This window comes from Streptomyces venezuelae, from assembly GCF_008642275.1.
Classification (GTDB): domain Bacteria; phylum Actinomycetota; class Actinomycetes; order Streptomycetales; family Streptomycetaceae; genus Streptomyces; species Streptomyces venezuelae_E.
On record NZ_CP029189.1, the window covers coordinates 3,798,947 to 3,912,985 of the forward strand.

Sequence of the window (114,039 nt, forward strand, 5' to 3'; positions counted from 1 at the left end):
CAGGGGGAAGTCCTCCGCCAGGGAGCACGCCTCGGTGACGGACCGGGCCTCCTCGGCACGTACGGCGGAGGTCCGGCTCTCGTTGAGGATCCGCCGGACCGCGACCGCGTCCGGCAGCCCCCGGGCCGGCTTCCCGCGGCGCGGGGCCAGCTCCCGCAGCACCTCCTCGGCGGCGGCCGCGGCCGCGCTGTCCAGACCCCGTCCGAGATCGCTCGTGAGGTGGAGGACCTGTCCGATCCCGTGTTCGAGGACGGTGTCCGCCAGCAGGGCGCGCAGCGCGTCGGTGTCGTCGAAGTCCACCCGGAGGAGCCGCTCCGGGGGCAGCTCCGCGGGAAGTCGCGCGTCCGGTGGGCGGGGTACGGGATCGGACACCACCCAGACGTCCAGCCCTGCCACGAGCGCGGCGGTCACGAGCCCAGGTCCGGGCCTGACCAGCAGGACCCGCTCCGCGGCCTGTCTGATGATCACAGAAATCTCCTCCATCGTGTCCCACGATGGTGTCGCCGGCCCTTCCCGGTCCCTTCCCGCCGCGTTCCCTCCCGGGCCGCGACCCGGCCCGTGACCTGGCCTGCGACCCCGGCGGCGGGTCCCCCGGACGGCTCCGTCGCAGGGCCGCGGGGCCCCCGGTGCAGCACAGTGGAAGGAGGTACCGATCCCGGGGGGAGCATCACGCCGGAGGCGTACAGACATGGGACTCTTCGACTTCCTGAAGTCCGACAAGAAGAAGGCGCACGACGACGCCGAGAAGGCGCGGGAGCAGGTGCAGCAGCAGGCGGGCGAGGCCCGCAGGCCTCCCTCGGGTTCCGCGGCCGACGCGGCCTCGGCCACCCGGGCCACCGCCGAGCGCATGGCGGCGGCGGCCGCGCCGCCCAGGCCCGCCCCCGCGACCCCGACCCCCACGTCCGCCGCGCACAAGGCGGTGCCCGCCGCTCCCAAGCCGGCCGCGATGCCGAAGCCCGGGGCCTCCTCCGCCGCGCCGGGCGCCATGCACACGCCCACCCCGCACTCGGCCGCGCACAAGGCGGTGCCGGCGGCCCCGATGCGGGGTCCCGTGCCCGCCGCCAAGAAGCGCACGTACACCGTCAAGGCCGGCGACTCGCTCCCCGCGATCGCCCGTCACGAGCTCGGCAACGAGGCCCGCTGGCGTGAGCTCTACGCGATGAACAGGGGCGTCGTCGGCTCCAACCCGGACCTCGTCCGCCCCGGCACGGTCCTCACGCTCCCCGGCTGACACCCCCGCGGACGCGGAAGGGGCCCGGATCCTGCCACCAGGATCCGGGCCCCTTCGCGTGCGCCGTTCAGAGCTGCTTGTCGTCGGGGCCCGCCCCGGCCTCGCGTTCCTTCTCGGCCAGCTCCTCGTCGAAGCCGACCGGCTCCGCGTCGCGCGCCGACAGCTCGGTGGCCGCCGGCGGTTCGACGAGCCAGTCCGGATTCGACTGCTGGTCCCACCACCGCCACGCCGCGTAGGCGGCGCACGCGAGAAGGCCGACCAGGGCGGCGCCGCGCAGGATCTTCCCGTTGCGCGCGCGCCGCTCGTGGCGCCGTACGAGCTTCTGCACTTCCTTGGCGGTCACCTGGCCGCGCAGCGCCGCGAGTGCCGCGACCGACCGGGACGCGGCCTCCTCGGCCACCGGTGTGGCGGCCGCGATCGCGCTCTCGATCTTCGGCTGGGTGTAGTCGGCGGCCTGCCGCGCCGCCCGGCGGGCCTGTGTCGCAGCCCGGTCGACCGGGGGCGGCACATGGGCCCGCGCCGCCTGGAGCCGGGGATGCAGATGGCAGTCGTAGGTCGAACGGGCGTGCTGGGCGGCGCTGGTCGCCGCGTACGACACCCGGGGTGCCAGCCGCTCGTTCGCTTCCTGGGCGTAGTGCACCGCGGCTTCCCTGGCGGATTCCGCGTACGGTGCCACCACTTCCGTCGCGTGTCGCACACTCTCCCTGGCGCTCTCGGCTGCCAGGCGCATGCTCTCCTTGCCGGTCACGGGATCCTCCTCCTCGGTGGCGGACACAGTTCACCTTTCCACCCTTTGTCGGATCATGCCTGCCATATCGCGGACAGGCATGCGTGACAGGGCATACGGGTGGAGGATTTCAGTGCCGCGGAGCGCTCCGTGCGACCATCTGGACCGACAGTGATGACTATGGAAGGCAGATCCGTGGCCGAGAAGCTCTACGCCACCCTGAAGACGACCCACGGCGACATCGAGATCGAGCTGCTGGAGAACTTCGCTCCGAAGACCGTCAGGAACTTCGTCGAGCTCGCCACGGGCGCCCGGGAATGGACCCGCCCCACCGACGGCCAGAAGACCACGGACCCGCTGTACGACGGCACCGTCTTCCACCGTGTCATCAGCGGCTTCATGATCCAGGGCGGGGACCCGCTCGGCAACGGCACCGGCGGTCCGGGCTACCGGTTCGCGGACGAGTTCCACCCCGACCTGGCCTTCACCAAGCCCTTCCTGCTGGCCATGGCCAACGCCGGCCCGGGCACCAACGGCTCGCAGTTCTTCATCACCGTCGCGCCCACCGCCTGGCTGACGCGCAAGCACACCATCTTCGGCGAGGTCACCGACCCGGCCAGCCAGAAGGTCGTGCAGGCCATCGCAGGCAGCGCCACCAACCCGCGCACCGAGCGCCCGCTGGACGACGTGATCATCCAGTCCGTGGTGGTCGAGAAGCGCTGACCCCGGGAAGGCGGGAACCTTTCGGCCCCGCCCGTCCGTACTGGATGCGTACGGTACCGGCGGGGCGCACGCCCTGCCCCGCCGCCGACCGAGGGAACCGATGGACACCGACCGTCTGCCGGGCTGCTACCGCCACCCGGACCGCGACACGGGGATCAGCTGCACCCGCTGCGAGCGCCCCATCTGCCCCGAGTGCATGATCAGCGCCTCGGTCGGCTTCCAGTGTCCCGAGTGCGTCCGCACGGGCTCCGGCACCGGACACCAGCCGGCCGCGAACGCACCGCGCACCGTCGCGGGCGGCGTGGTCGCCGCCGATCCCCACCTGGTCACCAAGATCCTCATCGGGATCAACGTCCTGGTGTTCCTCGTGGTGCTCTCCGACCAGGCACTCGCGGTCCAGCTGGAGCTGATCGGCCGGTACCGGGAGTTCCAGTACCTCGCCGGCCCCGTCCGCGGAGTTTCCACAGGCGAGTACTACCGGCTGCTGACCTCGGTCTTCCTGCACGTCGAGTGGTGGCACATCGTCGGCAACATGATCGGTCTGTGGGTGATCGGCGGACCGCTGGAAGCGGCGCTGGGCCGCGTCCGCTATCTCGCGGTCTTCCTGCTCTCCGGCCTGGGCGGGAGCGCACTGGTCTATCTGCTGAGCGAGCCGAACGTGGCGACCCTCGGTGCCTCCGGCGCCGTCTTCGGCCTGCTCGGGGCCACCGTCGTCCTGGCGAAGCGGCTGCGCTACGAGATGCGGCCGGTGATCGTCATGGTCGTGCTGATGCTGATGCTGACCTTCGTACCGCTCGGCGGCGCGCTCACGGTGTCCTGGCAGGCCCATGTGGGTGGCCTGGTCACCGGAGCGCTGGTGGGTCTGGGCATGCTCATGCCGGCCGCTGGCCGGAATCGCGCACTGGTCCAGTGGGGCACCTGCGCGGTGGCCTTCCTGCTGGCCGCAGCGCTGATTCTGACCCGCACCGCGGAACTCACCTGATCACACCGGCGTCAACTCTCCACAGAGTTATCCACAGATCTTCTGTCTTTTCCTCAGGTGTGGATGACGCTGTGGATAACTCATGGGGAGAGCTTCCATCAGGGGCTGTCGGGTGCTACTTCCACTGCGTGGAAACGCCGAATCCGGCAGCGATGAAGCCGAAACCGACCACAATGTTCCAATTGCCCAGAGCCTCGATCGGCAGCTGGGTCTCGGTCACGTAGAAAACGACGATCCACGCGAGTCCGATCAGGAAGAACGCCAGCATGACCGGGGCGACCCAGCTGCGATTCGTGAGCCGGATGTTCTGCGGCTGCCGGGTCGGCGGCGGCGTGTAGTCGTCCTTCTTGCGGATACGTGACTTCGGCACGAGGGGCTCTCCTGTCGATGCGCTGGGGACCTTGCCTGCCCCGGGCGTCCGTTAGCGTAGTAGACCTGTGGCGTTGAAGGAGAAGGGTACGTTGAGCAATTCAGACGACTCCTCCGCGGGTCCCCGTCGCCGGGCCAGGCCGGTCCGGTTGCTGACGGCCGCCGTCTTCGCCCTGGCAGGGCTGCTCTTCGTCACCAGTTTCAACACCTCCAAGGGTACGAACATCCGGACGGACGCCTCACTCCTGAAGCTGTCCGACCTGATCAAGGAGCGCAGCCAGGACAACGCGGCCCTCGAACAGAGCACCGCGGCCGCGCGCGGCCGGGTGGACGCCCTCGCCGAGCGCGACGACGGCAGCACCAAGGCCGAGGACGCCAAGCTGGCCGCCCTGCGCGCCGTCTCCGGCACCGAGGAGCTGACCGGCAAGGGCCTGACCGTCACCCTGAACGACGCCCCGCCGAACGCCACCGCACGCATCCCGAACGTGCCCGAGCCGCAGCCCAACGACCTGGTGATCCACCAGCAGGACCTGCAGGCCGTGGTCAACGCGCTCTGGCACGGCGGTGCCCAGGGCATCCAGGTCATGGACCAGCGGCTGATCTCCACCAGCGCGGTGCGCTGCGTGGGCAACACCCTGATCCTCCAGGGCCGGGTCTACTCGCCGCCGTACAAGATCTCGGCCGTCGGCGATCCGGGCGCGATGAAGAAGGCCCTCGCCGCCTCTCCGGCCCTGCAGAACTACCAGCTGTACGTGAACGCGTACGGGCTCGGCTGGAAAGTGGACGAGCACAAGGCGCTGACACTTCCCGGCTACTCCGGCACAGTGGACCTCCACTATGCGAAGCCGGTGGCGCCCACCCCGTGATCGGGTCCGTCCTGACGTCGTACTGCGCCTGGCGGTACGGACGTTCAGCGAGGTGTGCCTGACGGCGGGCACCCTGATCGTGCTCTTCGTCGCCTACATCCTGCTGTGGACCGGGGTCAAGGCCGACCGGGCCATGGACGGGGAGAGGGAGCGGCTGCGCGACCGCTGGGCGGCCGCCCCGGCCGCCGCGCCGCAGCCGGCGCCGCCGGCCGTCCCGTCGCAGGCCCCGCCGCCCACCGCGGAGCCGGAGCGCCACCCCGCCGGCCGGGCCTTCGCGGAGATGTACGTCCCGCGCTTCGGCCCGGACTGGGTCAAGCCCGTCCTGGAGGGCACCGACCCCGAACTGCTGAAAAAGGGCCTCGGCCACTACGCCGCGACCGCCCCGCTCGGAGCCGTCGGGAACTTCTCGGTGGCCGGCCACCGGCGCACCTACGGGGACCCCTTCAAGGACTTCCCGCAGCTGCGGCCGGGCGACGAGGTGATCCTCAAGGACGCGAGCACCTGGTACACGTACACGCTCCGGTCCGCGCCCCTGCGCACGCTGCCCACCGACGTCGCCGTGGTCGGCCCCGTCCCGGAGAAGTCACCGTTCCGGGCGCCGGGCCGCTATCTGACGCTGACGACCTGCGATCCCGAGTGGGGTCACAGCCACCGGCTGGTCGTCTGGGCGGAGCTGACCGGGACCCGCCCCGCGGCCGAGGGGCGCCCGGAGGGTTTGTCCGGGTGACCCACCCTTTCGGGCCGCTGCCTTTAGTCTGTTCGCGTACCGCCCCCGCGGTGCGTTGAACGAATGTGGACGAAAAGGAATCAGGCGGCATGTACGGCTGGATCTGGCGGCACCTGCCGGGAAACGCGTGGGTCCGCGCGCTGATCTCGCTCGTACTGGTCCTCGCGGTGGTCTTCGTGCTGTTCCAGTACGTCTTCCCGTGGGCCGAGCCGCTTCTTCCGTTCAACGATGTGACGGTGGACGAGGGATCGGGAGCCACTCCGTGAGCGCGCGCATTCTGGTTGTGGACAACTACGACAGCTTTGTCTTCAACCTGGTCCAGTACCTCTACCAGCTCGGTGCCGAATGCGAGGTGCTGCGCAACGACGAGGTCGAGCTCGCGCACGCGCAGGACGGATTCGACGGCGTCCTGCTGTCCCCCGGCCCCGGAACGCCGGAAGAGGCCGGCGTCTGCATCGACATGGTCCGCCACTGTGCGAGCACGGCCGTCCCCGTCTTCGGCGTGTGCCTCGGCATGCAGTCGATGGCGGTCGCCTACGGAGGCGTCGTGGGCCGGGCGCCCGAGCTGCTGCACGGCAAGACCTCACCCGTCATCCACGAGGGGCTCGGGGTGTTCGAGGGGCTGCCGTCGCCGTTCACCGCGACCCGCTACCACTCCCTGGCCGCCGAGCCCCGGACCCTGCCGGACGTGCTGGAGGTCACGGCGCGGACCGAGGACGGGATCATCATGGGCCTGCGCCACCGGGAGCACGACGTCGAGGGCGTGCAGTTCCATCCCGAGTCGGTGCTGACCGAGTGGGGCCACCGGATGCTCGCCAACTGGCTGGTGCGGTGCGGTGACGCGGGTGCCGTGGGGCGTTCGGCGGGGCTGGCCCCGGTGGTGGGCAAGGCCGTCGCGTGACCACGGTCGCGCCGTCCGCGCCCACGCAGGGCCGGGCCGCGCGACGCAGGGCTGCTCAGGAGGCCGCGAAACAGGCCGCCCGGCGCAGCCGCCGCAGGGGCGGCCGACGGCGCAGGCGGCCGCCCTCGGGCGGCCCGGTGGTCATCGCGAGCCGGCTGGGCGGAGAGCTGTTCATCACGCTCGGCCTGGTGATGCTGCTGTTCGTCGCCTACCAGCTCTGGTACACGAACCTGCTGGCGGAGCGCGTGGCGAACGGCGCCGCAGGCTCGCTGCGGCAGAACTGGGAGAGGGATCCCGGCGGCTCCGGGGCCGCCGCACCGCCCGTGACGGCCTTCGAGCCCGGCCAGGGCTTCGCGATCCTCCACATCCCGAAGCTGGACGTGAAGGTCCCGGTGGCGGAGGGCGTCAGCAAGCCGAAGGTGCTGGACAAGGGCATGGTCGGGCACTACGGCGAGGGCGCGCTGAAGACGGCGATGCCCGCCGACAAGCAGGGCAACTTCGCGGTGGCCGGACACCGCAACACCCACGGCGAGCCGTTCCGCTACATCAACCAGCTGGTGCCCGGGGATCCCGTCGTGGTCGAGACCCGGGACGCCTACTACACGTACGAGACGACCTCGTCGCTCGCGCAGACACCGCCGACGAACGTGGCGGTGCTCAAGCCCGTGCCGGAGGGGTCGGGATTCACATCCGAGGGCCGGTACATCACGCTGACCACCTGCACCCCGGAGTTCACCAGCACCTACCGGATGATCGTATGGGGCAGGATGACCGATGAACGCCCCCGCAGCCAGGGCCCGCCGCCCGCGCTGACCAGCTAAGGACGAATCAGCAGTGTCTCGTGCCCGCCGCCGCGCCGCGGCCCCGCCCGCCGGCAGCCGCAGTGTGCTCGCCGGGTTCCTGAGCCTGCTGGGCGAGGTCCTGATCACCGTGGGCCTGGTGCTGGGCCTGTTCGTGGCCTACTCGCTGTGGTGGACGAACGTGCTCGCGGACCGGCAGGCGTCGGCGCGCGGCGACGAGATCCGCCAGCAGTGGCAGGCCCCCGAACCGCAGGCAGCCGGACCCGGAGCGCTGGACACCCAGGACGGCGTCGGCTTCCTGCACGTACCGGCGATGAAGAACGGCGAGGTGCTCGTCAAGCCCGGGACCGACCCGGACACCCTCGACGACGGCGTGGCCGGCTACTACACGCAGCCGGTGAAGTCGGCGCTGCCCTGGGACGAGAAGGGCAACTTCGCGCTGGCCGCGCACCGCGACGGGCACGGGGCGAAGTTCCACAACATCGACAAGGTGAAGAACGGCGACGCGATCGTCTTTGAGACCCGCGACACCTGGTACGTCTACAAGGTCTTCGCCGAGCTGCGCCAGACTTCGAAGTACAACACCGACGTGATCAACGCGGTCCCGAAGGACTCGGGCAAGACCGCCCCCGGCCGGTACGTCACGCTCACCACCTGCACGCCGGTCTACACCTCGAAGTACCGGTACATCGTGTGGGGCGAGCTGGTCCGGACGGAGAAGGTGGACGCGAAGCGGACCCCGCCGGCCGAACTGCGCTGAGCGCCCGTCGCAGCGGCAGCGGGTCCTGGCGCTGAAGGGGCCCCAGAGGCCCTGTGGGCGACGCTCACGCCTCCCTGGCCCGCCCAGTCCCCCTGGTCCCGGCCGCACCCGCAGGCGGCCGTACAGCGGCGGCAGGACGCCACGCACCGCCACGCACAGAGGTCCGGCCTCCCTCCCGTTCCCGGGAGGGAGGCCGGACCTCTGTGCGTGGCGTTCGGCGGTCGCGTCAGCGGTTGTCGCCCAGGCCGCCGAAGCCGCCGCCGTTGTTGTTGCCGCCCTGCTGGCCACCGCCGCCGCCGAAGGCGACGACGTTCACGGTCTGGCCCGTGTTGACCGGCGTGCCCGGCTGCGGGTCGGTGGTCACGACGATCGCGTTGCCGTCCGTCGCTCCGCTGACGATGCCGAGCCGGAGGTTGGCGCGCCGCAGTTCTTCCTTGTACTGGTCCACGGTGCGGCCGACGAAGTTGGGCACGGTGGTCTGCGCCGAGGCCTTGGCGATGGTGATGTTCACCGTCTTGCCCACCTCGATCTCCTGGCCGGCCGCGAACTGCTGGTCGACGATCGTGCCCGGTGCGGCACCGGGGGACTCGGACTCCGTCACGCTGCCGAGCCGGAGCTTGGCGTCCGTGAGTGCCTTGACCGCCTCGTCCTTCTTCTTGCCCCGCAGCTCCGGCACCGTGGCCTTGGTGATCTCCTTGGCGACGGTGAGCGTGACCACGCTGTTGCGCTCCGCCTCGCCGCCCTTGGGGCTCTGCTCAAGGACGGTCCCGGGGGTGCGGTCGGACTCCTGGGGCTTGCGGTCGACCTGCAGGCCCTTCTCCTTGAGCGCCTTCTCGGCGTCCTCGAACTTGAGGTTGACCACGTCGGGGACCGTCACCTTGGGGGCGCCCGTGGAGATCGTCACCGTGACGGTGGAGCCCTCCTCGACCTTCTCCTTGGCCGCGGGTTCCTGCTTGCAGACGTTGCCCTTGGGCTGGTCGTCGCAGGGCGCGTCGGCGCCCTTGACCACCTGCAGGCCGACGTTGTTGCCGCTCTTCTGGGCCTGTTCGAAGGTCTGGCCGATGAGCTTGGGCACGGCGGGCCGGTTGTCGGCGCCCCCGCCGAAGAGGGAGAGGGAACGGCCGATGAGGATCGCGCCGACCAGGACGAGAACGCCCGCCGCGACGAGCAGGACCGTCGAGGCCTTGCTCGTCTTCTGGCGGCGGTTCGAGCCCTGGTCGTAGCCGCCGTGGCCCTGGTCGCCGTACCCGTATCCGCCGTCGCCCGGGGGCATGGGCGGCATCATCGAGGTCTGGCCGCCGGGGTCGGTGGTGCGCAGCGCCGCGGTGGGCTGGTCGTAGCCCTGGTGCCCGTAGCCGTGTCCCTGGTCGGGGTAGCCGTAGCCGCCGGCCGCGCCCATGGCGGCGGTGGCGGCGACGGGCTGGCCGTCGAGGCAGGCCTCGATGTCGGCGCGCATCTCGTCGGCCGACTGGTAGCGGTAGTCCGGGTCCTTGACCAGTGCCTTGAGGACGATGGCGTCCATCTCGGGCGTGATCTCGGGATCGAAGTTCGACGGCGGCTGCGGCTCTTCCCGTACGTGCTGGTAGGCGACGGCCACGGGGGAGTCGCCGACGAACGGGGGCCGCACGCTGAGGAGCTCGTAGAGCAGGCAGCCCGCGGAGTAGAGGTCGGAGCGCGCGTCGACCTGCTCGCCCTTGGCCTGCTCCGGCGAGAGGTACTGGGCGGTGCCGATGACGGCGGCCGTCTGCGTCATGGTCATGCCGGAGTCGCCCATGGCCCGGGCGATGCCGAAGTCCATGACCTTGACCTGGCCGGTGCGCGTCAGCATCACGTTGGCCGGCTTGATGTCGCGGTGCACGATGCCGGCGCGGTGCGAGTACTCCAGGGCCTGGAGGATGCCGATGCACATCTCCAGCGTCCGCTCGGGCAGCAGCTTGCGGCCCGAGTGCAGCAGCTCGCGCAGCGTGGAACCGTCGACGTACTCCATCACGATGTACGGGATGGAGATGTTGTCGACGTAGTCCTCGCCGGTGTCGTAGACCGCGACGATCGCCGGGTGGTTCAGCGACGCGGCCGACTGGGCCTCGCGCCGGAACCGGGCCTGGAAGGACGGGTCACGGGCGAGATCGGCGCGCAGGGTCTTGACGGCGACGGTACGGCCGAGCCGGGTGTCGTGGGCGAGGTAGACCTCGGCCATGCCACCGCGGCCGAGCACGTGGCTCAGCTCGTACCGGCCGCCGAGGCGACGCGGCTCTTCCATAACGTTGCAGCCCTCTCCGTCAGTCCCGACCGCACCTGTGTGTGGTCCGGCGGTGTGCTGTTCGCGCAAAGGCTACCGGCCGATCGTCCGTGATCGGTTCGTGGCCACAGGCTGATACTGGACCGGTACCGTACGCGCGGACCGGGCCGGAATTCTGTGACGTGGGTCACTGCTTTCCGGCCCGATGTCCCTCGGTCACTTCTGGCTGTTCAGCACCGCCTGCATGACGGCCTTGGCGACGGGAGCGGCCAGACCGCCGCCGCTGATGTCCTCACGGTCCGCCTCGCTGTCCTCGATCACGACGGCGACGGCGACGGGCGAGGACTTGTCCGGGGTCTCGGCGTAGGAGATGAACCAGGCGTAGGGACGCTTCTTGTTGCCCTCGCCGTGCTGGGCCGTACCGGTCTTGCCGCCGACCGTCACGCCGTTCATCTTGGCCTTGGTGCCGGTGCCGTTCTGGACGACGTTGACCATCATCTGCTGCACCTTCTCCGCGTTGGCGGCGGAGAGCGGCCGGCTCATCTCCTGCGGCTCGTGCTTCTCGATGATGTCCAGGTTGGGCGACTGCAGCATGTCCACCATGTACGGCTTCATCAGCTTGCCGTCGTTGGCGATCGCGGCGGTGACCATGGCCATCTGGAGCGGGGTGGCGGCGGTGTTGAACTGGCCGATGGAGCTCTGGGCGTTGCCGTCCTTGCCCATCTTCTTGTCGTAGATGCTGGCGAACGCGCGGACCGGAATGTCGATCTTGTCGTTGTTGAAGCCGAACTTCTCCGAGGTCTCCACCATCTTGTCGCGCGTGACCTTGTCGCCCATGTTCGCGAAGACCGAGTTGCAGGAGATCCGCAGCGCCTCGTTGAGGCTGGCCTTCTCGCAGCCCTTCGCGTGGTTGATCATCTCGGTCCGGGTCCCGGGCAGGAAGTACGGGTCCGGGGTGTCCGTCGGGGCGTTGATGTCCTGGACGACGCCGTGTTCGAGCGCGGCGGCCGCGGTGACCACCTTGAAGGTGGAGCCCGGCGGGTACGTCTCGCGCAGGGCGCGGTTGACCAGGTTCTTGTCCTCGCTGTCCTTCAGCTCGGACCAGGCCTTCCCGTCGTCCTTGGAGTTGCCGGCGAAGCGCGAGGGGTCGTACGAGGGCGTGGAGACCAGGGCCAGGACGGCGCCGGTGCGCGGGTCGATGGCCGCGACGGCGCCCTTCTTCGTACCCAGCGCCTCGAAGGCGGCCTTCTGGGCGTCGGGGTTGAGGGTGGTGACGACGTTGCCGCCCTGCCTCTTCTCCCCGGTGAACATGCCGATGGTGCGGTCGAAGAACAGCCGGTCGTCGTTGCCGGTGAGGATGCCGTCTTCGAGGGATTCCAGCTGCGTGGAGCCGAAGGCCTGGGAGGCGTACCCGGTGACGGGAGCCCAGAGCGCTCCGTCCGTGTAGGTCCGCTTGTACTTGTAGTCGCTGCCGTCGGTCACCACGGAACCGGTGATCGGCTCGCCCTTGACGATGATGTTGCCGCGCTCGGTCGCGTACTGGGCGATCTGGACCCGGCGGTTCTCCTTGCGCGTGCTGAGTTCCTCGGCCTGCACGTACTGCAGCCAGTTGGTGCGGATCAGCAGGGCGAGGACGAGCAGCCCGCAGAACAGCGAGATGCGGCGCAGGGGCTTGTTCATGACGGACGGACCACCTGGGTCATCTCGGAGTCGGGGGACGGGGCGGGGGCCGGGGCAGGTCGGCGTGCGGTGTCGCTGATCCGGATGAGGACGGCGATGAGGATCCAGTTCGCGAGGACGGAGGAACCGCCGGACGCGAGGAAGGGCATCGTCATGCCGGTGAGGGGGATGAGGCCCATGACGCCGCCGGCGACCACGAAGATCTGGAGCGCGAAGGCGCCGGAGAGGCCGATCGCGAAGAGCTTGCCGAAGGGGTCGCGGGCGGCGAGGGCGGTGCGGACACCCCGCTCGATGATGAGCCCGTAGATCAGGAGGCAGGCCATCACCCCGGCGAGGCCGAGCTCTTCGCCGACGGTGGAGAAGATGAAGTCGGAGTTGGCGGCGAAGCCGATGAGGTCGGACTTGCCCTGGCCCCATCCGGAGCCGAGGACACCGCCGGAGCCGAAGCTCATGATCGACTGAGCGATCTGCTCGCAGGCGCCGGCGTCGACGCCGTTGCGCTGCCAGCAGCCGAACGGGTCCATCCAGGCGCTGACGCGGGCCCCGACGTGGCTGGAGAAGGAGGCGACCACGACGGCGCCGCCGACCGACATCAGCAGGCCGATGACGATCCAGCTGGTCCGCTCGGTGGCGACGTACAGCATGATCACGAACATGCCGAAGTACAGCAGCGAGGAGCCGAGGTCGTTCTCGAAGATCAGGATGAGCAGGCTCATCGCCCAGATCGCCAGGATCGGGCCGAGGTCGCGGCCGCGCGGCAGGTAGAGGCCCATGAACCGGCGGGAGGCCAGGGCCAGGGCGTCGCGCTTGACCATCAGGTAGCCGGCGAAGAACACGGCGAGGACGATCTTCGCGAACTCACCGGGCTGGATCGAGAATCCGGCGACGCGGATCCAGATCTTGGCGCCGAAGACGTCGGCGCCGAGGCCCGGGACGAGCGGCAGGAGGAGCAGCACCAGGGCCGCGACCATCGAGATGTAGGTGAACCGCTGCAGGACGCGGTGGTCCTTGAGGACCAGCAGGACGCCCGCGAACAGGGCGATGGCCAGCGCCGTGTAGATCATCTGGTTGGGCGCGGAGGGGGAGAACGCGCCGAAGGACCGCTTGGCCAGGTTCTGCAGGCGCTCGGACTGGTCCAGGCGCCAGATCAGGACGAGGCCCAGCCCGTTGAGGAGCGTGGCCAGCGGCAGGAGCAGAGGGTCGGCGTACTTGGCGTACCGGCGCACGACGAGGTGCGCGATCCCGGCGAGGGCGCCGAGGCCGAGGCCGTAGAGCACCATGCCGGGGGGCAGGGTGCCGTTGATCGCGAGGCCCACGTTGGCGTAGGCGAACATCGGGATGAGCACGGCGAAGCCGAGCAGCAGGAGCTCGGTGTTCCGCCTGCTCGGCAGCTCGATGGCGCCGATGGTGGTCGTATTGGTGACTACGCTCATGGTGTGGCAGGCCCCCTGCGCCCGCGTATGCCTACTACTTGCCGCACAGCCCGACCAGTTGCTGCTCCTCGGGAGTCAGACTGGGGGCGGGCGTCTGGCTGTTCTGCGCCTCGGCGCTTCGGCGTTCCTCGTCCTTCTTGCAGGCGGACGTCTGGACGCCGAGGTCGTCGAGCTTCTTGCGCGCCGCGTCGAAGCTGCTCTCGCTGATGGTGGCCTCGACCAGCTTCCGCTTGAAGGGCGGCAGGTACTTCAGTTCGATGTCGGGGCGGTCGGTCTCCACCTTCGAGAGCTCCAGCGGCCCCAGCTTCGGGCTGATGCCGCGGAAGAGCGCGACGTGCTCGCCCTTCACGCCGACGTAGAACTGGGTCTGGGTCCAGCGCCAGCCCGCGTAGAGGCCGCCGCCGATGACACCGGCGACGATGAGCAGGGTCAGCGTACGGGTGGTCCACTTGCGCCCTTTGCTGCGGCGCCTGCGGGGATGGTCGTACGTGTCCTCGTAGCCCGGGTCGGCGGTGTAGGCGTCGGCTTCGCCGAAGGTGCCGTAGCCGTTGCCGCCCTGGCCCTGGCCCTGGCCCTGGTCGCCGTACCCGTAGCCGGGGGCGTCGCCGCTGCCGGGAGGGCCGAAGGCGCCGGCGGGGGGCTGGCCCTGGCGGCCGAGGCCCGAGGCCCGGCCGGCCGGGGTCTGCATGGCGTTGCCGCTGTCGAAGAGCTGGTGCTGGTTCTCGGCGACCGCGCCGACGACCACCGGGGTGTCGCTGACCTGGGCGGCGAGGGTGTCGCCGCTGTCGGTGTCGAGGACGTCGGCGACGATGCAGGTGATGTTGTCGGGTCCGCCGCCGCGCAGCGCGAGCTGGATCAGCGACTGCACGGTCTCGCGGGGACCGTGGTAGTCGGCGAGGGTCTCTTCCAGGGTCTGGTGGGAGACGACGCCGGAGAGCCCGTCGGAGCAGATCAGGTAGCGGTCACCGGCCCGGACCTCGCGGATGGAGAGGTCCGGCTCGACGATGTCGCCGCTGCCGAGCGCGCGCATCAGCAGGGAGCGCTGCGGGTGGGTGGTGGCCTCTTCCTCGGTGATGCGCCCCTCGTCGACGAGGCGCTGCACCCAGGTGTGGTCCTGGGTGATCTGGGTGAGGACGCCGTCGCGGAGCAGATAGGCGCGGGAGTCGCCGACGTGCACGAGGCCGAGGCGCTGGCCGGTCCACAGGAGGGCCGTCAGCGTGGTGCCCATGCCTTCGAGCTGCGGATCCTCCTCGACCATCACGCGCAGCTGGTCGTTCGCCCGCTGCACGGCCGTGGCCAGGGAGGTGAGGATGTCGGAGCCCGGGACGTCGTCGTCGAGCTGCACGAGGGTGGAGATCACCTCGGAGCTCGCGACCTCGCCGGCGGCCTGGCCTCCCATGCCGTCGGCGATCGCGAGGAGCCGGGGACCGGCGTAGCCGGAGTCCTCGTTCCCCTCACGGATCATGCCCTTGTGTGATCCGGCGGCGAACCGCAAGGACAGACTCATGCGCACCTGCCCTGTCGACGAAGCTGCCTCCGGGTACAACCGGTCTCGAGCCACACTGCCCACCCTCCGGTCGGGAGCGCGCTCGGGTCCGTGTCCTCGGTGGGACGGATCGCCGCCGCGCGCTCGCTCCGCTCGCTCATTCTCGTACTACTTCCGCAGCTCGATGACGGTCTTGCCGATGCGGATCGGTGCGCCCGGCGGAATGGGCGTCGGGGTGGTCAGCCGGGTCCGGTCGAGATACGTGCCGTTGGTGGACCCGAGATCCTCGACGATCCACTGGCCGTCACGGTCGGGATAGATCCTGGCATGGCGGCTGGACGCGTAGTCGTCGTCCAGCACGATCGTTGAGTCGTGCGCGCGGCCCAGTGTGATCGTCTGGCCGGCGAGGGCCACCGTGGTTCCCGTGAGGATGCCCTCGGAGACGACGAGTTTGGTGGGTGCGCCGCGCCGCTGGCGCTGCTGCGGGGGCGTGGCCTGGCGGCCCGCCTGCTGCGGGGCGCCGCCGGCGCCTCCGCCGCCGCGACGGGACCCGCGCTGGGTCACGCGCGTCCCGAAGAGATCGCTGCGGATGACCTGGACGGCCACGATGACGAACAGCCACAGAACGGCCAGGAAACCCAACCGCATGACCGTCAGGGTCAGCTCTGACATTGCCCCCGCTTCACCCTTCGGCTTGCCGGTAAATGATGGTGGTGCTGCCCACGACGATCCGCGAGCCGTCGCGGAGCGTAGCGCGGGTGGTGTGCTGCCCGTCCACCACGATGCCGTTGGTGGACCCGAGATCCTGGATCGTCGAGGGCGTTCCGGTCCGGATCTCACAGTGCCGGCGGGATACGCCGGGGTCGTCGATCCGCACGTCGGCTTCCGTGCTTCGGCCGAGTACGAGCGTGGGACGCGAGATCTGGTGGCGGGTGCCGTTGATCTCGATCCAGTGGCGCCGGGCGCCGCCCGGGCCGGCCGCGGGGGCCGCTCCGGCGGGTCCGCCCGGAGCGGGCCGCCGGGAGCCGGGGCCGCCCGGGGGCGGGGCGCTGGGCATGGGAGGTGCCCCCGCCGGGGGATATCCGTAGCCGCCCTGCGGCTGGTTCTCCGGCGGGTAGCCGTAGCCGCCCTGCGGTGAGGGCGGTCCTGCCTGCGGCTGGGAGGTGCTGGAGGCCAGGGTGCGGCTGCGGACCCGGTAGAGCCCGGTGTCGAGGTCGTCGGCCTTCTCCAGGTGGACCTTGATGGGGCCCATGAAGCTGTAGCGCTGCTGCTTGGCGTAGTCGCGGACGAGGCCCGCGAGCTCGTCGCCGAGCTGCCCGGAGTAGGGGCTCAGGCGGTCGTAGTCACCGGTGCTGAGCTCGACGATGAAGTCGTTGGGGACGACGGTCCGCTCGCGGTTCCAGATGGTGGCGTTGTTGTCGCACTCCCGCTGGAGGGCTCCGGCGATCTCCACCGGCTGGACCTCGGACTTGAACACCTTGGCGAAGGTGCCGTTCACCAGACCTTCGAGTCGCTGCTCGAACCGCTTCAGAACTCCCATGGGGCACCTCCTCCGTAGCTGTCGCCCTGTACTGCTTACTGATCGTATCCACGCGTGGCGGATTCGGGTGGTTCCCCATCGTTCCTGTGAGGACGAGTGTTGGTCCTCACAAGGGATCGTAGGGGCGCTCCCAGGACAGTGTCCCGCACCGGGAGCGGAGTGCGGGAGGGGCCGTCCGCGGCGGGGGGCGGGGGTGCCGGGAAAGCGATGTGAATCCACCCCGTTCTCCGTGCTAATGTTTCGACGTCGCCAGGGGAAAGGCCCGAAAGGGAAGATCCACTGGGGCGCTGCTCGGGCGAGTGGCGGAACGGCAGACGCGCTGGCTTCAGGTGCCAGTGTCCTTCGGGACGTGGGGGTTCAAATCCCCCCTCGCCCACATCGACGAGACGGTCGTCACTGCGAAAGCGGTGGCGGCCGTTTCGTGTTTCCCCGCCCTGTCGCCTCCCGCCCTGTCACGTACCGTCTCGTCCCGTCCTGCCGAGGTCGTGGGTGTGACGTACGTCCCTGTTCGGCGCCCCTGACCTGTGGTCCTGTCGGACGACAGGGTTAGGGTGAGCCAACTGTCCGAATTGTGAGACCAGTTGTGGCCGCCCGGTGTGCACGATCGTGCTCGCCGGCCGGTGCGAGGAGCCGTGCGTGGGTTTCGACGAGGAGTGGGGGCGGCTGCGCGCCGCCGCGACGGAGCGGGTGGACTCGGGGGCGCCGGCGGAGCCGGTCGCGCGGGTGTCTGAGCCCGGACCCGCCGCCGAGGTGGACGCGGCGGCGGCCCGTGAGGCGGTCCTGGAGAGATTGGCGGATTTCCGCAGTCGCGTGGTGCTGGTGCCCCTGGACGAACGCGGTGGTCTGTGGACGGCGGAGCTGGGCGGGCTGGACTGGATCTGTGCGTTCTCGGGCCCGGAGACCCTGGCGCGGTTCGCCGACGCGCGCGGTGAGGCGGAGCGGGAGTGGCCCTACCGGCGGATCGTGGGTGCGCGGCTGCTGGACGAGGTGATTCCGGCGCTGGACTTCCCGTGCGGGGTGGCCCTGGATGCGGCGGGGCCGGGCGGGATCGTGTTTCCGCCGGTGCGGGGGCTGGTGCCGGATGGTGCCGCGCTCGACGGGGACGGACGGGAGGGGCGGGTGTGAGCGGGGACGGGGCGGATCTTGATGTTTCGAAGCAGGCGCTGGGGCAGATAGCGAAGGGGATCACGGACACGCTGGGCGAGCTGAAGGAGCTCGGGATGGTGGGTTCGGCCAGCATGGGGCGGGGGTTCTCGGATCTGGCGCTGTCGGGGATGGAGAGCGGGAACGAGGGCCTGACGGCGTCGATGAAGACGTTCTGCGAGCGCTGGGAGTGGGGCGTGCGGGCGCTGGTGCAGCAGGGGAACCAGTTCGCGTTCGACGTGGGTCTGTCGGCGGGTGTGATGCACGAGCAGGACCAGTACATCCAGGGCAGTTTCAAGGTGCTGACGAACTCGGCGATGGGCAATCCGTACGCGTCGGAGCAGGAGATCACCGGTAAGGACTGGGGCGGGGTCCTGTCGGACAACGTGTACACGCAGGTCCGGGACGCGGACTACAGTCCCGAGTCCTTCGAGCGGGCGCGGGAGAACAGCGAGGAGGCCTGGAAGGGCGCGGTGCGGGACGTCAACAGCTCGGATGTCCTCCTCAGCAATCAGATCGTCGACGCGGTGGGGATGCGGGACGAGGTGGATGCGGCGGTCGAGGGCTGGGTGGGACCGGCACCGCAGCCGCAGCAGCAGCCGCCGGTGTCGGGTGGTGGGCGCTGATGACGGACTGGGGCGGTCTGCTGGACAAGGGTCTGCAGAAGCTGGACGACGGCTGGGAGGAGACGAAGAAGGTCGTCGGGCAGGGCGTCGACAAGGCCACCGACGGGATCGGTGCGGGGCTGGAGTACGTCGGGGCGGACGACTGGGCGGACAAGGTCGAGGACTGGGGCGACGATGTCGCTTCGGGTCTGGGTGCTTCGGTCGGTGAGCAGCAGCTGGGCCAGAGTGAGCAGGCGGATGAGCTGGTGCACGGCAAGCCGGTGAAGATCCGGGAGTCGGCGAAGCACCTGAGTGATTTCCAGGGGGCGTTCGACCGGGTCGGTCAGGGGATGCGGGCGTTGGATTCGGGGCACTGGAAGGGGCAGGCCGCCGATGCGTTCCGTAAGAAGTTCGCGATGCATCCGGTGGACTGGCTGCATGCTTCGGATGCGTGTGAGGCGGCGGCGGGTGCGCTGACGCGGTACGCGGAGACGGTGGAGTGGGCGCAGAAGCAGGCGCAGCAGGCCATCGATTTGTACAAGGCGGCGGTCAGGGCGGCGAAGGAGGCCCATGAGGGGTATGCCGCGAAGGTCGAGACGTACAACGCGGCGGCGAAGGCGGGCCGGGATCCGGGGCCGGAGCCGCAGAAGCCGGTCGATGTGGGCAAGGCCGACGGGACGCGGGCCCACGAGATCCTGAACGAGGCCCGCAGGCAGCGTGACGAGGCCGCGGCGAACGTGGCCAAGGCGCTGGACGCGGCGCTGGAGCATGCCCCGAAAGAGCCGTCGGCCACCGACCGGGCCCTGGCCGGGATCGCCGACTACTACGGTGGTCAGGCCGTCGAGCTCAACCACTTCGTCGGCGGTGTGGTCAAGGGCACGGCCGGGCTGGTCAACTTCGCCCGCGGCCTGAACCCGATGGACCCGTACAACCTCACCCATCCCGCCGAGTACCAGCAGAACCTCAACATGACGCTGGCCGGCCTGGTCTCCACCGCCGCCCACCCCGAACGGATCCCGGGCGCGCTCATCGACAGCTTCAAGAACGACCCCTCCGAAGGCCTGGGCCGCCTCGTACCCGAACTCCTCGGCACCAAGGGCTTCGGCGGAGCCCGGGCGGGCGTGCGGGTCGCGGAGGCGGCGGCGACGAAGCCCTCGGCCTGGTCGCACCTGGCGAAGCCGACCAAGGGCGTGACGGAGCGGCCCTCGATCCACGCCGACTCGGTCGGGAAGAAGGACGCCCAGAAGTTCATCGACGACCAGTACCCGTGGCTCAAGGACATGAACAACACGAACATGCCGGGCTACCAGTACAACTGCACCAACAACGTGGTGACGCTGGACCGCCGGCTGGACGGTGTGGAGGTCTCGGCCGCGCCGAAGACCGGACCGGGCGACATCCCGTACAAGGAACTGGGTGTGGAGCCGAGCGCGAAGAAGGTCGTCGGCAGCTACGACGACATCGTCAAGGACCTTGAGGCGCGGGGGCCGGACTCGCGCAGTGTGGTCGCGATCTCCCGCCACGGCATGGCCGGCCACGTCTTCAACGCGGTGAACACACCCCACGGGGTCGTCTTCCTGGACGGCCAGACGGGGAAGCTGGCCACACTCGAGACACACAACATCAGTGAGATAGCCCATGTCCCCTACCGCTAGCGTCGTCAGGAATCAGAAATGCTCACGTTGAACGAGGCCCTCGAAGCGGCCCGGGCCCGCCTGGAGCAGGCGTTCGCCTCGGAGCCGTGGACGATCGTGCTGAAGCCGGAGCTCACCCAGGAGCACGAGCTGGCCTGGGTCGTCCGGTACGACACCCAGGAGAGCATCGACGCCGGGGACCCCATGGTGGGTCCGTTCAACAAACTGGTGATCGTGCCCAAGGACGGGTCCCGGGTGGACTTCCCCCCGACGCACCTGCCCCTCGACGAATACCTCGCCTACGTCCGCCACGGCGGCTGGCAGCGGGCGGGCCTGGCGAAGACCTCGAAGGCCGAGCCGTGGCAGACCGCGCTGGAGTGGCTGCTGTCCACCTACAGCGGGCTCGTCGAGCTGGTGGGCACCGACCCCGTGGCGGAGGACGCCGGGACCTGGCTGTTCGCGTGCCGGACCATCGAGCAGCCGGGCTATCCGCGGACGCCGATGCTGGCCGCGTCCCTCGTGGTGCCCAAGGACTACGGGGAGCCCTTCCACCCCGCTTCGAACGATCCGTGGGGCGACGCCGCGGCGTACACGCGGGATCCGGTGGAGCGCGACCCGCAGACCCAGGCCCGGCGGCTGAACGCGCGCGGCTGCGTGGTCACGACGGCAGCGGCGATCGCGGGCAGCCCCTCCTCGCCGCTGCCCTGGCAGCCCGTGCACGAGGCGCCCGGCTGGTGGGAGCTGCTGCTGCGCCGCTACTTCCCCGCCGCCCGCGAGCTGCGGTGCGTGAGCTGGGACGAGGTGATCACCCGGGCCCAGGAGACCGGACCGGACACCCAGGGCGTGGTGTGGGTGCGGCGGGTCATCGGCGGCACCGAGGTCAGCGGGCACCTGCTGTACGTGCACAACAACAACGGCCAGGTGGCGTTCCTGGACGGGATGACCGGCGGGCTGGCCCGGCTGGACCAGGTCGGGGTGCTGCAGCTGGTCTTCGCCCGGGTCGAGCCCGGCGCCGAGGACGCGGCGGCCGCGCCCGACCTCGCCACCGCCCGGCACAAGGCCGAGCGGTGGCTGAAGCGGACCTACGCGGAACCCGTCGAGCTGGTGGAGCCGGCCGCCGAGGACGAGACGGCCCGGGGGTGGCTGTTCGCCTGCCAGACGACGGCCGCGCTGCGCACCGGTGACTGGCGGCGAGGGATGCTCGACGCCGCGGTGGTCGTGCCGAAGGGGCCGCAGGAGCCGTTCCCGCTGCCCAACTCCGATCCCTGGGGGTTCCTGGCCGCCTGGGACCTCGACCAGCCGGCGGGGCCGACGCCCGTGCCGGACAAGGCCGACTGGTTCACCTCCACGATGGCGGAGCTGGGACCGGTGCTGTCCGTCTCGGAGTATCCGACCGTGATCGCCGCGGTCGAGGGGCTCGCGGCCCTGCCGGCCGGTGGCCGGGCCCTGGTGTGGGTACGGCGGCTGGACGCGCGGGGGCGGGAGAGCACCGGGCTGCTGCTCGCCGGGCTCCACAGCGAGTCCGGGATGGTGGGGCTGATCGACTCCGCCGCGCAGGAGCTGCGGGACCTGGACGGCTTCCGTGAGTCCGGGGTGCGCGTGGTCCGGTATCGGTGAGGGAGCGCGGACGGCGCCCCGGCCCGCCGCCGGAGGACCGGGGGTGGGGGCGGCGTTCGACTTTCGTCGCGGCGGGCGCGACGAAAGAGGGCGGCAGGGCGGGGGCGCGGGTGTCTAGGGTCGGGCGCGTGGATGCGAAGGCGAAGACGCGGGCCGGCTGGGACTGGCTGAGGGGCCCGGAGCCGTGGACCCGGCGGATGCTGGCCGGGGACCTGGCGATCGGTGGCGTCGTGGCGATCCTCGGCCTGGGCGTCGAGGAGGTCAGCAACGGATCCGGGCCGCGCATGCTGGCGGGCGCCGTGGTGGTGCTGGCGCTGACACTGCTGCGCCGCAGGCTGCCGGGAACCACGCTGGTGCTCGGGGCCGCGGTGATCACCCCCCTGCCCGGGGCGTTCTTCGTCCTGCCGCTGCTGGGCTGGTCGGCCGGGCGGCGGATCGTCGGGGTGGGGCGGGCACTGGCCGCCTTCACGCTGGCCTTCGCCGCGGCGATCGTGCTGAGCGTGATCGACGAGTCGGCGCAGATGCGACCGCTGCTGGTGATCGTGTTCTCCACGCTGATGTTCCTCGCGATGACGGTGATGCCGGGTCTGGCCAGCCGGTACTGGTCGCAGCGCCGGACCCTGCTGCGCGCGCTCCAGGAGCGCAACGGGCAGTTGCTGCGCGAGCGGGCCATGGTCGCGGGACAGGCGAGGCTGCGCGAGCGCCAGCGCATCGCCCAGGACATGCACGACAGCCTGGGCCACCAGCTGGCGCTGATCGCCGTGCACACCGGCGCGCTGGAGGTGGATCCAAAACTCACCGACCGTCAGCGCGAGGCGGTCGGCGTGCTGCGGCAGGCGTCGGTGGCGGCGATGCACGAGCTGCGCGAGGTCGTCGGCATCCTGCGCGACGGGGTGGAGGCGCCCGCGCCGGTGGAGGAGGCCCAGCCCGCGGCGCGCGGGGTGGCCGGTATCGCGGGGGTCGTGGAGGCGGCGCGGGGCTCGGGGACCGACGTCCGGATGACCACTTCGGGGCAGCCGAGGCCACTGGTCGCGGCATGCGACCACGCCGCGTACCGGATCGTGCAGGAGGCCCTGACGAACGCGTACAAGCACGCGCCGGGCGCACCGATCGCGGTGGAGCTGCGGTTCGAGGACGACTCGCTGGTCGTGGAGATCGCCAACGGGCCGTCGGCGGGTCCGGCGGCCGACGAGGTGGTGTCGGGCGGGCAGGGCCTGACGGGTCTGCGCGAGCGGGCCAGGCTCGTCGGCGGGATGGTGCACGCGGGCCCCGCCGAGGGCGGTGGGTTCCGGGTGGCCGGGGTCCTCCCGTACGGGGCGGAGCCGGCCGGAGTGGAGGACGTGGCCGACGACTTCGGGCAGCGGGCGCAGCCGCAGGCCCGCCCCCGCGGCCGGGTACGGGGGCGGGGCGGCGAGCAGCCGATGGACTGGGAGGCGGTGGACCGGGAGCTGGCCGTGCGCATGCCCAGCCGCTCCGGTGGCCTCGCGGTGGGCTGCGGGGTCGCCTTCGCGGCGATGGTGCTGCTGGTGGTGGTGCTCGGCGCCGGAGTGGTGCTGATGATCGACTCGGCGAGTGACGCGATGATCGACCAGGACGAGTTCGACGCGGTGCACGTGGGCCAGACGGAACAGGCCGTCCGTGACCGGCTGCCGAGCGGGGAGAACTTCCTGACCGCGGGGGCCGCGCGCAAGGGGCCGCCCAAGCCGGAGGGCTCGGAGTGTCTGGCGCTGCTGGCCGAGGACCAGCCGGGCGGCCTGGGAACGGACCGGATCTTCCGGTTCTGCTTCAAGGACGGCAAGCTCGTGGAAAAGCAGGCGTACGAGGTCAAGCAGTAGGAGCACGGTGTGACAGCCGAAGTGATCAGAGTGGTGATCGCCGACGACGAGCCACTGATCCGGGCCGGGATCAGGATGATCCTGACCTCGGCGCCGGACATCGAGGTCGTCGCCGAGGCGGCCGACGGCAGGCAGGCGGTGGACCTGGCCCGCTCGCACGCGCCCGACGTGATGCTGCTGGACATCCAGATGCCGGTGATGGACGGGCTGACGGCGCTGGGGGAGCTGCGGCGGGCCGTGCCGGAGGTACGGGCGCTGATCCTGACCACCTTCGGCGAGAAGGAGAACGTGCTGCGGGCGCTGGGCGAGGGCGGCGCGGGCTTCCTGCTGAAGGACTCGGCGCCGGGCGAGCTGATCGGGGCGGTCCGGGCGGCAGCGGCCGGGGACGCCTACCTGTCGCCCGGGGCGACCCGGCACGTGGTGGACCAGCTGGCGTCCGGGAAGGCCGCCGTGCGCGGTGAGGTGGCCCGGCGTCGGGTGGCGGAGCTCAGCGAGCGGGAGCGCGGGGTGCTGGCGCTGCTCGGCGAGGGGCTGTCCAACGCGGAGGCGGGCCGGCGGCTGCACATGAGCGAGGCGACCGTGAAGACGTACGTGAGCCGGATCCTCGCGAAGCTGGACTGTGAGAACCGTGTGCAGGCGGCGCTGCTGGCCAGGGACGCCGGGCTGTAGATACGGTCAGCCCGTTCGAGAAGCGATCACAGAACTGAACGGGTGGGGGCGGCGTCGATGGCGACGATTGCGGGTCAGCGGATTCCGGACGTGGCGGGCTTCGCGCCGAGGGTGGCGGCCGGCTCGCCGAAGGAGGAGGGCAAGGCGCTGCGCGCCCGCCTGCCGCGGTCGGCTCATGCCGCCTTCGTGGCGCCGGCCGGGCGGCCGGACGCCGTGCGCGCGGTGGAGGAGTCCAACGCGGGGCGGGTCGCCGAGCTGACTCCGATACGGGTCGGCCGGATGGCCGCGAACCCGTTCGCGTTCCTGCGCGGGGCGGCCGGGCTGATGGCCCACGACCTGTCCGGCGGTCCGGTGACCGGGGTCGGCGCGCAGATCTGCGGCGATGCGCACGCGGCGAACTTCGGTCTGTACGGGGACGCGCGCGGCCGGCTCGTCATCGACCTCAACGACTTCGACGAAACCGTGTTCGGCCCGTGGGAATGGGACGTGAAGCGGCTGGCGGCCTCGCTGGTGCTGGCGGGCCGGGTGGCCGGCGCGGACGAGGACACCTGCCGGGCCGCCGCACTCGACGCGGTGGGCGCTTACCGGCGCACCATGCGGCTCCTGTCGAAGCTGCCCGCGCTCGACGCGTGGAACGCGATCGCCGACGAGGAACTGGTCTCGCACGCCGATGCCCGTGATCTGCTGGGCACCTTGGAGCGGGTCTCGGAGAAGGCCCGCAACAACACCTCCGCGCGGTTCGCGACCAAGTCCACGGAGATAGGGCCGGACGGCGGCCGCCGCTTCGTCGACGCGCTGCCCGTGCTGCGCCGGGTCGGGGACGGGGAGGCGGCGGCGGTGGCGGCCTCGCTCGGCCCCTACCTGCAGACGCTCCAGGGCGACCGGCTGCCGCTGCTGGCCCGGTACGCGATCCAGGACGTGGCCTTCCGCGTGGTGGGCACCGGGAGCGTCGGCACCCGCTCGTACGTGGTCCTGCTGCTGGACCACCGGGGCGAACCGCTGGTGCTCCAGGTCAAGGAGGCCAGGCCCTCGGTGCTGCTGCCGCACCTGACCGGCCTGGGTTTCGCGCCCGCCCCGGAGCAGCACGAGGGCCTGAGGGTGGTGGCCGGGCAGAAGCGCATGCAGGTGGTGTCCGACATCATGCTCGGCTGGACCACGGTGGAGGGCCGCCCCTTCCAGGTACGGCAGTTCCGCAACCGCAAGGGCAGCGTGGATCCGGCGGCGCTGGCCGTGGAGCAGATCGACGACTACGGGCGGATGACCGGTGCCCTGCTGGCCCGCGCGCACGCGCACAGCGTCGACCCGCGGCTGCTGGCCGGGTACTGCGGGAAGAACGACGAGCTGGACGAGGCGATGGCGTCCTTCGCCGTGGCCTATGCCGACCGCACCGAGGCCGATCACGCCGACCTGGTGGCGGCGGTCCGGTCCGGCCGGATCGCGGCGGAGATGGGCGTCTGACGGCTGTCTGACGTGGGCGGTGTTTCACGTGAAACACCGCCCACGCGGGCGGGCCGTAGGCTGGCCGGGTGAGCGAGCAGACCGAGCAGCCTGAGCAGACAGTCCCCGGTGATTCCGGCGACTCCTCCGTCACCGGTGAGGAGCGCCCGGAGGCGCGCCTGGAGCGGGCCGTGCGGGCCGCCGAGCAGGCGCTGATCGAGTTCGAGATCGCGGTGGAGACCTTCCGGGTGGAGGTGGAGAACTTCTCCCGCCTGCACCACCAGAAGCTCGGCCCGATGTACACGAGGCTCGACGAACTGGACGCCCTGATCGCCGAGGCGAAGGCGTCCCGCAGCGGCGATCCGGAGGACCTGCGCCGGGCGCAGGACGCGCGTTCGCTGGTCATGCCGATGCCCGGGGTGGAGGAGCTCTTCCACGACTGGCTGGGCTCGGACGGGATCTCCGACGACGCCTCCGCGATGCTGACCGACCGCCCCGTGCGGCCGCCGCAGCGGGTGCGGCCCTCCGAGGAGGTGCGCCGCCTCTACCGGGAGCTGGTCCGTCAGGCCCACCCCGACCTCGCCCAGGACGAAGGCGAGCGGGAGCGGCGCGACGCGTTCATCGCGCGGGTCAACGCGGCCTACGGGCGCGGCGACGAGGGTCAGCTGCGCGAGCTGGCCGAGGAGTGGGCGGCCGGTCCGGCTCCCGAGCGGGCGGCACCGGGCGAGAGCGAGGAGCTGTACGCCCGGCTGGAGTGGCTGGCCCGCCGCAAGGAGCTGCTGTCGCTCGTCGCCAAGGAGCTGGAGGACAGCGCGATCGGGTCGATGCTGAGGATGGCGCCCGAGGACCCCGACCGGCTGCTGGAGGAGATCGCGGAGCAGCTGCTCGCGCAGGTCTCCGAGCGTGAGGCCGAACTGGCGGCGGAGCTCGCCGCGCAGTGAGCCCGGTCCGCCCGTACCGGGTGGTCGGATAGGTTGGCAGCAGATTCGTGAAGAGAGAAGGCGACAGCTATGAACTTCGGACCGCTCCCCTCGGTGGACGCCACCGCGGTGCCCTCCGAAGGCTTTGTCCTCGACGTCCGTGAGGACGACGAATGGGCGGCCGGCCATGTCGAGGGTGCGCTGCACATCCCGATGAGCGACTTCGTGGCCCGCTTCGGTGAGCTGACCGAGGCGGTCGAGGACGGCCGCCGGGTGTACGTGATGTGCCGGGTCGGCGGGCGCTCCGCGCAGGTCACCCAGTACCTGGTGCGCCAGGAGATCGACGCGGTGAACGTCGACGGCGGGATGCAGGCCTGGGACGGTGCCGGGCGCCCGATGGTGACGGACAACGGGAACCCGGCCTTCGTGCTCTAGGCCCCGTCTCCACCGGGCCCGCTGTTCCGGCTCAGGCGAGGGGGTGGGCGGCCAGCAGGTCGCCCAGGGCCTCCTCGTGCGCGGCGGCCGGCCCGAGCTGGAGTTCCAGCTGCTTGGCCCAGGCGTGGTAGCGGTGCAGCGGGTAGTCGGTGTCGGCTCCGAAGCCGCCGTGCAGGTGCTGGGCGGTCTGCACGACCCGGCGTACGCCTTCCGAGGCCCAGATCTTGGCGACCGCGACATCACCGGAGCTCGGCAGCGGCCCCCCGGCGCCGCCGGTCGCGGCGTCGAGCCGCCAGGCGGCCTGCCACAGCGTGACCTCCATGGCGCGCAGGTCGATGTACCGGTCGGCGGCCTGGACGGCGACGGCCTGGAAGGTGGCCACCGGGAAGCCGAACTGCTCGCGCTTGCCGGTGTACGCGCTCGTCATGGTGAGCACGTTCTCGCCGAGTCCGAGCGCCAGCGCGCAGGTTCCGGTGGCCAGGAGCTGGCGCAGCCGTTCCCAGGCTCCCTGGGCTTCGATGAGGTGTGCCCCGTCCACCCGGACGCCGTCGAGGGCGAGTTCGGCGAGCCGCTCCCCGCTCGTGGAGACCTGCTCGGCGAGGGCCAGCCCTTCGGCGGCCCGCGGGACGAGCGCGAGGACGGCCTCGCCCTCGCCGGTGTGCGCGGGTACGGCGATCCAGTCCGCGCCGTGTGCCCAGGGGACCGCGGTCTGCGTGCCCTCCAGGATCCACTCCTCGCCCTCGCGGCGGGCGATGACGGCGAGTTCGGCCGGGTCGTGGCCGGAGCGCCCGTGGGCGGCGGCGGTGAGCACGAGCGTGCCGCGCCCCGCGCCGGGCAGCAGGGCGGCGGCCAGTTCGGGGCTGCCGTGGGCCTGCACGGTCATGGCGGTGGCGCAGTGCTCCAGCAGCGGGACCCGCGCCAGCACCCGGGCGGCCTCGCGCAGCACCAGGCACAGGGCGACGGTGTCCAGGCCCGCTCCCCCGTGTTCCTCGGCGAGGACCAGGCTCAGCAGGTCCGATGCGGCGAGCTTGGCCCACAGCGGACGGTCGAAGTCGTCGGCGACGGCCCCCGGGGTCAGCGCGGGACTGGGCACGCCGTCCGGCGCGACATCCGCGAAGACGGCCCGGGCCGCTTCGACGGCGGCCTGCTGCTCCTCGGTGAAGGTGAAGTCCACTGCCTGTCCTTCCGCGCGTTCAGGTCCGACGATGTCGTGTCTGACGGTGCGTCAAGATAGAACAGGTTCTGGAAAATGGACAGGCCCTGGAGGCGGTGGGGCCCCTGTGCTGGGACGGGGACCCGACCGACGGGGACGTCGCCGCGCTCAGCGGTCGAAGTCGATCTCCACTTCCTCGGTGACCGGGTGCGACTGGCAGGCCAGGACGAATCCGGCCTCCGTCTCCTCGGCCTCCAGCGCGAAGTTGCGCTCCATCCGGACCTCGCCCGAGACCACGAACGCCCGGCAGGTGCCGCAGACACCGCCCTTGCAGGCGTACGGGGCGTCCGCGCGGTTGCGGAGCACCGCGTCCAGCAGGGACTCGCCGTCCTGGACCGGCCAGGTGCCCGAACGGCCGTCGAGCCGTGCGGTGACCCGCCCGTGGGCCGCGGCGGGGGAACCCGCGGGGCGGGGGGCCGCCGGCGCGGTCTCCTCGACGTGGAAGATCTCCTCGTGCACCCGGGTCCGTGCCACGCCGAGCGCGCCCAGGGCCCGCTCCGCGCCCTGGACCAGGCCGTACGGGCCGCACAGGAACCAGCCCGTCACGTCCGTCACCGGCAGCAGTGCGGGCAGCAGGGCCGCCAGCCGCTCCTCGTCCAGCCGCCCGGAGGGCAGACCGGACTCCTGCTCCTCCCGGGAGAGGACCGTGACCAGCTGGAACCGCGCCGGATACCGGTCCTTGAGGTCGGCGACCTCCTCCAGGAACATCGTCGAGGCCGCCGTCCGGTCGCTGCGCACGAGGCAGAAACGGGCGTCGGGCCGGGCGGCCAGCAGGCTCGCCGCGATCGACAGCACGGGCGTGATGCCGCTGCCGCCGACGATCGCCGCGTAGTGTCCCGAGGCCGGGGCGGCAGCGGGCTCCAGCACGAAGCGCCCGGCCGGGACCATGACCTCCAGCACGTCGCCGGCGGCGATCTCCTTGTGGGCGAAGGTGGAGAACTCGCCGCCTTCCACCAGCCGCACCCCGACCCGCAGCCGCTCCGGGCCCGGGCCGTCCGAGGACGGCGCCGGGGAGCAGATCGAGTAGGTGCGGCGGATCTCGGCGCCGCCCTCGGGGGCGGTGCGGCGCAGCGTGAGGTGCTGGCCCGGTGCGTGCCGGTAGTCCTCGCGCAGCTCCTCGGGAACCCGCAGGGTCAGGGCCACCGAGTCGTCGGTGAGCCGGTCGACAGCCGCCACCGTCAGCGGGTGGAACGCGCCGTGGCGGGGGGCGGCCATCTAGAGCTCCTTGAAGTGGTCGAACGGTTCGCGGCAGGCGGTGCAGCGGCGCAGCGCCTTGCACGCGGTGGAGGAGAAGCGGCTGAGCAGCTCGGTGTCGGTCGATCCGCAGTTCGGGCACCGGACCGACAGCGTCAGCGGGACCGGTCCGCCGGCCGCGTGCGGCCGGGGCGGGGCGATGCCGAACTCGGCGAGCTTGCGACGGCCTTCGGCGCTGATGTCGTCGGTCGACCAGGCGGGGGCCAGCACGGTGGTCACCCGCACCTCGGGGATGCCGTGGCCGGTCAGGGCCCGTTCGATGTCGGCGGACATGGCCTCGATGGCCGGGCAGCCGGTGTAGGTCGGGGTCAGGGTGACCTCGGCGTGGCCGTCCTCGTGCATCCGTACCCCGCGCACCACACCGAGCTCACCGAGGGTGAGCACGGGCAGTTCCGGGTCCGGGACGGAGCCGGCCAGCTCGGCCAGTTCCGCCTCCAGGCGGGTCGTTCCGGCGTCGGTGGTCACCATGAGGCCCCCGGGTGGCTGCGGTGCAGGTGCTGCATCTCGGCGAGCATCCGGCCGAAGGACTCGGTGTGCAGGCCCTGGCGTCCCGCCCCGGCCGCCCAGGCGCCGGTGCGCGGCCCCTGGGGCAGGTCGAGACCGGCCCGCTCCAGTACGCCGGACAGGGCGGCCAGCCAGCGCTCCTCCAGGACGGCCAGGTCCAGGCCGTCGAGGCCCTCCACCGGCTGGAACATCTCGCCGGTGTACTTCCACAGTGCGTCGAGGGCGGTCCGCATGCGGCTGCGGCTCTCCTCGGTGCCGTCCCCGAGCCGCAGGGTCCACTGCTCGGCGTGGTCGCGGTGGTAGGCGGTCTCCTTGACGGCCTTGGCCGCGAGCGGCGCGAACGGGCCGTCCCCGCGGGCGAGCTCCGTGTAGACCTCGTGCTGGTAGAGGGAGAAGTAGAGCTGGCGGGCGATGGTGTGCGCGAAGTCGCCGTTCGGCTGCTCGACCAGCTGGAGGTTGCGGAAGGACCGCTCCTCGCGCAGGTAGGCCAGCTCGTCCTCGTCGCCGACCATGGACAGCAGGATCCGGGCCTGGCCGAGCAGGTCGAGGGCGATGTTGGCGAGGGCGACCTCCTCCTCCAGGACGGGGGCGTGTCCGGCCCATTCGCCGAGGCGGTGGGAGAGGATCAGCGCGTCGTCGCCGAGCGCGAGTGCCGCCGTGGCGGTGGTGCCGGTGAGGTGCGCGGTGTCGGTGCCGGTCACAGGTGGCTCACCCCCTCCGGGATGTCGTAGAAGGTGGGGTGCCGGTACGGCTTGTCGGCGGACGGCGCGAAGAAGGGGTCCCGCTCGTCCGGCGAGGAGGCGGTGATCTCGGTGGAGGGCACCACCCAGATCGAGATGCCCTCGTTGCGCCGGGTGTAGAGATCGCGGGCGTTGCGCAGGGCCATCTCCGCGTCGGGGGCGTGCAGGCTGCCCGCGTGCGTGTGCGAGAGGCCGCGGCGCGAACGCACGAAGACCTCCCACAGGGGCCAGTTCTGCGTCATACCCGTGCCTCCTCGTTCTGTCCGGCGTGCTTCGCCGCTTGCTGTGCCACCTGCTGTGCCGTCTGCTTGCGCGCGTACGCGGCGGCCGCGTCGCGCACCCAGGCACCTTCCTCGTGGGCCTTGCGCCGCTGCCCGATCCGCTGCTCGTTGCAGGGCCCGTTGCCCTTGAGGACGTTCCAGAACTCGGTCCAGTCGATGGCGCCGAAGTCGTGGTGCCCGCGCTCCTCGTTCCACTTCAGGTCCGGGTCGGGCAGGGTCAGCCCGAGGGACTCGGCCTGCGGGACGGCGATGTCGACGAACCGCTGGCGCAGCTCGTCGTTCGAGTGCCGCTTGATGCGCCAGGCCATCGACTGGGCCGAGTGCGCCGACTCGTCGTCCGGCGGGCCGAACATCATCAGCGACGGCCACCACCACCGGTCCACCGCGTCCTGGGCCATCGCGTGCTGGGCCTCGGTGCCGCGGGAGAGGGCGAGGAGCAGCTCGTACCCCTGACGCTGGTGGAAGGACTCCTCCTTGCAGATGCGGACCATGGCGCGGGCGTAGGGCCCGTAGGAGCAGCGGCAGATCGGCACCTGGTTGGTGATCGCCGCGCCGTCCACGAGCCAGCCGATGGCGCCGACGTCCGCCCAGGTCAGGGTGGGGTAGTTGAAGATCGAGGAGTACTTCTGCTTGCCCGAGTGGAGCTTGTCGAGCAGCTCGTCGCGGCTGGTGCCGAGGGTCTCGGCCGCGCTGTAGAGGTACAGCCCGTGGCCGGCCTCGTCCTGGACCTTGGCCATCAGGATCGCCTTGCGGCGCAACGAGGGGGCGCGGGTGATCCAGTTGGCCTCGGGCTGCATGCCGATGATCTCGGAATGGGCGTGCTGGGCCATCTGGCGCACCAAAGAAGCGCGGTATTCGTCCGGCATCCAGTCGCGCGGCTCCACGCGCTCGTCGGCCGCCACGGCCGCGTCGAATGCCGCCGCGAGCTGTGCGCCCAGGTCAGCAGTCATGCCTGTCCCGTCCGTCCTGTCCGTCCCGAGAGCCGTGTCCGGCCCCGTCTCCGGGGTCACTGCCACCATTCCGGCCCCCTGCCAGAGTCCGCCGTCCGACCGACCGACCGATCGTTCGGTTCATTCGCTTCAATGGTGGGTCGACGGCCCGTAGGGTGTCAACCTCTGAGGTCAACCCTGTGGATGCCGGACGATCGGGTGGGGATGGATTCGAACCAGCACGAGCCCGCCGAAGGGGCCGCTTCACCACCCCCGAGGACGCCCGGGATCGCCGGTCTGTCCGCCCCGTTCCGGGTCGTGACCGCCCTGGCCCTGGGGGTCGTCGCGGTGGCCGCCTGCACTCACCTCGCGCTCGTCTTCCTGCACGTGGCCCCGAGCAACACTCTCAGCAAGCAGCACGCGAAGACGATCGACGCGTGGGTCTACCCCGAGTTCGAACAGAACTGGAAGCTCTTCGCCCCCAACCCGCTGCAGCAGAACATCGCCGTGGAAGTGCGCGCGGACGTCAGGAGCGAGTACGGCGAGCTGGTCACCACCCCCTGGCGCGACCTGAGCGCCGAGGACGGCGAGGCCATCCGGCACAGCCTGCTGCCCAGCCACACCCGGCAGAACGAGCTCCGCCGCGCCTGGGACTTCTTCACCAGCTCCCACGACGAGGACAACAGGCCGAACGGCGAGCGCGGGCAGCTGTCCGAGGAGTACCTCCGGCGCATCGCGCTGAACCGGCTCGCCCCCGCGCTGCGGGAAGGAACCATCCTGCGGATCCAGCTGCGCTCGGCGACGACAGCGGTGCCCGCGCCGAAGTGGAGCACCGAGACCACCGACACCCAGACCTACTACCGGGAGCTGCCGTGGTGGACGCTGTGAAGCGCGCCCGCGAGGCGGCGGCCCGGGCGGCCGCGCGGGTCACCGGGCAGGCGCTGGGCCCGTACCAGAGCGCGGTGGTCCGCATCGGCTTCTCCGCGACCTGGCTCTTCTTCCTGCTGCGCGAGTTCCCGAACCGGGCCGAGCTCTACGGTCCGGACGGGCCGTGGAGCTGGCAGCTCGCGGAACGGCTCATCGACTCCAACCACGCCTTCACGGTGCTGATGTGGTCGGACTCGACGCTGTGGTTCGAGCTCGTCTACGCGTTGTCCGTGCTGGCGAGCGTGGGGCTGCTGCTGGGCTGGCGGACACGGGCGACGTCCGTGGTCTTCATGGTCGGCGTGCTGTCGCTGCAGAACCGCAGCGTGTTCATGGGCGACGGCGGGGACAACGTCATCCACCTGATGGCGATCTACCTGGTCCTGACCCGGTGCGCGCAGGTCTGGTCGCTGGACGCGCGCAGGGCCCGCAGGCGCGGCTCGGCGACGGCCGGGGCGGCCGGGCCGGTGCTGTGGGGCGTGCTGGGGGCGGTGTTCGTCTTCGGCGGGGGCACCGGCCGGCTCGGCTTCGGCTGGCTGGCGGCGTTCGCGGCGGTGTGGGTGGTCTGCGGGCTGTGGTGGCTGGTCGACCGCCACGAGCCGGAGGGCGAGGCGCGGGCGGTCCTGGACGTCCTGGCCAACCTGCTGCACAACGCGGGCATGCTGGTGATCATGGCGGAGGTCTGCCTGATCTACGCGACGGCGGGCTGGTACAAGATCCAGGGGTCCCGGTGGCAGGACGGAACGGCCCTGTACTACCCGCTGGGGCTGGACTACTTCACCCCGTGGCCGGCGCTGTCGGCGCTGGTGGCGGGCAGCGGGACGCTGGTGATGCTGCTGTCGTACGGGACGGTGGCGGTGCAGGTGGCGTTTCCGTTCACGCTCTTCAACCGGCGGATCAAGAACGTGCTGCTGGCGCTGACGATGCTGGAGCACGCGGGGATCGCGGTGCTGCTGGGGCTGCCGTTCTTCTCTTTGGCGATGATCGCCGCGGACGCGGTGTTCCTGCCGACGGGCTTTCTGGTGTGGGTGGGGGCGGTGGTCGCTGCGCGGGGCTCGCGGGTGCGGGTGGGGGAGCCTGTGCCGGATGCCGCCGGGGGCGAGCCGGTGTCCGTGCCGGGGCCGCGCTGACGGGGCCCTGCGGCGCCGTTCCACGGGGCTCCGCCCCGGACCCCGCGCCTCAAACGCCGGCGGGGCTGGATGGTCCCGGCGGGGCTGGATGGTGTCCCGGCTGGGCTGGATTCGGCTGGGTGAGGGCCGTGTGGTGGGTGGTGGGGTGGGGGACCGTAGGGTCGGGGTATGGACGACACGGTGCGGGAATGGCGGGAGGCCGGGCAGGCGGGGGATCTCGTGCTGCTCGACGGGTTCCACGCGCTGAAGCACGCCCTGCGGTTCGGAGCCGACGTACGGATGGCCGTCGCCGAGGATCCCGGCGCCGTACGGGCCCTGGCCCGCGAGCTGGCTCCGGACGTCGAGGCCGACGTCGCGCGGCTGGTGCGGCGGGCCGGGCTCAAGGAGCTGCTGCCGCGCGTGCACCCCACCGGGGTCGCGGCCCTCGCGGCACGGACCGACCGGGCCGCCGGCCTCGCGGGGCTGCGGCGGATGCCCCGGCCGGCGCCGGTCGTCGTCCTGGACAACCCGCGCAACCTGGGCAACGTCGGAGCCGTGGTCCGGCTCGCCGCCGGCTTCGGCGCCACCGGAGTCGTGACCCGCGGCGACCTCGACCCCTGGCACCCGAACGTGGTCCGGGCCGGGGCCGGGCTGCACTACGCCACCACCGTCGAGCGCCTGGCCCTGGACGAGCTGCCGCCCGGGCCGCTCTACGCGCTCGACCCCGAGGGCACGGACATCCGCGCCCTCACCCTCCCCGACGACGCCCTGCTCGCCTTCGGCTCGGAGCGCCACGGGATCTCACCGGAGCTGCGCGCCCGGGCGGACCACCTCGTCTCCCTGCCCATGCGCCCCCAGGTCTCCAGCTACAACCTCGCCACCAGCGTGGCCATGACCCTCTTCCACTGGGGCGGTCCCCCGGTCCGCGAACAGGGCGGCGAGGACTCCTAGGACGCCTCCGGCCAGGATCGCCGCGGCCGCGCCGAGCGTCGCCCCGTCCGGCTGGAGCAGCGCCTGGCCGCGCAGCGCCTGCCAGGTCACCAGCGCGAACACCGCCGCGTAGACCCCGGCCGCGAGCAGGGTCAGCCGCAGCCGCACCCGCTCCCGGCGCAGCAGGGCGAAGCGTCCGGCGAGCGCGCCCAGGACGAGCACGAGCAGCGGCAGCAGCTGCAGGGCGTGCATGCCGAAGAAGTGCGGGATGCGCAGGTCCCCGCCGGTGGTCGACCAGCCGGTCAGCGGCATGGCGGGTCCGCCGTCCGGCACGCGCACGCTGTGGGCACCCGCCACCGGTACGCCGTCGACCGCGAGCTGGGCCTCGGTGGGGCTGGTCATCAGGAAGCCGATTCCGGCGCCCGCGAGGGCGAGGACGGCGGCGATCCGGATCGCCCACAGGGTGGCCCGGTCGGCGGCGCGGGACCGGAAGAGCAGGACGGCGATGACGAGCGTGGCCGTCCACAGCACGACGACGGTGACGGCCATGGCGCCGTAGATCTGCGCGTCGAGGGGGGTCTGCTGGTTGAAGTGGCTCTGCCGGCCGCGGATCACCTGGCCCGTCATGAGCAGCATCTCCACCATGCTCGCCGCGGCGACGACGGTACCGGCCCACCAGGCGGGCCTGCGCAGACGCGGGCGCGCCGCGACGGCCAGGGAGAGCATCCAGGCCAGGCTGAGCGCGTAGCCGACGAACGAGACGGCGAACTTGAAGGGCTTGGCCCAGATCGGGGCGCCGACCAGCACGCGGCCGTCGACCGCGAGACCCACGGCGGAGCCGACGGCCCACACCGCCATCACGCCGGCGAACAGGGTCAGTGGACGGTGCCAGGTGCGTAACGCAGACATGGGTAACGCAGACATGGGTCCCCCAAGGAATGGATAGTGACGCTTGCCGCTATCTGATAGCCCCACTATCTATGATGGGCGGGGACGGGGCAAGGAGAGACGAGTGAACACGCCATGCGCATCGGAGAGTTGAGCCGCCGAACCGGGGTTCCGGTACCGACGATCAAGTACTACGTCCGGGAGGGCCTGCTCCCGCCGGGCGAGCTGAGCAGTCCCAACCAGGCCAGCTACGACGACGGGCACGAGCGGCGGCTGCGGCTGATCCGTGCCCTGCTGGAGGTCGGCGGCCTGTCGGTGGCGGCCATCGGGGACGTCCTCGTGGCCATCGACGACAAGGAGCGGCCTGTGCACAAGGTGCTCGGCGCCGCGGCCCAGCGGCTCGTGCCGGAGTACGGCGACGGCGGGGGTCCCGACGACGCCGAGGCGGTGCTGGCCCGGGAGCGGGTGACACGGCTGATCGAGGCGCGCGGCTGGCACGTCCGGCCCGGCAACAAGGCGGCCGACGCGCTCGTGTCCGCGCTCGCCTCACTCGACCGGGTGGGCCACGGTTCCTTCGCCGAACTGCTCGACGACTACGCCGACGCGGCCGAGCGGGTGGCCCGGGCGGACCTGGAGTACACGGCCCGCCGGGCGGACCGCGAGGGCCTCGTCGAGGCGGTGGTCGTGGGCACGGTCGTGGGCGACGCGGTGTTCGCGGCCCTGCGCAGGATGGCCCAGGTGGACGCCTCCTCCCGCCTCTTCGCCGACGAGCGGCAGGAGCGGGAGGAGGTGGGCGCGGTCCACCCGGGCCGGGGGTCTGCGTGACGCGGTCACGCCTGGCGGCGGACCTCCACCACACGGAAGCGGTTCGCGACGAAGGCGCCGTCGCACAGGGCCGCGTTGGCCGCCGGGTTGCCACCGGAACCGTGGAAGTCCGAGAAGGCGGCCGTCTGGTTGACGAACACCCCGCCGGTCAGGTTCAGGGAGAGCTGCGCGGACTCCTCCAGGCAGACCTCCTCGACGGCCCGCTCGGTGTCGGGGGACGTGGTGTACGCGCCCACCGTCATGGCGCCCTTCTCCCGCACCGTGCGGCGCAGCAGGTCGAGGGCGTCGGCGGTGGTGTCCACGGCCACCGCGAAGGAGACCGGGCCGAAGCACTCCGAGAGGTACGGCGCCTCCGGGTCGGCCTTGGCCGCGTCCAGCTTGACCATGACGGGGGTGCGGACCACCGCGTCGGGGAACTCGGGGTTCACGACCTCACGGGAGGCCAGCGCGACCTCGCCCAGGGCGGCCGCGGCCTCCAGCCGGGTCCTGACGTCCGGGTTGACCAGCGCACCGAGCAGCGCGTTCGCCCGGGCGTCGTCGCCCAGCAGGCCGCCGACCGAGGCGGCGAGGTCGGCGACGACCTCGTCGTAGGTCTTGTGGCCGGCGTCCGTCGCGATGCCGTCGCGCGGGATCAGCAGGTTCTGCGGGGTGGTGCACATCTGGCCGCTGTACAGGGACAGCGAGAACGCCAGGTTGGACAGCATCCCCTTGTAGTTGTCGGTGGAGTCCAGGACGACGGTGTTGACGCCGGCCTTCTCCGTGTAGACCTGCGCCTGGCGGGCGTTGGCCTCCAGCCAGTCCCCGAACTCCGTGGACCCGGTGTAGTCGATCAGCTTGATCTCGGGGCGGACCGCTAGGGTCTTGGCGATGCCCTCGCCCGGGCGCTCGACCGCGAGGGCCACCAGGTTCGGGTCGAAGCCCGCCTCGGCGAGGACCTCGCGCGCGACCTTGACGGTCAGCGCGAGCGGCAGCACGGCCCGCGGGTGCGGCTTGACCAGCACCGCGTTGCCGGTGGCCAGGGAGGCGAACAGGCCCGGGTAGCCGTTCCAGGTCGGGAAGGTGTTGCAGCCGATCATGAGGGCGATGCCGCGCGGGACGGCGGTGAAGGTCTTGCCGAGCTCCAGCGGGTCCTTCTTGCCCTGCGGCTTCGACCAGTCGGCCTGGCCCGGAACCCGGGTCTGCTCCTCGTACGCGTACGCCACGGCCTCCAGGCCGCGGTCCTGCGCGTGCGGGCCGCCGGCCTGGAACGCCATCATGAAGGCCTGGCCGCTGGTGTGCATGACCGCGTGCGCGAACTCGTGGGTCCGGGCGGAGATGCGGGCCAGGATCTCGATACAGACCAGGGCGCGCGCCTCGGGTCCGGCGTCGCGCCAGGCGCCCATGCCGGCCTTCATCGCGGGCAGCAGCACGTCCGGGTCCACATGCGGGTACTCGACGCCCAGCTCCGGGCCGTACGGGGACACCTCGGCGCCCGTCCAGCCGTCGGTGCCGGGCTGGCCGAGGTCCAGCCGCGTACCGCGGAGGGCTTCGAAGGCGGCGAGTCCGTCGGCGGGCGCGGTCTCGCCGTACGCCTTGGGATGTTCGGGGTGCGGGGACCAGTAGGCACGGCTGCGGATGGCCGACAGGGCCTGGTCCAGGGTGGGCCGGTGCTTGGCGGACAACTGGGGGACGGTGAGCTCGGCGGCCATCAGGGACCAACTCCTCGTTGAGCCGGGCGAAGAAGAGCAGACTGGAGTTAGAGTAACCGAACGATCGGTCGGGACAAGAGGGCCCGGCGGACCTGTGGACAAGTGTGTGCGGGAGGATCAGGGCATGACAGCAATCGAGCGGTCCCGCACTGTGGCGGTCGTCGGCGCCGGCACCATGGGACAGGGCATCGCCCAGGTCGCCCTTCTCGCAGGTCACCGCGTGCTGATCTACGACATCGATGCGGACCTCGCCGCCGACGGTGTCGGCATGGTCCAGGACCGGGTCGACCGGATGGCCGCCAAGGGCCGGCTGGACCGTGCCGGGGCCGAGGAGGCGATCGGCCGGATCGCTTCGGCAGGCGACCTCGCGGACCTCGCCGGGGCCGCCCTCGTCATCGAGGCGGTGGTCGAGAACGTCACCGTGAAGCAGACGCTCTTCGCCGCCCTCGAAGAGGTGGTCGCGCCGGACGCGCTGCTGGCCACCAACACCTCCTCCCTCTCCGTGACCGAGCTCGCCGCCGGGCTCGCGCACCCCGGCCGCTTCCTCGGCCTGCACTTCTTCAACCCGGCCCCGCTGCTGCCGCTCGTCGAGGTGGTCAGCGGCTTCGCCACCGACCAGGCCGCCGCCGAGCTCGCGTACCGCACCGTGCTGGCCTGGGGGAAGACACCGGTCCGCTGCGCCGACACCCCCGGGTTCATCGTCAACCGGATCGCCCGCCCGTTCTACGCCGAGGCCTTCGCGGTGTACGAGGAGCAGGGCGCCGACCCGGCCACCATCGACGCCGTGCTCCGCGAGAGCGGCGGCTTCAAGATGGGCCCCTTCCAGCTGACCGACCTGATCGGCCAGGACGTCAACGAGGCCGTGACCCGCTCGGTGTGGGAGTCCTTCTACCGCAGCCCGAAGTTCACCCCCTCCCTCGCCCAGCGCCGCCTCGTCCAGTCGGGCCGCCTCGGCCGCAAGACCGGGCACGGCTGGTACCCGTACGGTCCGGACGCCGAGCTTCCGCTCCCGCACACCGCCGCGCCCGAGCAGGCCCCGGCGAAGGTCACCGTCGTCGGCGACCTCGGTCCCGCCGCCGCGCTGGTGGACCTGCTGCAAGAGGCCGGGATCGCGGTCGCGGCCACCGAGCAGGGCGGCCCGTACATCCAGCTGCCCGGCGAGGGCCAGCTGGTCCTCGCGGACGGCAAGACCTCGGTGGAGTTCGCGGACGTCGTCTACTTCGACCTCGCGCTGGACTACCGCGGCGCCACCCGGATCGCGCTCTCCGCCAGCGAGGACACCAGCGAGCGCACCCTCGCCGAGGCGATCGGCCTCTTCCAGAAGCTGGGCAAGCAGGTCTCCGTGATCGGGGACGTCCCCGGCATGATCGTCGCGCGGACCGTCGCGATGCTGATCGACCTGACGGCCGACGCGGTCGCCCGGGGCGCCGCCTCCGCCGAGGACATCGACACGGCGATGCGGCTGGGCGTCAACTATCCGCTGGGACCGTCCGAATGGCACGGCCGGCTCGGCCAGGACTGGGCCTACGACCTGCTGCACCACCTCGACGAACGCGTCCCGGGCGGCCGCTACGCGCCCTCGCTCGCCCTGTTCAAACTGGGCTACGAGGCCGACGGCGACGAGGGCGACGAAGGCGACCGGGACGACACGGGGGAGAACGAATGACGACGGCCAAGCGGGACACCTACACCCCCGAGACCCTGCTTTCGGTCGCCGTCCAGGTCTTCAACGAGCGCGGCTACGACGGCACCTCGATGGAGCACCTCTCCAAGGCCGCCGGCATCTCGAAGTCCTCGATCTACCACCACGTCGCGGGCAAGGAGGAACTGCTGCAGCGGGCCGTCAGCCGCGCCCTCGACGGGCTCTTCGGGATCCTGGAGGAGCCCGGCGCCGTACGCGGCCGCGCGGTCGAGCGCGTCGAGTACGTCACGCGCCGCACCGTCGAGGTGCTGGTCGGCGAGCTGCCGTACGTGACGCTGCTGCTGCGCGTACGCGGCAACACCCGCACCGAGCGCTGGGCGCTGGAGCGCCGCCGCGAGTTCGACCACCAGGTCGCGGACCTGCTGGGGGCCGCCGCCGCCGAGGGCGACCTGCGGGCCGACGTGGACATACGCCTGGCCACCCGGCTGCTCTTCGGCATGGTCAACTCCCTCGTCGAGTGGTACCGCCCGCACTCGGGCACGGGCACCGACCAGCTCGCGGACGCGGTCGTCCACATGGCCTTCGACGGCCTGCGCACCACCCCCCACCCGCCGAATTCCTGAGGCGCGCCGCACCCCGGGCGGCCGGGGTGCGAGCATGCCGCATGAGCACCTTCCTCCCCACCCTCACCGAGCGCCGCTCCCCCTGGGTCACCTTCACCCGCGCCGACGACCCCTGGGTGGCGCGGGCGGAGGCCGACCTGCTCGCGCGGGACGGGCTGGTGCTGCGGATCGCCGGCGGCGAACTGGACACGGAGGCCTGCGTCTACCGGACCTTCGCCCGTGAGCTGGGCTTCATCGGCTACTTCGGCCACAACTGGGACGCGATGGTCGACTGCCTCGGCGACTGGCACGGCCCCGGGCACGGCAAGCAGGACGTCGCCGTGATCATCGACGCCGCCGACGGTCTGCTCGGCGCGGACTTCCTCGGAGTCTTCGTCTCCACCCTGGCCCGGGGCGCCTGGCGGGCCAACTTCATGGTCGACGCGGACGGGGACCCGGACGAATGGACCGACCCCTTCGCCCTGCACTTCGTCCTCCTGCTGGACCGCACCGAGCCCGCCGCCTTCGCCGAAGAGGTCGTGTCCTGGGACGCGGACCTGCGCGAGGCGGTCGTCGACGGGCGGCTGCTCATCACCCTGACGGACGTCGACTGGCCGGGCGGGGACCCCGTGTGGCCGCCGGCCGCCGGGCCCCTCGCGCCCGCGGCCCGCAGGCCAGCGTAGCGCTTTCGGCCCCGCGCGGTCCTACTCCTCCGAGATCGTCGGACCTGTGCCCGGCGCCGGGCCGGTGTCCAGGAGATCCGTTTCCTCGAAGACCAGCAGGGTGCGCGTCGACAGGACCTCCGGGATCGCCTGGAGCCGGGTCAGGACCAGCTCGCGCAGGGTCCGGTTGTCCGGGGTGTGCACCAGCAGCAGGACGTCGAAATCGCCGCTGACCAGGGCGATGTGCGCCGCGCCGGGGAGTTCGCGCAGCTGCTCGCGGACCGTGCGCCAGGAGTTCTGGACGATCTTCAGGGTGATGTAGGCGGACGCGCCCTGGCCGGCGCGTTCGTGGTTGACGCGGGCCGTGAACCCGCGGATCACCCCGTCGTCGATGAGCCGGTTGATCCGGGCGTAGGCGTTCGCCCGCGAGACGTGCACCTGCTCCGCCACCGACCGTATCGACGCGCGGCCGTCCGCCTGGAGCAGCCGCATGATCGACCGGTCGATCGGATCCAGGGGGCGGGGTGTGACGGGCGGGCCCGCAGTGGCTCCCGGGACGCCTCCCGGCGCGGCCGGTCCGGGACCCGTTCCGGCCATTTGTTCATCCGGCATTGCCCGATGCCTCCCTCTCCTGGACGTCCTGCATCCATCCCAGGGCCCCGGCGCCCGTTTGTCCACAGCCTGGAGCCGCCTGTAGCCAAATTGCGCGGACAACCGAACAATCGGTAGGTGAGGGGCCTCACACCCGGGGCACCCCCTGCCCGCTTCCCACGAGGAGGTGTACGCCGCCATGACGGTCCAAGAGCTGCCCGGTGCCGGTGCGTCCCACCGTTCCCCCCAGCCGCCCGCCTGGAGCCCCCGCACGGATGCCGCTCCGCTGCTTCCGGACCCCGAGCCCTACCGGGTGCTGGGCACCGAGGCGGCGGACCGCCTCGACCCGGAGCTGATGCGCCGCTGCTACGCCGAGCTGGTGCGCGGCCGGCGCTACAACGCCCAGGCCACGGCGCTCACCAAGCAGGGGCGGCTCGCCGTCTACCCCTCCACCGTCGGCCAGGAGGCCTGCGAGATCGCGGCCGCACTGGTCCTGGAGGACCAGGACTGGCTGTTCCCGAGCTACCGGGACACCCTGGCGGCCGTCGCGCGCGGACTGGACCCCGTACAGGCCCTGACCCTGCTGCGCGGCGACTGGCACACCGGGTACGACCCCCGCGAGCACCGCATAGCCCCCCTCTCGACCCCGCTCGCCACCCAGCTGCCGCACGCGGTGGGCCTGGCGCACGCGGCCCGGCTGCGCGGCGACGACGTCGTCGCGCTCGCCATGGTCGGCGACGGCGGCACCAGCGAGGGCGACTTCCACGAGGCGCTGAACTTCGCGGCCGTCTGGCAGGCCCCGGTGGTCTTCCTCGTGCAGAACAACGGCTTCGCGATCTCCGTCCCCCTCGCCAAGCAGACCGCCGCCCCGACCCTCGCCCACAAGGCCGTCGGGTACGGGATGCCCGGCCGGCTGGTCGACGGCAACGACATCGCCGCCATGCACGAGGTGCTCTCCGAGGCGGTCCGGCGGGCCCGGGCCGGTGGTGGCCCGACCCTGATCGAGGCCGTCACGTACCGGATGGAAGCCCACACGAACGCCGACGACGCGACCCGTTACCGCGGCGACGCCGAGGTCGAGGCCTGGAAGGCGCACGACCCGGTCGAGCTGCTGGAGCGTGAGCTCACCGCCCGCGGGATCATCGACGAAGCGGCGATCCAGGCGGTGCGCGACGACGCCGAGGCGATGGCCGCGGCGCTCCGCGAGGGGATGAACGCGGACCCGGTGGTGGACCCGATGGACCTGTTCGCGCACGTGTACGCGGAGCAGACGGACCGGCTGCGGGAGCAGGCGGCCATGCTGCGCGAAGAGCTGGAAGCCGAGGACCAGGCGTGACGACGGTGGCGGCGAAGTCCGCGAAGTCGGGGGCCAAGCCCGCGACGATGGCGCAGGCCCTGACCCGGGCGATGCGCGACGCGATGGCCGAGGACCCGACGGTCCACGTGATGGGCGAGGACGTCGGGACGCTGGGCGGGGTCTTCCGGATCACGGACGGGCTCGCGAAGGAGTTCGGCGAGGAGCGCTGCACGGACACCCCCCTCGCGGAGGCGGGCATCCTGGGCGCGGCGGTCGGCATGGCCATGTACGGGCTGCGGCCGGTGGTGGAGATGCAGTTCGACGCCTTCGCCTACCCGGCGTTCGAGCAGCTCATCTCGCACGTGGCCAAGATGCGCAACCGCACCCGCGGCGCGATGCCGCTGCCGATCACCATTCGCGTGCCCTACGGCGGCGGGATCGGCGGTGTGGAGCACCACTGCGACTCCTCCGAGGCGTACTACGTGGCCACGCCCGGCCTGCACGTCGTGACCCCGGCGACGGTCGAGGACGCGTACGGGCTGCTCCGCGCGTCCATCGCGAGCGACGACCCGGTGGTCTTCCTGGAGCCGAAGCGCCTCTACTGGTCGAAGGCCGACTGGCGGCCCGAGGCGCCGGCGGCCGTGCCGGGCATCGGCAAGGCGCTGGTCCGGCGGACGGGCACGAGCGCGACCCTGATCACCTACGGGCCCTCCCTGCCGGTGTGCCTGGAGGCGGCCGAGGCGGCGCGCGAGGAGGGCTGGGACCTGGAGGTCGTGGACCTGCGGTCGCTGGTCCCCTTCGACGAGGACACGGTCGTGGAGTCCGTACGCCGCACCGGTCGCGCGGTGGTGGTCCACGAGGCCGGCGGCTTCGGCGGACCGGGCGCGGAGATCGCCGCCCGCGTCACCGAGCGGTGCTTCCACCACCTGGAGGCGCCGGTGCTGCGGGTGACGGGCTTCGACATCCCCTACCCGCCGCCGATGCTGGAGAAGCACCACCTGCCGGGTGTGGACCGGATCCTGGACACCGTGGCCCGCCTGCAGTGGGAGAACTGATGCCGCAGGTAATGGAATTCAAGCTTCCCGATCTCGGGGAGGGCCTGACCGAGGCCGAGATCGTCCGCTGGCTGGTCGCGGTGGGCGATGTCGTCGCCATCGACCAGCCGGTGGTCGAGGTCGAGACGGCCAAGGCGATGGTCGAGGTTCCGTGCCCCTACGGCGGTGTGGTCACCGCCCGTTTCGGGGAGGAGGGCACGGAACTGCCCGTCGGAGCACCGCTGATCACCGTGGCGGTGGGGGCGGCGTCGCTCCCGGAGGCCCCGGCCGCGCAGGCGGCCGAGGCCGAGGGCTCCGGCAACGTGCCCCGGCCCCTGATCGGCTACGGCGAGGACCACTCGCGCCCGGCGCGTCGGCGACGGGTGCGACCCGTCACCGCCGCGGTCTCGGCGCCCGCCGCGGCTCCGGCCCCGGCGGCTCCCGCGGTCCCGGTGGCTCCCGCCGGACCGGTTCCCGTGATCTCGCCGCTGGTGCGCAAGCTGGCCAAGGACGGCGGGGTCGACCTGCGCGCACTGCAGGGGTCGGGGCCCGAGGGGCTGATCCTGCGGGCCGACGTCGAGGCGGCGCTGGCCGTGCTGCGGGCGCCCGAGCCGGCCCCGGCCGCCGCGCCGGCGCCGGCGTCGTCGACGGCGCCGGCACAGGGCGAGCGGATCCCGCTCAGGGGAGTGCGCGGGGCGGTCGCCGAGAAACTGTCGCGCAGCCGCCGGGAGATCCCGGACGCCACCTGCTGGGTCGACGCGGACGCCACCGAGCTGATGGCCGCCCGCGCCGCGATGAACGCGGTCGGCGGACCCAAGATCTCGGTGCTCGCGCTGCTGGCCCGGATCTGCACGGCCGCCCTCGCCCGGTACCCGGAGCTCAACTCCACCGTGGACCTCGCGGCCAAGGAGATCGTCCGGCTCCCGTCGGTGCACCTGGGCTTCGCCGCGCAGACCGAGCGGGGCCTGGTCGTCCCGGTGGTCCGGGACGCGCAGCACCGCAACCCGGAGTCCCTGTCGGCGGAGTTCGCCCGGCTGACCGAGCTGGCCCGGGCCGGGAAACTGGCCCCGGCCGATCTCACCGGCGGCACCTTCACCCTGAACAACTACGGGGTGTTCGGCGTCGACGGCTCGACACCGATCATCAACCACCCCGAAGCGGCGATGCTGGGCGTCGGCCGGATCATCGACAAGCCCTGGGTCCACGAGGGCCAGCTGGCGGTCCGCAAGGTCGTCCAGCTGTCGCTGACCTTCGACCACCGGGTCTGCGACGGGGGCACGGCGGGCGGCTTCCTCCGCTACGTCGCGGACTGCGTCGAGTCCCCGGCGGTCCTGCTGCGCAGCCTGTAGCAGTGCGGCGCGGGGCGGGTGCGGTGCCGTTGCCCGGGCTCCGCCCCGGACCCCGCGCCTCAAACGCCGGCGGGCTGGATTTCAGCCCGTCCGGCGTTGGAGGACCGGGGGTTCGGGGGCGCGGAGCCCCCGCAGCGGCGCCGCCCCCGGCCCTCAGACCGTGAGCAGGATCTTGCCCACGTGGGCGCTGGACTCCAGCACGCGGTGGGCCTCGGCCGCATCCCGCATGGGGAAGGCCGCGTGGACCACCGGGCGGATCCGTCCCGCGGCCACCAGCGGCCACACGTGCTCGCGTACGGCGGCGACGATGGCCGCCTTCTCCTCCAGCGGGCGGGCGCGCAGCGAGGTGGCGGTGACCGCCGCCCGCTTGGCCAGCAGCGTACCGAGGTTCAGTTCGGCCTTGACCCCGCCCTGGAGCCCGATCACCGCGAGCCGCCCGTTCACGGCCAGGGCGTCCACGTTCCGGGCGAGGTACTTCGCGCCCATGATGTCCAGGATCACGTCCGCCCCGGCCCCGCCCGTGGCCTCGCGCAGCTCGGCCACGAAGTCCTGCTCGCGGTAGTCGATCAGGATGTCCGCACCCAGCTCCTTGCAGCGCGCCAGCTTCTCCGGGCCGCCCGCCGTCACGGCGACCGTCGCGCCCACCGCCTTCGCCAGCTGGATGGCCATGGTCCCGATCCCGCTGGAACCGCCGTGCACCAGCAGGGTCTCGCCGGGCCGCAGCCCCGCCACCATGAACACGTTCGACCACACGGTGGTGACGACCTCGGGCAGTGCGGCCGCCGTCACCAGGTCCACACCCGCCGGGACCGGCAGCAACTGGCCCGCCGGCACGGCCACCCGCTCGGCGTAACCGCCACCCGCCAGCAGGGCGCACACCTCGTCGTCCACGGACCAGCCGGACACCCCCGGCCCGATGGCGGCGATCCGCCCGGAGCACTCCAGCCCGGGATGGCGCGAAGCGCCGGGCGGCGGATCGTAGAACCCCTGCCGCTGGAGTACGTCGGCGCGGTTCACGGCGCTCGCCGCGACCTCGACGAGGACCTCGCCCTCGCCCGGCACCGGATCGGGTACGTCGGCCCAGACCAGGGCCTCGGGGCCGCCGGGCTGCTCGATGGTGATCGCATGCATGGCCCGGAGGCTACGCCACGGCCCGGCCGGGCCGCCTCTTGCGGATCGGGCCGGCCGGAAAGGATCGAAGGAGACGGTCTAGTCGGCGGGCCCGAACCTCACCTGCGGCGAGGCCGGCGGCGTCGCGCGCACGATGGTGATGAGACGGTCCGTCAGCTGGATCGGGCTCGCGTGCGGATCGTCGTACGGGAGCAGTCGGTGGCCGCGCAGCACGCTCACGACCAGGTCCTCGGTGTCCCGTACCGACTTGCCGACCTCGGCCTTGCGGGCGGGGCGTTCGAGGAGGTCGAGGCCGCTGCCCTGCTGGATGAGGTCCTCCATCACGGTGCCCGCGCTCGGGCTGAGCACCGAGAGGCCCAGCAGCCGGCCGGCCGCGCTCGCGCTCGTGATGACCGCGTCCGCGCCGGACTGGCGCAGCAGCGGGGCGTTCTCCTCCTCGCGCACCGCCGCGACGATCTTCGCCCCGCGGTTGAGCTGCCGGGCGGTCAGGGTGACCAGGACCGCCGTGTCGTCCCGCTGGGTGGCGATGACGATCTGCCGGGCCTTCTGGAGCTCGGCGCGGAGCAGGACGTCGGAGCGGGTGGCGTCGCCGACCACACCCGTGAAGCCCTCCGCGTTGGCCGTGTCGATCACCTTGGCGCTGGGGTCGACGATGACGACCTGTTCCTTGGAGAGGCCGGTGGCCAGCAGCGTCTGGAGGGCCGAGCGGCCCTTCGTGCCGAAGCCGATGACGACCGTGTGCTCACGCAAGTTCTTCCTCCAGCTCTTGAGCCGCCACTCTTCCCTCGTCCGTTCCGTCAGGACTTCCAGGGTGGTACCGACCAGGATGATCAGGAACAGCACCCGCAGCGGGGTGATCAGCAGGATGTTGATCAGCCGTGCGCTGTCGCTGTACGGCACGATGTCGCCGTAGCCCGTCGTGGACAGCGTCACCGTGGCGTAGTAGAAGCAGTCGAGGAGATCGACCGTCTCGTTGGCGTTGTCGTGGTAGCCACCACGGTCCAGCCACACGATGAAGACCGTCAGGAAGAGCACGAACAAGGCCATCAGCAGGCGCTTCGTGACCTGCCTCAGCGGGTTCTCCACGACGCGCTTGGGCAGCTTGATGCGCCGGGAGACGAGCTTCTCGTCGGCGCCGCGGGCCATGGAGTCCTGGCCGTGCAGTTTCACGTGAAACATCCTCCGGAAGCCCAGGGCAGATCGAGAATCTCCAGTTCCTGACCGGACCGCGCGCCCTTGGGCGGTACGACGGCCAGCGCGTCGGCGGCGGCCACACCGCGCAGCATGGCAGGTCCGTGGTACCGCAGCGGCACCGCGTGCTCTTCGCTGAGCAGGACCGGGACCAGCCGGGTGTCGTACGGGTGGCCGGGCACGTCGCCCTGCACCGGGGCCGTGTAGCGGGGGCGCCCACGGCGGCCGGCGAGGGCGCGCAGCAGCGGCTCGGCGAGGGTCAGCAGCCCGGAGACGGCGGCCAGCGGGTTGCCGGGCAGCCCGACCACATGGCGCACCGTGTCCTCGTCGGCCCCGGACCCGGTGCGGGCCAGCAGCATGGGGTGCCCGGGGCGCACCGCCACGCCGTCGACCAGCAGTTCGGCGCCGGCCTCGCGCAGGACCGGGTGGACGTGGTCGACGGGTCCGGAGGCGGTGCCGCCCGTGGTCACGAGCACATCGGCGGTGCTCGTGGTGACGGCTTCCAGCAGGGCCGCGGCCCCCGCCGGGTCGTCGCCGAGCCGCCGGGTTCCGACGACCTCGGCGCCGAGGCGTTCCATCCAGGGCCCGAGCATCGGGCTGAGGGCGTCGCGGACCAGCCCCTCGTGCGGGCGTCCCGCGGAGAGCAGCTCGTCGCCGAGCACCAGGATCTCCACGCGGGGGCGCGGCCGGGTGGTCAGCTCGTCGTACCCGGCTGCCGCGGCGAGGCCCAGCACGGCCGGGGTGACCAGGGAGCCGGCGGGCAGCAGCAGGTCGCCGGAGCGGCATTCCTGGCCGCGCGGGCGGATGTCCTGGCCGGTGAGGACGGGCCGGTCGGCGAAGATCTGGGTGCCGGCCTCGCGGCAGTGCTCGGTGCGGATGACGGCGGTGGCGTCACCGGGGATCCGGGCACCGGTGGCGATCCGCACGGCCTCGCCGTCCGTGAGGGGCTCCGGCCGCTCGGAGCCGGCCAGGACGCCGCCGCCCGCGCGCACGCTCCAGGGGCCGGGGCCCGCGACCGCCCAGCCGTCCATGGCGGAGGTGTCGAAGGACGGCAGGTCGGTCAGCGCGTCCAGGGGGGTGGCCAGGACCTCGCCGAGGGCGTCGGAGAGGGGCACGCTGCGGGTGCGGGGCCGCACCCTGCTCCCGGCGTGGGCGGCCGTGTCCCGGGCCCGCTGCCAGCCGGACGCGCGGTGGCCGCCCGCGCCGCGGCTCGCGCCGCCGGTCCCGGCGCCCTCGGGGGCGCGGCTGACCAGGGCCAGGGCCTCGTCGAGGGCCTGCTCGGCGGAGTTCGTGGGGGTCATCCGGAGCCGTTCTGTTCGGCGGAGTCGGCCGCTGCCTCGTCGGCCCACCGCAGCGCCAGGTCGGCCGCCTTGCGGGAGGCCTCGGCGACGGCCTGGGCGGGGTCGGCGCCGGTGGCGGCGGCGTGGGCGGCCGCGTAGCCGACGAGGAAGGTGGTCAGCGGGGCGGCGGGCCGGGCGACGCCGTGGGCGGCGTCCCGGGCGAGGTCGAGCAGGGTCTTGGTGTCGACGGGGAGGTCGATGCCCAGTTCGCTCTTGACGGCGGTGATCCATTGGTCCAGCACGGTTCCATGCTCCCTGATCCGGGCGCGGGCGGCGGCGAGATCGTCCCAGGTGTCGCAGTCGAAGGAGGCGAGTGGCCGGGACGTGACGCGGGCGAGGTCCAGTTCGGCGGTGAGCGCGCGGAGCGGGAGCCCGGTGAGGGTGCCGTGCTCGGCGGCGAGCAGGGCGATCTCACGGCGCAGCGGTTCGGCCCGGTACGCGGCGACCAGCGGCTGGTCCCGGCCGTCGCCGTCGAGCAGCATCGCCCCGTCCGCACCCGCGGTCCCCGGCGCGGGTGCGGACGGGGCCTCCAGCAGGGCCCGTACGGTCTCCCGGTCGAGGAAGGGCAGGTCGGCGGAGAGTACGAGGACCAGCTCGGCGGTGGTCCGGCGCAGTCCGGCGTCCAGGGCGGCCACGGGGCCGCCGCCGGCCGGGTCCTCGCGGGTCCACTGGACCGGGCGCGAGGTGGCGCGGCGGCCACCGACCACGACGGTGGTCCGGGCGTCCGGGCAGGCGTCGAGGACGCGGTCGAGGAGTGCGCGGCCGCCGACGCTCAGCGCGGGCTTGTCCGCCCCGCCGAGTCGCCGCGCGGCGCCGCCGGCCAGCACGATCGCGTCGTAGCTCATGCCCATGAGTATGCGGGGGCCATGTTCCCGGCCGGGAGCCGGACTTGTCCGGGGCGCCGGATGCCGTGTGCCGGGTGCGGCGCCGTTGCCGGGGCTCTGCCCCGGGCCCCGCGCCTCAAACGCCGGCGGGGCTGGAAGAGCGGGGCTCCGCCCCGGACCCCGCGCCTCAAACGCCGGCGGGGCTGAGGGGAGCGGCGGGGCTGAGGGGAGCGGCGGGGCTGAGGGGGGCGGCGGGGCTGAGGGGGGCGGCGGGGCTGAAGATCGGGGGCAGCGGGGCCCGGGTGGGCCCCGCTTTGGATGTGTGTCCGGCGGGGGTTAGAGGTAGGGGCCCGAGCGGATCGCGCCGTGGCCGCCGTCCTCGTCGTCGTCGTGCGGCCCGCCCGGCGGGAGGGCGCGGCGCATCTGCTCCAACTGGGCCCGCGCCGCCATCTGCTGCGCGAACAGGGCCGTCTGGATGCCGTGGAAGAGGCCCTCCAGCCAGCCCACCAACTGTGCCTGGGCGATCCGGAGTTCGGCCTCGGAGGGAATGGCCTCCTCCGTGAACGGGAGTGACAGGCGCTCCAGTTCCTCGACGAGCTCCGGTGCCAGGCCGTCCTCCAGCTCCTTGACCGAGGCGGCATGGATGTCCTTGAGCCGGACCCGGCTCGCCTCGTCGAGAGGCGCGGCACGTACCTCTTCCAGGAGTTGCTTGATCATGCTGCCGATCCGCATGACCTTGGCGGGCTGTTCGACCATTTCCGTCACCGGGACCTCGCGCGACTCGTCATCGGCGTCGCCGACGGCCGTCCCGTCCTGTCCCACGATCAGAACGTGCGGGGGGCTGTCCTGCGACCGTTCACTCCTCGGCATCTCCATGCCGTCATTCTCTCGCACACCTCCGTACTCACACGGTGTGCCCCCGTACAGTCGTGATCCACCCTGTACGGGGGCACCAGCCTGGCCCCGGTCCCCCGGGGCCCCTACCCCGCGGCCCTGCGGGCCAGCGCGCCGCTGGAGCGGGTGACGAGGGCCGCCAGCAGGGCCGCGCCCAGCGGAACCACGACGAGCAGTCCGCCGAGGGTCTCCCACGGCACGGAGATCGGCACGAACGGCACCGCTTCCGTCATCGCCGAGAAGCCCTGCTCGATCGACTCCCGGTAGAGCGCCTCGGCTTGCCGCTGCTCGGTCAGCCGCAGGCCGACCGCGGGCAGGATCCCGGCCGCCGAGCCCAGGACGACGCCCATCAGGGCGACCACCCCGCACTGGAAGCCGCTCAGCGTCCGCCGCACCCGCGGCGCCGCGCCCACGGCGGCCAGCGTCTTCAGGTCGGCCTCGGCGTCGGCCTGGGCCAGCCCGGTGGCGATGCCGGCCGCGCCGATCGTGATGATCCCCGCGAAGACGGCCAGGGCGAGCATGACGATGCTGTTGTCGCCCTCGTAGCCCGCCTCGATGCGGAGGGTGGCGTCCACGCCCATCCGGTCGATCTCGCCGTCCATCTTCTGGCGCTGCTCGCTGCTCGCCGTTCCGTCGAGGCTGAAGTACGAGCCCACGGGCGCGGTGGCCAGTCCGGCGGCCTTGGCCGCCGAGGGCGGCAGGATCAGCTCGACGCCCCAGCCTTCGGCCGAGCCGGGTGCCAGGTGGACGGGGAGGACCTTGTCCTCACCGCGGGTGTCGTCGTAGCGCCCGAACATCACGTCGTCCTGGCTCTGGTCGGTGATGATCCGCAGGGTGACCTTGCCGTCCTTGACCTGGCGCTTGTCGAAGGCGACGGCCTGGCCGGCCTTGAGAGCGGCCACGGTGCCCGGATCGGTGACCGCGAGCACGCTCAGCACCTTCTCGTCGCCGACGAGGACGGAGTGCTGCGTGCCGTGCCGGGGGTCCTGGCAGCGCCAGTCCTGGCGCAGTTCCTTGAGCTGCGCCTCGGAGAAGGCCGAGATGCCCTTGGGGTCCTCGTAGAGCGGGCAGCGCTGTTCCTTGGGCGTGATGAGCTCGGCGCGGCCGCAGCCGGGGTCCGAGGAGAACGACTCGCAGCCGGGCTTGCCGACGACCACCCGGTCGATGTCCGCCCGCTGCGCCAGCGGCATCTCCCTGGAGAGGGTCTCGCGCAGGGCGGGCACCTCCTTGTACGCGCTGTTCTCGATGGTCTGCAGCAGGCCGGTGCCGTGCGGCAGTTCGGCCTGGTACTGCCGGCGCATCTGGACGTCGTAGCTCTGCTGGTACGTCGCCACGGCGACGGTTCCGGCGACGGCGGCCAGTACGGCGGCCACGGCGGGGGCCGTACGCCCGCGGTTGCGCACGGCGTCGCGCAGCGCGAGCCGCGGCGACAGCGGCAGCCACCGTCCGAGCCGGCCGAACAGGCCGACCAGGGTCGGGGTGAGGGCGACGATGCCGAGTTCGGCGAGGGCGCTGCCGCCCGCCACGACGGTGCTGCCCATGTTCGAGGTGGTGCCGTAGAGGGCGATCGCGGCGCCGGCGGCGACGGCGACGAGGCCGAGGACGGGCAGCACGCGGTTGGCGCGGCGGACACCGCGGCGGCCGGTCAGCGAGGCCAGCACGGTCTGCCGGGAGGCGGTGACGGCCGGGACGATCGCGGCCAGCAGACCGGTGATCACGGCGAGCAGGGCGATGCCGGCCAGTTCCAGCGGGCGGAAGTCGAAGGTGCCGAAGCGCTTGCCGAGCGCCTCCTCCAGCACCGGCTGCAGCAGGACGGTGAGCAGGATGCCGACGACGGTGCCGATGGCGGCGGCGACGGCGCCGAGGACCAGGCCGCCGGAGAGCACGATGGAGCGGATGTGGCGCCGGTCACCGCCGTTGGCGCCGACCAGGCCCAGCTGGCGGCGCGAGCGTCGGGCGCCGACGGCGAAGGCCGGTCCGGCGAGCAGGCAGATCTCCAGCATGGCCAGGCCCACGACGGTGGCCAGGATGGCCGTCTCGACGGCCTTGTTGCCGCTCTCCTCGAACTGCGCCTTCGGATCGTCCCGGTAGAGCGGGACCTCGGAGTCGGCGGGCGGGTCGAGGACGACGGCCCGGGAGACGACGACCAGGCTCTTGGCGTTGGCCGCCTTGACCGCGTCCCAGCTGACACCGGCGCCGCCCACCTTGACCAGGTAGGTGTCGCTGGGCGTCACCGTGCGACCGCCGGACTCCACCAGCGCCTTGTTCAGCGGGGCGATCAGGGCTCCGGGCGGGCCGATGATCTCGGGGCGCCCGAGTTCGTCCGGCAGCTCGTAGGCGCCGACGATCTTGTAGGGGGCGGGGGCGCCGCGCGGGGTGACCGAGGAGCCGACGAAGAGGCCGGAGTCCTTCAGGAAGGTCCGGGTGGCGATGACCTCGCCCGGGCCTTCGGGCAGCCGGCCGCGGTCGAGCGTGATCATGCCCTTCGTCAGGGGGCTGTGCGTGTCGAGCTCGCGCAGCTGGGTGTCGAGCAGCCCGTGTGTGGTGCGGACCTTGGCGTAGCCGGTGCTGTCCTTGAGGATCTGGGCCCCGGCCGGGAGCAGGGACTCCACCGGTTCCGGCTTCTCCCGGGCCTTCGAGGGGTCGTAGTCCTTGTAGCCGCCGACGGGCAGGTGTCTCGTGCCGTCGGGGGTCTGGTTGATCGGCCCGGTCGTGTACGAGTGGCTCACGCGGGCGTCGGCGGTGCCGATCATCCGGGAGAGGGCCTGCTCGGGGGAGAGTTCGGCACTGCGCAGCGTGAGGTCGGCGGCGCTCACCCCGATGATCGGCAGGGCGAGCATCGCGAGGACGAGGGAGCTGCGGCCCTTGGCGCGCCAGGCGTCGCGGCGCGCTATGCGCAGGGCGGCGATCCAGGAGTGGTACCAGCCTTGGAGCGGAGAGGTCACTGGCCGGCCGCCTGCCCGGAGAGGAGGGAGTCGGCGTGGCTGCGCAGGGTCTCGTCGACCACGCTGCCGTCGCGCAGGAAGACCACGCGGTCGGCCCAGGCGGCGAACCGCGGCTCGTGCGTGACGAGGATCCCGGCGGCGCCGGCGTCGCAGCGAGTGCGCAGCAGGGCGAGGACGGACTCGCCGGTCTCGGAGTCCAGGGCGCCGGTCGGCTCGTCGGCGAGGACCAGACGGCGGTCGCCCACCAGGGCGCGGGCGATGGCCACGCGCTGCTGCTGGCCGCCGGACATCTCGTCGGGGAAGCGGTTGGCGAGCTGGCCGAGGCCTATCTCCTCCAGTGCGGCGAGCGCGGAGGCGCGGGCCTTGCGGGCGGAGATCCCGTCGAGTTCCCGGGGCAGTGCCACGTTCTCGGCGGCGGTGAGGGCCGGTATCAGGTTGTAGTCCTGGAAGACGTACCCGATGCTGCGGCGGCGCAGGGCGGCCAGCTGCTTGCGGCTCGCCGTGGTGATGTCGGTGCCCTCGACGACGACCCGGCCGCTGCTCGGGGTGTCGAGGCCGCCCGCGAGGGTGAGCAGTGTGGACTTTCCGGAGCCGGAGGGGCCCATGACGGCGACGAGTTCGCCGGGGTAGACGGACAGGTCGATCCCGCGCAGGGCGTGCACCTCGGTGGCGCCGCTGCCGTGCGTGCGGACGAGTCGGTCCAACTGCAGTACGGGCTGCTGGGGCTGGGGCTGGTCAGGCATGGAGTGTCCCCCCTGGAACGGTGGTTCAGCCACGGCGCGTACGAGCGGTACGGGGCGGGGTGGTGGTCGGGGCCGGGGTCTGGGCTGCGGCGGCCTGGGGTCGTCCGGGTTCGGCGGCTCTCCGGTCGGCCGGCAGGGAGAGCCGGACGAGCCGGGCTTCGCAGTGGTCGAGCCAGCGGGCCTCGGCCTCGGTCTGGAAGATCAGCTGTTCCAGGACGAGCAGCCAGGCCACGTCGTCGCGTTCGCGGGACTGGCCGCTCTCGACCGCGGCGAGCGCCGTGGCCTTGAGCCGGGTGTAGTCCTGCATCGCCTTGATCGTGGCGTGCCGCTGGGACTGGATGACGGACCGGATGTCCACGCCGGGGGCGCCCACGGCCATGGCGAGCTTGATGGACAGCTCGTCGCGGGGCGGGTTGGCCCGGTCGACGGGGCGTTCGTACCACTGGCGCAGTTCGGTGCGTCCGGCGTCGGTGATGGCGTAGAGGGTGTGGCCGGCGGCGTCCTCGCCGTCGGGCGCGACGAGGCCGTCCCGTTCGAGACGGGCGAGGGTCGTGTACACCTGCCCGACGTTGAGCGGCCAGGTGGAGCCGGTGCGGGATTCGAACTCGGTGCGCAGCTGGGAGCCGTACCGAGGACCCCGTTCCAGCAGGGCGAGTAGCCCGTGACGGATCGACATACTGAGTATGTATACCGAGTATGTTCACCCCCGGCAACCGTCCTGAGGCGTAGGTCGTGCGGGGGACGCCTTGTGGAGGGAGGAGGCCGGGACCGCTCAGATCCCCCGGCGCAGCCGTATCCCGAGGTAGCCGAGACCGAGGCCCATCAGGGCGAATCCGGTGCCGAGCGGCAGTATGTGCGCGGCCAGGTCGGCGGCCCGGTCGTTGGGAGCGGTGCGGAGGTCGGTGACCACGGCCGGCGGCGGGCTCGGGGCGGCGACGGCGGCGGTGGGCGGACGGGCGGTCGGCGGACGGGCGGTGGCGGCGCCGGTGGGGGCGGTGGGCAGGGCGGGGGTGGCGGCGGTGCCGGGCTCGGTGCGCGGCCGGGCCGGCAGCGGGCGCGACGCGACCGTCAGCTCGGGGTTCGCGGGCTCGCCGACCGGCCGCCCGGGGCGCTCGCGCCCGACCCCGGCGAGGCTTCCGGCCAGCTCCCCGTGGGGGGCGTCCGGCGCGGCGGGCGCGGCGATCGGCCGGACGGGGGCGAGGAAGGGGCCGGCGTACGCGGAAGCGGTGGGTGCGAGCGCGGAGGCGGCCAGCGCCGCGCAGGCCAGCCAGTGCGGCGGGCGGAAGCCTTGGATCACGGGGAGCCCCTCCCGTCCCGAGCCACGAGCTGCTCGCTGCGCGTCAGAGATATGCGCCCAGATTTACATAGTGGGGCAAAAGCGGCATCCCGGACGCCCCATCGGGGTGTCCGGGATGCCGGTGTGTCGGATCGCGCCGCGTGCCGGGCCGCCGGGCGGCGCCGTGCGGCGGGGTCCGGTGCGCTATTCGGGGTTGCCGGTCGACACGGTCAGCGTGAACTCCGTGCCTTCCTTGTTGATCTTGTCGCCGGAAGCCGGGGTCTGGAACAGGACCGTGTCCTTGCCGTACACGGCCTCGTCCTTGAACTCGATCTTGTACTTGCCGCCCGAGGCCTGGATGCACTCCTTCACCGAGAGCAGGTTCTTGTACTTGAAGTCCGGGGCCATGTACTTGCCGGCCTCGCTGTAGTGCCTCACCGGCTCCGTGCACTTCTTCGGGTCGATCGTGCGCGTGGTGTCCGGCCCCTTGAACCCGGCCTTCGCCGAGGCGGACGTGGAGGCCCCCGGATCCGCCGTCGTGTCGCCCTTGTCCTTGTCCCCGTTCATCGAGATCGCCGCGATCAGACCGCCCACGGCCAGCAGCGCCACCGCGGCCGCGCCCACGACCACCGGCATGTTCCGCTTGCCGTCACCGGACGCCGCCGCCTGGCCCGTCGTCCCCGGCCCGCCGGTCGGGGAGATCGTGTACGGCGGCGGGGTCTGCGGCGCGTACTGCTGCTGCGGCGGAGGGGTGTGCGGGTAGGCGTAGCCGCCCTGCGCGTGCTGCTGCGGGGCCGGTGTCGGCGCGTACGGGGCCGGCGTCGGCGCCTGCGGCGCCTGGTAGGGCTGCTGCACCGACTGCGGGGGCGCCTGGTACCCGGACTCCACCGGCGGGAACACGGCCGAGGCCACGCCCGCACCGCTGCTCAGGGGCCCGTGGCCCTGGACGATGACCGGCGCACCGGTCTGCCCGGAGCCCAGCACCCGCGCGACCTCGTCCCCCATGGCCGCGGCCGTGGGGAAACGCTCGTTCGGGTTCTTCTTCAGGGCGCGGGCCACCAGCGCGTCCATCGCCGGGGTCAGCGACCGGTTGACGGAGGACGGGGCGACCGGCTCCTCCTGCACGTGGGCGTACGCGATGGCCAGCGGCGAGTCCGCGTCGAACGGGATCCGCCCGGTCAGCAGCTGGAACAGCATGATGCCGACCGAGTAGAGGTCCGAACGGGCGTCGACCCCGCGCCCCAGCGCCTGCTCGGGCGAGAGGTACTGGGGGGTGCCGACGACCATGCCGGTCTGCGTCATCGAGGTGACCCCCGACTGCATGGCGCGCGCGATGCCGAAGTCCATCACCTTGACCACGCCGCGCTTGTTCACCATGACGTTGCCGGGCTTGATGTCGCGGTGGACGAGCCCCATCTCGTGGCTGGTCTCCAGGGCGGCCAGGACGTCGGCCGTCACCTTCAGCGCCTTGTCGGCCGGCATGGCGCCGTACTGGCGGATGTCCTCCTCCAGCACCGAGCCCAGCGGCCGGCCCTCCACGTACTCCATGACGATGTACGGCATCACCGCGCCGTCGCCCGCGGCGGCGCCGCCGAACGTCACTTCGCCCTCACCGGTGTCGAACACCGAGACGATGTTCGTGTGCGACAGTTTCGCTACAGCCTGGGCCTCGCGGCGGAACCGTTCGCGGAAGGACTGCTCGCGGCCGAGGTCGCTGTGCAGCGTCTTGATGGCGACCTGCCGGTCGAGGGCCGAGTCGTAGGCGAGGTACACGGACGCCATGCCGCCCGCACCCAGCAAGTCCCTTAGCTGGTAACGGCCACCGGCCAGAGAGCCGCCCGCGTACTGGCCCTGAGTGCCGTCCTGGCTCATGACTGTTGCTTCCCCTCGGGATGTGTCCCCACGCCGCTGGCCGGGCGCATATGGCGCCCAGTCTGCCCCAGGGCAAGCACACGTCAAGCCAGGTGCCCGTTCCGTGACCACACGGGCACAGGTGGTCTTGTCCGAACGGTGACCGGTTCCGAGGCTGTAGCGTTCACCGGAGCACCGACGAAGAGGACGACCGCTGAGCGGCGGCCGAGAGATACGACGGCGAGGACTGATGGCACCCGAACCCGATGGAAACGGCGCCGGGATGACCGATGGTCCTGAGCACTGGGGCGCCGGCGGCCTGGTGGGCGACGGCCGTTACCGGATGACGCACCGGCTGGGCCGCGGCGGCATGGCCGAGGTGTTCGCGGCCGAGGACGTCCGGCTGGGCCGCACCGTCGCCGTGAAGCTGCTGCGCGCGGACCTCGCCGAGGACCCGGTGTCCAAGGCCCGCTTCACGCGCGAGGCGCAGTCCGTCGCCGGACTCAACCACCACGCCGTCGTGGCCGTGTACGACTCGGGCGAGGACCGGGTCGGCCCGAACACCGTCCCGTACATCGTCATGGAGCTCGTCGAGGGCCGCACCATCCGCGACCTCCTGCTCAGCGCGGAGGCCCCGGGCCCCGAGCAGGCGCTCATCATCACCTCGGGCGTGCTCGAAGCCCTCGCGTACTCGCACCAGCACGGCATCGTGCACCGTGACATCAAGCCCGCGAACGTCATCATCACCGAGACCGGCGCGGTCAAGGTGATGGACTTCGGCATCGCCCGCGCCCTGCACGGCGCCCAGTCGACGATGACCCAGACCGGCATGGTCATGGGCACCCCGCAGTACCTGTCGCCCGAGCAGGCCCTCGGCAAGGCCGTCGACCACCGCTCCGACCTCTACGCGACCGGCTGTCTGCTCTACGAACTGCTCGCGCTGCGTCCCCCGTTCACCGGCGAGACCCCGCTGTCGGTGGTCTACCAGCACGTCCAGGACGCGCCGGTGCCGCCCTCGCAGCTGCCGGAGGGCAGTCACCTCCCGCAGGAGCTCGACGGCCTGGTCATGCGTTCCCTCGCCAAGGACCCGGACGACCGCTTCCAGAGCGCCGAGGAGATGCGCGGGCTGGTCCAGTACGCGCTCCAGATGCTGCAGGAGCAGGGGCCGAACACCGGCACCTGGAGCACCGGCCCGGTCACCATGTCCCTGCCGCACGGGCGGGGCGGTACCTCTCCCACCACGGCCATGCCCCTGCCCGGGAGCGGCGGCCAGCAGCAGTACGGGGCGCACGCCTCGACCTCGCAGTTCCAGCAGCCGATGGTGCCGTCGCTGAACCCGGACGACGGCTCGGCCTTCCCCGGCGGCCACGGCCCGGCCGGCAACGGCGGTTACGACGGCTACGACGGCTACGACGACCGCAGGAGCGGCGGCAGCCGCTGGACGGTGTGGCTGTTCGCGGTCCTCGCGGTCGTCGCGGTCATGGGTGGTGTGGCCTACGCGGTCAACAGCATGGGCAAGGCAGGCAAGGAGAAGCCGGAGACCACCCAGAGCACCCCGGGTGAGCAGCCGAGCAAGTCCGCGGCCCCGAACGTCACCCAGCCGCCGCAGACGCAGGACAACACCCCGGCTACCAACGACAACTCGCCCGCGCCGACCCGTAGTCGCCAGCAGAGCTTCAGCCCGACGCCGACGCCCACCGCGACGCACTCGCCGACGGGTACGGCCTCGCCGACCAACACGGCGACGACGAAGCCCACGGGGAGCACGTCGCCGACGCCGTCGAACAAGCCGTCGACGAAGCCCACGGGGGAGACCGCGGCCGGTGGCGCCGCCGGCGGCCCCGGCGGTGGCGGGACCAACTCGGAAGAGTGACGCGTACCGGAGGACGGGCCCGGCGGAATCAATTCCGCCGGGCCCGTCCGCGTATCCGGGTGAGCCCCGGTCAGAGCGCGTACTGGTACTGCCGGTCCGTATTCCCGGCCAGCGAGTGCACGGTGGCGAACTGGGGCTCGATCCGCATGTAGACGGGGTCGAAGACCTCGCCGTCGATGAAATGCGGAACCGGTCCGAAGAGCTCCAGTTCGGCGTTGGTCGGTTCGGTGACCTGCGCCGTTCCGGTGCACTGGACCGACCAGAGCTCGGGGTCCGGCGCATGGGAATTGTCGGCCCCATAGGCCACCACGCTGCCGTTGCAGGCCTGGTGGTAGCCGAAACCGGAATGCATTCTCAAGATCACCCCGCCGTCCACCACGATGTGGCGGGCGAGCGCGAGGAAGGGCAGCGCACGCATGCTGGTGGCCACGCGGCCGTACGGCACCCGGCGCAGCAGGTCGACGGCGTGGAGCTCCTCGGGGGACATGCCGTCCACTCTCGGGTACGGGTACCCCGCCGGGGAAGAGCAGCCCGCCCCGGGGAGCGGTGACCTTGGTCCCGAATGGAACGCCGGACCCCGGGGAACCCGTAGCGCCATCCGCCGGACACGATGCGTGACCGGCGTGGTGGCGGCAGGGATCAGCGGCGCTCCGCCTGCAGGCGGGCCACATAGGCGGCGGCCTGGGAGCGGCGCTCCATGCCCAGCTTGGAGAGCAGGCTGGAGACGTAGTTCTTGATGGTCTTCTCGGCCAGGTGCAGCCGCTCGCCGATGACCCGGTTGGTCAGGCCCTCGCCGATCAGGTCGAGGATCTTCCGTTCCTGCTCGGTGAGGTGGGCGAGGCGGTCGTCGCCCCTGCCGCCCCGGCCGCCGTCCCGCAGCCGCTCCAGCACGCGGGCGGTGGCGACGGGGTCCAGCAGCGACTTGCCGGCGGCGACGTCGCGTACGGCGCTCAGCAGCTCGTTGCCGCGGATCGCCTTGAGCACGTAACCGGAGGCGCCGGCCATGATCGCGTCGAACAGCGCCTCGTCGTCGGCGAAGGAGGTCAGCATCAGGCATTTGACGTCCTCGTCCTGCGAGCGCACCTCGCGGCAGACCTCCACGCCGCTGCCGTCGGGGAGCCGGACGTCGAGGACGGCCACGTCGGGACGGGTTGCGGGGATACGGACCAGGGCATCCGCGGCGGTACCGGCCTCGCCGACGATCTCGATGTCCTCTTCGACCGACAAGAGCTCGTGGACGCCCCGGCGCACCACTTCGTGGTCGTCCAGGAGGAATACCTTGATTTTTCCGTCTTCGCGCACGAAGTCAGTTTCACACACTCACCCCTTCCCTGCCGGAGTTACCCGGGATAACGTGCCGTTGTTCCCGGCCCCTGCAAGGCTGTGACCAGTGGTTGTTCCCGTTGCTGCGTTTTTACTAGGAAATCCAAGCAAAAACGCAGGTCAAACGGGGTTTCGCAGTTATGCGGCGCACTGGGTAACGTGCATTGCGCAGGGCACTCGCCGGGACACCTGTCACGCCTGAATCCCCGTACGCGAAGCGCACCCACCCCGTGCGCTCGTTACGGATACAGGTGAGCCGCACTGGACCCCGGAGAACCCGGGTGCCGGACCGACGGAGGAGCACACGTGACCGTGGAGAGCACTGCCGCGCGCAAGCCGCGACGCAGCAGCGGCACCAAGCGGGCGGCAGGCGCGGCGAACGCCGCCGCCAAGCCCGCCGCTGCCACCGCGCAGACGCAGGACGCCGTACCTCAGCTCGTACAGCTGCTGACGCCCGAAGGGGACCGGGTCGACAACGCGGAGAACGCGGAGTTCGCCCCCTTCGTCGCCGACATCACCACCGAGGACCTGCGCGGGCTGTACCGCGACATGGTCATGACCCGCCGCTTCGACGGTGAGGCGACCGCCCTGCAGCGCCAGGGAGAGCTGGGCCTGTGGGCCTCGCTCCTCGGGCAGGAGGCCGCCCAGATCGGCTCCGGCCGGGCGCTGAACGACGAGGACTACGTCTTCCCGACCTACCGCGAGCACGGCGTGGCCTGGTGCCGCGGGGTCGACCCGACCAACCTGCTCGGCATGTTCCGCGGCGTGAACCACGGCGGCTGGGACCCGAACACCAACAACTTCCACCTCTACACGATCGTCATCGGCTCGCAGACGCTCCACGCGACCGGTTACGCGATGGGCGTGGCCAAGGACGGCGCGGACTCCGCGGTCATCGCCTACTTCGGCGACGGCGCGTCCAGCCAGGGCGACGTCGCCGAGGCGTTCACCTTCTCCGCCGTCTACAACTCCCCCGTGGTGTTCTTCTGCCAGAACAACCAGTGGGCGATCTCCGAGCCGACCGAGCGCCAGATGCGCGTGCCGCTCTACCAGCGCGCGCAGGGCTTCGGCTTCCCGGGCGTCCGCGTCGACGGCAACGACGTACTGGCCTGCCTGGCCGTGACCCGCTGGGCGCTGGACCGGGCCCGCCGCGGCGAGGGCCCGACCCTGGTCGAGGCGTTCACGTACCGCATGGGCGCGCACACCACCTCCGACGACCCGACGAAGTACCGGCGGGACGAGGAGACGGCGGCCTGGGAGGCCAAGGACCCGATCCTGCGCCTGAAGGCCCACCTGCTGGCCACCGGGGGCGCCGACGAGGCGTTCTTCACGGAGCTGGAGGCGGAGAGCGAGGCGATGGGCAAGCGCGTGCGCGAGGCCGTGCGCGCCATGCCCGACCCGGACACCATGGCGATCTTCGAGAACGTCTACGCGGACGGGCACGCGCTCGTCGACGAGGAGCGCGCCCAGTTCGCCGCTTACCTCGCGTCCTTCGAGGAGGGTCACTGATGGCTGTCGAGAAGATGTCTATCGCCAAGGCGCTCAACGAGTCGCTGCGCAAGGCCCTGGAGCAGGACCCCAAGGTCCTGATCATGGGTGAGGACGTCGGCAAGCTGGGCGGTGTCTTCCGGATCACCGACGGCCTGCAGAAGGACTTCGGCGAGGAGCGGGTCATCGACACCCCGCTCGCCGAGTCCGGCATCGTCGGCACCGCCATCGGCCTGGCCCTGCGCGGGTACCGGCCGGTCGTGGAGATCCAGTTCGACGGCTTCGTCTTCCCCGCGTACGACCAGATCGTCACGCAGCTCGCGAAGATGCACGCGCGCGCCCTGGGCAAGGTCAAGATGCCCGTCGTCGTGCGCATCCCGTACGCGGGCGGCATCGGCGCGGTCGAGCACCACAGCGAGTCCCCCGAGGCGCTCTTCGCGCACGTGCCGGGCCTCAAGGTGGTCTCCCCCTCGAACGCGAGCGACGCCTACTGGATGCTCCAGCAGGCGATCCTCAGCGACGACCCGGTGATCTTCTTCGAGCCGAAGCGCCGCTACTGGGACAAGGGCGAGGTCGACTTCGACGCCATCCCCGGCGAGCTGCACAAGGCGCGCGTGACCCGCGAGGGCTCGGACGTCACCCTGGCCGCCTACGGCCCGATGGTGAAGGTCTGCCTGGAGGCCGCGGCCGCGGCCGCCGAGGAGGGCAAGTCGGTGGAGGTCCTCGACCTGCGCTCGATGTCCCCGGTCGACTTCGACGGGATCCAGGCCTCGGTCGAGAAGACCCGCCGGCTCGTGGTCGTCCACGAGGCGCCGGTGTTCCTCGGCGTGGGCGCGGAGGTCGCCGCCCGCATCACGGAGCGGTGCTTCTACCACCTGGAGGCGCCGGTCCTGCGCGTGGGCGGTTTCCACGCCCCCTACCCGCCGGCCCGCCTGGAGGACGAGTACCTGCCCGGCCTGGACCGGGTGCTCGACGCCGTCGACCGCTCGCTGGCGTACTAGGAGACCCGCGTCATGACCATCCGCGAATTCAAGATGCCCGACGTGGGCGAGGGCCTCACCGAGGCCGAGATCCTCAAGTGGTACGTCCAGCCCGGTGACACGGTCACCGACGGCCAGGTCGTCTGCGAGGTCGAGACGGCCAAGGCCGCCGTGGAACTGCCGATCCCGTTCGACGGCACCGTGCACGCCCTCCTCTTCGAGGAGGGCACCACGGTCGACGTCGGCCAGGTGATCATCTCGGTGCAGACCGGCTCCGGCGAGGCCGCCGCGGCCCCGGCCCAGGAGATCCCCGCCCCCGCCGAGGCCGAGGAGGCCGCCCCGGCCGCCCGCCAGCCCGTGCTGGTCGGCTACGGGGTCTCCGAGTCCTCCACCAAGCGCCGCCCGCGCAAGGCCGCCCCGGCGCCCGCCGTGGCCGCCCAGAACGGTACGGCGGCCCCGGTGGCCGCCCCCGCTCCGGCGGCTCCGGCCGTCCCGGCGCCGCTCCCCGCCGTACCGGCGCAGCCGGCCGGCGAGCGGCCGCTGGCCAAGCCGCCGGTGCGCAAGCTCGCCAAGGACCTCGGCATCGACCTGGCCTCGGTGGTCCCCACCGGTGACGGCGGGGTCGTGACCCGGGAGGACGTGCACGCCGCGGCCGCCGCGGCGATCACCCCGCAGGCCGCCGTGCCCGCGGCGGCTCCGGCCGCCGCCCCGGCCGCCGTGGCCGCGCCCGTCGCGGTGACCCCGGCCCCCGTGGCCGACGCCTCGGCGCGGGAGACCCGCATCCCGGTCAAGGGCGTCCGCAAGGTCACCGCGCAGGCCATGGTCGGCTCGGCCTTCACCGCGCCGCACGTCACCGAGTTCATCACCTTCGACGTGTCGCGCACGATGAAGCTGGTGCAGGAGCTCAAGGCCGACCCGGACCTGGCGGGCCTGCGGATCAACCCGCTGCTGCTCATCGCCAAGGCCGTGCTGGTGGCCATCCGCCGCAACCCGGACGTCAACGCGTCCTGGGACGAGGCGGCCCAGGAGATCGTGCTCAAGCACTACGTCAACCTGGGCATCGCGGCGGCCACCCCGCGCGGGCTGATCGTCCCGAACATCAAGGACGCGCACGCCAAGAGCCTCGGCGAGCTGTCGGAGTCCCTGTCCTCGCTGGTCGCCACGGCCCGCGACGGCAAGACCTCCCCGGCGGACATGCAGAACGGCACGATCACCATCACCAACGTCGGCGTCTTCGGCGTCGACACCGGTACGCCGATCCTGAACCCGGGCGAGTCCGCGATCCTCGCGGTCGGCGCGATCAAGCTCCAGCCGTGGGTCCACAAGGGCAAGGTCAAGCCGCGCCACGTCACCACCCTGGCGCTGTCGTTCGACCACCGTCTCATCGACGGCGAGCTCGGCTCCAAGTTCCTCGCCGACATCGCGGCGGTCCTGGAACACCCCCGCCGCCTGGTCACCTGGTCGTAGCGGACACGAGCACGAAGCCGGCGGCCGGTCTCCCCGTGGAGGCCGGCCGTCGGCCTTTCGGGCGGGGCGGGAAAGCCGTGGTCCGCTCCCTGCACCCCGTGTGATCATCTGCGGATGCTCTTTCGCGCTGCCACCGCAGACCCCGCACACCTGGACCGCGCCGTCGCCCACCCGGCCGACGGTCCCGTCCCCGCCCTGACCGCCGAGAAGGTCCGCGAGGAGCTCGCCGAGAACCGGATCAGGCCCGAGTGGATCTGGACCGCCGAGGACGGCGACGGGCGGATCCTGGCCCGCGCCCTGTGGTGGGGCCGGGCCGACAGCGAGCACCCGATCGCGCTCGACTGCCTCCAGGTGGCAGCCGGGGTGGCCGACCCGGCCGGGGTCGCCGCCGCACTGCTGGACGCCGGGCACGCCGCCTTCGGCGGGCTCCCGGGCTACAACCTCTCCCTGCCCCGCGGCTGGCGCGCCGACCCGGAGCTGGCCGCCGCGGTCGCCTGGCGGCGCGAGGCCGCGCACCGCACCGGGCTGACGCGCGAGATCGAGCGGCTGCGCTACGAGTGGACCCCGGAGGCCGGCACGGCCGCGCCCACCGGCCGGCTCGTCTTCCGCGAGGGCACGGACGAGGAGATGCTGGACGCCTTCGTCCGCCTCTCCCGGGGCAGCCTCGACCTGGCCACGCGGCACGAACTGCAGCTGATGGACGCCGAGCAGCTGGCGCGCGAGGACTTCGACTTCTACCTCGACTGCCCCGGCGAGCGCTCCTGGTGGCGCTTGGCCCACCTCCCGGACGGCCGCCTGGCGGGCCTGGCCATCCCGTCGGCGACCCCGTACCACCGCAACGTCGGCTACCTGGGCGTCGTACCGGAGCACCGCGGCCAGGGCCTGATCGACGAGATCCTGGGCGAGATCACCCGCTTCCACGCCGCGGCGGGCGCCGGGCGCATCACCGCGACCACCGACACCGTCAACGTGCCGATGGCCGCCGCCTTCGACCGGGCCGGGTACGAGGTCACCGAGATCCGCCTCGTGCTGGAAGCCCCGGAGCACTGAACCGGGCTCCCTTCCCCGGGAGGTAACCTGCCGCCCGGGGAAGGGGGCGCGGGTGTCCATCGCCGAACTGCAGGTGTACTCCGTCGAGGAGGCCGACGTCACGGGCGGGGTGTGCGTGGTCCGGTGCGTCGGCGGGGTGGCCCGGGCCGGACAGGTCTACGCCGTCGGGGAGTACCGGATCGGCCTGCGCGGCATCGAGCGCCACGGGCGGGCCGTCGGCTCCGTCGGCGCCGGGCACATCGCGAAGGTCCGCCTGGCGGGCCCCGTGGTCGCGCTGCTCACCCGCGGACAGGTGCTGACGTCGGTGCCGCCCGACGGGCACGCGCTGGAGGAGCTGGAGGTCTGGCTGGCCACGGATCCGCCGCTCGGGGACGAACCGCACCCCCGGACCCTGCGCGTCCTGGCCGGGGTCCGGATGCGGGACGAGCGGCTCCCGGACGGGATCCGGCTGCGCTGGGGCCGGGTGGCGCTGGCCGCCACCCACCGCTGCGCCCGGGCCGAGGGCGGGCCGGATCTGCTCCGGGCGCCCGAACGGGCCGGCCTGCAGGTCTACTTGATCCAGCAGTTCGGGCCGGGCCGGGGCGGTGATCCGGCCGCCCTGTGCCGGGAGCTGCTGGGGCTGATGGACCTGACCCCGGAGCAGGCCGCGGCGCAGGGCCGGGTCTGGCGGGACCTCCCGTACCACCGGATCCGGCACCTGCGCCGGATCAAGGGCCTGATCCCGTGGCTGGTGCTGCTGCGGCCCCACCTCGCGGACGCCGATCCGGCGGCGCGGGCGGCCGACGCCTGGGCGGCGGTCCGGTCCGCCCTCCCCTGAGGGCGGACCGGACGGCCCCGGCACGATCCGCAGGAGACGGTCTAGCGGGCCGCGTTGCCGAGGACCTTGGTCGGGGTGATGCGGACGACCACCCGGACGTCCTCGGCCGGGGCGTCCGCGTACTCCTTGCCGGCGCCCGGACCCATGTACTCCTCGGCGATGCGGACGGCCACCGCGCGGCCGACGTCCTCGGTGACGGTGGCGGTGCCGCGGATCTCGGCGTAGAGGAAGGGGTTGGCCAGGTCGAAGACGGTGAGGCCGACCCGTCCGTCGCGGACGATGTTCCGCTCCTTGCGGCGGCCCTGCTCGGTGGAGACCAGCAGGTCGCCGCCGTCGCGGGTCACCCAGATCACCGAACTCTGCGGGCTTCCGTCGGGGTTGATGGTCGACAGGACGGCGGGGTGCGGTGCGTCGAGCAGCCCCCGTACGGTTTCGTTCAGCTGGGCAGTCATGGCGGCGAGGCTAGTCGGGGGATGCGGTGGCCCGCCGCGGGTTTCCGGCCGCGGCGCCGACTTCCCGAAGTCGGAAACCGGCGGGTCGGCCCTCAGTTCCAGGGGATGTTGAGCCAGGGGCTGGCCGGGTCCGTCGTCAGCGCGAGGTGGGCGGCGAGGGCGGTCGTGTACCAGGTGCCGAACTCCTCCTCGTCGAAGTGCAGGCACCGGCCGAGGACGTACCCGGCGGAGAACTCCGCCCACGAGCGGTACGTGTCGCGTGCGGCCTCCCCGGCGCGCAGTACGGCCTCCTCGGCCTCGGCGACGGTGCCGTAGCGGCAGCCGACGCCCCAGCGGGCCATCTGGGAGGCCCGGCCGATGTCCCAGGCCTCCACGGAGCGGACCCAGCCGTCCTCGGGGAGCAGTCCGTCGGCCCGGAAGCGCTGCTCGTAGCGGGTGATCCGGCCGATGAGGCGTTTGACGCCGGCTATCTCCCCCTCGACCTCGGCGGCCGGCCGCGGCCGGGCGACGGTGACCCCGTCGGGGGTGAGCTGCGGCTCGGCGGCGCGTTCGGCGCTGCGGCGCAGGCTCGACTCGGAGGCGTGCCGCCAGTGCTCGATGTCCACCGGTCCGGCGAAGTCGGAGGCGAGGGCGCGGCGGACGCGGAGCACGTACTCCCAGACGGGGCTGACCATCCCGCGGTCCAGGAGCGTCTCCAGGGTGGAGAGCCAGTCGGCCCGGTCGGTGATGCTCCAGCTCTTCGCGACGCGGCGGCGCTCGTACTGGTAGCCGCTGCCGTGGTAGGCGAGGGCGTTCCAGAACTCGCCGTTCGTGACGGCGAGATGGCCGCCGACGGCGAGGCCGTGGGCGACGGGCCCGTGCAGCGGGCCGCCGGTGAACAGGGCGTGGACCTTGCCCTCGGGCAGGCCGTAGTGCGGGGCGGCCTCCGCGTGGGAGCGCCAGCGGGCCAGGTCGGCGGGGGTGGTGGTGAGGTAGGCCTCGGAGGGGGAGCCCGGGTTCACGGCGAGGAAGGCGGGGTCGTCGGCGGCCCAGACCTTGGCGAACCAGCGCAGGCTCCGCGACTCGTAGACCGTCTCGGGGGTGGGGGCGGGCAGCATGCCGGCGGTGTGGACGGCGAGCGTCCGGTCCGGGGCGGCGTGGAAGAACACCGCGTCGGGATGGGCGTCGGAGCGCCCGCGGGACTGCGCGACGTACAGCGGCGTACGGGCCAGGACGCCGAAGTAGGCGGCCCAGTCGCCGGCGGTCTTGGCCTCGTACAGCTCTCTCTCGATGGCGCTCGGCGCGATCCAGGTCCCCATGCGGCCCGAGCCTATACGGGCTCCTGCCGGGGCCCGAGGGAGCGTCCTCCGCCTTCCACGAGGGGGGTCAGGCCGTCCAGGAGGGCTCCCAGGCCGAGGTCGAAGAGAGCGTCGAGCCGCAGGTCGTAGCCGTCCTCGAAGGATCCGACCACGCGGGCGAAGGTCGGGAAGCGGCCGGAGTCCGTCAGTTCCCGCAGGACGGGGGCGCGGCCGTCCATCCACTGGTCGTCCGACTGCCCCGTGGCGGCTTCGGCGTCGGCCTCCAGTTCCAGGTGGACCGCCAGGCCGTGCACATGGCTGTAGAGCAGGACGTGGATGTCGAAGAGGGTGGTCGGGTCGAGTCCGTGGCCGTCGAGGGCGGCCAGCATCCACTCGCCGTGGACCAGCAGGTTGGGCACCAGCAGCGGGCGGGTGAGCGAGCCGACCCGGGCCAGCCACGGGTGCTTGCGGTACAGCCGCCACAGGGTCCGGGCGCCCACCTCGACGCGCGCCCGCCAGTGGGCGGGGGCGCCGGCACCGGCGGGGTAGGACTCCTCGCCGAAGGCGGCGTCGGCCATGAGCAGGACCAGGTCCTCCTTGCCCGGCACGTACCGGTAGGTCGACATCGGCGAGACGCCGAGCCGGGCCGCGACCCCGCGCATGGAGAGCGCGGCGAGTCCTTCGGCGTCGGCGATCTCGACGGCGGCGCGCACGATCCGGTCGACGGTCAGCTCCGGCTCGGCGTCCGGGGCGGGCGAGGGGCGCCGGCGGGCCGCCGGCGCTGCGGGGACGCTCCCGGCGACGACCGTGCCGATCCGGGGACGGGCCTCGACCAGGCCCTCAAGGCGCAGCGTGGTCAGGGCCTTGGTGGCGGTGGCGAGCGCGACGCCCCACTGCGCGGCGATCTGCCGGGTGGAGGGGACGCGGTCCCCGGGGGCGAGTTCGCCGTCCGCGATGCGCCGCCGGATCGCGGCGACGATCCGCAGGTAGGGCGGGTCACCGGCCGGGCCTGCCGCCCCTGTGGTCTGCATCACGTTCTTCCGCCTTTCTGTCCTGTACTAGTGCAGAGGGTACCAGCGGAGATCTTCTCCGGAGCTGTTCTGAGCTAGTACAGGAGCGCTGAAGTGTCAGTTGAGAGGCCTGTGTGTACGTCGTACATTCAGTGTGCGTACAGCGTACAAACCACTGAAGGAGCTTCTCATGCGGACCGTACTCATCTCCGGCGGCGGCATCGCGGGTCCCGTCCTCGCCCACCTCCTGCGCCGCCACGGCTTCGAGCCCACCGTCGTCGAACGCGCCCCCGGCGTCCGTGGCGGCGGGCAGGCCGTCGACATCCGCGGCGTCGCGCTCGACGTGGTGGCACGCATGGGCCTGCTGGAGCGGGCGAGCCGGGTACGCACCCGGATGCGCGGCATGTCGGTCCTCGGCCCCGACGGAACCGAGGTCGGCCGCTCCACCGAGGCGACCTTCAGCAGCGGCCGGCTCGACGGCGAGGACATCGAGGTGCTGCGCGAGGACCTGGTGCGGATGGTCCACGAACACACCCGCGCGGACGTCGCGTACCTCTTCGGCGACACCCTCACCGGGCTGGAGGAACACGAGGACGGGGTGCGGGCGGAGTTCGCGCACGCGGCGCCGCGCACCTTCGACCTCGTCGTCGGCGCCGACGGACTGCACTCCACCGTGCGCCGGCTGGCCTTCGGCCCCGAGGAGGACCACGCCCACCACCTGGGCAGCTACCTCTCGGTGTTCGGCACGGACAACTTCCTCGGCCTGGAGGACTGGCAGATGTGGCTGCGGGACGCGGACATGGGGTTCGGCATCATGCCCGTACGCGACAACACCGAACTGCGCGTCGCCTTCGGCTTCGAGTCGGCCCCCCTCGCCCCGGAGCTGCGCACCGGCGAGGCCCTGCGGCGGACCGTCGTCGAGAGGCTGGAGTCCCTGCGGTGGGAAGGGGCCCGCCTGGCCGAAGCCGCCCGCAAGGCACCCGACTTCTACTGCGACGCCATGGCCCAGATCCGGATGGACCGGTGGTCTCGGGGCCGCGTCGTCCTGCTCGGGGACGCCGGCTACTGCCCCTCCCCCCTCTCGGGTCAGGGCACCAGCCTGGCCCTGGTGGGCGCCCACGTGCTGGCCGAGTCCCTCGCCGGGGCGTCCGGCGACCACCTCGCCGCGTACGCCCGCTACGAGGAGCGGATGCGGCCCTTCGTCGACCTCAACCAGGCCCTTGCGACGGAGAACCCGGGCGGACCCGCGTCCGAGGAATCGGTGACCCGTGCCAAGAACGCGATCTCGCTGGACGGCTGACCCGGTGGCCACCGGCCGGTGCCGGTGCGGCACGCCCCCTCGTGCCACCGCGCGACCGTGCTGACCCCCTTGACGCCCCCGGGCGCCGGGGGGACGCTCCCGGGTCTTGGATCCGAACGGTTGCAGCTGGGGGGCCGCCATGCCGGAGGAATCTGTCCAGTCGGTGGGGGAGCTGCGCGCGCAGCTCGTCGCGCAGGGGGCGCGCTGGTCGGTCCTGGAGCACCTCGCCGACGAGGAGCCCGTGCCGCGGCCTTCGCTCGGCCTGGAGCCCGGGGCCAACCTGACCACCGCCGAGGACGCGGGGGTGATCGACCTGGCGGGGATCATCGGCCACGCCAGCGGCAACCCCCATCTGACCCGGCGCCGCGCGGCCCACGGGCTGCTGCCCGGAGTCCGGGGGCCCGCGGCCCCGGCCCGTCCCGCGGCCGTGGACTGGCGCAACCGCTGGGGCTGGCCGTGGATCACCAAGGTGAAGGACCAGAACCCGTGCGGTTCCTGCTGGGCCTTCGGCGCCGCCGGCCTCGTGGAGTCCATGGCCCGGATCGAGCACGACGTATGGGCGGAGCGTTCCGAGGGGGACGTCCACGACGGACTGCGCTTCACCTGCGGCCAGGGCAGCAACCCGGAGACCGCCCTCGACTGGATCAAGGCGAACGGCGGGCTCGCCGACCCGGACTGCTGGCCGTACAGCACTCCGCCCGCGGGGCTCCCGGCCGCCCGCCGCGACGCCTGGCGCGCCGAGTACACGCCCAGCTGGGACCGCTCCGGCCGGACCGTCCGGATCACCGACTACGTCCGGCTCGGCGACGTGGAGCAGCAGAAGGTCTGGCTGGACACGGTCGGCCCGCTGACCGCCTGCTTCGACGTCTACGACGACTTCTTCGGCCTCGGCTCGGGCGTGTACCACCGGACGAGCGACCGTCTCGCGGGCGGCCACTGCGTGCTGATCGTCGGCTACGACGACGCGGCCGGCTGCTGGCTGTTCAAGAACTCCTGGGGCACGGGCTACCACGTCGGCGGCTACGGCCGGATCGCCTACGGCGAGGTCGACATCGACCACTGGGCCAAGTGCGGCCTGCGCGGCACCAATCCCGACCCGTGGACCAAGCGCCGCCTGCACAGCGGCAACGTCTACGAGAGCGGCAACGGCCGCGCCCACCGCAACTTCGAGCTGCTCGCCACCGCCCCCGGCGGCCGCCTCCAGCACTGGTGGCGCGAGGGCGACTCCCCGTTCGCCTGGGCCCGCGCCGGCACCTTCGCCACCGACGCCTCCGGCCAGCCCGCCTTCACCGGTACCACCTACAACCGCAACATGGAGTCCCTGCACGTGACCACCGGCGGCCGGCTGCGGCACTGGTACTACGAGCAGTCCGGCGGTGCCTGGCGCGACGGCGGCCTCTTCGGGCCGGGCGACGCGGCCACCGGTTCGACGCCGGCGTTCATCCAGAGCGACTACGGCAAGCCGGGCAACTTCGAGGTGGTCGTCCGGACCGCCGACGGCCGCCTCAACCACTGGTGGCGGATCAACGGCGCCCCCTGGACCTGGAACGACGGAGGCCGCTTCGCCTCCGGCATCGCCCACTACGGGCCCGCCCTCGTCCAGACCCGCGGCCGCCACCTGGACCTCGTCGCCGCCCTCACCGACGGCCGGATGCAGCTGTGGTGGCGCGACGATCCGAACGGCTTCACCTGGCGGGCCGGGGAGATCTTCGGCAGCGGTACGGCGGCCGTCTCCGCGCCCTGCCTGATCGAGGGGCAGTTCGGGGCCGCGGACGAGGACACCGCGGGGAACTACGAGCTGTGCGTGGCCGTCGCCGGCGGCCGGGTCGAGCACTGGTGGCGCGGCAACGCGGGCGGCTCGCCCTGGCGGCGCAGCGCGGTCTTCGGACACGACGTCGCCTGCGTCACCGGGATGCTCCAGGGCAGTTTCGGGTTCAATCTGGAAGTCGTCGTCCTGCGCACCGACCGCCGCCTCCAGCACTACTGGCGCGACGGCGCGGGCTGGCACGAGGGGTCGGTGATCGGCCCCGTCTGAGAGGACCGGGCGGGCGTGGAGGTACGGAGCATCGTGCTGGTCCCGGACGAGCCGTACGAGCTGCGGCTCACCGGGCGGGGCGCGCGCGGGTACGTGTGGACCTGGCAGGTCACCGGGGACGCGGACACGGTGGCGGTGGCGGAGGCCGCCGCGGACCCGGCCGCCGCCGAGGCGCCGCCGGGGGCCCCGGTGGAGCGGATCTACGTGGTCCGGGCCCGGCCCCCGGGCGGGGGCCGGGCCCGGATCCGCTTCGCACAGGTCCGGCCGCCCTACCCGGACGAGGCCCCGTACGACGAGTTCGTCCTGGACGTGGAGGTGCCGGCGGTCACCGGCCGGAGCTGAGGACCTTGCGCTGCACGGCCTCCAGGGGGCCGTGGCCGAAGCGGCGCAGCCACAGCCACGATCCGGCGGCCAGGGTCAGGCTCACGCCGGCCCACAGGCCCATCACCCACCAGGGGCCGCTGCCGCCGAGCCGCTCGGCGAGGCCCAGCCCGATGCCGTAGCAGAGCAGCATGCAGAGCAGGTTCTGGGCGACGTAGCAGGACAGGGCGGTGCGGCCGACGGAGCCGAGGGCGAGGCTCACCGGGGCCGGGATCCACCGCCGGTCGAGGGAGAGGCCGATCAGGCCGATGTAGCCGAGGGCGAGCACCGGGGCGGCGCCGTAGCGGCCCAGGAGGTAGAAGTCGGAGCCGCCGAGGGTGGTCGCGGCGTTCAGCGGCAGCCCGAGGCCCAGGCCCCAGCCGGCCATCCGGGTCCGGATGCGGTGGCCCTCCGCGGTGGGGGTGAAGGCGCCCGCGCGGTGCAGCCGCACCCCGAGGAGGAAGAGGAACACGAGGAGTCCGAAGGAGACGACCGGCTCGATGCGCAGGGCGGGGAAGTGCTCCAGACGGAAGGCGACCTGGGCGGGGTAGCCGCCTGTGGCGTACAGCTCGACGGTGGCCGGATCCGGGTTCCTGGGGGCCCCGGCGGGCCGGCTCAGCGCGTCGAGGGTCGCCAGGGACATCAGCGCCAGGTGCAGGCCGGCGGCCGTCCACATGGCTCCCTTGCGCACCTTCTCGGAGCGGGCCAGCAGCCAGGCGACGAGCAGGGCCGTGACGGCGTACCCCATGAGCACGTCCCAGGCGAAGACGAGCGCGAAGTGGACGGTTCCCTCGACGAAGAGGAAGGCGGCGCGGCGCGGGTAGCGGCCGGGCCAGGGATCGCCGCGGCGGGCGGCCGAGTCGAACTGGATGGCCAGGCCCACCCCGAACAGGACCGTCAGCAGGGCCAGGAACTTGCCGTCGGCGAGGAAGCGGAAGACGCTCTCGGCGAGGTGCGCGGCGGAGGGGTCCGCGATCGGGTCGGGCACCTTCATCGAGCCCTGGAACACCCCCCACTCCGAGCCGGGCGCGGTGAAGATCCAGACGTTGGTCATGAGGGTGCCGAGGATCGCGGCGCCGCGCAGGACGTCGAGGAGCGGGAGCCGGGCGGTCTTGGGCGCCGCCGGGGCGAGCAGGGTTTCGGCCATGACTTCAGCGTCGCGGCGCGCGGGGCCCCGTACGTCCTGCGGGCGGACGAAGGCGCGGTACATCCTTCGGTGCAGCGGGCGGTCCGCGGACCACACCCGGGCTCTTTCCGGAGCGGTCCGCACCCACCGGCTCCCGCCCGGGGACGGGGTCCACATCCTGGACCCCGGCAGGGCTTGCACCCCTGTTGTATCTATCCTGTGCGCATGTCCGCCCCCACTGCTTCCGTGACCGCTGCCGACCGCGTCTACCAGCACGTCAAGCAGGGGGTGCTCGACCGTCGCTACGAAGGCGGCACCCTCCTGACCGAGGGCGAACTGGCCGCGGCCGTAGGGGTGTCCCGTACGCCCGTCCGCGAGGCGCTGCTGCGGCTGGAGACCGAGGGGCTGCTGAAGCTGTACCCGAAGAAGGGCGCGCTGGTCCTCCAGGTATCCGTGCAGGAGATCACCGACGTCCTCGAAACCCGGCTGCTGGTCGAGGAGTTCACCGTACGCAGAGCCGTACCGGCGTCACCGGGTCTGCTGGACCGGCTCGCCGCCCTGCTCGACGAACAGCGCCGGCACGCCGACGCGGGCGACCTCGCCGCGATGATGGCCGCCGACCGGGGCTTCCACGCCGAGATCGTGCGCAGTGCCGGGAACGAGATCCTGTGCCGCCTCTACGACCAGCTCCGCGACCGGCAGCTGCGGATGGGCGTGGCCCTGCTGCACGCCCACCCGGAGCGGCTGGACCGGACGCTCGCCGAGCACGCGGAGATCCTGGAAGCGCTGCGCGCCGGGGACGCGGACACGGCGGCCGCGGCGGTCCGCGGTCACATCGGCCGGGTCGAGGCCCTCGTGCGGGGGCCGGGCCGGTGAACGGCTCGGTGGACGCCTCGGTCAGCGGTTCGGTCAGCGGTTCGGCGAAGGGCTCGGTCAACGGCTCGGTCAACGGCTCGGCGAAGGGCTCCCTGGGCCTGCCCGCCGACCCGCCGGGCGGTGGCAGGGCCGTCGCCGTCTGGGGCATCGGCGTCGCCGTCTACTTCGTGGCGGTGATCTTCCGTACCAGCCTGGGCGTGGCCGGCCTGGACGCCGCAGACCGCTTCCACGTCAACGCCTCGGCGCTGGCCGCCTTCTCCCTCCTCCAGCTGCTGGTCTACGCGGGCATGCAGATCCCGGTGGGCCTGATGGTGGACCGGCTCGGCACCAAGAAGGTGCTGACCCTGGGCGCGGTGCTGTTCACCGCCGGCCAGCTCGGCTTCGCGCTGTCGCCCTCGTACGGGATGGCACTCGCCGCGCGGGCACTGCTGGGCTGCGGCGACGCGATGACCTTCATATCGGTGCTGCGGCTCGGCACCCGGTGGTTCCCGGCCCGGCGCGGCCCGCTGATGGCGCAGCTGGCCGGGCTGGTCGGCATGGCGGGCAACCTCGTCTCCACCCTCGTCCTCGCCCCGGTCCTGCACGGGGTCGGGTGGACCGCCGCGTTCGCGGGCAGTGCGGTGGCGGGGCTGGTGGTCCTGGTGCCGCTGACGCTGTTCCTGCGGGACCACCCCGAGGGGTTCGGGCCGGCGCCGTCGCAGCACGCGTCCGGTGGCTTCGTACGCCGCCAGATCCGCGAGTCCTGGGCCGAACCCGGCACCCGGCTCGGCCTGTGGGTGCACTTCACCACGCAGTTCCCCGCGATGGTGTTCCTGCTGCTGTGGGGCATGCCCTTCCTGGTCGAGGCGCAGGGGCTCTCGCGGACCACCGCGGGCGGGCTGCTGACGCTGGTCGTCGCCTCGAACATGGCGCTCGGGCTGGTCTACGGCCAGGCCGTCGGCCGCCGCCAGTCCGCGCGGATCCCGCTCGCCCTGGGCACGGTCGGTCTCACCGCCCTGCTGTGGGCGGCGGTCCTCGCGTATCCCGGCGACCGGGCGCCGATGTGGCTGCTGGTCGCCCTGTGCCTGGTGCTGGGCGGCTGCGGACCGGCGTCGATGATCGGCTTCGACTTCGCCCGCCCGGCCAACCCGCCGGAGCGCCAGGGCACCGCCTCCGGCATCACGAACATGGGCGGCTTCATCGCCTCCATGACCACCCTGCTGACGGTCGGCGTCCTGCTCGACGCCACGGGCGACAACTACCGCATCGCCTTCTCCACGGTCTTCGTCCTCGAAGCGCTGGGCGTGCTCAGCATCCTGCGCCTGCGCCCCCTCGCCCTGGCCCGCGAGGCGGCCAAGGGCCGCGCCGCCCTCCCCGCCCAGCCGGAGCCGGTGTCCCGGGCGGGTGTGTTCCCCGAGGCGGCGGCGCGCGAGGCCCCGTAGGGCGTCGGCGGGCGCCGGTCAGCGGCCCGGGGGCGTCCCCGGCCTCCCGGGCCCGCGGCGACCGGGCGGGGGCGGACCGGGGCCCGGGACCTCTACGGGGTCACGGAGAACTGCGTGAGGATGGCGTCCGCCAGCTGTGCGTCGCCCTCCACCTTCACCCGGTCAGCGACGGTGTGCGCCCGGACCCGGCCCGCCGCCAGGCGGACGTAGGTCTCCCAGTCCAGCGTCAGGGTCACCGCCGGGCCCAGCGACGGAGACTTGTCCACCGTGCCGCGGCCGTCCGCGTCCACCCGTACCGTCCGCATGAACTCCAGCTGACCGTGCACGTCGATCACCACGGCCGAGTTGGCCGGCGCGCCCGCCCGCTTGGCCACCACCTTCGGGAGCCCGGCCAGCAGGAGGTCGCGCGCCACGTACGCACCGGGTGAGTCCCAGTTCCCCGGTGCCCCGAGCGCCGCCCGCAGGTCCTGCTCGTGGATCCACACGTCGAACGCCCGCAGCCGCAGCGCCTGCTCCAGCGTCACCTGGTCACCGAGCGGCCCGCGGACCATCGTGGCCGGATCCCGCTTCTCGTTCCGCAGCTGCCGGGAGCGCCGGATCACCGTGTACTCCAGCTCCGAGGTCATCTCCGGCGCCGTGTGGTGACGGCGTACGTCGACCTGGACCTCCATGTACCGGCTGAACTCGTCCACCACGTGCCGGAGGTCCCGCGCCACGGTGTGGATCGGCCGCGGGTCGCCGAGCTGCTCGCACTCGATGCCGATGATGTGTGACACGACATCACGGACCGACCAGCCGGGACACGGCGTCGCCCGGTTCCACTCGCCCTCCGTCAGCGGGAGGACCAACTCGGATATCGCCTCGATGGAGTGTGTCCAGGCGTCGGCATAGGGCTGGAGGTCGGGATGCGGCTGGACGGTCAACGGGACCCCTCGCGGTGCTGTTCAATGGCGCGTTTTAAGAAGCTGTGGACTCAGTTTCCAAAACTACGCTGCCGGTGAGCACCCCGGCAGTGCTTTCGTGTGACGATCGTAGGCCCGAGTTGACGGCTTGAACGCCAGGACGGTGGTAGTGTGCGCGCCTCGCTGATCCAAATCGCAGTGAACGAGGGCGAGTCGGTGTCTTCCCGACGTGCCCGCGTGGCCGAACTCGTACGGGAGCAGGCAGGCTCCGATCTTGTCGTCCTGCCGGAGCTGTGGCCGGTCGGCGCGTTCGCGTACGAGCAGTTCGAGACCGAGGCCGAACCGCTCGACGGCCCGACCTACGAGGCCATGTCCGAGGCGGCGCGCGACGCCGGCGTCTGGCTCCACGCGGGTTCGGTCGTCGAGCGCGCGGGCGACGGCTCCCTCTACAACACCGCCCTCGTCCTCTCCCCGGCGGGCGAGCTCGCCGCCACCTACCGGAAGATCCACCGCTTCGGCTTCGACCAGGGCGAAGCGGTGCTGATGTCGGCCGGGGACTCCCTCACCACGGTGACCCTGCCGGAGCAGACCCTCGGCATCGCCACCTGCTACGACCTGCGCTTCCCCGAGCTGTTCCGCGGCCTGGTCGACGCCGGGGCCACCACGATGGTCGTCGCGGCGGGCTGGCCGGCCCGCCGCCGCGCGCACTGGACCCTGCTGAGCCGGGCGCGCGCCGTGGAGGACCAGTCCTACGTCCTGGCCTGCGGGACGGCCGGCACCCACGCGGGCGTGGAGCAGGCCGGGCACAGCCTGGTGGTCGACCCGTGGGGCGAGGTCCTGGCGGAGGCGGGCCCCGGCGAGGAGGTCCTCACCGTGGACCTGGACCCGGCCAAGGTCCCCGACACCCGGTCCCAGTTCCCGGCCCTGAAGGACCGCCGCCTGGGCCGCTGACCGGCCCCTGGGGGTGCCGGGGGTCCCGCCGGCGGGACCTGGCACTCCCGCGGTTGGCGTCCGCCCGCGCGGGCAGACGAGGAGGGACGGGCGGCGCGGGCCGCCACAGCCACGAGGAGGAGGCGGGTACGCCGTGACCGATGACGCGGAGGCCGTGCTGGAAGCCGCCCTGGAGCCCCACGAGCCCGCCCACGCGGAGATCGAGGCACGCCGGCGCGTCCGGGAGCGGGCCACCGGCATGAAACACCACGAGGCCCAGGCCGCCCTGGAGGCGGTGCTGGCGGCCTCCGGCGACCTGGAGCGGGCCGACGCGGCCGTCCGCGCCGAGGCCGCCGAGTGGCAGCGCATCAGCGACCTGCTGTTCGACCACGGAGGCCCGTACGCCCCGGACACCGACGCATACGTCCAGGGCCAGCTCACGGCCCGGGAACACCATCGGGACTGACCCCGCCCTCCCGTTCCTTCTCCGCCAACCGGATCACGCACACCGCGACCGCGATCAGCAGCGCCGCGTCCGCGTCCTCCCGGACCACGTCCACCGCGTACGTCTCGCGCAGGCGGTACCACTGCCGCGAGACCAGCGCGAGCAGCTCCCCGTCGTACTCGACCTTGAACTCGCGGTCCAGGATCCGCCCGCTGACGTCGAGCCCGGTGCCTTCGGCGAGAGTCACGCGAAAGTGGCCCCGCACCAGCGACAGCCGCTTGCGGCGGATCACCGCGAGCCGCCGCTCGTCCCGCTCCAGCGTCATCGCGTCCCGCAGGGTGAACAGCTTCTCCCGCAGGGTGATCAGGATCAGCCCGTCGGGATCCTTCAGCTCCAGCGTGTCCCGGAAGCGCAGCGCCTTGCCGTCGACGAGGAAGGCGTGCCGGCCGTCCTCGTCCTCGATCCAGTAGTCGTCCCCGATGGCCAGCATTTTGTCCCGTACGAGGTATTTCATGCGCGGATCAGTGCCCGCGATAGGTTGCCTTCATGCCCCTGCTCTACGTGACCGACCTGGCGTACCCCGCACGCGGCCGCCGCTACTGCGACGAGGACATATTCCTCACGTCCCGGCTGCGCGCCGCGTTCGGCCTGGCCCTGTGCCATCCCGCCGACGCCGAGGCCATGCTGCCCCTCGGCTTCGACGCCGTGATCGTCCGCAACAGCGGCCCGGTCCTGCACTACCAGCAGGCCTACGACTCCTTCCGCGCGGCCGCACTCGCCGCCGGGGCCCGCGTCTACAACCCGCTCACCGGCCGCGGCGACATGGCGGGCAAGCAGTACCTCCTCGACCTGACGGCCGCCGGCTACCCGGTCATCCCGACGGTCGACGACCCGGCGAGGCTCTCCGAGCTGCCGCAGGTCCCCACCTACGCGGTCAAGCCGAAGCAGGGGGCCGACTCCATCGGCCTCACCTTCACCGCGACACCGGACGGCCCGGCCGGGGCCGTGCTGATCCAGCCGCGCATCGACTTCACGTACGAGGTGTCCTTCTACTTCGTCGACGACGCCTTCCAGTACGCGCTGTACGCCCCCGATCCGGCCCGCCGCTGGGAGCTGGAACCCTACGACCCGACCGGGGCGGATCTGGCCTTCGCCCGCTCCTTCGTCGACTGGAACACCCTCGACCACGGCATCCAGCGCGTCGACGCCTGCCGGGCGCCGTCCGGCGAGCTGCTCCTCGTCGAGCTGGAGGACCTGAACCCGTACCTCTCCCTGGACCTCGTCCCGGCACCGGTGCAGGACGCCTTCGTGGGCGCCCTCACAAGATCCCTCCACACCTTCCTCGGCACCACCGCCTGATGTCAGACCCGGCTGCCAGGCTTTCCCCATGGACAAGCAGAGGTTCTGGAAGCTGATCGAGACGGCCCGCGCGGAAGCGGAACCGCAGGAGGTGTCCGCCCGCGCGGCCGAACTCCTCGCGAGCCGGCCGGAGTCGGAGATAGCCGCCTCCCAGCAGGTGCTGTGGGACCTGCTGGCGGAGTCCTACCGGGCGCCGCTCTGGGCCGCGGCCTACCTGATCAACGGGGGCTGCTCGGACGACGGCTTCGACTACTTCCGCGGCTGGCTCCTCACCCAGGGCCAGGAGGTCTTCGAGGCGGCCCTGACCGACCCCGACTCCCTGGCCGGGCATCCGGCGGTCGCCGCGGCAGCGGCCGAGGGCCTGGACCTGGAGGACGAGAGCGCCCTGTCGATCGCCTGGACCGCCTACGAGGCCGGCACCGGCCGCGAACTGCCCGCGGACTCCTTCACGATCAGCTACCCGGCCCTGGACCCGTCCTGGGACTTCGACTTCGACGACGCGGCCGAACTGGAGGCCCGGCTGCCGCGGCTCAGCGCCCTGTTCGGCCCCGCCTGAGCCGTCCCGTGGGGGCGGATCGCCCCGGGGGGCGGCCGCTCCGGCACGGGCGGCCGCCCCCCGGCACGGGCGGGTCAGACGACGGCGAACAGGTCCCCGAGCGGGGCGGGCACGCGGTCGGGCGGGAGCGCCTCGATCAGCACCCGGCCGTAGTGGATCTTGCGACCCCCCTTGGTGCCGAGGAACCGCCGCAACTGCTGCTGGGGGTGGCGGCCCTGTTGCGCGGGCTGGGACAGGAACGTCTGCAGGGGACGCAGTTCGCCCTCCTGCTCGATGAGCTCCGTCACCCGCTCCACACCCAGGGTGCGGATGAGCTCGTCCTCCAGGTCCGCGTCGCACACGAAGAAGTCCGGTGCCAGGCCGGCCCGCGCCCAGCTGCGGGCGTAGTAGCCGCGTTCCCTCTCGTCGCACAGACCTGTCAGATGCAGGTCCAGACCCCTCGGACCGAGTCGGTCGACGTAGCGGGACACGTTCATCGCCCCGCCCATCGCCAGGACGCAGACCCCCTCCGACGCGAGGTCCCGGCCGTAGCTCTCCGCCAGCGCGTTCACCGCGGCGACGTCGCTCGGCCCTTCGAGAAGGACGGCCCCCCGGACGGACAGCAGCGTGGCCAGCTCGTGCGCCGGCTCGCCGGATCCACCCGCCACCCACGCGGCGACCGCGTCCTGGAAGGAACTCATGTCACCCAAGGTACGTGTCCACCGGTACCGGCGACGACTGGGTTCCGGCCTCGCCGAGTGCCGCCAGCGCCGGGGCGTGACGTTCGATCAGGTTCGCCATTCCCGCCACCGTGGCGTCCTCGTAGAACTCGGCCGCCGGCAGGTCCACGTGCAGCACGGTCCGGATGCGGGCGAGGAGGTCCATCGCCAGCAGCGAGTTGCCGCCCATCTCGAAGAACTCGTCGTCGATGCCGACCTCCTGGAGGGCCAGCTCGTCGGCCAGCAGGTCCGCCAGCAGTTCCTCGACGGGGGTGCGCGGGGCCGCGTAGGGGGTGTCCACGGTCCGCGGGAGGTGTGCCGGGGCCGGCAGGGCCCGCCGGTCCGTCTTGGAGCCCAGCGTCAGCGGGAACTCGTCCATCACGACGATGACGGACGGGTGCATGTAACGGGGCAGCTTGTGGTGCAGGGCCAGGCGCAGCCTGGGCACCAGCCCCTCCGTGGCGCCGGTCGGCACGACGTACGCCACCAGGACCTTCCGGCCGGGCGTGACGTCGTCACGGGCCAGCACGACGGCCTCCTTCAGATCCGGCAGGCCGGACAGGGCCGCCGCGATCTCACCGGGCTCGATCCGGTAGCCGTCGACCTTGACCTGGTCGTCGGCGCGGCCGCGGAACTCCAGGGCGCCGTCGGTGTTGAGCCGGACCACGTCGCCGATGCTGTACATCCGCTCGCCGGGGACGAACGGGTCGGGGACGAAGCGTTCGGCGGTGAGCGCCGGACGCCCCACGTAGCCGCGGGCCACACCGCTGCCGCTGGTGTAGAGGAGCCCCCACTCGCCCTCGGGGACGGGCTGCAGCTTGTCGTCGAGGACGTAGAGGCGGGTGTCGGTGACCGCGCGCCCGATCGGGACGCTGTCGCCGACCGGCTCCTTCAGCACGTGGCAGGAGGTGAAGCAGGTGTCCTCGGTGGGCCCGTAGCCGTTGACCACCAGCAGCTCCGGGTAGGCCCGGCGCAGCGTGTTCATGTGCAGGGGCGACAGGGGCTCGCCGCCTCCGAGCATCTGCCGCAGCCCGGCCATGCTGTCGAGGTGGTCGTCGACCAGGCGGTGGAAGAGGCCGGTGGTCAACCACAGCGTGGTGATCCGCTCCTCCTCCAGGAAGGCGGCCAGCTCGTGCATCGCCACCGTGCCCGGCGGATAGACCACCAGCTTGGCGCCGTTGAGCAGCGACCCCCAGATCTCGAAGGCGGAGGGGTCGAAGCGCAGCGAGCAGAACTGCAGGAAGGTCTCGTCCGCGGTCAGTGAGGCGTAGTCGCCGTCCTGGACCAGGCGGACCACACCGCTGTGCCGCACGCCCACGCCCTTGGGCATGCCGGTCGAGCCGGAGGTGTAGCAGATGTAGGCCAGGTTGTCCGGGCCGGTGCCGGGCTCGACCGGCCCCGCGACGGGAGCCGTCTCCCACGCGCGGTCGAGGTTGACGACGGTGCCGTCGATCTCGGGCACGCGGTCGCTCAGCCGGTCGTGGGTCAGCAGGATGCGGGCCCCGGCCTGCTCCAGCATGTAGCGGAAGCGCTCGGGCGGCTCGTTCTGGTGCACGGGCAGGTAGGCGCCGCCGGCCTTCAGGATGCCGACGAGTGCGACGATCATCTCGAAGGAGCGCTCGACGAACAGGCCGACCACGCTCTCCGTGCCTACCCCCAGCGCCCGCAGGTGCCGGGCCAGCAGGTCGGCCCGGCGGTCGAGCTCCGCATAGCTCATGTCGACGCCGTCGAAGCGCAGGGCGGTCGCCTCGGGGCGCAGGCGCACCTGTTCGTCGAACAGATCGGTGATGGTCGCGTTGCGCCAGTCGTCAATTGTCATTAGATGCCCGCCTTGTCGCATGCTGCTTCGAACTCTCCCTGTGGAGAGCCGGCGGAGTCGGACCCGCCGATTCAAGGGCCGGACGTACCCGGCTGGTGATGGTCACGCGATCCCCTGCTTGCGCAGGCCGTCCAGAATCGTCGCGGCGCGCAGCGACAGCAGGCTGAACGATCCCGCGTCGCCGATGCCGTGGCTGGATTCGCACAGCCCGTTCAGGAACAGCGGCGGCGTGCCGTCGGACCGGGGACGCAGCTGGTAGTCGGGTTCGACGACCAGGTAGCCGTCGTCGTCGAACTGGAAGCGGTCGATCACGCCGGCCAGCACCGCCGGATACGCCTCCTGGCGCGGACCGGGCCCGAGGTCGCGGAATCCGGTCGCGAGGATCACCAGATCCACGTGCTCCGACGACACGTCCTTGGTGTGGACCTCCTCCACCTCCAGGCGCACGCCCGTGTCGTCGGCCTCGGCGGTCCGGACCTCGCTGTTGCCGCGGACGAAGATCCGCTGATCGCCGTCCAGACGCTGCTCGTATATGAGCGCGTACAGGTGGTGCAGGACGTCGGCGTCGGTCGACGAGTAGTTGGTGGGGCGCATGTACGCGTCGAGCTCGTTCTTGCTCGCCCGGTCCGCCCGGTAGTAGTAGTCCGTGAAGGCGGGGAAGAAGCCCTCCTCGCTGAAGGGACTGGTGTCCTTGAGCCGCAGCCCGAACTTCCGCACGTAGTTGACGATCTTCGCCTGCGGGAAGCGGTGCGCGAGGTCGAGGACGATCTCCACGGCGCTCTGGCTGCCGCCGACGACCGCGATCGACCGCGGGGCCTCCTCCAGCGCCCGCACCGTGTGCAGGTACTGGGTGAGGTGGCACACCCGGGGGGTGTCCAGTGAGTCGAAGGGGGCGGGCACGAAAGGCGTGCGCCCCGTGCCGACCACCAGCGAGCGGGCCCGGTGCTGCGAGCCGTCCGCGCAGGTCACCACGTACTCCGGCGTGCCGTCGACCTCGGCCACGGCGATGTCCGTCGCACGCGCCCCGCCGGCGACCTGGGACCGGAACTGGCGGGTGGCCCAGTCGATGTACTGCGCGTACTCCTTGCGCAGCGGGAACTCCAGGGGCAGGTTCAGGTGCTGGATGAGCCTGCCCTGCTCGAAGAGGTAGTTGACGAAGCTGTAGTGGCTGCGCGGGTTGCGCAGGGTGACGAGGTCACGGTTGGGGTGGTTCTGCATGTTGGAGCCGTCCAGCAGCAGACCCCCCTGCCACACCGGGTTCCGTGCCGCCTCCAGGAAGAAGGCGTCCGCCTGCGGCAGGTCCTCCTGCAGCGCGATGGCGAGCGACAGGTTCGCCGGCCCGAACCCGATGCCGAGCACGTCGACGGGTTCCTGGGCCGGTCCGGTCGCCTTCACGGCGCCTCGGCGTTCGTCATCGCGCGTCAGCATGGTTCTCCCGTTCCGCGCGCCGGCCGGCGATCAGCGCCGGGTCCGCCCGCATCTCCTCGTACCAGTGGCGCCACTGCGCCACGTCGTCGGCGAGGCCCGCGGCGGCGATCGTCGCCTCCTCGCGCTCCCAGCTGACCTCGCCGCGGGGCTGGATCCCGCTGCTGCCCAGGACCTTGCGGTAGAACGGGTCGTCCTCCTTGCGGGCGTCGCTCATCAGCGCACCCACCTCGGGCGAGACCAGTTTCAGGTCCGGACGGGGCGCCCAGCTCTCCAGGCCCCCGACCGTGGGCAGTCCGACCGCGGCCATCAGGGCGGCGGTCACACCGGCCGGATCGGCCCGCAGGTCGTCCGAGTCGAGCAGCACGTACGGGATGTCCCGGGCACGGCACAGCTCCAGCTGCATGCGCAGCGACTGCCACCCGCTCTCGAAGGGCGGGAAGGTCTGCGCGCCGTTGAGCTGCCGGACGATGCGCAGCCGTGAGGTGGTCGACAGCCGCGGGTCGCAGATCACGAAGACGGGCGGAGCCGTGGCCAGGCCGACGAGCTGCTCGAACTGGGACTCGTCGAGCTGGAAGCTCATCTCCTTCATCAGCAGGCCGCTGCCCGTGGGGACGTCGGCCAGCGTCACGCGCTCGCCCGACGCGACCTCCATGGGGTGGGAGAGGATGCTCCTCACCGATTCCGCCCCCTGATCGCCCCAGTAGCAGGCTTCGAAGGGCTCGTGGCAGTGGTGCGTCATCGACGGGTGCTGCCACAACAGGCGCGCCACAGCGGTCGATCCGGTTCGGGGTGGCGAAATCAGTGCCACCCGCGTCCGGTACGCCTGGCCCAACGCCGTTTTCAATTCCACTGTTTCCTCCTGCTGACTCAGCTCGGAACGGGCCGGGGCCACGGAATTCATCGGAGGTTCCACGGGATGCTCACCGCGCCTGCAGCGCCTGGTCGAGATCCTCGATGACGTCGTCCAGATGCTCGATTCCGACGCTCAGCCTGATCATGTCCGGCGGCACCGTGACCCGGTCGGGATCGGCGTCCGCCACCTGCTTGTGTGTGGTGGCCCCGGGAATGGTCGCCGTGCTCCTGACCTGCCCGAGGTTGTTCGCCCGCCAGATGAGCCCGAGACGGTCCATCACCGCGTGCGCGGCCCGGACGCCGCCGGCCGGGCGGAAGCAGACGAGGAAACCGAACCGGTTCTCCGCCTCGCCCCCGTCCAGCTCGCTGTCCACCAGCCACATGTCCCGTCGGGCGATGTGGTGGGACCGGTGGCTCTCCAGTCCGGGATAGAAGACCTCGACGACACCGGCGTGCCCGGCGAGGTGACGGGCCACCGCGTGCGCGGTGCGCGACATGGCGTCCACCCGGCCGCGCAGTTCCCGGATGTCCGAGAGGATGGTCCACGCGTTGAACGGGCTGAGAACCGCGCCCATGTCGCGCAGCGGGCCGCGGCGCAGATATCCGGCGTAGTCGGCGGACAGCTCCTCCGGCTGCCCGCGCAGCCCCAGGTCGTGCCGCGCGATCACCGCCCCGCCCATGCTCCGTCCGCTGGCGCCCGCCGCTTTGGTCAGCGAGTGCACCACCACGTGCGCGCCGAGGGCGAGCGGGCGCAGCAGGGCGGGCGTCGCGAGGGTCGCGTCGACGACGAGCGGGATGCCCGCCCGGTCGGCCAGGGCCGACAGCGCCGGGATGTCCACGAGCTGCACGGTCGGGTTCGAGGGGACCTCCGCGTAGAGGAACCGGGTGCCGTCGTCGATGCGGCGGGCCCAGTCCTCGACGGACAGCGGGTCGGCGACCCAGCGCACGTCGACGCCCCGTTCCTGCCCGTACCGCTTGTCGAAGACCATCGTCGTGGAGCCGTAACACTGCGGTGAGGCGACGATGTTGGGCTTCGGACCGGCGGCCGCGGACAGGAGCGGCATCGTGGCCAGGGTGATCGCGCCCATCCCGGTCGCGGTGACCGTGGCGCTCACCTCGGCGTCGACCCCGTACCCCTCAAGAGCCGCGACGGTCTGCTCCAGGATGCGGACCGTCGGATTGCCCCGGCGCGAGTACACCCAGCCGTCGCCGTCCTCGGCGGTGGCCGCGAGCATGGCGTCCATCGACGGGAAGCTCTGCGCGGTCGCCAGGTGGGCGGGCTCGCTCAGCGCACCGAGGTGATGGGCCGACTCCGCATGGTCGTAGGACCCGCTGATCGCCAGGGTCGTGAATCGGGCTGCAGTCACAGCAGCGACCTGCCTTCCGCCTCCGTCGGCCCGTCGTTCACGCGTGTTTCCTTTCCGTCCCGGTGGGGTTGTGGGCTGGTGCTCCGCGCGGCGGACGGCGGAGGGCTCGGTCGCCTTCCCCGTGGACCGCCGCATGCGGGGATGTCTTCGGCCGCGGCACGCGCCGCGCCACCGGACCCGACGGTCAGAGCCGGGCCAGTTCGTCCTGGAGGTCGTCGAGCCCGAGCGGGCCGAGGGACAGGGCGGCCGTGTGCCAGGACTTCAGGTCCAGCCGCTCGCCGCGGGCCGCGTGCGCCGCCCGGGCCGCGGCCCGGCCGTCCAGCCAGGCCCGCTCTCCCAGCTTGTAGGAGATCGCCTGCCCGGGCAGTCCCAGGTAGCGCCCGATCTCGCTGTCCACGAACTCGGGGGTCTGCCCGCTGTGCGCGGAGAGGAACTCCTTCGCGAGCCCGGGAGTCCACGCCAGGCCCGCGCCGACCGGCGAGTCCTCCGGGATGTCGAGGGCCAGGTGGACGCCGATGTCGATCAGGACCCGTACCGCGCGCAGCATCTGCCAGTCCAGGAAACCGAGGCGGTCGCCGGGGGTGCGCAGGTGGCCGAGTTCGTCCATGAGCCGTTCGGCGTACATCGCCCAGCCCTCGGTGCAGGCGTCGATCGCGCCGAGGCCGGCCTGGTACGCCGACAGCCGGTCGCTCAGGTGCCTCCACTGGGCGAGTTGCAGATGGTGGCCCGGTACTCCCTCGTGGTACCAGACGCTGCGCAGGCTCCACAGGGGGAACCGCGTGCGTCCCTGGGCCGGCAGCCACGTCCGTCCGGGGCGTGAGAAATCCACGCTCGGCGGGGTGTAGTACGCCGCCGAGCCGGTGCCCGCCGGTGCGATGGCGGATTCCACCACGCGCACCCGCGGCGCCAGTTCGAAGAGGGTCCCGTCGAGCTCGTCGAGGGCCTCGTCCATCCAGCCCTGCAGCCGCTGCCGGACTGCTTCCACACCGTCCACCGACTCGCCGTGCAGGTCGAGGTGGCGCATCGCCTCGCGGGGCGTGGCCCCGGGCAGGACGGAGTCCGCCTCGGTCCGCATCTCGGCCCGGATCCGGCGGTACTCCCCCCAGGCCCATGCGTAGGTCTCCCGCAGGTCGAGGTCGGCGCCGTTCCAGAACCGCGCCCAGGTGCGGTACCGGTCGGCGCCCACGCCGTCGGGCTGCGCCTCGGCGCGGGGGAGGTACTCGGCGCGCAGCCAGTCCCGCATGCCGGTGATCGCGGCGGCGGCCAGGCCCGAGGCCCCGTCGAGTTCGCTGCGCAGTGCCGCCGGCACGTCGGCGTCCGCGGCGAAGCCGGCGTGCCAGCCCCGACCGTCGCTGTCACGGCTCCAGGCGTCGAGCTGGTCGGCGATGACACGGACCTGGCGCGGCGCGGCGACGAAGGTGTCCTTCTCCAGCCCGCGGGTCAGGGACTCGCGGAAGCCGTCGAGCGTCCGGGGGACGAGGGCCGTGCGGCGCGCGACCGCGGTCCAGTCGTCCGCGGTCTTCGCGGGCATCAACTGGAAGATGTCCTGGACCCGTTGCTGCAGGCCGTAGACGTTGACGATCTCCCGCAGGTACTCGTCGTCGGTGCTGAGGGCCAGGTCGGCCCGGAGGCGCTCGCGCAGCAGCCGCCCGCACCGTCGCTCCGCGTCGGACAGGGGGCCCTGCGCGGCCTGCTCGGCCCGGTCCAGGTCGAGGAGGGTGGAGCGGGACAGGTCGTCCATCCGCTCGCGGCCCTCGGGCGAGAGGTCGGGCATCTCGTCCCGGCCCTGGGGGACCCCCAGATAGGTGGCGATGCCCGGGTCCACCCGGGCCAGTCCCGTGACGTAGGCGTCCGCCACATCGCGCACCGCGCGGGAGTCGGCAGGTATGTCTGCGCCCACGTGTCTCCACCTCACCCTGAGTCGATCGGTCTTCGGTTGCGTCCGGGGGCACGGCGAAGGGCCATGGACCACGCGGCGGACGTCAGAACCTGGAACGGGGTGCACCCGCACCGCCGGGGAACAGACTGTCCCGGCGGCATTGAGGGGTCAATGAAGCGCCTGTTGAACGCCGTTCCGGGGGAACGCCGCGGTGCTCCGGCCCCCGGGAACGCGCGCCGCCGCCGGCCCGCCGGCCGTGGTGACGGAGCCGGAGGGGCGGGCGGCAGCGCGCGGAGCGCCCTCGGAGGCGGACGGCGGGGCGGGTCAGCGGGACAGCTGCAGACCGGCGTCCTCCTCGCGGGCGAGGGCGTACACGTGGGACGCGAGAGCCACGTCGTGGACGCCCATGCCGAACGGGTTGATCACCGTCCGGTCGGTGGCGGTGATGGGGCGGGTGTAGGCGCCGGACAGGAGCGTGGCGAGGTCCGCGTCCACCTGGCGGGCCCCCGGTGCCTCCGTACCGGGCGCGGTGGCGCGGCCCGCCCGGGCGAGGCGGCCCAGCAGCCGGGTGTCGTCCTCGCTGACCAGGTGCCAGTCGTCGACGAACAGGTGCTCCGCGCCCAGGAGCACGTCCTCGTGGGCGTCGTCCAGGGACACGTTGAGGAAGACCGAGCCCTCCGGCAGCCAGGCCAGTGGTACGTAGGAGGTCGTGGTGGTCGTGGTGGCCAGGGTCACCGGCGCCGAGCGGACCGCCGCTTCGGGGTCGGCCGTGATCTCCACGTCGATCCCGGGCAGGGACGCGCGCAGCTCCTCGGCGAAGGCGTCGCACCGGGCAGGCGACAGGTCGTGGACGATCACGGACTTCACCGCGCCGTGCGCCGCCAGCAGACCCAGATGCGTGCGCGCCTGGACGCCGCACCCCAGCAGGGCGACCCGTTCCACCGTGGGCAGGGGGCGGACCGCGCGCAGTGCCGCCACGGAGACGGCCGCGGTGCGCAGGGCGCTGATCTGCGCGCCCTCCATGATGCAGACCGGTTCGGCCGTCTCCGCGTCGTACAGCAGGATCAGGCCGGCGGCGCGGGGCAGGCCGCGGTCCACGTTGCCCAGACTGGCATTGATGATCTTGCAGCCGTACGCGCCGTCGTGCCAGGCCGGCAGAACGAGGCTGCGGGCGGCCGCGCCGTCCGGCGCGGTCCAGCGCAGCGCCGCTTCGGTCGCCACCCCGGACCTGTTCGCGCGGACGGCGAGGAACGCCTCGGTGACCGCCCGCAGGGGATCGATCCGTGCGCACAGCGACGCGACGGTCGCTCCGTCGAGGTACTGCAACGGCCGGGACAAAGCCTGCATTTCTACTGCCTTTCTCGTTGTGGACCAAGGCTTTTGCAGCCTTGAAGTGCGCAGACGGCCTCCTTTACGGTCGCCCGCATGAATTCACCGCAGCCTCGCCCCAAGAAGCCTCCGCGCTGGCTCCTGCGCCGCCCGGATCCGGACGCGCCGGCCCGCATCTTCCTGTTCCCCTACTCGGGTTGCGGCGCCTCGATGTACCAGGCGTGGCCACGCCGCATCGGTGCCGTCGACGTCTGCCTGATCCAGCCGCCGGCCCGGCAGAACCGGATCGCCGAGCCGCACTACGGCACGTACGAGAACATGGCGCGGGACCTCGTCGAGTACCTGCGGCCGCACCTGGACCGGCCGTTCGCCTTCTTCGGGCACTGCGGCGGAGCGCTCCCGGGGGTCGAGGTGGCCCGGCAGCTCGCCGCGGCCGGACTCCCGCTGCCCGAGCGGATCTTCGTGTCGGGTCAGGTGGCACCGCACGACGGCCCGTACAGCCGGCTGTTCGCGCTGGACCGCGACGGGCTGCGCCAGGAACTCGGCCACATCGTCACCGCGCTCGGTGGTGATCCGAGCGGGCCCGTCGTCGAGATGGGCCTGGAGGTCCTCGCCAACGACCTGGAGGCGAACCGGCGGTACACCCCGGGCCGCATCACGCTTCCCTCGGCCGTCACCGCGATCGGCTGGTCCGAGGACACCGAGATCCCCACGAAGCTCATGGGCGGCTGGGCGGACACGACGGAGGACTGCCGGACCGTCGAACTGGACGGCGACCACTTCGCGTTCCTCTCCGCGCCCGAGGCGCTGCTCGCGGAGATCCGCCGGGACTTCGGCGCGGAGCACGCAGCCGGAACGGACTAGGCCGGAGCGGTCGGACGGTACGGGCGGCGCGTCTGCCGCGCCGCCCTCGTCCTTTTCCCCGGCGTACGCCTCAACGGCCGGCCGCAGGCCGGAGCACGTGGCCGCAGCCGGCCCGGCGTGCGCGTGGCCGCAGCGGGGCGCGGCTCGCCCAGCGGGCATGGCGGTCCGCGTAGTGCCTGCTCAGAGGGTGCCCGGACTGGCCGGCGGGCAGCTCCGCGGTGACGAGTTCGTCCACCGTGACCACGATCCGGCCGGCGGCACCGAACCCGGGGACGGCGGTGCGCACGGTGTGCAGCATCCCGGCCTGGGCACGCGGACGGATGCCGAGCACCGGGTCCGCCCACGGCACGAGCGCGGCGAGCGGGTGCCGCAGGCCCACCTTGTTCAGGCGGCCCCATTCCTGCGGCCGGTCGCGCAGGGCCGACCTCACGCAGTCGGCGACGAAACCGTCCACGTCGGCGGTACCCGCGGGCAGCAGCGCGATGTCGCGCGCGCCGAGGATCGCGAGCAGCGGCCGGTCGTAGTCCCGGAAAGGGAACCGGAAGGCCGGTTCGTGCTCGCGGCAGACCGCGACGTACGGGGCGAGGATCCGCCGGGCGAGGACGTCGCGCAGACGTACGAGCACGGCGAAGGCCCGGGACCCGGAGTCCGCGGTGCCGTCCCATTCCTGCAGGAGGGAACGGACCGGGTCACCGGGCGGGAGCGCGGCGACCGCGAGGTCTCGGTAGGGCAGGTACACGTCGGCCGCGATGTCGTGCTGCAGCGCGTGCATCCCCGCCGCGTCGTGGCGTCGGGCCGAGCCGAGGACGTCGCGGATGCGGCGGGCCCGGTGGCCGGGGTCCAGGTCGAGACCGATCCGGAACTCGTCCTCGGGGAGGGCCCCGTCGTTCGCCGACACCAGGATGCCGTCGGCGGGATCCACGATCCGAGGGCGTTCCGGCCCGGTGAGGTGCCCGTCGGCGGGTTCGGTGCGAGGGGTGCCGGCGGGACGGCGGGGCAGCAGTCCCGTCGCCAGGTGGGCCATCCGCTCCCGGTCCGTGACCAGGACGTTGAGCGCGACACCGTGGGCCTCGTCGAGGATCGCGACGGCCGCGTCGACGTCGGCGGCGTGGGCCAGCCGCTGGAAGCGCAGGTCGGCGGCGCGGGGGTCGTGTCCCGTCCAGCGGACGGCGACCTTCTCCCCGCACAGCGGCGCCGGCGAGACCGGCATCGTGCCGACGGTGGTGACGTCCACGGTGGCCGGTCGGCGGCCGCGGACCCGGATCTCCTCCGTCCTCGTGCTCAGCTCCTCCCCTTCGGCCGGGACGAGGTCGAGCACATCGGCGGTCAGGTTCGTGACGCCCCAGGCGATCCGCCCGTTGGTGCCCGAGAGCACGACCGGCAGACCCGGGCTGGCGAGACCGCGCAGCCGGGTGCCGGGCCAGGCGAGGTCCACCTCGTAGAGGACGTTGGGCACGCCGAGGGCCAGGTGCAGATCGTTCGCGAGCAGCGGTCCGTCACCCGGTGCGGTCCAGCAGTTGGAGCCCGGGACGGCGCTGTCGGGGGCGACGAGGTCGGGGGCCGCGACCTCGCCGCGGTGGCGCGCCAGGTCGGCGGGCGGGGACACGGTCCCGGTACCGGGCAGGAGGAAGTCGGCGACGGATGCGGGCAGCGCCCGGCGCATGACCGCCTCCGCCCGCTTGGACTCCTCGTTGTAGGAGAGCGAGTGGGACAGCACGAGCGAGGTGAGCACGCTGTCCTCCACCCGCCACGGCTGGGGCCGGTACGACAGGAACCGGCACTCGAACGGGGTCTCCTGCGCGTAGGCCGCGTTGACGCCCTCCGCGAACGCGCTCAGCAGCTCCCGTTCCGGCCCGGCGAGCTCCTCGGCCGCCTTGTGGGCGGCGGCGGCCAGCCCGAGGCGGCGGTAGACGGTGTCCACCGGCAGGGCGGTGCGGCCCCACACCTCCGAGAGCCGTCCGCCTCCGGTGCGGCGCACGAGGTCCAGCTGGAACCCGCGGTCGCGCCCCATGGTGTAGCCGAGCGCGCGGACCGCGTCGTGGTACGTCTGCGCGGTGATCCGGGTGACGCCGTCGGCGCGGCACTCGGCACGCACCGGTGCGGTCAGCGTGGCCACCTCGATCTCACCGGGACAGCGGGGCGCCGAGTCCTTCAGGGCGCGCAGCATCCGCCGCTCAACTGCGACCCGGCCGCAGTTGCGGTGCACGTAACCGGCGATCCCGGCCGCGCCCGCGGCGAGCACGGACGCCGACACCCACGGCCACGCGAGCAGCGCGGCCGCGAGCAGGACGGTGGCCGCGCCCGCCGCGCCCACGACCCGGGCCGTCGGGAACAGCCACAGGCGGCCGAGGCGCGGACGGTGGGTCGGGCACGTGCTCACGGCGTCTCCAGAAGGGCTGCGGCGGCGGTCCTGACGGCGGTCGTGATCGCGGTGACCAGCTCGGCCGCCAGCTCCTTCGACGTCGTCGCGGGCTTGTAGCGCAGTTCGAACACCAACTCGTCCCCGGAGGGCACGAGTCCGAGCACGAAACCGGACGACGTGGCCACGACCTGCGCGCCCAGGACGTCGCCGTCGGCGGCGGTGTACGGCGAGAACACGAGGCCGTCGTCGGGCGCGACGGTGGCGACCTCCTCCTGCCCGACGAGCACCGCCTCGAACACCGGGCCCAGGTCCGGGTGCCGCCTCTGGAGCTCGGCGAGCACCTCCTCGAAGGGCAGTTCCTGGTTGTCGAAGGCATCGACGCAGACCTCTCGGGCCTGGCGGCCGACCGCGACCGGGTCCGTGTCGTCCAGCCGCATGCGCAGCACGACGGTGTTGGTGACGAGTCCGACGACCTCGTCCATGCCCGGCTCCACGCGGTTGGCGAGCATGGTGGCGATGCGGATGTCTTCCTGGCCGCTCCACGCCCGCAGCGTCGCGGCGTAGGCCCCGAGCACGAGCATGAAGTCGGTCATGCCGTGCCGGCGGGCCGCGCTGCGGACCGCCCGCACCTCGTCGGCCGGGAGCGTCGCGACGGTCACCGCGGACCGCAGCTGCTGCACGAACGACGCCTTCGTGTTCAGTTCCGCGAAGCGGCTGCCGGGGCCGTCGGCGAGCGCGGGGAACGGAGGGTCGAGCCGGTCCAGCCAGAACTCCAGCTGCCGCGCCCCTTCGTCGGTGGCGAGCCAGGCGGCCCGCTCCTCGGCGAGCGAGGCGCTGCCCCGGGGGACCGGCCGGGGCGCGGGCGCGCCGTCGGCGGCGATCTCCCGGTAGATCCGGGCCGCCTCGGACAGCAGCACCGTGAGGGAACGGCCGTCGCACACGATGTGGTGCAGGTTCACGAAGACGACGTGCCGGTCCGTACCGAGCCGGTGCACGGCGACACGGACGAGCGGCGCCCGGTCGAGCGGCAGCGCCTCCCGGGCGGCAGCGGCCATGCGCTGCTCGCAGCGACGGGCCGGGTCCTCGTCGGCCGAGTGGTCCTCGATGTCGATCCTGACCGTGACGTGCGGTTCGACCACCTGGACGGGGCCCTCGCCGGTGTCCTCGAACCGGGTGCGCAGCGCCTCGTGGCGGGTCGCCAGTTCGGCGAAGGTCCGCTCCAGGACGGCGATGTCCAGCGGGCCGTCGGCGCGCAGCGCGCCCGCCACGGCGAACAGGCCGACCCCGGGCAGCTGCTGGGCCACGTCCCACATCTGGCGCTGTGCGCGCGAGAGCGGGTGGCGGGTCGCCGACGGGGCGACGGCATGCCCCGTGGACCGCGGCGCCGGGGCGACGCCGTCCGCCAGCGTGTCCACCAGGCCCGCGATCGTGGGCCTGGCCATGAAGGCCCGCATCGACAGGGCACCGTGGCGGGCCCGGAGCCGGCTGACCACCTGCATGGCGGTGAGCGAGTCCCCGCCCGCGTCGAAGAACGGCGTCTGCGCGTCCACGTCCGTGATGCCGAGGACCTCGGTCCAGATCTCGCGGACGCCGGCCTCCAGGGCCGCACGGACCGGCTCCGCCGTAGCGGCGGGGACAGCCGCCGGGACAGCCGCCGGGACAGCCGCCGGGACCGGGGCCGGGACCGCTGCCGGGACCGGACGTACGGGGGTACCGGCGCCACCGGCGGGCGACGGGGCGGCGTCGGCGGCCGGGCCGGACGCCAGGAGGCGTGCCAGGTCGGCGATGCCGGGCAGCGGGGTCTCGCGGAAGGACCGTCCGGCGTCCTCGACGATCGAGGCGAGCGCCCTGCGGTGCACCTCCGCCGCCAGTGCCAGCGTGCTCTCCGGCAGCGCCGCGGCGTCGTACTCCATCAACAGCCGCAGCTCGTGGGTGCGGACGTCGACGGTGTAGGCCGAGCTGTACACGTAGTGCGTGGACTCCAGCTCCTGCGCGTCCAGCAGCTCCAGGCCACCGGCGCCGACCATGCGGCGGGTGTCGTGGTAGTCCGTGAAGTTGAAGCCGGAGTCGAACAGCGGCCCTGCGCCGTACGAGGCCTGGACGGCGGCGCTGGGGTACCAGCGGTGCCGCATCATCTCCTGCTCCTCCTCGTGGAAGCGCACCGCCAGCTCCGCCCACGACCGCTCGCCCAGCGCGATCCGCACGGGCAGCTGGTTGAGGAAGAGGCCGAGAACGCGGTCGGCGTCGGAGTCCTCGGGCCGGCAGGCGAACACCATGCTGGTGGTCACCTCGTCGGAGCCGGTCAGCCAGGACACCACCCGCAGGTGTGCGGCGGAGAGCAGCGCCTTGACCGGCACGCCCAGCCGGGCCGCGACGGCCCGCAGGTCGTCGAGCCGCCCGGAGAGGTCCACGTGGAACTGCCGCATCACGGGCGTGCCCGATCGCTCCGGCGCGATCAGCCGGGCCGGTCCGGCGGTGCGCCCGGCCCAGAACGCGCGGTGCCCGTCATCGGTGAGCGCCGCCCGCTCCAGGGCCACGTAGTCGCCGAAGGCGGTGCGCGGGATCGGCTGCGGCGTCGCCGTGCCCGTGTCGAGCAGCTCCGTGTACCGGGCGTGCAGGTCCTCGAAGAAGACGTTCACCGACCAGCCGTCGAGGATGGCGTGGTGGTGGGTGAAGATCAACTGATAGTCGGTGGCGGACGTGGTGAGCGCCACGAGCCGGAACGGGCCGGGCCGGGCCAGGTCGAAGTCCTCGGCGGTCTCGCGCGCCACGACCTGACGGATCCGTTCGTCCTGGACGTCGGTGTCGAGGCCGGTGAGGTCCTCGAACGTGACCGGCACCTCGACACCGGTGTGCACCCGCTGCAGCGGGCCCAGCGCGTTGGCGAGATCGAAGCTGGTGCGCAGCACCGGATGGGCGTCGGTGACGGCCTGCGCGGCCGCGCGGAACGCGGCCGGGTCCAGCACGCCACGCACCCGGTAGCTCAGCATGATGTGGTAGACGCGGGCGTCGGGCGCCATCTCCTGGTGGTACATCATCCCCGACTGCAGAGCCGTCATCGGGTAGGCGTCGACGACGTCCGGCGGGAGGACGACACCGTCCGGCAGCCCCGAGAACGGCTCGCGCCCCGTCCGCTCCACCACGTCGGTCGTCCGCGGCGCGAGGGCGGCGACCGTCGGCGCGGCGTACACGTCGCGCACGGTCAGGCCCACACCCCGGTCCTTGGCGAGACTCACCACGCGGATCGCGCGCATCGAGTCGCCGCCGGCGTCGAAGAAGTCGGTGCCGGTGCCGAGGGACGGGTCCAGGAGCACCTCGCGGAACACGTCCAGCAGCAGGGCCTCGCGCGGGCCGGACGGGGCCGCTTCGCCCTGTCCCGCCGGGGCGGGCCCGGCCGCCGTGCCGTCGGCCGCGGCGGCGACGACGGCCCGCCGGTCGAGCTTGCCGTTGTTGGTGAGGGGGAGGTCGTCGACCACCACGACGGTGCGCGGAACCATGTAGCGGGGCAGCGTCGAGCGGACCGCCGTCAGGAGCTCCGCGGGGTCGGGCGTGGCGCCGGGCTCGGGGACGACGACGGCCACCAGGTGCGCGCCGCTGTCGTCCGCGGTGACCGCGGCACCGGCCGCGGCGACGCCGGGACGTGCGGAGAACGCCGCCTCGATCTCGGCGAGTTCGACGCGGAAGCCGTTGACCTGGACCTGCTGGTCGCGGCGGCCGAGGTAGGCGAGGGTCGTGCCGTTGCGCCGGGCGAGGTCGCCGGAGCGGTACATGCGGGCGCCGGGGACGTCGCCGAAGGGGTCCGGCAGGAACCGCAGGGCGGTCTCCCGCGGTCGGCCGAGGTAGCCGTCGCTGACCTGCGGGCCGCCGACGTAGATCTCGCCGACGCAGCGGTCGGCGACCGGGACGCCGTTGTCGTCGAGCACGTGCAGAGCGGTGCCGGGCAGCGGCGTGCCGATGTCGGACTCCGCGGTACGGGTGTCCTCGGGCCGCAGCCGGCGCCACGACGCGTGCACCGTCGTCTCGGTGATCCCGTACATGTTGACGAGCTCGGTGCGGTGTCCGACCTCCTCGTACCAGCGCTCGACCAGGCGCCGGTCCAGGGCCTCGCCGGCGAACAGCACGTAGCGCATGTGCGCGGTCGACTCGGGGAGCGCGGCGAGCGCGGGCAGCATGACGGTCAGCGCCGAGGGGGTCTGGCTGAGCACGGTCACCCGCTCGCGGGCGCACAGCTCGGCGAACTCCTCCGGCTCCCACGTCGTCAGCCGCGGCACCACGACGAGCCGGCCGCCGTGCACGAGGCAGCCGAACATCTCGTACATCGAGACGTCGAACGAGCAGGCGTGGAAGAGGGTCCAGACGTCGTCGGGGCCGAGGCCGTAGCCGTCGGCCGTCGCATCGAGCAGGCTCAGCACGTTGTGGTGGGTGACCCGCACGCCCTTGGGCCGGCCGGTGGAGCCGGAGGTGTAGATCACGTACGCGGGGGCGTGCGCGGGCACGTGGGCGAGCGGCACCTTCACCGGGGCGTCCACGAGTTCGGCGAGGGCGGCCCGTTCCCCGGGCACCGTGGCGTCGTCGGTGATGGTGAGGCGGGCGCCCGAGTCGGTGAGGATGTCGGTCACGCGCGCGGTCGGCCAGGACTCGTGCAGGACCAGGCTCGCCCCGCCCGAGGCCATGACCCCGATGATGGCGACGACGAGGTCCAGGCCGCGCGGCAGCGAGACGGCCACGACGTCCCCGGCGCCGGTCCCGCGAGCACGCAGGGCCCCCGCGGTCGCCTCGATCCGCGCCCACAGCTCCGCGTAGGTCAGGGCGCCCTCGGGCCCGGTGACGGCGATCGCGTCCGGGCGCGTCCGGGCCATCGCGGCCAGGCGGCCCGTCAGCGACTCGTCGGCGCGGGGCAGCCGCTGGGGTGCGGCGACCGCGCCCGGCGCGGCGACACCGAAGGTTCCGGCGGCGAGCTCGGCGACCGGGGCGTCCGGCTCGGCGCCGGCGGCCGTCAGGACGGCGAGGACGGTGTCGGCCACGGCCCGGACGTCCGTGTCGGCCACGACCCGGCGGTCCGCCTCGACGTACAGGGCGAGCGTGTCGCCCTCGTCACGGACCAGGAAGTTCAGGCCGTACTTGGCGCCGACCTGGGCCACCTCGACGTGATCGATCTCCAGACCGGGGAAGTCGGGAGCGGGCAGGGTGGTGCCGAGGTCGGTGACGATGACGTTGAACGCCGAACGGGCCGCGGGGACGTCCTCGGGCACGGGCGCATGGCGGACCGCGCCGAGCACCGCCGACCGGGTACGGCGCACCAGCTCGGCGAACGGCGCGGGGCCGGCGTCCAGCCGGACCGGCACCATGTCGAGCAACAGGCCGACGACCCGTTCCAGGCCGGTGCGGTCCCGGCGGGAGACCGGCATGCCGACCACCAGGTCGGTGCGGCCGGTGTAACGGGACAGCGCCACCGCGACCGCGGTGGACACCACGGTGAAGACGCCGGCGCGCGCCTGTTCGGCGATCCGGCGCACGGCGGCGGTGGTGTCGGCGGGGACGACCACGCGGTGGGCGTGGCCGCGCTCGGTACCGGCGGCGCCGTCGAGCGGCGGGGGCAGGGGGAGGGCGCTCAGCGACGCGTCGTCGAACGCTTCCCGCCAGTACCGGCGGGAGGCGGCGACGTCGGCGAGCGCGACCCGGTCGGCCTCCCAGCGGGCGTAGTCGACCACGGCCACGTCGTCACCGGCGGCGGGCGGCCGCCGTCCCGCGACCCGGCTGCCGTAGCAGCGCGCGAGGTCGTCCAGGAGCGGGCCGAAGGACGTGCCGTCGGCGATCACGTGGTGCAGGACGAAGAAGAAGACGTGGTCCTGCGGCGCGAGACGGAACAGGCGCATCAGCACGGGCGGGGCCGTGTCCAGGGCCAGCGGCAGGTCGGTGAGGCGCGCGCACTCGGCGAGGCAGGCGTCCAGGCCGTCCGCGTCGGACACGGCCAGCGGGGGCTCCACCGACGGCAGGACCAGCTGTCGCGGCTCGCCGTCCGTCACCGGGAAGACGGTGCGCAGCGACGGGTGCCGCTCGTGCAGGTCACGCAGCGCGGTGACGAACGCGTCCCGGTCGAGGGGGCCGCGCAGGCGCAGCGCCCCGCTCAGGTTGTAAGTGCCGTCCTCGGCGAAGTACGAGGTGGCCCACAGCGACCGCTGCGCGGCGGTCAGCGGACCGGTGTCCCCGCCGGGCCGCGGGGGCCAGGTCAGCCCCTGGCGCCGGCCGATCAGGCCGACGAGGTCCGCACGGTGCAGCTTCATCTCCGCCAGCAGCTCCGACGGCAGTTCCTCGCCCGGCGCGCGGTAGCGGAGCCGGTCGTCGGCGAGGGTCAGGGTCACGCCGAGGTCGTCGAGTCGGCGCATCACGTCCTGTGCGCTCACAGCTCCCCCTCGAAGACGAGCTCGGCCGCGGGGCGGTCGGCGCGCTGGCGGTCCAGCTCGGCGGCGACCTCCTCGATCGTGCCCAGCTCGAAGAAGTCCTCCAGCGCCAGCTCGACACCGGTCACCTCGGTGAGCCGGTAGAGCACCTGAACGGCCAGCATCGAATGGCCGCCCAGCTCGAAGAAGTCCTGGTCGACGGCGACCGCGTCCAGTTCCAGCAACTCGCGCCACACCTCGGCGACCTGATCCTGCGTAGACACCTTCATCACCTTTCGCCGAAAGTCAGTACCGCGTCGGGGTCGGCCGCTCCGGCGCGCAGCACGTCGGCCAGCGCCTGCGTCCAGTCCGCGACCGTCGCGGAGTCGAGCGTCTCGGGCCAGAACAGGACCTCCAGCCGCAGCCGGTCGGTCTCGCCGGAGACGTCGATCATCAAGTCAAGGTCCATCACGGGGTCCGCCAGCTCACGCGGCTCGACGCGGAGGTCCCCGATGCGCGTCCCCGTCCGCCACGCGCCCTGGTGCGTGACCTTCACCTGGAACAGCGGGAACCGCCCCGCCTGCCGGGGCGGGTTCACCGCCGCGACCAGCTTGTGGAAGGGGAGCCGGTCGTGCTCCTGGGCGCCGAGCACCTGTCGCCGGGTCAGGTCGAGCAGGTCACCGAAGGACGGTGCTCCGCCGGGCGCGAGCCGGACCGGCAGCTGGTTGACGAACGTGCCGATCAGTTCCTCGCTGCCGGGCCACGACCGGTTCACCGAGTCGATGCCGAGTACCAGGTCGGGGGTCGCGGTCGCCCCGCGCAGGACGGCGTACGAGGCGGCGAGCACCGCCATGAAGGGGGTCGCGCCGCGGGCCCGGGCCGTCTCCGCGACGGCCTTGGTCTCCTCCTCCGTGAGGAGGGTGACCACGTGGTCGGTGACGAAGCTGGGCTTGGCCGGCCGTGCCCGGTCGAGCGGCAGGTCGATCGCGCCCGGGGTGCCGGCCAGCTGATCGGTCCAGTACCGCGTGCACTGCTCGGCGTCCGGGCCCTCCAGCCATGCCCGCTCGGCGGCCACGTACCGGGAGAACGAGGTGCGGGGCGGCGTCACCGAGGAGTCGCCCGCCAGCTTCCGCTCGTAGTGGTCGGCGATGTCGCGCTTGAGCACCTCCAGGGACCAGCCGTCGGCGACCAGGTGGTGAAGGGCGACGGAGAGCACGTGGTGGTCGTCCGCTACGCGTGCCAGCCGGGCCCGGGCCAGCGGCGGTTCGGTGGTACGGGCGGAGATCTCGACCCCGTCCGCGGTGCCCGTCTCCAGGGGGAACGCGGCCTCGGGCCGTACGACGGCCTTCGGGACGCCGCGCTCCTGGGTGAAGACGGTGCGCAGCGGCTCGTGCCGGGCGGCGACCGCGGTCAGCGCGTGCCGCAGCGCGTCCTCGTCGAGCGGGCCGTGCAGGTCGAGGGAGAGGATCAGCAGGTTGGGAGCCTTCCGGCGGTGCAGCTGCTCGAAGAACCACAACCGCTCCTGCCCGGAGGACAGGGCGTCCGCCGTGCGCGGTTCGCCGGTGGCGGCGGCGACCGGCTCCGCGACCTCGACGGCGGCCAGCAGACCCCGTGCGGTCGGCCGGGACAGGAACGTCCGCAAGGACGTGCCCTCCGCCCCGAACCGGGTGCGGGCACCGGCGACCAGCGTCATCGCGAGGAGCGAGTCGCCGCCGGCGGCGAAGAAGTCGTCGTCAGGGCCGATCGCGGCCACGCCGAGCGCCTCGGCGACCAGTTCGCGCGCGGCGTCCAGGTCGGCGTCCCGGGTGGCGGGCGTGGTGGCGGCCGCGGGCCCGTCCTGCGCGCACAGGTCCTCCAGGGCCCGGTGGTCGGCCTTCCCCGAGCTGTTGACCGGCATCCGGTCGAGCACGGTCACCTCGTGCGGCACCAGGTAGCGGGGGGCGCCGGCGCGCACGGCGGAGGCCACGTCGGTCGGCGCGTCGAGCGTCACGAAGGCGCACAGCCGGCCGCCGGTGAACACGCAGGCGGCGGAGCGCACCCCGGGAACCCGCAGCAGCTCGGCCTCCACGTCGCCCAGCTCGACCCGGTGTCCACGGACCTTGACCTGCCGGTCGCGGCGGCCGTGGAAGTCGATGGTGCCGTCCGCGGTGCGGCTCACCCGGTCGGCGGTGCGGTACAGCCTGGCGCCGGGCGTCCCGGACAGGCCGTCCGGGACGAAGGAGAGCGCGGTGCGCACCGGATCGCCGATGTAGCCGCGGCCGACGCCGGCGCCGCCGACGAGCAGTTCGCCCTCGGTCCCGGCCGGTACCTCGGAGCCGTCCGCGTCCACCACGTACAGGCGGGTGTTGAGCACCTCCCGGCCGATCGACGGCCAGGGACGGGCCGCGCTCTCGGCGGCGGTCACCACGTGGTGGGTGACGTCGTCGGAGCATTCGGTCGGGCCGTAGGCGTTGACGATCGGGATGTCCGGGCAGTGCTCGTACCAGCGCTGGGCGACCGCCCCGGGGAGGGCCTCCCCGGTGGCGACGAGGTACCGCAGTGAGGACAGCCCGGCCCGCAGTTCGTCGTCGAGCTGTGCGGTGAGCACGGCGAGGAACGACGGGACGATCTCCAGCACGGTCACCCCGTGCCGGCGGACCCACGCCACGAGCTCGGCGGGCTCGGAGATGTTGCGGGGCGAGGCCACCGCGGTCCGGCCGCCGACGGTCAGCGCGATGAGGGTCTGCCACACCGAGATGTCGAAGGACAGCGGCGCGGTGAGGCCGATGACGTCGGCGGGCCCGAGGCCCAGGTCCGCCGTCTTGGCCGCCAGGTGGTTGTCCATGCCGCCGTCGGCGACCATCGCGCCCTTGGGCGTGCCGGTGGAGCCGGACGTGAAGATCACGTACGCGAGGCCGTCACGCGGCCGGTCCGCCGCCGTGCCGGGGGCCGGCTCCGGCTCCGGCTCCGACTCCGGCTCCGGCGACTCCGTCCGCGCGGTGGCGACGAGCACGGTCGGTTCCGGGGCCACCCCGGCGGCGACCTGCGCGGCGAACTCCTCGTGCCCCGGTTCGACGAGCAGGACACGCACGTCGGCGTCGGCACACATCCGGCGGGCGCGCCGCACCGGTACGCCGGGCTCCACCGGGACGAAGGCCGCGCCGGCGAGCAGTACGCCGAGCATCATGGCGACGTAGCCGGGCCCGCGGTCGGCGACCAGCGCCACCAGGGTCTCCCGCCCGGCACCGGCGGACCGCAGCGCCGCCGCGTGCCGGCGGGCCGCCGCGTCCAGTTCCGCGTACCCGAGGGTCAGGCCGTCCGCGACCACGGCGGGTGCCTCGGGGTGCTCGCGCCGCCACGAGGAGAACCGCGTCAGCACGGGGCTCACGATGGGCTCGGTCATGATCAGGTCCTCTCCACGAGATCGCTCACGGGGAGCAGTTCGGCCAGGGACGCCGCGTCGGCGCCGGCCAGGGCGCGCACCGTGGCGTGCAGTCGGTGGGCCAGTTCCTCGATGCCCGCCGCGTCGAACCGGTCGGTCCGGTACCGGTAGGTCACCCCGTAGCCGCCGTTCTGCTCGGCGATGTCGATCAGCAGCGGGTAGGGGGCCGCGGCGATGTCCAGATCGGTCGTCTCCACCTGCAGACCGGACAGCTCGACGGGCCGGGAGGGCGGCTGCATGACGAGCATCACGTCGAACGGTGACCCGTCGCCGCCCGCGGCGGGGGTGAGCAGCGGTGCCAGCTCCTGGAAGGGCACGTTCGCGGACCGGTAGGCCCGCAGGGCGCCCGTCCGGACGGCGGCCAGCGCCTCGGCCGGCGAGTCGGCCGGGGACAGGTCGACGGCCAGCACCGACACGTTCAGCAGCGGGCCGACGATCCGCCGGTACTCGGGCCGGTCGCGCTGGGCGATCAGCGTGCCGAGCATGATCTGCTCGCGCTCGGCCGTCCCGCTGTGGGTGAGCGCCGCCAGCGCCGTCGCGAACACGATGTAGGGCGTCGTGCCGGTGCGGACGGCGAGGTCCCGCACCGCCGCACCGAGGCCGGCGTCGACCGTGTCCGCGTGCTTCGCGGACGTCTCCTCGCCCGGTGCGGCGGGCACGGCCCGGTCCGGGAGGGCGGACCGCCGGGCCGGACGGCCCACCACGTCCCGCCACAGGGCGGACGTCTCACCGCGGTCACGCCGGTCCCACCAGGCCCGCTCGTCGAAGCAGTAGTCCGCGAACCCGTACTCGGCCGCGGCCGGCGTCCGCCGGTTGTAGCGGTCGGCCAGCTCGCGCAGGAAGACCCCCACGGACCAGCCGTCGCACACGATGTGGTCGATGTTGATGAACAGGCCGTGGTCACGCTCCCCGAGCCGTACGAGCAGCGCGCGCAGCGGCAGCTCCCGGCGCAGGTCGCCGACGACCGCGGCCTCGTCCTCGACCAGCCGGTCGAAGACGGCGTCGCCCAGCTCGGCCACCGGGCCGCGCAGGTCCAGACGGGGGAGCTCGAACTCCTCGACCGGGCGGGCGGTCCAGGTGAGCGCACCGCCGTCGGTGGCGAACCGGGCCAGCAGCACGGGGTGCGCGGCCAGGGTCTCGCGCAGCGCGGCCTCCAGCGCCTCCTCGTCCAGGTCGCCCCGCAGCCGCAGCACACCGGGCATGTTGTACGTCGGCGAATCGGGGTCGATCTCGCGCAGGAACCAGAAGCGCTGCTGCGCCGCGCTGGCCGGGACGGGCAGGGACGGGTCCGCGGGGACGCGGTCCCGCACCCGTTCGGCGGTGGCCCGGTCGGCCGTGCGCACGGCGCCGACGAAGTCGCGCAGCCGCGGGTTGGCGAACACGACGTCGACCACCAGCCGCACGTCGAGCAGCGCGTTGACCCGGTCGATCATGGCGAGCGCGAGCAGGGAGTGACCGCCGAGCTGGAAGAAACTGTCGTCCCAGCCGACCGCGTCGAGCTCCAGCAGGTCCGCCCACAGGGTCCGTACGGTCGCCGCGAGCGCGTCGTCCGGCTCGGCCGCGGCCCGGGTGGCCGCCGGTGCCGAGAACGACAGCGACCGGTAGTCCACCTTCCCGTTCTTGGAACGGGGCAGGCGGCCGAGCTCGGCGATGATCGTCGGGATCATGTGCCGGGGCAGCAGGTCGGCGAGGACGGCGCGGAACCGCTCGTCCTCGTCGACGTCGAGCACGACGGCGGTGCCGTCCGGGCCGCCGGCGCGGGACACGTACCCGACGAGCGAGGCACCCGCCGGCCCGTTGTGGACCTTCACCGCGGCCTCGACGACGCCGGGGCACCGGCGCAGCGCGGCCTCCACCTCGCCGACCTCGATCCGCTGGCCGCGGATCTTGATCTGGGTGTCGGCGCGCCCCAGGAACTCCAGGTCGCCGTCGGCGTTGACGCGGCCCAGGTCGCCGGTGCGGTAGAGCCGGCCGCCGGGGGCGGTCGCGTAGGGGTCCGGCACGAACATCTCGGCCGTCCGCCTCGGGTTGCCGCGGTAGCCGCGGCCCACCGCGCCGCCGCCGACGTGCAGCAGTCCGACGACACCGGGCGGGACGGGCTGCAGGTGTTCGTCGAGGACGTGGACGGTGGTGTTGGCCAGGGGCCGCCCCACCGCCGTGGTCATGGGTGCGCCGGGTCCGCTCGCGCACAGCCCCGCCGTGACGTCGTCGGTGCATTCGGCCGGACCGTAGGCGTTGTGCACGGGGATGCCGGGCAGCTCCCGCACCCAGCGCCGCAGCACGTCGTGCGTGAGGGTCTCGCCCGTGGACAGCATCACCCGCAGCGCGCCCGGCGTCGCGGCGAGACCGGCGTCGAGCAGCGCCATGATGTTGGACGGCACCAGTTCCAGCATGGTCACGCCGCCGTCGACGACGGCCCGCAGCAGACGCGCGGGCGACTGCGAGTCCGGCTCGGGCACGATCCGCACCCGGCCACCGGTCATCAGCGGGGTCAGCAGCTGCCAGACGGAGATGTCGAAGGAGACCGGGGCGGTCTGGGCGACGCAGTCGTGCTCGGTGAGCCCGAAGTGCTCGGCCAGCTGCCACATGTGGTTCGTGACGCCGTAGTTGGTGGAGACGGCCGCCTTGGGGACGCCGGTGGAGCCGGAGGTGTGGATGATCGTCGACGTGGCGTGGTCGGGGCAGAGCCGCGGCGGCCGGACGGCGGTGGCTCCCGAGACCAGATCGGCGAGGTCGAAGACCTCACGGTCACCGAACAGGTGGCGGCCCGAGGCGTCGGCGATGATCGCGGCCGGTTCGACCGCGTCGACCATGGCCCCGGCGCGCAGCGGCGCCTCGCGGGGACTGACGGGTACGTAGGCGCCGTCGGCCTTGTGCAGGCCCACCAGCGCCACCAGGTAGTCGGCGGAACGGCCCGCGCTCATCACGACGTTGCGGTCGGTGGCGACGCCGGCGGCGCGCAGCCGCTCGGCGACGTGGTTGGCGCGTGCGTCCAGCTCGGCGTAGGTGAGCCGGACCCGGCCGTCGTCGACGGCGACGGCGTCGGGGGCGAGGTCGACCCAGCGTTCGAAGGAGTCGAGGTAGTTGTCCGGGCGCGGCACGTCGGGACCCAGTCCCCGGGCGACCAGGGCGCGGGCCTCGTCCTCGGGCAGCAGGGGGAGCGGGCCGGTCGTCCCGGTACCGATGCCGGTGAGCAGCACCGGCAGGGTACGGGCCACCAGTTCGGCCTGCTCACGGGAGACCGTGGAGGAGTCGTACTGGAGCTGGAAGTCCAGCACGTCCGCGCGCACCGCGACGTTCAGGCCGAGGTCGGACTGGGTGGTGTGGTCGGGGACGGAGTGACCGTGCAGGGTGACGGCGCCCGCCGGCAGTTCGGCGTGCTCGTCCCCGGTCACGATGCCGGCCGCGCCGGGCAGCGAAGCCGTGTAGCAGGTGAACATGGCCTGGAAGATCGTGGCCGTCGCGGTGTCGCGGTCGGGGTTGACCAGCCGCACGATGTCGGAGAGCGGCGTGTCCGCGTGGTCCAGCACGTCGAGGACGTGCCGGTGGGTGGCCGCGGCGAACTCGGCGAACGGCACCTCGGGGCGGTAGGCGGAGCGTACGGGCACCACGTTGACGAGGTAGCCGACCCATTCGGCCAGGGACCGGTCGGTACGGCCCGCGGTGGGCACGCCGACGATCAGGTCGGCCTGGCCCGAGAGGCGGTGCAGCAGCACCTGGTAGGCGGAGAGCAGCAGGTTGTGCAGGGTCAGCCCGTGCTCGCGGGCGTACCCGGCGAGCGGGGCGGCCGGCACCTGGAAGGCGAGGGATTCGCGGGGCGTGCCGTCCCCGGGCGTGTCGGTGCCCGGCCGACCGAGGTCGGGCAGGGTGAGGGTGGGCAGTTCGCCGTCGAGTTCGGTCCGCCAGAAGTCGCCGTGGTCGCGGCGTGCGGCCGGGGCGGCCACCGCGCGGGGCTCCGCGTGCTCACCGCGCAGCTCGGCGGCCAGGTCGGCCATGACGATGGCGAAGGACGACACGTCGCACACGATGTGGTGCAGGGACAGCGCGAACAGCCAGTCCGTCTCGCGGCGCAGCAGTGCGGCGCGCAGCGGGGTGCCGGAGCCGAGGTCGAAGGCCCGCGTGGCGATGTCGCGGTACCAGGCGGCCACGCGTTCGGCGCTCCAGCCGCGTCCGTCGGTCACCTCGATGCCGGGGACGTTCGCCCCGAGCACCTCGGCGTGCGGGGCGCCGTCGCGCGTGGTGATCGCCAGACGCAGGCTCGGGTGGCGGGCGGTCACGGCCCGCAGCGCGACCCGGAAGGCGTCGGGCTCGACGGTGCCGGTGACCCGGAACGCACGCGTCACGTTGTAGTCGCCGCTGTCGGGCACGGCCCGGTGCAGGAACCACAGGGCGCGCTGGGCGGGGTTGAGCACGTGGTCGTCGCCCGCCGCCGCGGCCGGAAGGGCCGGCGCGGACGCCGCGGCCGTCGCCGCCGCCGTGGCGAGTCCGGCGATCGATTCCGCCCGCAGGGCGGCGGTCGGCGCCAGCTCGATCCCCAGGGCCTCCTCCAGGTCGTGGCGCAGACGTACCGCGGTCAGCGAGTCGGCGCCGAGGTCGGCGAGGGAGGCGTCGGCCGGCGGCGGCTCGGGCAGGGCGAGGAGGGCCCCGATGTGCAGGCGCAGGGCGTCGGGCAGAGCGTGGCCCGTCAGCAGCTCCGTCAGCGAGGAGGCGCGCCCGTCGAGGGTGTCGTCGAGCAGGACGGGCAGGACGCCGTCGAGGTACCGGTCCCGGGCCGCATAGCGCTGGACCTTGCCGCTGGAGGTCTTGGTGATCGTGCCGGGGGGCACGACCAGGACGGTGCGGGCGGTGACGCCGTGGATCCGCGCCAGGGTGGCCCGCACCCGTACGGCGATCTCGGAGTACCGCTCGGCCGGGGTGTGCGCGCCCGCCTCCTGGCACACCACGACCGCCTCGTCGCCGTCGTGCTCGACGCCGAACACGGCGCAGCGGCCGGGCCGGACGTCCGGGTGGCACGTACCGGCGTCCGCCTCCAGGTCCTCGGGGTAGATGTTGCGGCCGCGCTGGACGATGAGGTCCTTGGCGCGGCCCACGACGAACAGCTCGTCGTGGTCGCGGAAGCCGAGGTCGCCGGTGCGCAGGAAGGTCCCGAAGTCCTGTCCGCCCCAGTAGCCGGCGCCGTTGCTGCCGCTCGCGACGGCGATCTCACCGACCTGTCCGGCGTCGAGTTCGGTGTCGCTGCCGCCGTCACGGTCGACCACGCGCACCTCGGCGTGCTCGGGCAGCCGGTAGGCGGTCAGCTCGCGGCCGTCGTCGAAGGTACGGGAGACGGTGGGGGCGACGGTCGTGACGAGCAGGGTCGCCTCGGCCAGGCCGTAGCAGGGCAGGTGTGCCCCGGACCGGAAGCCGGAGCCGGCGAAGGACTCGCTGAAGGCCCGCAGGGTGCGCGGGTACACCTGGGCGGCACCGTTGAACGCGACGCGCCAGCTGGACAGGTCGAGCCCGGCCTTCTCCTCCTCGGTCACCTTGCGCACGCACAGGTCGTAGGCGAAGTTGGGGCCGCCGCTGATGTCGGCGCGTTCCGCGCTGATGGTCTCCAGCCAGCTCGCCGGGCGCCGGATGAACGACAGCGGGTCGAGGATGACGCCCTTGGCACCGGTGTACAGGGGCTGCAGCATCGCGCCGATGAGACCCATGTCGTGGTGGAGCGGCAGCCAGCTGACGATCGTGGAGTCCCGCTCGACGCCGAACGCCCGCTGGATGGCGGCCTCGTTGTGCATCAGGGCACCGTGGGTCACGACGACGCCGCGCGGGGTGCTGGTGGAGCCGGAGGTGTACTGGAGGAACGCGACGTCGTCGGCGGCCGCGAGCGGCAGGTCCGTGCCGTCGTCGGCGGCCGCGGGCTCGATCAGGTCGGCGAGCAGCCACTCGTGGGCCGCGGCGAACGCGCTCAGTTCCGGGTCGTCGCCGCCGACGGCCAGGTCCCGGACGAACGACAGGGACACGACGAGCGATATGTCGCAGTCCCGGGCCACGTTGAGCACCCGTCGCCGGGAGACCTCGTCGATCGGCAGCGGCACGGGTACGGCGATCACGCCCGCGGCGAGGCAGCCGAGGAAGGCGGGGGCGAACTCCGGGGCCGTCGGGAACAGCAGCAGCACGCGCGCGCCGGGCCGTACCTTCTCGGAGAGGGCCCGGGCCACGGCCAGCGACCGGCCCCACAGCTGTCCGTAGGTCAGATCGACCCGGGGGCCGCCGCCGAGCGTCGCGACCGACAGTGCCGGCCTCTCGGACGAGTCCTGCGCGTGTGCGGCGAGCCGTGCGACCAGCCCGCCCGGGACGAACCCGGTCATTGCTTTTCCTTCCATGTGAACCCGACGGTCGCTTCGCTCGCACCGAACATGAGCCGGGGGTCGAGCAGCCGCGTGCGGGCCGGGTCGATCGTGAAGTCCAGGGTCGAATCGAGCAGTTCACGCAAGGCGATGCGGATCTCCAGGCGCGCCAGCGGCGCGCCCAGGCAGTAGTGGATGCCGTGCCCGAAGGCGATGTGCGGGTTGTGCGGACGCTCGATGTCGAACACGTGCGGGTCCTCGAAGACCCGCGGGTCGCGGTTGGCGGCGGCGATCCACACCGACACCGACTCCCCCGCGGGGATCAGCTGTCCGCCGATCACGACGTCCCGGACGGTCTTGCGTTCCACCCGGGTGGTCTCCGAGCGGTACCGCATGACCTCGTCGATGGCCGCGTCGAGCAGCTCCGGCCGGGCCCGCAGCTCTGCCACGGCGTCCGGATGCCGTCCGAGGACGATCATCGCGTTCACCAGCGTGATGGTGGCGGCCTGCCCGGTGGACATCAGCAGGGCGATCAGGCCGGCCGTCTCGTCGTCGCCGAGGCGGTCGCCGTCGATCTCGGCCGCGATGAGCTTGCTGGTCAGGTCGTCGGTGGGGGCGGCGCGCCGCTGAGCGATGAACCGGTGCAGGTACGCCTCGGCGAGCTGGGTCAGGGTGAGCACCTTCTGCAGGCCGTTGCCCTCGGCGCTCGGGTCGGCGAGCGTCATGAGGCTCCTCGACCACTCCTGGAACAGCTGCTGCCCCTTGGTGGGAATGCCGAGCATCCGGGCGATGACGGTGGCCACGACCGGCGAGGCGAACTCGCGTACGAAGTCCACCTCGTCGCGCCCGTGCAGGCCGTCGATGAAGCTCCCGACGGTCTCGCGGACCATCGGTTCCAGCCCGGAGACCCAGCGGGGCGTGAACGCCTGGCTCACCAGGCCCCGCAGGTTGCGGTGGCGTGGCGGGTCCATCCAGGTGAGGTTGCCCGTGCGGTACAGGCGCATCGGCGAGTCATCGGGCACCGGCCGCACCACGGCGTTGGAGAACGCGCCGTGGTTGGCGAGTACTTCCTTGACTTCCGTGTAACCGAAGACGTGCCAGCCGCCGGTGCCCGGCGCCCGGGTGACCGGCTCGCGTGCGCGCAGCCAGTCGGTCAGCTCTGCCTCGTCTGCGGGCGGCGGCGTCCACACGCTCGTCGTCACGCTCATGCTCCCTTGGTTGCGACCGGTGTGAGGTGTTCGGCGACCCACTCGTCCGAGTAGACGGTGTCGGCGTACGGTTCGCCGCTGTCGGCGCACAGGAACGCCACGACCGGCTCCGGGCCCGTGTGCCCTTCGAAATGACGGGTGATGGCCGCGTAGACGCAGCCGGTGGAACCGCCCGCGTAGATCCCGTGGCTGCTGAGCAGCGCCCGGCAGCCGGCCACCTCGTCCAGCTCGGACTGCACGACGACCTTGGTGATCCAGGCGTCGTCGATCAGGGGCGGACGGATGCTGGACCCGATGCCCGGGATGCGCCGGCGGGCCGGCGGGGCACCGAAGATCGCCGAACCCTCGACGTCGACGGCGACCACAGCGGCCTCCGGGTGCACCTCGCCGAGGCGGCGCGAGAGGCCGTTGATCGTCGCGCCGGTGCCGACGCCCACGAAGAGGTAGTCGATCCGGCCGATGTCGTCGAGCAGCTCCGGCGCGGTCAGCTCGTAGTGGCCGCGCGCGCCGTCCGGATTGGCGTACTGGTTCGGCCAGTACACGTCCGCCAGCTCCGCGCGCAGGTCGGCGACCCGGGCGAGCCTGCTCAGCAGGTAGCCGCCGGTGCCGTCCGGTTCGGTGACCTTCTCCACGCGGGCGCACAGCCGCCGCAGCGTCCGCTCGGTGGCCGCGTTGACGTTGGGGTCCAGCACCGGCACGAACGGCACGCCCAGCTCGTTCAGGAAGTGTGCGAGGGCGAGGGCGAAGTTCCCGGAGGACGACTCGACCACCGTGGTGGAGCGGGTGATCTCGCCGCGCCGGACCGCCTCACGGAGGATCCAGATCGCCGCCCGGTCCTTCGAACTCCCCGCCCGGTTCTCCGACTCCATCTTGGCGTAGAGCCGGATCCCCGGATGAGGCAGCCGCACGACCCGGGTCCTGGGCAGGTTGCCCAGGAGCGCCTCCACGCGGTCGAGCAGCTGCCGGTCTGTCCGTCGTAGGTCAGCGGGCGCAGACACGGAAGCCCATGTCGTAGCAGCTGTAGTCGGGCAGGTTGTAGATCCGTACCCACGCCAGGCAGCCACGCGGGTCACAGTTGTTGTAGAAGGAGCCGCCGCGGATGACGCCGAGCTCGACCGAGCCTTCCTTCGTCTTGATGACGCGTCCCGGCTTGCCCTCGTCGTACGGGTAGTGGTGGAAGGCGCTGGAGGTGATCTCCCAGACGTTGCCGGTGAGGTCCACGACGCCGTACGGACCGGCCGACTGCGGGTAGGCGTCGACCGGGGTGGTGTCGGCGACGTTCATGGTGTGGTTGCAGTGCTCGGCGGTGGGCTCCTCGTTGCCCCACGCGTAACGCCGGCCGTCGGTGCCGCGGGCGGCCTTCTCCCACTCGGCCTCGGTGGGCAGACGGGTGCCGGACCACTCGCAGTAGGCGGCCACGTCGAGGGAGCTGACGTGGGTGACCGGGTGGTTGTCCTTGCCCTCCAGGGTGGAGTCGGGGCCGTGCGGCGTGCGCCAGGACGCGCCGTCGATGTTCTTCCACAGGTAGTCCTGGTCCGGAACGACGACGGCGGGGTCACCGATCCAGACCCAGCTCTTGCCCTTCTTCTCGGCGTCGGTCACGTGGCCCGTCGCCTCGACGAACCGGCGGAACTCGGCGACGGTGACCGGGTACTTGGCCATGCGGAACTCGGCGACGTCGACCTGGTGCTCGGGTGCGGCGGCGCGGGGCTTGCCGTCCTCGCGCAGCTCGTCGGAGCCCATCGTGAAGGGGCCGGCGGGGATGGTGACCCAGTGGTCCGAGGGGAACGCCTCGGCGGGGATCACTTCTGCCGTCACCTGGGTCACGGATTCTCCTTACATCGTGGTGGATGCGGCCGGAACGGGCCGGCCGTCGAGGTAGTAGCGCCAGACGGTGGACAGCGGCGCGCTGCCGCAGCGCAGCAGCCGGTCGTGGAACGCCTTCAGTTCGGCGGGCGAGTCGCCCACCCCGGCCAGCTCGCGCCACCGCCGGATGTGCAATTTGCCGAGCGTGTACATGGCGCCCGCCGGGTTGGCGACGACGGCGAGCACCTCGCGGCCGGCGCGTTCCGGCGACCACCCGCAGAGGGTGGCCGCCTCGGCGGCGGCGGCGCCGAACTTCCTCCGGCCCGAGTGGACGGAGAGGAAGACCAGCAGCCGGGTCGCGGCTTCCAGCGCGTAGCGCAGGGCGGCGACCTCGATGAGCGGACGGCCCTCGGCGAGGCCCCGTTCGATCGCCAGTTCTTCGGTGTAGTGCGCCCAGCCCTCGGTGGTCCCGGGGAACCAGGGCACGCACCTGCGGATCACTCCTGCGTGTTCGGGAGTGGCCTCATGGTGCAGGTAGTGGCCGGGGACGACCTCGTGCACGGCGATCATCTCGAGCATCGGCTCGTTCAGGTAGTCGCGCAGTGCGGCGGGGTCGCGCGGCTCGGGGACGTGCAGCACGTGCGGCTGCGGCACCCGTTCGAGCGCTCCGGCGTGGTCGAACACGACGGCCGCGGAGGTCGCCGCGTCACGGGCGGGCCGGATGTCGAGACCGTGCCGGTTGGTCAGCGTGATGACGTCCTGTCCGGCCCAGAACTCCCGCAGCCGCTCGATCATCCCCGACAGCGCGGTGACCACCGATCCGGCGGGAAGCCGTGCGCTCAGCAGTTCGTAGAGCTCCTGCCGGCTGCCGGCGCCCAGTCGCGCCGACAACGCGTCCAGGCGGGCGACCAGCTGCCGCACCTCGGTCTCGACCTCGGCGAGCAGGTCGTCGACCGGTGTGTCGATGCCTTCGGCCGCTTCGAGATAGCCGGCGAGCCGGTCGGGACCGAAGACCGCACGGGCCGGCGCGGTGGCGGCGACCGCGTCCGCGAAGCCCGCGAACGCGGCGCTCGCCGCGTCGGCCAGTCCCAGGAGCGAGCCGTCGGCGACGTCCGGCCGCTGCCGGACGAGCTGGGCGACGACGTTCGGGACGGACGCCGCCCGGGCCCGGGCGTTCTCGAAACCGCTGATGCGCTCACCCGCCGGCAGAGTGCCGCCGAACGTCTTCGCCGCGGAGGCGAGGAAGTCCGGCAGCTGGGCGAGGTGACGGGACATCGCCGCGACGCGCTCGTCGAGCGGCGCGTACTCGCCGCGCAGGTAGACGTGCACGTCCGTCTCGGCCAGCCACAGGTCGGGCCCCCGGTGGGCCCGGCCGAGCTCGGCGATGCGGAACCGCTCGTCGGTCAGTACCCGCATCGCCGTGCCGAGGTCCGCCCGTACTTCCGGGTCCGCGTCCTCGGGCAGGGTGTCGAGCTGCCCGAGGACCGCGGACAGCAGACCCTCCACATCGGACGGAGCGTCGGGCACGACCTCCGGCAGCCGGGCGTCGAAGTCATGACGCCCCGCCCGTCTGCCGACCTGCGGATAACGCTCGAAAACGTAGTCGACCACAGCGGAAACAGAATTCAGAGCAGCGGGCGTCATTTCACTTTTCTCGGAGAGCGGCGAGCCTGCAGCGCGCGGGAATCGGTGTGGACGTCCTGCTCGTTAAACGTGGGCGGGACGGGTCCGGTCAGGAGTTTTCGGAAGCCGGGTTCGGCTCGATGACCTCACCGTCGTCACCGTAGATGACGTCGTCGTCGAGGCTGGCCAGCATATTGCGGAGCTCCTCGGG

95 protein-coding genes, 1 tRNA gene and 2 pseudogenes (2 of these 98 only partly in view) are annotated in these 114,039 nt (G+C 72.6%); 45 read left to right on the forward strand and 53 right to left on the reverse strand.

What is annotated here, in order from left to right; translation table 11 throughout:
• Positions 1–468, reverse strand: partial view of a hypothetical protein gene (locus DEJ51_RS16695; protein WP_150258280.1) — the 5' portion only. The gene continues 438 nt to the left of window position 1, outside the view; 468 of the gene's 906 nt are visible here — the first part of the coding sequence; the start codon lies at positions 466–468; its stop codon lies off the left edge, out of view.
• A 220-nt stretch (positions 469–688) separates the two neighbouring features.
• Here DEJ51_RS16695 and DEJ51_RS35550 point away from each other — a divergent pair, with 220 nt between their 5' ends.
• The gene (locus DEJ51_RS35550; RefSeq protein ID WP_150258281.1) at positions 689–1,231 is read left to right on the forward strand and encodes a LysM peptidoglycan-binding domain-containing protein; all 543 of its coding nucleotides are present in this window, start codon (positions 689–691) and stop codon (positions 1,229–1,231) included.
• A gap of 67 nt (positions 1,232–1,298) precedes the next feature.
• On the opposite strand, the gene DEJ51_RS16705 is transcribed toward DEJ51_RS35550, so the two are convergent.
• Positions 1,299–1,979, reverse strand: a complete 681-nt coding sequence (locus tag DEJ51_RS16705) for a DUF5324 family protein (protein WP_190620934.1) — start codon at positions 1,977–1,979, stop codon at positions 1,299–1,301.
• A 174-nt stretch (positions 1,980–2,153) separates the two neighbouring features.
• Here DEJ51_RS16705 and DEJ51_RS16710 point away from each other — a divergent pair, with 174 nt between their 5' ends.
• Both DEJ51_RS16710 and DEJ51_RS16715 read left to right on the forward strand, forming a co-directional pair.
• Positions 2,154–2,681 carry a peptidylprolyl isomerase gene (locus tag DEJ51_RS16710; RefSeq protein WP_150261969.1) on the forward strand — a complete coding sequence of 176 codons (528 nt, stop codon included), beginning with the start codon at positions 2,154–2,156 and terminating at the stop codon, positions 2,679–2,681.
• A gap of 100 nt (positions 2,682–2,781) precedes the next feature.
• A complete protein-coding gene (locus DEJ51_RS16715) occupies positions 2,782–3,663 on the forward strand; it encodes a rhomboid family intramembrane serine protease (RefSeq protein ID WP_150258283.1) in 882 nt (293 codons plus the stop codon).
• Positions 3,664–3,778: 115 nt separating this feature from the next.
• On the opposite strand, the gene crgA is transcribed toward DEJ51_RS16715, so the two are convergent.
• Positions 3,779–4,033: a cell division protein CrgA gene (gene crgA / locus DEJ51_RS16720; RefSeq protein ID WP_030031168.1), complete on the reverse strand. Its 255-nt coding sequence runs from the start codon at positions 4,031–4,033 to the stop codon at positions 3,779–3,781.
• Between the two features lie 91 nt (positions 4,034–4,124).
• On the opposite strand from crgA, the gene DEJ51_RS16725 reads away from it, so the two are divergent.
• The 6 genes and pseudogenes from DEJ51_RS16725 (at position 4,125) to DEJ51_RS16745 (ending at position 8,086) form a co-directional block, all read left to right on the forward strand.
• A complete protein-coding gene (locus DEJ51_RS16725; protein ID WP_150258284.1) occupies positions 4,125–4,898 on the forward strand; it encodes a DUF881 domain-containing protein in 774 nt (257 codons plus the stop codon).
• A complete protein-coding gene (locus DEJ51_RS16730; RefSeq protein ID WP_150258285.1) occupies positions 4,870–5,625 on the forward strand; it encodes a class E sortase in 756 nt (251 codons plus the stop codon). The genes DEJ51_RS16725 and DEJ51_RS16730 overlap by 29 nt, the downstream gene beginning before the upstream one ends.
• 89 nt (positions 5,626–5,714) lie before the next feature.
• Positions 5,715–5,891, forward strand: a complete 177-nt coding sequence (locus DEJ51_RS34535; RefSeq protein WP_030011120.1) for a hypothetical protein — start codon at positions 5,715–5,717, stop codon at positions 5,889–5,891.
• Positions 5,888–6,526: an aminodeoxychorismate/anthranilate synthase component II gene (locus DEJ51_RS16735; protein ID WP_150258286.1), complete on the forward strand. Its 639-nt coding sequence runs from the start codon at positions 5,888–5,890 to the stop codon at positions 6,524–6,526. The genes DEJ51_RS34535 and DEJ51_RS16735 overlap by 4 nt, the downstream gene beginning before the upstream one ends.
• A 149-nt stretch (positions 6,527–6,675) precedes the next feature.
• Positions 6,676–7,347: pseudogene (locus DEJ51_RS16740) on the forward strand (class E sortase); the annotation flags it as partial.
• A 13-nt stretch (positions 7,348–7,360) separates the two neighbouring features.
• Positions 7,361–8,086, forward strand: coding sequence for a class E sortase (locus tag DEJ51_RS16745; protein ID WP_150258288.1), 726 nt, complete (start codon positions 7,361–7,363; stop codon positions 8,084–8,086).
• A gap of 226 nt (positions 8,087–8,312) precedes the next feature.
• Here DEJ51_RS16745 and pknB read toward each other — a convergent pair whose 3' ends face one another.
• From pknB to DEJ51_RS16780, 6 genes are all read right to left on the reverse strand, one after another.
• Positions 8,313–10,346 (reverse strand): Stk1 family PASTA domain-containing Ser/Thr kinase, encoded by a 2,034-nt coding sequence (pknB, locus tag DEJ51_RS16750; RefSeq protein WP_150258289.1) that lies wholly within the window; start codon positions 10,344–10,346, stop codon positions 8,313–8,315.
• Between the two features lie 195 nt (positions 10,347–10,541).
• A complete protein-coding gene (locus tag DEJ51_RS16760; RefSeq protein ID WP_150258290.1) occupies positions 10,542–12,005 on the reverse strand; it encodes a peptidoglycan D,D-transpeptidase FtsI family protein in 1,464 nt (487 codons plus the stop codon).
• Positions 12,002–13,438, reverse strand: a complete 1,437-nt coding sequence (locus DEJ51_RS16765) for an FtsW/RodA/SpoVE family cell cycle protein (RefSeq protein WP_150258291.1) — start codon at positions 13,436–13,438, stop codon at positions 12,002–12,004. Before DEJ51_RS16765 ends, DEJ51_RS16760 begins: the two co-directional genes overlap by 4 nt.
• A gap of 34 nt (positions 13,439–13,472) precedes the next feature.
• Complete coding sequence (locus tag DEJ51_RS16770; protein WP_223835838.1) at positions 13,473–14,945, reverse strand: PP2C family protein-serine/threonine phosphatase; 1,473 nt, start codon at positions 14,943–14,945, stop codon at positions 13,473–13,475.
• Positions 14,946–15,092: 147 nt separating this feature from the next.
• Positions 15,093–15,596 carry an FHA domain-containing protein gene (locus tag DEJ51_RS16775; RefSeq protein WP_030013067.1) on the reverse strand — a complete coding sequence of 168 codons (504 nt, stop codon included), beginning with the start codon at positions 15,594–15,596 and terminating at the stop codon, positions 15,093–15,095.
• A 10-nt stretch (positions 15,597–15,606) separates the two neighbouring features.
• Complete coding sequence (locus tag DEJ51_RS16780; RefSeq protein ID WP_150258293.1) at positions 15,607–16,464, reverse strand: FhaA domain-containing protein; 858 nt, start codon at positions 16,462–16,464, stop codon at positions 15,607–15,609.
• A 293-nt stretch (positions 16,465–16,757) separates the two neighbouring features.
• Between DEJ51_RS16780 and DEJ51_RS16785 the strand changes: the two genes are divergently transcribed.
• The 10 genes from DEJ51_RS16785 (at position 16,758) to DEJ51_RS16830 (ending at position 26,759) form a co-directional block, all read left to right on the forward strand.
• Positions 16,758–16,840: transfer RNA gene (locus tag DEJ51_RS16785), tRNA-Leu, on the forward strand.
• 260 nt (positions 16,841–17,100) lie between these two features.
• The gene (locus tag DEJ51_RS16790) at positions 17,101–17,589 is read left to right on the forward strand and encodes a hypothetical protein (protein ID WP_190620424.1); all 489 of its coding nucleotides are present in this window, start codon (positions 17,101–17,103) and stop codon (positions 17,587–17,589) included.
• Positions 17,586–18,233 carry a hypothetical protein gene (locus tag DEJ51_RS16795; protein ID WP_150258294.1) on the forward strand — a complete coding sequence of 216 codons (648 nt, stop codon included), beginning with the start codon at positions 17,586–17,588 and terminating at the stop codon, positions 18,231–18,233. Before DEJ51_RS16790 ends, DEJ51_RS16795 begins: the two co-directional genes overlap by 4 nt.
• Positions 18,233–19,867: a putative T7SS-secreted protein gene (locus DEJ51_RS35555; RefSeq protein WP_150258295.1), complete on the forward strand. Its 1,635-nt coding sequence runs from the start codon at positions 18,233–18,235 to the stop codon at positions 19,865–19,867. Before DEJ51_RS16795 ends, DEJ51_RS35555 begins: the two co-directional genes overlap by 1 nt.
• A gap of 18 nt (positions 19,868–19,885) precedes the next feature.
• Complete coding sequence (locus DEJ51_RS16805) at positions 19,886–21,463, forward strand: YrhB domain-containing protein (RefSeq protein ID WP_150258296.1); 1,578 nt, start codon at positions 19,886–19,888, stop codon at positions 21,461–21,463.
• A gap of 128 nt (positions 21,464–21,591) precedes the next feature.
• Positions 21,592–23,298: a sensor histidine kinase gene (locus DEJ51_RS16810; RefSeq protein ID WP_223835839.1), complete on the forward strand. Its 1,707-nt coding sequence runs from the start codon at positions 21,592–21,594 to the stop codon at positions 23,296–23,298.
• Between the two features lie 9 nt (positions 23,299–23,307).
• A complete protein-coding gene (locus tag DEJ51_RS16815; protein WP_150258297.1) occupies positions 23,308–23,967 on the forward strand; it encodes a response regulator in 660 nt (219 codons plus the stop codon).
• A gap of 57 nt (positions 23,968–24,024) precedes the next feature.
• Positions 24,025–25,425: a DUF2252 domain-containing protein gene (locus DEJ51_RS16820; protein WP_150258298.1), complete on the forward strand. Its 1,401-nt coding sequence runs from the start codon at positions 24,025–24,027 to the stop codon at positions 25,423–25,425.
• Positions 25,426–25,583: 158 nt separating this feature from the next.
• Positions 25,584–26,345, forward strand: coding sequence for a hypothetical protein (locus DEJ51_RS16825; RefSeq protein WP_223836182.1), 762 nt, complete (start codon positions 25,584–25,586; stop codon positions 26,343–26,345).
• A gap of 69 nt (positions 26,346–26,414) precedes the next feature.
• Positions 26,415–26,759 (forward strand): rhodanese-like domain-containing protein, encoded by a 345-nt coding sequence (locus DEJ51_RS16830; RefSeq protein WP_109779232.1) that lies wholly within the window; start codon positions 26,415–26,417, stop codon positions 26,757–26,759.
• 31 nt (positions 26,760–26,790) lie between these two features.
• On the opposite strand, the gene DEJ51_RS16835 is transcribed toward DEJ51_RS16830, so the two are convergent.
• The 6 genes from DEJ51_RS16835 to paaA all read right to left on the reverse strand — a co-directional run bounded on the left by DEJ51_RS16835 (position 26,791) and on the right by paaA (position 31,770).
• Positions 26,791–27,933 carry an acyl-CoA dehydrogenase family protein gene (locus DEJ51_RS16835; RefSeq protein WP_150258300.1) on the reverse strand — a complete coding sequence of 381 codons (1,143 nt, stop codon included), beginning with the start codon at positions 27,931–27,933 and terminating at the stop codon, positions 26,791–26,793.
• A 147-nt stretch (positions 27,934–28,080) separates the two neighbouring features.
• Complete coding sequence (paaE, locus tag DEJ51_RS16840) at positions 28,081–29,187, reverse strand: 1,2-phenylacetyl-CoA epoxidase subunit PaaE (RefSeq protein ID WP_150258301.1); 1,107 nt, start codon at positions 29,185–29,187, stop codon at positions 28,081–28,083.
• Complete coding sequence (gene paaD / locus DEJ51_RS16845; RefSeq protein WP_150258302.1) at positions 29,188–29,694, reverse strand: 1,2-phenylacetyl-CoA epoxidase subunit PaaD; 507 nt, start codon at positions 29,692–29,694, stop codon at positions 29,188–29,190. It lies immediately after the preceding gene.
• A complete protein-coding gene (gene paaC, locus DEJ51_RS16850) occupies positions 29,688–30,431 on the reverse strand; it encodes a 1,2-phenylacetyl-CoA epoxidase subunit PaaC (RefSeq protein WP_150258303.1) in 744 nt (247 codons plus the stop codon). Before paaC ends, paaD begins: the two co-directional genes overlap by 7 nt.
• Entirely contained in the window at positions 30,428–30,712 is a 285-nt protein-coding gene (paaB, locus tag DEJ51_RS16855; RefSeq protein ID WP_030817166.1) for a 1,2-phenylacetyl-CoA epoxidase subunit PaaB, read from the reverse strand. Before paaB ends, paaC begins: the two co-directional genes overlap by 4 nt.
• Entirely contained in the window at positions 30,709–31,770 is a 1,062-nt protein-coding gene (gene paaA, locus DEJ51_RS16860; protein WP_411757325.1) for a 1,2-phenylacetyl-CoA epoxidase subunit PaaA, read from the reverse strand. The genes paaB and paaA overlap by 4 nt, the downstream gene beginning before the upstream one ends.
• A gap of 135 nt (positions 31,771–31,905) precedes the next feature.
• Between paaA and DEJ51_RS16865 the strand changes: the two genes are divergently transcribed.
• From DEJ51_RS16865 to DEJ51_RS16875, 3 genes are all read left to right on the forward strand, one after another.
• Positions 31,906–32,568, forward strand: coding sequence for a DUF5819 family protein (locus DEJ51_RS16865; protein WP_223835840.1), 663 nt, complete (start codon positions 31,906–31,908; stop codon positions 32,566–32,568).
• A complete protein-coding gene (locus DEJ51_RS16870; RefSeq protein ID WP_223835841.1) occupies positions 32,553–33,734 on the forward strand; it encodes an HTTM domain-containing protein in 1,182 nt (393 codons plus the stop codon). The genes DEJ51_RS16865 and DEJ51_RS16870 overlap by 16 nt, the downstream gene beginning before the upstream one ends.
• Before the next feature lie 168 nt (positions 33,735–33,902).
• Positions 33,903–34,664: a TrmH family RNA methyltransferase gene (locus DEJ51_RS16875; protein WP_150258306.1), complete on the forward strand. Its 762-nt coding sequence runs from the start codon at positions 33,903–33,905 to the stop codon at positions 34,662–34,664.
• Here the strand turns inward: DEJ51_RS16875 and DEJ51_RS35080 are convergent.
• Positions 34,620–35,552 (reverse strand): annotated as a pseudogene (locus DEJ51_RS35080) (hypothetical protein); the annotation flags it as partial. The gene DEJ51_RS16875 and the pseudogene DEJ51_RS35080 sit on opposite strands and share 45 nt — an antisense overlap.
• Positions 35,553–35,681: 129 nt before the next feature.
• Between DEJ51_RS35080 and DEJ51_RS16885 the strand changes: the two are divergent.
• A complete protein-coding gene (locus tag DEJ51_RS16885) occupies positions 35,682–36,356 on the forward strand; it encodes a MerR family transcriptional regulator (protein ID WP_411757326.1) in 675 nt (224 codons plus the stop codon).
• 5 nt (positions 36,357–36,361) lie between these two features.
• On the opposite strand, the gene paaN is transcribed toward DEJ51_RS16885, so the two are convergent.
• Positions 36,362–38,044, reverse strand: a complete 1,683-nt coding sequence (paaN, locus tag DEJ51_RS16890) for a phenylacetic acid degradation protein PaaN (RefSeq protein WP_150258308.1) — start codon at positions 38,042–38,044, stop codon at positions 36,362–36,364.
• A gap of 124 nt (positions 38,045–38,168) precedes the next feature.
• On the opposite strand from paaN, the gene DEJ51_RS16895 reads away from it, so the two are divergent.
• The 3 genes from DEJ51_RS16895 to DEJ51_RS16905 are packed head-to-tail and all read left to right on the forward strand — an operon-like array spanning position 38,169 to position 40,971.
• On the forward strand, positions 38,169–39,710 hold the full coding sequence (locus tag DEJ51_RS16895; protein WP_150258309.1) for a 3-hydroxyacyl-CoA dehydrogenase: 1,542 nt from the start codon (positions 38,169–38,171) through the stop codon (positions 39,708–39,710).
• Positions 39,707–40,309: a TetR/AcrR family transcriptional regulator gene (locus DEJ51_RS16900; protein ID WP_150258310.1), complete on the forward strand. Its 603-nt coding sequence runs from the start codon at positions 39,707–39,709 to the stop codon at positions 40,307–40,309. The genes DEJ51_RS16895 and DEJ51_RS16900 overlap by 4 nt, the downstream gene beginning before the upstream one ends.
• A 41-nt stretch (positions 40,310–40,350) precedes the next feature.
• Positions 40,351–40,971, forward strand: coding sequence for a barstar family protein (locus DEJ51_RS16905; RefSeq protein WP_150258311.1), 621 nt, complete (start codon positions 40,351–40,353; stop codon positions 40,969–40,971).
• Between the two features lie 21 nt (positions 40,972–40,992).
• Here the strand turns inward: DEJ51_RS16905 and DEJ51_RS16910 are convergent, their stop codons facing one another.
• The gene (locus DEJ51_RS16910) at positions 40,993–41,562 is read right to left on the reverse strand and encodes an Lrp/AsnC family transcriptional regulator (RefSeq protein ID WP_223835843.1); all 570 of its coding nucleotides are present in this window, start codon (positions 41,560–41,562) and stop codon (positions 40,993–40,995) included.
• Between the two features lie 178 nt (positions 41,563–41,740).
• Between DEJ51_RS16910 and pdhA (DEJ51_RS16915) the strand changes: the two genes are divergently transcribed.
• Genes pdhA (DEJ51_RS16915) through DEJ51_RS16925 form a run of 3 tightly spaced genes read left to right on the forward strand, consistent with a single transcriptional unit; the run spans position 41,741 to position 45,221 of the window.
• A complete protein-coding gene (gene pdhA / locus DEJ51_RS16915) occupies positions 41,741–42,877 on the forward strand; it encodes a pyruvate dehydrogenase (acetyl-transferring) E1 component subunit alpha (protein ID WP_150258312.1) in 1,137 nt (378 codons plus the stop codon).
• Between the two features lie 47 nt (positions 42,878–42,924).
• On the forward strand, positions 42,925–43,893 hold the full coding sequence (locus DEJ51_RS16920; protein ID WP_189738634.1) for an alpha-ketoacid dehydrogenase subunit beta: 969 nt from the start codon (positions 42,925–42,927) through the stop codon (positions 43,891–43,893).
• Positions 43,893–45,221: a dihydrolipoamide acetyltransferase family protein gene (locus tag DEJ51_RS16925; protein ID WP_150258313.1), complete on the forward strand. Its 1,329-nt coding sequence runs from the start codon at positions 43,893–43,895 to the stop codon at positions 45,219–45,221. Before DEJ51_RS16920 ends, DEJ51_RS16925 begins: the two co-directional genes overlap by 1 nt.
• Before the next feature lie 153 nt (positions 45,222–45,374).
• On the opposite strand, the gene DEJ51_RS16930 is transcribed toward DEJ51_RS16925, so the two are convergent.
• The 10 genes from DEJ51_RS16930 to DEJ51_RS16975 form a co-directional block, all read right to left on the reverse strand.
• Positions 45,375–46,352, reverse strand: coding sequence for an NAD(P)H-quinone oxidoreductase (locus DEJ51_RS16930; RefSeq protein ID WP_150258314.1), 978 nt, complete (start codon positions 46,350–46,352; stop codon positions 45,375–45,377).
• Positions 46,353–46,430: 78 nt separating this feature from the next.
• The gene (locus tag DEJ51_RS16935; RefSeq protein ID WP_150258315.1) at positions 46,431–47,531 is read right to left on the reverse strand and encodes a potassium channel family protein; all 1,101 of its coding nucleotides are present in this window, start codon (positions 47,529–47,531) and stop codon (positions 46,431–46,433) included.
• Entirely contained in the window at positions 47,519–48,844 is a 1,326-nt protein-coding gene (locus DEJ51_RS16940; protein ID WP_150258316.1) for a molybdopterin molybdotransferase MoeA, read from the reverse strand. The genes DEJ51_RS16935 and DEJ51_RS16940 overlap by 13 nt, the downstream gene beginning before the upstream one ends.
• Positions 48,841–49,728, reverse strand: coding sequence for an NTP transferase domain-containing protein (locus DEJ51_RS16945; RefSeq protein ID WP_150258317.1), 888 nt, complete (start codon positions 49,726–49,728; stop codon positions 48,841–48,843). Before DEJ51_RS16945 ends, DEJ51_RS16940 begins: the two co-directional genes overlap by 4 nt.
• A 315-nt stretch (positions 49,729–50,043) precedes the next feature.
• On the reverse strand, positions 50,044–50,583 hold the full coding sequence (locus DEJ51_RS16950; RefSeq protein WP_030014634.1) for a bacterial proteasome activator family protein: 540 nt from the start codon (positions 50,581–50,583) through the stop codon (positions 50,044–50,046).
• Between the two features lie 104 nt (positions 50,584–50,687).
• On the reverse strand, positions 50,688–53,441 hold the full coding sequence (locus DEJ51_RS16955; protein ID WP_223836183.1) for an ABC transporter permease: 2,754 nt from the start codon (positions 53,439–53,441) through the stop codon (positions 50,688–50,690).
• Between the two features lie 101 nt (positions 53,442–53,542).
• The gene (locus DEJ51_RS16960) at positions 53,543–54,289 is read right to left on the reverse strand and encodes an ABC transporter ATP-binding protein (RefSeq protein WP_150258319.1); all 747 of its coding nucleotides are present in this window, start codon (positions 54,287–54,289) and stop codon (positions 53,543–53,545) included.
• A 25-nt stretch (positions 54,290–54,314) separates the two neighbouring features.
• Positions 54,315–54,965 (reverse strand): PadR family transcriptional regulator, encoded by a 651-nt coding sequence (locus DEJ51_RS16965; protein ID WP_223835844.1) that lies wholly within the window; start codon positions 54,963–54,965, stop codon positions 54,315–54,317.
• 96 nt (positions 54,966–55,061) lie between these two features.
• The gene (locus DEJ51_RS34540; RefSeq protein ID WP_190621036.1) at positions 55,062–55,586 is read right to left on the reverse strand and encodes a hypothetical protein; all 525 of its coding nucleotides are present in this window, start codon (positions 55,584–55,586) and stop codon (positions 55,062–55,064) included.
• 183 nt (positions 55,587–55,769) lie between these two features.
• Complete coding sequence (locus tag DEJ51_RS16975; RefSeq protein WP_150258320.1) at positions 55,770–57,437, reverse strand: protein kinase domain-containing protein; 1,668 nt, start codon at positions 57,435–57,437, stop codon at positions 55,770–55,772.
• 229 nt (positions 57,438–57,666) lie between these two features.
• On the opposite strand from DEJ51_RS16975, the gene DEJ51_RS16980 reads away from it, so the two are divergent.
• A complete protein-coding gene (locus DEJ51_RS16980) occupies positions 57,667–59,289 on the forward strand; it encodes a protein kinase domain-containing protein (protein ID WP_150258321.1) in 1,623 nt (540 codons plus the stop codon).
• 70 nt (positions 59,290–59,359) lie between these two features.
• Here DEJ51_RS16980 and DEJ51_RS16985 read toward each other — a convergent pair whose 3' ends face one another.
• Both DEJ51_RS16985 and DEJ51_RS16990 read right to left on the reverse strand, forming a co-directional pair.
• Complete coding sequence (locus tag DEJ51_RS16985; RefSeq protein WP_150258322.1) at positions 59,360–59,776, reverse strand: pyridoxamine 5'-phosphate oxidase family protein; 417 nt, start codon at positions 59,774–59,776, stop codon at positions 59,360–59,362.
• 152 nt (positions 59,777–59,928) lie between these two features.
• Positions 59,929–60,591, reverse strand: a complete 663-nt coding sequence (locus tag DEJ51_RS16990) for a response regulator (protein WP_150258323.1) — start codon at positions 60,589–60,591, stop codon at positions 59,929–59,931.
• A gap of 327 nt (positions 60,592–60,918) precedes the next feature.
• Here DEJ51_RS16990 and pdhA (DEJ51_RS16995) point away from each other — a divergent pair, with 327 nt between their 5' ends.
• The 5 genes from pdhA (DEJ51_RS16995) (at position 60,919) to DEJ51_RS17015 (ending at position 66,414) form a co-directional block, all read left to right on the forward strand.
• Positions 60,919–62,121: a pyruvate dehydrogenase (acetyl-transferring) E1 component subunit alpha gene (gene pdhA, locus DEJ51_RS16995; RefSeq protein ID WP_033214801.1), complete on the forward strand. Its 1,203-nt coding sequence runs from the start codon at positions 60,919–60,921 to the stop codon at positions 62,119–62,121.
• Entirely contained in the window at positions 62,121–63,101 is a 981-nt protein-coding gene (locus DEJ51_RS17000; RefSeq protein ID WP_150258324.1) for an alpha-ketoacid dehydrogenase subunit beta, read from the forward strand. The genes pdhA (DEJ51_RS16995) and DEJ51_RS17000 overlap by 1 nt, the downstream gene beginning before the upstream one ends.
• Before the next feature lie 12 nt (positions 63,102–63,113).
• Positions 63,114–64,547: a dihydrolipoamide acetyltransferase family protein gene (locus tag DEJ51_RS17005; RefSeq protein ID WP_150258326.1), complete on the forward strand. Its 1,434-nt coding sequence runs from the start codon at positions 63,114–63,116 to the stop codon at positions 64,545–64,547.
• A 114-nt stretch (positions 64,548–64,661) separates the two neighbouring features.
• Positions 64,662–65,597 (forward strand): GNAT family N-acetyltransferase, encoded by a 936-nt coding sequence (locus tag DEJ51_RS17010; RefSeq protein WP_150258327.1) that lies wholly within the window; start codon positions 64,662–64,664, stop codon positions 65,595–65,597.
• Positions 65,598–65,649: 52 nt separating this feature from the next.
• The gene (locus DEJ51_RS17015) at positions 65,650–66,414 is read left to right on the forward strand and encodes a hypothetical protein (protein WP_150258329.1); all 765 of its coding nucleotides are present in this window, start codon (positions 65,650–65,652) and stop codon (positions 66,412–66,414) included.
• A 41-nt stretch (positions 66,415–66,455) separates the two neighbouring features.
• Here the strand turns inward: DEJ51_RS17015 and DEJ51_RS17020 are convergent, their stop codons facing one another.
• The 3 genes from DEJ51_RS17020 to DEJ51_RS17030 form a co-directional block, all read right to left on the reverse strand.
• A complete protein-coding gene (locus DEJ51_RS17020) occupies positions 66,456–66,866 on the reverse strand; it encodes a PPOX class F420-dependent oxidoreductase (RefSeq protein WP_150258330.1) in 411 nt (136 codons plus the stop codon).
• A 92-nt stretch (positions 66,867–66,958) separates the two neighbouring features.
• Positions 66,959–68,164, reverse strand: a complete 1,206-nt coding sequence (locus tag DEJ51_RS17025; protein ID WP_150258332.1) for a DUF1266 domain-containing protein — start codon at positions 68,162–68,164, stop codon at positions 66,959–66,961.
• Between the two features lie 11 nt (positions 68,165–68,175).
• Positions 68,176–69,174, reverse strand: coding sequence for a GntR family transcriptional regulator (locus DEJ51_RS17030; RefSeq protein WP_150261974.1), 999 nt, complete (start codon positions 69,172–69,174; stop codon positions 68,176–68,178).
• A gap of 169 nt (positions 69,175–69,343) precedes the next feature.
• Here DEJ51_RS17030 and DEJ51_RS17035 point away from each other — a divergent pair, with 169 nt between their 5' ends.
• The 3 genes from DEJ51_RS17035 (at position 69,344) to DEJ51_RS34545 (ending at position 72,830) form a co-directional block, all read left to right on the forward strand.
• Positions 69,344–70,453: an FAD-dependent monooxygenase gene (locus DEJ51_RS17035; protein WP_150258334.1), complete on the forward strand. Its 1,110-nt coding sequence runs from the start codon at positions 69,344–69,346 to the stop codon at positions 70,451–70,453.
• A gap of 139 nt (positions 70,454–70,592) precedes the next feature.
• Entirely contained in the window at positions 70,593–72,488 is a 1,896-nt protein-coding gene (locus DEJ51_RS35560) for a C1 family peptidase (RefSeq protein ID WP_150258336.1), read from the forward strand.
• A gap of 15 nt (positions 72,489–72,503) precedes the next feature.
• The gene (locus DEJ51_RS34545) at positions 72,504–72,830 is read left to right on the forward strand and encodes a protease inhibitor I42 family protein (protein ID WP_190620425.1); all 327 of its coding nucleotides are present in this window, start codon (positions 72,504–72,506) and stop codon (positions 72,828–72,830) included.
• Here DEJ51_RS34545 and DEJ51_RS17045 read toward each other — a convergent pair.
• Positions 72,814–73,995: a DUF418 domain-containing protein gene (locus DEJ51_RS17045; RefSeq protein ID WP_150258337.1), complete on the reverse strand. Its 1,182-nt coding sequence runs from the start codon at positions 73,993–73,995 to the stop codon at positions 72,814–72,816. The genes DEJ51_RS34545 and DEJ51_RS17045 overlap by 17 nt on opposite strands.
• Positions 73,996–74,199: 204 nt before the next feature.
• Here DEJ51_RS17045 and DEJ51_RS17050 point away from each other — a divergent pair, with 204 nt between their 5' ends.
• The gene (locus DEJ51_RS17050) at positions 74,200–74,850 is read left to right on the forward strand and encodes a GntR family transcriptional regulator (RefSeq protein ID WP_190620427.1); all 651 of its coding nucleotides are present in this window, start codon (positions 74,200–74,202) and stop codon (positions 74,848–74,850) included.
• A 98-nt stretch (positions 74,851–74,948) separates the two neighbouring features.
• Positions 74,949–76,271, forward strand: coding sequence for an MFS transporter (locus DEJ51_RS17055; protein ID WP_190620938.1), 1,323 nt, complete (start codon positions 74,949–74,951; stop codon positions 76,269–76,271).
• 92 nt (positions 76,272–76,363) lie between these two features.
• On the opposite strand, the gene DEJ51_RS17065 is transcribed toward DEJ51_RS17055, so the two are convergent.
• Complete coding sequence (locus tag DEJ51_RS17065) at positions 76,364–77,194, reverse strand: maleylpyruvate isomerase family mycothiol-dependent enzyme (protein ID WP_150258341.1); 831 nt, start codon at positions 77,192–77,194, stop codon at positions 76,364–76,366.
• A gap of 150 nt (positions 77,195–77,344) precedes the next feature.
• On the opposite strand from DEJ51_RS17065, the gene DEJ51_RS17070 reads away from it, so the two are divergent.
• Positions 77,345–78,124, forward strand: coding sequence for a carbon-nitrogen family hydrolase (locus DEJ51_RS17070; RefSeq protein ID WP_150258343.1), 780 nt, complete (start codon positions 77,345–77,347; stop codon positions 78,122–78,124).
• Positions 78,125–78,257: 133 nt separating this feature from the next.
• Positions 78,258–78,569, forward strand: a complete 312-nt coding sequence (locus DEJ51_RS17075; RefSeq protein ID WP_223835845.1) for a hypothetical protein — start codon at positions 78,258–78,260, stop codon at positions 78,567–78,569.
• Here DEJ51_RS17075 and DEJ51_RS17080 read toward each other — a convergent pair.
• Positions 78,541–79,062 carry an LURP-one-related/scramblase family protein gene (locus tag DEJ51_RS17080; protein ID WP_150258344.1) on the reverse strand — a complete coding sequence of 174 codons (522 nt, stop codon included), beginning with the start codon at positions 79,060–79,062 and terminating at the stop codon, positions 78,541–78,543. The genes DEJ51_RS17075 and DEJ51_RS17080 overlap by 29 nt on opposite strands.
• Before the next feature lie 32 nt (positions 79,063–79,094).
• Here DEJ51_RS17080 and DEJ51_RS17085 point away from each other — a divergent pair, with 32 nt between their 5' ends.
• Complete coding sequence (locus DEJ51_RS17085) at positions 79,095–79,907, forward strand: hypothetical protein (protein ID WP_150258346.1); 813 nt, start codon at positions 79,095–79,097, stop codon at positions 79,905–79,907.
• 28 nt (positions 79,908–79,935) lie between these two features.
• On the forward strand, positions 79,936–80,463 hold the full coding sequence (locus tag DEJ51_RS17090; protein ID WP_150258347.1) for a DUF4240 domain-containing protein: 528 nt from the start codon (positions 79,936–79,938) through the stop codon (positions 80,461–80,463).
• A gap of 74 nt (positions 80,464–80,537) precedes the next feature.
• On the opposite strand, the gene DEJ51_RS17095 is transcribed toward DEJ51_RS17090, so the two are convergent.
• From DEJ51_RS17095 to DEJ51_RS17125, 7 genes are all read right to left on the reverse strand, one after another.
• A complete protein-coding gene (locus DEJ51_RS17095) occupies positions 80,538–81,152 on the reverse strand; it encodes a TOPRIM nucleotidyl transferase/hydrolase domain-containing protein (protein WP_150258349.1) in 615 nt (204 codons plus the stop codon).
• Entirely contained in the window at positions 81,145–82,980 is a 1,836-nt protein-coding gene (locus tag DEJ51_RS17100) for a non-ribosomal peptide synthetase (RefSeq protein WP_190620430.1), read from the reverse strand. Before DEJ51_RS17100 ends, DEJ51_RS17095 begins: the two co-directional genes overlap by 8 nt.
• A 102-nt stretch (positions 82,981–83,082) precedes the next feature.
• Positions 83,083–84,408, reverse strand: coding sequence for a lysine N(6)-hydroxylase/L-ornithine N(5)-oxygenase family protein (locus DEJ51_RS17105; RefSeq protein ID WP_150258352.1), 1,326 nt, complete (start codon positions 84,406–84,408; stop codon positions 83,083–83,085).
• Positions 84,392–85,177, reverse strand: coding sequence for a hypothetical protein (locus tag DEJ51_RS17110; protein WP_150258354.1), 786 nt, complete (start codon positions 85,175–85,177; stop codon positions 84,392–84,394). The genes DEJ51_RS17105 and DEJ51_RS17110 overlap by 17 nt, the downstream gene beginning before the upstream one ends.
• 151 nt (positions 85,178–85,328) lie before the next feature.
• Complete coding sequence (locus DEJ51_RS17115; protein WP_190620432.1) at positions 85,329–86,627, reverse strand: trans-sulfuration enzyme family protein; 1,299 nt, start codon at positions 86,625–86,627, stop codon at positions 85,329–85,331.
• Between the two features lie 184 nt (positions 86,628–86,811).
• A complete protein-coding gene (locus DEJ51_RS17120; RefSeq protein WP_150258357.1) occupies positions 86,812–88,527 on the reverse strand; it encodes a DUF885 domain-containing protein in 1,716 nt (571 codons plus the stop codon).
• 303 nt (positions 88,528–88,830) lie between these two features.
• The gene (locus tag DEJ51_RS17125; protein WP_150258359.1) at positions 88,831–89,853 is read right to left on the reverse strand and encodes an ornithine cyclodeaminase; all 1,023 of its coding nucleotides are present in this window, start codon (positions 89,851–89,853) and stop codon (positions 88,831–88,833) included.
• A gap of 78 nt (positions 89,854–89,931) precedes the next feature.
• Here DEJ51_RS17125 and DEJ51_RS17130 point away from each other — a divergent pair, with 78 nt between their 5' ends.
• Positions 89,932–90,699 (forward strand): thioesterase II family protein, encoded by a 768-nt coding sequence (locus DEJ51_RS17130; protein ID WP_150258361.1) that lies wholly within the window; start codon positions 89,932–89,934, stop codon positions 90,697–90,699.
• Positions 90,700–90,769: 70 nt separating this feature from the next.
• On the opposite strand, the gene DEJ51_RS17135 is transcribed toward DEJ51_RS17130, so the two are convergent.
• The 10 genes from DEJ51_RS17135 to DEJ51_RS35740 form a co-directional block, all read right to left on the reverse strand.
• Positions 90,770–93,079, reverse strand: a complete 2,310-nt coding sequence (locus tag DEJ51_RS17135) for a penicillin acylase family protein (RefSeq protein ID WP_150258363.1) — start codon at positions 93,077–93,079, stop codon at positions 90,770–90,772.
• Entirely contained in the window at positions 93,076–99,465 is a 6,390-nt protein-coding gene (locus tag DEJ51_RS17140) for a non-ribosomal peptide synthetase (protein ID WP_150258365.1), read from the reverse strand. Before DEJ51_RS17140 ends, DEJ51_RS17135 begins: the two co-directional genes overlap by 4 nt.
• The gene (locus DEJ51_RS17145; RefSeq protein ID WP_190620434.1) at positions 99,462–99,725 is read right to left on the reverse strand and encodes a phosphopantetheine-binding protein; all 264 of its coding nucleotides are present in this window, start codon (positions 99,723–99,725) and stop codon (positions 99,462–99,464) included. Before DEJ51_RS17145 ends, DEJ51_RS17140 begins: the two co-directional genes overlap by 4 nt.
• 5 nt (positions 99,726–99,730) lie before the next feature.
• Complete coding sequence (locus DEJ51_RS17150; RefSeq protein ID WP_150258369.1) at positions 99,731–102,823, reverse strand: non-ribosomal peptide synthetase; 3,093 nt, start codon at positions 102,821–102,823, stop codon at positions 99,731–99,733.
• Positions 102,824–102,825: 2 nt separating this feature from the next.
• Positions 102,826–109,212, reverse strand: a complete 6,387-nt coding sequence (locus DEJ51_RS17155) for a non-ribosomal peptide synthetase (RefSeq protein ID WP_190620435.1) — start codon at positions 109,210–109,212, stop codon at positions 102,826–102,828.
• The gene (locus DEJ51_RS17160; protein ID WP_190620438.1) at positions 109,209–110,393 is read right to left on the reverse strand and encodes a cytochrome P450; all 1,185 of its coding nucleotides are present in this window, start codon (positions 110,391–110,393) and stop codon (positions 109,209–109,211) included. The genes DEJ51_RS17155 and DEJ51_RS17160 overlap by 4 nt, the downstream gene beginning before the upstream one ends.
• A 2-nt stretch (positions 110,394–110,395) precedes the next feature.
• The gene (gene sbnA / locus DEJ51_RS17165) at positions 110,396–111,397 is read right to left on the reverse strand and encodes a 2,3-diaminopropionate biosynthesis protein SbnA (protein ID WP_150258374.1); all 1,002 of its coding nucleotides are present in this window, start codon (positions 111,395–111,397) and stop codon (positions 110,396–110,398) included.
• Positions 111,381–112,226 carry a formylglycine-generating enzyme family protein gene (locus DEJ51_RS17170; RefSeq protein WP_150258375.1) on the reverse strand — a complete coding sequence of 282 codons (846 nt, stop codon included), beginning with the start codon at positions 112,224–112,226 and terminating at the stop codon, positions 111,381–111,383. Before DEJ51_RS17170 ends, sbnA begins: the two co-directional genes overlap by 17 nt.
• Positions 112,227–112,235: 9 nt before the next feature.
• On the reverse strand, positions 112,236–113,816 hold the full coding sequence (locus DEJ51_RS17175) for a DUF885 family protein (protein ID WP_190620440.1): 1,581 nt from the start codon (positions 113,814–113,816) through the stop codon (positions 112,236–112,238).
• 121 nt (positions 113,817–113,937) lie between these two features.
• On the reverse strand, positions 113,938–114,039 hold the 3' portion of the coding sequence (locus DEJ51_RS35740; protein ID WP_150258377.1) for an MbtH family protein. It continues 276 nt past the right edge of the window; 102 of the gene's 378 nt are visible here — the last part of the coding sequence; the start codon falls outside the window, past its right edge — the gene reads right to left on this strand; its stop codon occupies positions 113,938–113,940.

What these genes read in the sequence shown, in the direction of transcription:
- DEJ51_RS35550 (WP_150258281.1), top strand. Translation starts at nt 689, where the DNA reads ATGGGACTCTTCGACTTCCTGAAGTCCGACAAGAAGAAGGCGCACGAC.
- DEJ51_RS16715 (WP_150258283.1), top strand. Translation starts at nt 2,782, where the DNA reads ATGGACACCGACCGTCTGCCGGGCTGCTACCGCCACCCGGACCGCGAC.
- DEJ51_RS16730 (WP_150258285.1), top strand. Translation starts at nt 4,870, where the DNA reads ATGCGAAGCCGGTGGCGCCCACCCCGTGATCGGGTCCGTCCTGACGTC.
- DEJ51_RS34535 (WP_030011120.1), top strand. Translation starts at nt 5,715, where the DNA reads ATGTACGGCTGGATCTGGCGGCACCTGCCGGGAAACGCGTGGGTCCGC.
- pknB (WP_150258289.1), bottom strand. Translation starts at nt 10,346, where the DNA reads ATGGAAGAGCCGCGTCGCCTCGGCGGCCGGTACGAGCTGAGCCACGTG.
- DEJ51_RS16760 (WP_150258290.1), bottom strand. Translation starts at nt 12,005, where the DNA reads ATGAACAAGCCCCTGCGCCGCATCTCGCTGTTCTGCGGGCTGCTCGTC.
- DEJ51_RS16765 (WP_150258291.1), bottom strand. Translation starts at nt 13,438, where the DNA reads ATGAGCGTAGTCACCAATACGACCACCATCGGCGCCATCGAGCTGCCG.
- DEJ51_RS16770 (WP_223835838.1), bottom strand. Translation starts at nt 14,945, where the DNA reads ATGAGTCTGTCCTTGCGGTTCGCCGCCGGATCACACAAGGGCATGATC.
- DEJ51_RS16775 (WP_030013067.1), bottom strand. Translation starts at nt 15,596, where the DNA reads ATGTCAGAGCTGACCCTGACGGTCATGCGGTTGGGTTTCCTGGCCGTT.
- DEJ51_RS16780 (WP_150258293.1), bottom strand. Translation starts at nt 16,464, where the DNA reads ATGGGAGTTCTGAAGCGGTTCGAGCAGCGACTCGAAGGTCTGGTGAAC.
- DEJ51_RS35555 (WP_150258295.1), top strand. Translation starts at nt 18,233, where the DNA reads ATGACGGACTGGGGCGGTCTGCTGGACAAGGGTCTGCAGAAGCTGGAC.
- DEJ51_RS16805 (WP_150258296.1), top strand. Translation starts at nt 19,886, where the DNA reads ATGCTCACGTTGAACGAGGCCCTCGAAGCGGCCCGGGCCCGCCTGGAG.
- DEJ51_RS16820 (WP_150258298.1), top strand. Translation starts at nt 24,025, where the DNA reads ATGGCGACGATTGCGGGTCAGCGGATTCCGGACGTGGCGGGCTTCGCG.
- DEJ51_RS16830 (WP_109779232.1), top strand. Translation starts at nt 26,415, where the DNA reads ATGAACTTCGGACCGCTCCCCTCGGTGGACGCCACCGCGGTGCCCTCC.
- paaE (WP_150258301.1), bottom strand. Translation starts at nt 29,187, where the DNA reads ATGGCCGCCCCCCGCCACGGCGCGTTCCACCCGCTGACGGTGGCGGCT.
- paaD (WP_150258302.1), bottom strand. Translation starts at nt 29,694, where the DNA reads ATGGTGACCACCGACGCCGGAACGACCCGCCTGGAGGCGGAACTGGCC.
- paaB (WP_030817166.1), bottom strand. Translation starts at nt 30,712, where the DNA reads ATGACGCAGAACTGGCCCCTGTGGGAGGTCTTCGTGCGTTCGCGCCGC.
- paaA (WP_411757325.1), bottom strand. Translation starts at nt 31,770, where the DNA reads ATGGTGGCAGTGACCCCGGAGACGGGGCCGGACACGGCTCTCGGGACG.
- DEJ51_RS16865 (WP_223835840.1), top strand. Translation starts at nt 31,906, where the DNA reads ATGGATTCGAACCAGCACGAGCCCGCCGAAGGGGCCGCTTCACCACCC.
- DEJ51_RS16875 (WP_150258306.1), top strand. Translation starts at nt 33,903, where the DNA reads ATGGACGACACGGTGCGGGAATGGCGGGAGGCCGGGCAGGCGGGGGAT.
- paaN (WP_150258308.1), bottom strand. Translation starts at nt 38,044, where the DNA reads ATGGCCGCCGAGCTCACCGTCCCCCAGTTGTCCGCCAAGCACCGGCCC.
- DEJ51_RS16895 (WP_150258309.1), top strand. Translation starts at nt 38,169, where the DNA reads ATGACAGCAATCGAGCGGTCCCGCACTGTGGCGGTCGTCGGCGCCGGC.
- DEJ51_RS16900 (WP_150258310.1), top strand. Translation starts at nt 39,707, where the DNA reads ATGACGACGGCCAAGCGGGACACCTACACCCCCGAGACCCTGCTTTCG.
- DEJ51_RS16905 (WP_150258311.1), top strand. Translation starts at nt 40,351, where the DNA reads ATGAGCACCTTCCTCCCCACCCTCACCGAGCGCCGCTCCCCCTGGGTC.
- DEJ51_RS16910 (WP_223835843.1), bottom strand. Translation starts at nt 41,562, where the DNA reads ATGCCGGATGAACAAATGGCCGGAACGGGTCCCGGACCGGCCGCGCCG.
- pdhA (WP_150258312.1), top strand. Translation starts at nt 41,741, where the DNA reads ATGACGGTCCAAGAGCTGCCCGGTGCCGGTGCGTCCCACCGTTCCCCC.
- DEJ51_RS16920 (WP_189738634.1), top strand. Translation starts at nt 42,925, where the DNA reads ATGGCGCAGGCCCTGACCCGGGCGATGCGCGACGCGATGGCCGAGGAC.
- DEJ51_RS16925 (WP_150258313.1), top strand. Translation starts at nt 43,893, where the DNA reads ATGCCGCAGGTAATGGAATTCAAGCTTCCCGATCTCGGGGAGGGCCTG.
- DEJ51_RS16930 (WP_150258314.1), bottom strand. Translation starts at nt 46,352, where the DNA reads ATGCATGCGATCACCATCGAGCAGCCCGGCGGCCCCGAGGCCCTGGTC.
- DEJ51_RS16935 (WP_150258315.1), bottom strand. Translation starts at nt 47,531, where the DNA reads ATGTTTCACGTGAAACTGCACGGCCAGGACTCCATGGCCCGCGGCGCC.
- DEJ51_RS16940 (WP_150258316.1), bottom strand. Translation starts at nt 48,844, where the DNA reads ATGACCCCCACGAACTCCGCCGAGCAGGCCCTCGACGAGGCCCTGGCC.
- DEJ51_RS16945 (WP_150258317.1), bottom strand. Translation starts at nt 49,728, where the DNA reads ATGAGCTACGACGCGATCGTGCTGGCCGGCGGCGCCGCGCGGCGACTC.
- DEJ51_RS16950 (WP_030014634.1), bottom strand. Translation starts at nt 50,583, where the DNA reads ATGGAGATGCCGAGGAGTGAACGGTCGCAGGACAGCCCCCCGCACGTT.
- DEJ51_RS16955 (WP_223836183.1), bottom strand. Translation starts at nt 53,441, where the DNA reads ATGCTCGCCCTGCCGATCATCGGGGTGAGCGCCGCCGACCTCACGCTG.
- DEJ51_RS16960 (WP_150258319.1), bottom strand. Translation starts at nt 54,289, where the DNA reads ATGCCTGACCAGCCCCAGCCCCAGCAGCCCGTACTGCAGTTGGACCGA.
- DEJ51_RS16965 (WP_223835844.1), bottom strand. Translation starts at nt 54,965, where the DNA reads ATGTCGATCCGTCACGGGCTACTCGCCCTGCTGGAACGGGGTCCTCGG.
- DEJ51_RS16975 (WP_150258320.1), bottom strand. Translation starts at nt 57,437, where the DNA reads ATGAGCCAGGACGGCACTCAGGGCCAGTACGCGGGCGGCTCTCTGGCC.
- DEJ51_RS16980 (WP_150258321.1), top strand. Translation starts at nt 57,667, where the DNA reads ATGGCACCCGAACCCGATGGAAACGGCGCCGGGATGACCGATGGTCCT.
- DEJ51_RS16985 (WP_150258322.1), bottom strand. Translation starts at nt 59,776, where the DNA reads ATGTCCCCCGAGGAGCTCCACGCCGTCGACCTGCTGCGCCGGGTGCCG.
- DEJ51_RS17000 (WP_150258324.1), top strand. Translation starts at nt 62,121, where the DNA reads ATGGCTGTCGAGAAGATGTCTATCGCCAAGGCGCTCAACGAGTCGCTG.
- DEJ51_RS17005 (WP_150258326.1), top strand. Translation starts at nt 63,114, where the DNA reads ATGACCATCCGCGAATTCAAGATGCCCGACGTGGGCGAGGGCCTCACC.
- DEJ51_RS17010 (WP_150258327.1), top strand. Translation starts at nt 64,662, where the DNA reads ATGCTCTTTCGCGCTGCCACCGCAGACCCCGCACACCTGGACCGCGCC.
- DEJ51_RS17020 (WP_150258330.1), bottom strand. Translation starts at nt 66,866, where the DNA reads ATGACTGCCCAGCTGAACGAAACCGTACGGGGGCTGCTCGACGCACCG.
- DEJ51_RS17025 (WP_150258332.1), bottom strand. Translation starts at nt 68,164, where the DNA reads ATGGGGACCTGGATCGCGCCGAGCGCCATCGAGAGAGAGCTGTACGAG.
- DEJ51_RS17030 (WP_150261974.1), bottom strand. Translation starts at nt 69,174, where the DNA reads ATGCAGACCACAGGGGCGGCAGGCCCGGCCGGTGACCCGCCCTACCTG.
- DEJ51_RS17035 (WP_150258334.1), top strand. Translation starts at nt 69,344, where the DNA reads ATGCGGACCGTACTCATCTCCGGCGGCGGCATCGCGGGTCCCGTCCTC.
- DEJ51_RS35560 (WP_150258336.1), top strand. Translation starts at nt 70,593, where the DNA reads ATGCCGGAGGAATCTGTCCAGTCGGTGGGGGAGCTGCGCGCGCAGCTC.
- DEJ51_RS17045 (WP_150258337.1), bottom strand. Translation starts at nt 73,995, where the DNA reads ATGGCCGAAACCCTGCTCGCCCCGGCGGCGCCCAAGACCGCCCGGCTC.
- DEJ51_RS17050 (WP_190620427.1), top strand. Translation starts at nt 74,200, where the DNA reads ATGTCCGCCCCCACTGCTTCCGTGACCGCTGCCGACCGCGTCTACCAG.
- DEJ51_RS17080 (WP_150258344.1), bottom strand. Translation starts at nt 79,062, where the DNA reads ATGAAATACCTCGTACGGGACAAAATGCTGGCCATCGGGGACGACTAC.
- DEJ51_RS17085 (WP_150258346.1), top strand. Translation starts at nt 79,095, where the DNA reads ATGCCCCTGCTCTACGTGACCGACCTGGCGTACCCCGCACGCGGCCGC.
- DEJ51_RS17090 (WP_150258347.1), top strand. Translation starts at nt 79,936, where the DNA reads ATGGACAAGCAGAGGTTCTGGAAGCTGATCGAGACGGCCCGCGCGGAA.
- DEJ51_RS17100 (WP_190620430.1), bottom strand. Translation starts at nt 82,980, where the DNA reads ATGACAATTGACGACTGGCGCAACGCGACCATCACCGATCTGTTCGAC.
- DEJ51_RS17105 (WP_150258352.1), bottom strand. Translation starts at nt 84,408, where the DNA reads ATGCTGACGCGCGATGACGAACGCCGAGGCGCCGTGAAGGCGACCGGA.
- DEJ51_RS17125 (WP_150258359.1), bottom strand. Translation starts at nt 89,853, where the DNA reads ATGCAGGCTTTGTCCCGGCCGTTGCAGTACCTCGACGGAGCGACCGTC.
- DEJ51_RS17130 (WP_150258361.1), top strand. Translation starts at nt 89,932, where the DNA reads ATGAATTCACCGCAGCCTCGCCCCAAGAAGCCTCCGCGCTGGCTCCTG.
- DEJ51_RS17150 (WP_150258369.1), bottom strand. Translation starts at nt 102,823, where the DNA reads ATGACCGAGCCCATCGTGAGCCCCGTGCTGACGCGGTTCTCCTCGTGG.
- DEJ51_RS17155 (WP_190620435.1), bottom strand. Translation starts at nt 109,212, where the DNA reads ATGACCGGGTTCGTCCCGGGCGGGCTGGTCGCACGGCTCGCCGCACAC.